Below are 115,343 nucleotides of genomic sequence, written 5' to 3' on the forward strand. Positions count from 1 at the left end.
AATACTGAAAACTAAAAAAGGTGGCAATGGTTTGGCGGGGGAGGAGGCCTCCTCCCCCGCCAAACCAACTCACTAATCCATCTCAGATGGATATTCTACGGGCTTACACAAACTTCTTGACGCTACCAATGAGGAGCTTCAATTCTCATAAAAATCCTGCAGATTTGCATTAATTTCAAATGAGGAGCTTCAATTCTCATAAAAATCCTGCAGATTTGCATTAATTTCAAATGAGGAGCTTCAATTCTTATAAAAATCCTGCAGATTTGCATTAATTTCAAATGAGAAGCTTCAACCCTCATAAAAATCCTGCAGATTTGCATTAATTTCAAATGAGGAGCTTCAATTCTCATAAAAATCCTGCAGATTTGCAACATCTTGCTGACGAACGGAAAGCGGCTCAAAAAATATTCACTTTTTCGGCGACGGAAGTGCTATCCAGATTTTTCTTTACAACGTTCCCGGTCATCTGCTATTGTAATGCAAACGCGACGACGAGAAGAGTAGACGGAATACGGTCTTTCGCAGAGAGCTCCGGCAGCTGAAAAGGAGCAAAGAACGTCCCGTCGAACCAAGGCTCTGAGCATCGCATCGGAACCGGCGCCTAAGCCGGGGATGGTGCGACGGGTGCTCCCGTTACCGGGCTAGGGTATAAGCATTCGCATGGCGTGCCGTACCTGAAGAGGCTGACGCGGCGACGCGTTTAGCGAATAGGGATGGCACCGCGATGATTAATCTCGCTCCCAGGACCACAGGGTCTTGAGGGCGAGATTTTTTTGCGTTTATGCAGAGATGATAGGGGAGGGAACGGAGATGACGGAAACATGGAAATGGAAATATCCCGCTTTGTTATTGTTCGGCGTCGGCGTCTCGAACATCGGCGGGTGGATTTATTTTATCGCGCTTAATTTGATCGTGCTGGATATGACGCAATCCGCTCTTGCGGTATCCCTGCTTTATCTGATCAGACCGCTGGCCGGGATCGCCGCGAACAGCTGGTCGGGTTCTTTCGTTGACCGGATCGATAAACGGAACTTGATGACGGCGCTGGACTTCTTAAGGGCGGGGTTAATCGTGCTGCTACCGCTGTATGCATCCGTCTGGTACATGTATGCGCTTGTCTTTTTGATTCATATGGCGGGAGCTGTTTTCGGGCCGGCATCCATGGCTTACACGACGATGCTGATTCCGGAGGAGCACAGGCCGCGGTTCCAGTCTATGAACGCGTTGATAGGTTCAGGCGCTTTCCTGATCGGCCCCGCCGCCGCCGGACTTCTCTTTCTGCTCGGCACGCCGGTGTTCGCTATCTATATTAATGCGGCCGCCATGGCTGTGTCGGGACTGGTAACCCTCTTATTGCCGGGCTTAGAGGACGTTTCAAATAAGAATGCTGAAAATGACGGGGAAAGAGGAGTCTCGTGGGCGGTCATAAAGCGGGATTGGGCTGAGGTGCTGCGGTTCTATCGGGGAAATGCGTCTATTTTTGTCATCTGCTTTCTGTTCAGCGGGGTCATGATGGTCATGGCTTCCGCCGTTGATTCGCTTGAGGCGGCGTTTGCCCGGACGGTGCTCGGACTATCCGAAGCCGAATACGGCGTACTGGTCAGCCTATCCGGCGCGGGCATTATGGCGGGAGCGGGCTTAAACGCTTTGATGGCCAAAAGATCCTCCGTTCCATGGCTGATAGGCGGCGGCGTTCTTGGCGTGTGCGGGGGCTATTTGGTTTATGCCTGCTCGGCGGCTTTTTTGCCCGCTGCCTGCGGTTTTTTTGTCCTCGCTTTTTTTATGGCGTTTGCCAAGACGGGCTTTGCGGTGTTTTACCAAAAGCATGTGCCGGTTGAGCTTATGGGGAGAGTCGGCAGCGTCAATGGCATGATCGAGAGCGCGCTCATTATGATCATGACCATCGCTTTCGGATTGGCGGCCCACCTGATCGCGATACAGACGGCGGTCATCGTCGGCGTTATGATCATGCTCGCGCTCGGGCTTGCTCTCAGCGTGTGCGTCTGGAAAGCATCGAAGAGAAGCTTCAGCCAATCGCGACCCGAAGCGCTTCAAAGATAGGCAGCAAGTTTTACGGGAATACTAGACGGAAAAGAATGCAGGCGGCAGGAGCATTGACGGAGCATCATAATATCGATATACTTAGTTACAAATAGTAAGTAACAATTAAAATTGAAGAGGTGTTCGCGAGGGTGACTACACATACATTGCATCCGTCAACCAGGCTTGGCGAGGTGAAGCTTAAGGTCAGCAGCCTTGAAAGATCGCTGGCGTTTTATCAATCGGTCATCGGCTTTCAGGTGCTGCGCCAGGAAGGCCGTACAGCCGAGCTTACGGCGGACGGCACGAACGTCCTGGTTGTGCTGGAAGAAGTGCCGAATGCGGTTATCGTGCCGGAACGCTCCTCGAGCGGCTTGTATCATTACGCGATCTTGCTTCCTACAAGGAAGGCGCTGGGCGTCGCGCTTCGGCGTCTGTTGGAGCACGGCATCAATGTTGGGCAGGCGGACCATTTTGTCAGCGAGGCTTTATATATTTCAGATCCCGATCTGAACGGCATTGAAATTTACCGCGACCGTCCGAGAGACGAATGGGAATACGATGCGCAGGGCATGGTGAAAATGGGGACGGAGCCGATCGATTGGAACGGACTTTTGGCGGAAGCCGAAGGCAGCGAGTGGCAAGGACTGCCGGCAGGGACGGTCATCGGCCATGTGCATTTTCATGTTCGTGACTTGGCGGAGTCGAAGCAGTTCTACTGCGATGCTTTAGGATTTGAAATCGAAGTCGATATGATGCGATTCATGCGCGCGTTATTTATTAGTGCGGGACGTTATCATCACCATATCGGCTTAAATCTTTGGGCAGGCGCAGGAGCGCCCCGCGTCCCGGCGAATGGAACGGGAATCGTTTATTTCACGGTGGTGCTGCCGAATGCTGCGGAGCTGGAGAAAACAGCGTTAAATATGAAGCAATCCGGCTATACGGTAGAACGCGATGGGGATATATGGTGGACGGAGGATCCAAACGGCATAAAAGTAAAACTTGTTGCCGCTTAACGCTAAGCATCCGAATAGGGAACTATCGGACGACGAATAATAAATTTCGGGTTTTTATGACATCAATCCTATAACCGAGTGGAGGAAAACGGAATGAACAGCAGCAACGTAGCGACAAGAGACTTTTACACTGCATTGAAAGAAAGACGTTCGATTTACGCCATCAGCAATGAGCAGGTCGCATCGGACGAACGGATAAAAGAAATTATCCATCATGCCGTCAAATATACGCCGTCTTCCTTTAATTCGCAGAGCGCTCGCGTAGTTGTGCTGCTTGGAGACAAACATAAGAAGCTTTGGGATATTACGACCGACACGCTGAAAGCTGTCGTTCCCGCGGATAAATTCGCGCCGACGCAAGAGAAGATGGACGCGTTCAGCGCAGGCTACGGCACCGTTCTCTTCTTCGAGGACGATGAGGTTGTAAAAGGGCTGCAGGAGCAGTTCGCGCTTTATGCGGACAACTTCCCGGTCTGGTCGAATCAATCGAACGGGATGCTGCAGCTCGTCGTTTGGATTGCGCTCGAGCAAGAAGGTTATGGCGCTTCCCTCCAGCATTATAATCCGCTCATCGATGATAAGGTAAAAGCGGAGTGGAACATTCCTGCAAGCTGGAAGCTGATCGCGCAAATGCCGTTCGGCAAGCCGGTCGCTCCCGCAGGCGACAAGGACTTTCAGCCGCTTGAGGAGCGCGTGAAAATTTTTAAATAAGAAATTAGGAAAGGTCCTCCCCAGGCCGTTGAAATACGGCGGTTGGAGAGGACTTTTTTATGCACTCTCTTTCAAAGGGATGTCAATCTTCAATACGGAGCCATAGCGATTGTCCAGTGAAGTCAGCTCAATGGAGCCTCCCAGATGTTTAATCCTCTCTTTCATTGCGGACAGACCAAACCCGTAAGGTACAGCTGTATAAGGGGCGCCGTCATTGCAAAGGACGAAATGAAGCATGTCACCCTCCACGCGCAGAGTGAAGAAGAAGAGACTGCTGCCGCCGTGCTTGATCCCGTTGGTCAGCCCTTCCTGAAGGGCGTGGTAGACGGTTTTTTTGACGAACGCATCGAGGACGGGGAGGGGGTGGATGTAGCGTTCGATTATAACGCCCGCCATTTGCTCGGTTTCATTGATAAGCTCATTAAGCAAAATAACCAGATCGTCCTTAGACGGCCGTTCCTTCATCATGCGCACGGCCGCCCGCACGTCCTCCAGCCCTTTGCGGACGGATTCGAGCGCCGCTTCCAGCTTGCTTTGGGCAGTATCGGGATCAATGCGCAGCAGCCTTTTGGCTGCCTCGAGCTGCATCGCCGCCCCGGTCAGCTTATGGCCGAGAATATCATGGATTTCGTGGGCGATTCGATTGCGTTCCTCCCAGATGGCCACTTCGCCAAGCGCCTCGTAGGTTTCCATCATAGAAGCCTGCAGCTGACGGTATGTTTCCTTATCCTTCAATTCGTCGAGCTCCTGTAATTTCCTGTTCTGCTCCTTTAACTGACGGGCATAGTGGTGCACCTGATCCTGCATGTCTCTTAAGTAACCAAACAAGGCTAGACCGGAGCAAAGAACAAATATAAAGCCAGCGACATACATCATTTCCGGCTGCCAGTAAATGGCGTAGAGCGGAAGCTTGGCCAACATCCACTTTTCGATGGAGGGAAAGAGGCGAAGCAGCCAGAACTGCACCCATAGCAAAATCATGATGCCGTTCCCAAGCATAACCCACTCCGTCTTCCCGTCAACCTGAAAGCGGTGAACGCGGACGATCGAAAGTGAAGCTGCTATCAGCACGGCAATCAGCAGCCCTTGAAAAAGCTCTCCTGTCATCCATGCGTAAACATCCTGATTCATCCAAGCCAATACGGCGCAGCAAGGCAGACAGACGGTTGTTAGGCGCCGAAGCCATGTCGTCAGGGACCGGAAGCCTGGGCCGTATATTTGCTCAAGGAACGCCAGATAAGCGACCATCGCAAACGGCAGGAGAAGCGGAGAATAGTAAGCGAGTGCTGAGGTATCCGCATAGTAGTTTAAAAACTCGGCGTTAATCACGCAGCCAAAACCGTTACTGATATTGATCAGAGCAAAATACAAATAAACGAGCTGCTTACGGTTTGCCGCGAACACTAATAGCGAAACAGCACCGAGGAACAGGAACAGAACGCCGAGCAGCGCTCTGACGGCGTTTTGCCGAAAAATATGACTAAAAACCTCTTCGGCAGGGAGCGCGACAACAGAGGACTCAAGCAAGTCCAAGCCGGGACTCGATTGCTTGATACGGATCAAAACATCGCTTCCTCTGAAATCGTGAAGCGGCAATAGGCGAAGCTGATTTTGCGTGCTCAGCCGGGGATTATAAGAATCGATGTTGAACCGGAAAGCAGACGTCCCGTTAAGAAATACTTCATACCTGTCGACGCCTCTAATCCATAATTGGGGATCCCGAGAAGGGAGCTCGGATGAAGGCAATCGGATCCAATACTCGCCTTCGAAAGCGCGAGTTCTGGCGAGCTGCGCCGCCTCGTAAGGTTGGAGCCACGACGCATCTTCCGTGCGAACGATGCCGGCTTCGACCGGCAGAGCGCCTACATGGATTTCAACGCCGGGCATTTCGCTTGCAACGCCCTGCCCAATCGGAAGGTTTGCTTTCTCCAGTCCACCATTGATCAGGCTGGTAAGCATGACGCATGCAGCAACCCCTATCGTCACAAAAAGCGCATATTTGAAAATGAGCGTGATTCCACGTTTTTTACGTTCCATCACAAGTTGTTTCCTCCCGCCGACAGCCGCGCTCTTATGTCATCATAAGCCCCTTCAAGTGCAGAATCGCTTTCGTTCGTTCGTTTACGCCAATTTTATGATAAATAATGCTGACATAGTTTTTGACGGTTCCCTCGCTCATAAATAAGTTTTGCGCAATTTCCTTATTGGTGCTGCCCTCAACCAGCAGGTGAATAATTTCCTTCTCACGGTCGGTAAACGAATGCCCCTGTTTGAAGCGAGCCGCAGCGGCCGGTTTTGCCGGAGCCGCCGAAAGAGCGGAGATACGGGCGGCAAGCTTGCCAGCGATAACGCTTGGCATCATCAGCTGCCCCTTGGCCGCCTCGCGGACTGATTGCACGATTCGATCCGCCGGCATGTCTTTCAGCAGAAACCCGGCTGCGCCGCTAACGAGGCTGTCCACGATATATTCATCCTCCGCGAAGGTTGTCAGCACGACTATTCGAATATCGGGGTTCTTCGCTAGAATAAGCCGAGTCGCTTCGATTCCGTCCAGCAGAGGCATACGAACGTCCATTAAGATGAGATCGGGCCGGCAATCGAGCGCAAGCCTCACGGCCTCCTCGCCGTTATCGGCAAGTCCTACGACTTCCATATCGCTCTCCAGATTAAAGATCGTCTGAAGGCCGTCCCGGAGCAGTGTTTGATCATCGGCGATGACAAGTCGTATTTTGTTCAATATAAACCCTCTTTCTGTTAGAAATGGGATTCCGTCTAAATAAATCTATTATAAACCAAGGTTGATTTGATGAAAGATGCAAGATCGCATTTGTGACGGAGAACATGACTGTGGTCATAGAGGTATTCATGACGCCGGTGACTATCGTAAGAAAATGGGCTGATGTAGGATGTGGTTTAGATTATCGTTCGTTATTAAGAATGATAAACCAATCTATTTCTAAGAAGGTCAGGGTGATTACAATTATGTACGCAAGTATCAAGAGGCAGCGACGAAAGCTCGGCAAGCGGCTTATCGCCATAACGCTTGCGGCGACTATGCTGATCGCTGCGCCGCTGCAAGCGGCAGCGCAATCGGAAGGCGCGAAGCAGCTGAGCCTGATTGAGGAAGCGTTCCAGCCGCTGCTCGAGGATTTGGAGTTCGAAGCTGAGGCTCCGGTTGCAGAGGAAGGGGAAGAGCCGCCGGCCAATGAAGGGGTTGAGGAGCCGGCAGCGGACGGCAAGTCTCTGGAAATCCCGGTCCTCAACCCGCTGAAGCCGTATACGAACAGCAAGTCGCTGGTTATCGAGGGGACCTCCATCCAAGGTGCGAGGGTTACGGTTTGGGTTAGAAAGTATTCCGATTCCTATAGAGGCGGAACGGCCACGGCCGACGAGAACGGATATTTCCAAGTTCCGATTACCGTATCCTCGGAAGGTCCGTATTCGTTTTATGCCCTCGCTCAATATAGTGACGGGAGTGTAAGCCCCGCGTCACTGCCGGTTCATACGGAAATCGATATTTCGGCCCCGGAGGACCCGATGGAAGGCAAATGGATTTCGCCAAATGCCTCCCAGATCGAGGTTAGCTGGAAAGCGCCGTACAAGCCGGAATATCCCGTCCTCTATCACATTCACCGGAATGGCGTCAAGGTGGGGGAAACGTCGCTGCTCTATTTCCTAGACGAAGGTCTGAGTGAAGGGACGATATACGAGTACGAGGTATATGGCGTCGATGCCGCAGGCAATCTTTCCGATGCCCTCGAAATTACGGCGACAACGACCAGAAGCGATATTCAACGGGTAAGCTCGCCCGAGGCAGGTGTAATCCGCGGGACGGCGATCAGTCCGGACGGAAAGACGGTAGCTTTCGTAGAGGAAAAAGATTCGAAGTACGTACTTCATGTCAAGTACGCCGATGAGCAGGAGGAGCATCTAGTTGAGACGGAAGTTGGAGGACCGTTCTACGATATTCAATTTAGTGAAGATGGCCGCTACACATTATTCAGTGCGCAGACGGAAGGGTACGACCATTACACGGAGCATGTTTTCAGTTATGACCGGTCGACGAGACTGCTTAGCCAGATAACAGAAGGTCCGGAGAGCACCTATATGTTTCAGGCGAGGGAGGACGGCCGGTATATCGTATATTTACAAGACAGTGAAAATTACGGAGATCCCGACATCCTGATGAGCTATGATCTGAACAGTAATTCCCGCACGCAGTTACCGCTGCCGGAACCATGGGGTGATAGGGCGGTAGTTAAAGGAGTATCCGCAGATGCACGGTATATGCTGTATGCATTGCCTCTGCCGGAAACCGGTGAAGGCGGCGATACCGAATTATATCGTCATTCGTTTGATACCGGCGAAACAATTCTCCTATCGGAGGCCTTTCCCGATACGGAAATCAGTTTGTCCGCCGATGGGAAGACGGCTGTTTATGAGGATAACGGCATTATTTATTTTTATGCCTTAGAGACAAACGAGCATACGGAACTCATTCGAAATGACAGCAAGTTCAAATATAGGATGCCGGTCATCAGCGCAGACGGCAGCACCGCCGTTTTCCGCTTCGAAGACCTAACGCCAACGAAGGACACAAGCGTCAGCAACGACGGCTTGAGATGGTTGAATTTGACGACAGGAGAATTAGGGGAAAGCTTCATTCACCCTGGATATGAAATCGAGGATTACAGCTGGCATATCGATGCCAAGGGGGCAAAGCTGATCTATGATGCGGAGGATGTAACGCGCCGAAATGAATACGGCTGGTTTCCATCCGCGGCCTATGTCTACTGCATGGGCGGCGTCTGTTCGGACGTTCCTCCCGATGAGGGAGCGGCTATCGATTCCTTTACTTGGAAGGCGGCGGTAACGGGAAGCGAGGCGGAGCTTGGCAGCGAAATTACGTTCCTTATGGAGGGAGCGGCAGGCATGCAGTCGCATGCGGTCGTTTCATACAAAGCATGGATGCCGGATTATACGGGGACGGAGGAGCGAACGTCAACGGTAGCGCTTGCCGAAGCATCGGAAGGTGTGTACCAAGGCGTCTTCAAGCTTGAAGAAGGCATTCAAGAGCTGACGGCGATTAAGGCAATAGCGGAGAAGGACGGGAAACAGGCGGAGGAGCAAGCCTCCAGGCTTCCGATTAAAGTGAGCGGACGACTGGACATTACGCTTACGGCGAGCGACCCGGCGGACTTGGAAGGCGCCATGCTGGTCGGATGGAGCGAAGCGAAACAATCGGGCAACCGGTCGACCGCTATTGATGGAACGAGCCTGCAGCTGCCGCTTCAAGCAAGCGACGATTACCAACTGCGGCTTCTTGACGCTCAGGGCGGCAAGCTTGCGCAAAGCGGATTGGAACCGATCGTCATCCGAAACGGGGTTGCCGATACTTATTCCATGAGCGTGCAAATACCGGCAGCCATGGAAGTGCTGGTGACGAACGCCGATGGCGATAGGATGCCGAATATTCCGTTAGTTTTGAGCGATCCCGTGACAAAAAAGACGCTTTCCGCCGCCGCAACGGACTCCGAGGGGCGCGCCGCATTCGCTTATGGTTACGTTGGAGAGGATGTTTCCATTACAGCGGAGGTTTGGCGTCCGTATATAACTCCCGATGTTCAAACCGTTACGCTGGGAAAAAACACGAAGGTGCAGATTGTCGTTCAAAATTTGAACGGCACGGTGAGCGGCACAGTCCGGGACGAAAGCGGTAAACCCGTTGCGGGCGCAACCGTTATGGTTACACAGCCGGGATTCACCAAGACGGCCGTGACCGATTCGCTCGGAACATACAAAATGATTGCTCCGCGCGGCACGTCAACGATTGAAGCCTATCAGACCGAAACGCCGTTTCTTAGAAGCAGGGGCTATGAACAGATTTCTGTTAGCGAACGAGTGACCAAAGACATGACGTTGTTCAGCAACTCGAATGGCCATGTCGACATCAAGCTGTACAGTAAGCTGATCGATACCGATTGGGAGCAAATCGAGCTGAATCGTAGCGCTCTGCAAAGCTACCGGCTGCAGGTTACCGGTGAGAAAAATCGTCCCGTCTCTTATAAAGTTACAACTAACCGGATATTATTCGTAGCAGATCCAGGAGAGACGCTTAACTTGTGCATTTCGAAACTTGCCGGAAACGAGCAGCAAGGCGATTGCGAATCCGTTCGGCTGGACGACCAACGGAAAGGAGCTGTTGAGCTCCGGTTAATGGAGTCGTCTGCGATAACGGGAAAGGTTGTCTTTGATCCGAAGCGGTTCTATTCCGTTTCCGTATTGGTGCAGCCGATCGACGATTCCGGCAAACGGATCGGCGGCAGCGCGTACCAAGTAACTGAGGATTTCAAGCTGTCTGTCCCGAAGGCCGGCCGTTACGCGGTTGAGTTTACCGGCAGACCGAGATCGAGTGATATAAAGTCGGTTAAGGTATATAAAGAAGTTGAGGTAGGCGAAGAACAATTCATCGAGCTGGGTGAAGTCGAGATTAAGGAGGGCGGCCTGTTTGTCGGCCGGGCGAACTTTCTGACCTCATCGCTAGCGGAGGTGCTGGCCGGAGGAACGTTCACGCTGAGAGGCAGTTACAAAAACGAGACCGGAAGAGGGCTAGCCGATTCGGAGATTATCCTAGTCATTCCTTCAGGGACGTCCCTTATTGACGACAGCGTGATTCATAATGGTATAGCGGTTACGCCCGAGAAACGCAGCGACGCTGAATACGCCATACATGTGGGCAATATGGCAAACGGACAGATCGGTGCCTTCAGCTATAAGCTGCGCGTCGATTCGGACGCTGCGGAGCATGTTAGAGCCGAAGCGCGAATTGCATTTACATTCGGTGAAGATGGCGCTCGGATGGAGGAAACGATCGGCACGACGCTGCTGAGAGTGACTAAAGTTACGATCAGCGCGCCGGATCGAATCTCCCGATTGACGTTCGAGGTAAGCGGCCGCGCTCCTGCAGGCAGTAAAGTTCTGATCTACGACCAGGGGCATTTGCTTGGGGAAGCTGAGGCATCTACCGGAGGATACTATGCAAGGAATGTTACAATCGAGGATATTCCGCTGAATCCGTATCACGCGCTAAAAGCGATAGCGGTTCATAACGGCGCGGAAATGCATTCCGAGGAGCTTATTGTTCAACACGATCCCGCGCATCCGCAGCCGGTTGAGCTGACCGTCTTTCAAGGAGAGACCAAGAGGACAGTTGATATTACGAAAGGAAAGCTTCGTTTGAGCATGCAGTTGGACGATAGAGATCCGCTCATGTTCGCGCTCAAATTCAATGAGCCGGATAAAGTCGAAAATGTCGTCATTTATTCGGGCAAACACGGATTTCCCGCAACTTACGACGCTAAGAAAAAACTATTTTACGCGGCGCAGCCGCCTCCAATCCAGGTGATTGCCGAACCGATTTCGGTCACATACGACCTCAAACCGGATCCGTTCCGGCCGTCGGATATGACAAATGATGAAATAGCGGAGGCGCTGTACGAGGCGCTGCCGAGGCCGATGCAGGAATGGAAGACTGAGGTCGTTCCGCCAGACGGCTCGGCAGCATCAATAACGAGCTCCCGGATATCCGGCCCGACCGTTCTTATCGGTTCCAGCTCGAATTCGGCTGCCAAAGGCAAAGTCAGTGTCGGGGCCGAGGATGTTCCGAACTTTGTGCCGGATCCGCTTAAGCCGGGACAGCCGCCTGTCTATAATTTAAGCTACAGTATCAAAAATAGGGGCGACGGCGGGATGACCGTTCATTTGGAGTTTATCGTGCCGAACGACCAAGCCGCAGCGATGGGTTATGCCAGCCTGATCAACAAAAGCGGCAAGTTTACAAAAATTGATATGTCGCTTGAAGCTAATTTGGAGGGCGTCTCGGATCTATACGATGTGATTGAGTCCGCGCTGGAATACCAGGATACCTATGATGAGATTAGCGACTTGCTTCATAAAGTGGAGACGGCGGACTGCATGCCCATGGACAGAATCAAGTATCATGCGCGGGAAGCCGAGGAGCTGATCGATCATTTGTCCACGGATCTGGTTTTGGTCTACACGCTTCAAATCGTTGGAATCGCAACAGCCGCGAGCGGCGTGGGCGTCCTTGCGGGACTTGGAATCGCCGCACTCAGCATGGTATTGGAAGAAGCGCTTGAGCAGCAATGGGAAGAAGTCTATGACAAATTCAAAAACAATTTAGAAGCGGATATTAAAGCGGCGCTGGAATCGCCGGAATGCAAAACGGACGATGATCCGACGGACCCGCCGACGAAGCCGGAGCCGCCGACTAACGCTCCGGTGCCCGGAGATTTAATCGGGTTGCCGACTTGGATTTTCGACCCGAGCGGTTATGTGTTCGAAGCCGTTCCTTCGAATCGGCTGGAGGGCGTAACGGCAACGGTTATGGAAAAGGACCCGTCTACGGGGGAATATCATTATTGGAATGCGGAGTGGTTTGACCAGCAAAATCCGCAGATTACGGGTTCGAACGGACGCTATGGCTGGGACGTTCCGGTCGGAACATGGCAGGTTGAATACCGGAAGGAAGGCTACGAGCCGGCGCAGAGCGCGGAGCTTGTGGTACTGCCGCCGCATTTCGACGTCAATATTCCGATGGTATCGTTGGCGCCTCCGACAGTGGAAAGCATCTATTCGCAGGATCAAGATTTCTTGATCGAATTCAGCAAGTACATGGTGCCCGCAACGGTTACGGCGGATAAGCTGAAGCTTATGCGAGGGGGCGAACAGCTGCCGTTCACGATCGAGCCTGCCAACGCCGAGGCGGATCTGGAGGGACGCACGTTCGCGAGCGCGTACCGCATCAAAGTGACGTCGCCGCTTTCAGAAGGCGATATCGTTACGGTTACTGTAGATCCGGCCGTGTTCAGCTACGCACAGGTGCCGATGCTGCAGCCGTACACCGCCGACGTAACCGTGACTATAGGGACTTCTGTTCCGGAGGACGTCGTCCGTGATATTCAACTGATCAGCGGGACGGATGGTGTCGGATTGATTTGGTCCGAAGAAGAGCGGGATTTGGTCCGGCATCTGAAAGCATACTGGAAGTCAGACGCTTCCGATCTATGGCTCGAGCTGGAAATTCCGACAGGCGTCGGCACGTATTGGTTCGGTGGGTTGAATGCCGGGGAGTCTTACACATTCCGTCTAGTTACCGTCGATTTGAACGGAAATGAATCCGAGGGGGTTACAATTTACGGCAAGCCGATTGGAGACGAGACGCCGGAAGACCGTACGCCTCCGGGAGATGTATCGGAGTTCGCCGCAGCGGCTGACAACAGCGGGTTAAAGCTGACGTGGAAAGACCCGTCCGATGATGATTTTTACCGCGTTCTGCTGCAACTGCGGAGGGTCGGCGATGATCAAGGAAAGACGATTTATGTCGAGAAGGGCGCTCAAACCTATACATTCACGGAGCTAGATGCCGGAACATACGAGGTGAGGGCTGCCGCAGAAGATTTGAACGGCAATGCATCAGCCGGTGTTGAGAAAGTAATCGATGTGCCAGCCTCTACGCCGGTTTCCGAAAGCCCTCATCCCGCGAATATTTCAATCGCGAACAACTTGTCCGGAAGGCTCGATACGATTACGGTTACAGGATTGAAGGCAGGAGACCTCATATCGGTATACCGTACGGCAGACGACGCCGACAAGCTGGGCGAGGCGACGGTTGCGGAAGGCCAGACGTCGGCGATTGTCAAAGTGCTGCAATTAGGAGCCGAGTCGGGACAGGTATACGTTTCTGTCACCAGCCTCGGGAAACTGGAGAGCGCCCGCGTGGTCAAAGCGTACAGCGCGGAACCTGGGTTGTCGGACGGCGTTGCGCCCGTGACCAAATTCAGACTTATCCCGGTCTATGCGATGACCAACACCGGCAGACCGTACATTAAAGGCTTCACGGTATCATTGCTGGCGCTCGACAATGAGGAGGGCAGCGGCGTGAGTACAACGCAATACCGAATTAACGGAGGTGGCTGGATGGTTTATACCGCGCCGTTCGAAATTACGGCCGGTATTGCAAAAACCGTCGAATATTTCAGTACGGATCATGCCGGCAACTCGGAGATGCCTATCAATACAATGGATTTTGTAAAAGGGACCTTTGAGGGAGCTGGCAGCTACTAAGCCTTCATGGTTTGTCGACAGCTTTAGGCAGGAAATCGCGGGAAGAGGGGGAGAGAGAATGGAAGAGCTCTGCAATGGTCACGAGGCCTCTGCCAAAAAAACGTGGTCAAAACCGGTTCTGGAAGTATTGTCCGTAAGGGATACGGCATTTTGCGAATATGTGTTCAATCCGGATACAGGGTTTTATCAGGAAGTGTGCTGGCCTTCGTAAAGTTGACGGAAAGTATTGTACAGTAACAGAGAATTGAAAGTCTAGATGGATTTTTTAATGCAGGACGAAGCGGCGATAGGCCGGCTTCGTCCTTTTTCGTACGAGCAAGCCGGCCATGTTCCCGGTACCAAGCAGAGTTGGTACTATTCGCTCCCATGGTTCGTTGATATAGTGAGAGCAAGCTAAGTCTTACTATGAACGAAGAGGTGTGGAGCATGCCAACGATGAACGACATGACAAGCTCGCAAAGCCCAACTTATATTTATATTTTGCTCACGAATACAGGCACGGTATTTACTCGATTGATCAAATGCTTTACCGGCGCTCCATACAACCATGCGTCCATTTCGTTGGATCCGCAGCTGGCGGAGCTGTACAGCTTTGGCCGGAAGGAGGCGCGCAATCCGCTGAATGCCGGCTTCGTTCGGGAGGATGTTTATTACGGCACCTACCGTTACTTTCCGAACACCACCTGCGAACTGTTGCGGTTGGAAGTGACGGCTCGTCAGAAGGAAGCGGTAAAGGCGGTTATCGATTATTTTAACCGCAATAAGGAGCGTTACTCCTATAATTTGCTCGGTCTGCTCGGCGTGCTGTTGAAACGCGACCTGCAAATCGAAAACGCGTGCTTCTGCTCGCAGTTCGTGGCCGAGGTGCTGTCCAAAGGCGGAGCCGGATTATGGAACGACCGTCCGTCCGCCTTGGTTACGCCGCAGGATTTCCGCCAGCACGGCCGTCTGGAGACGGTATACGAGGGGCGTCTTCACGACTATCCGGAGCTTGACAAGCATAAGCTTTATCTTGCTCAAGCGAACAGGTACCATGCCCGCACCGCCGCCTTAAAGGTCAACTGACCGGGCGCGATCGGAGTCGTCGCCGACATAGCCGCTGCTTTAAAAAGAATCGGCCCGTTATCCGGCGAAATTTCCTCTACTTTGCAAGGCACAGCCGAAAGGGATACGCCAAGCGCGGCGGCGATGCCGGCAGCTTTCGTTTGAGCGCTGCGAACGGCGGCCTGCAGCGCCTGCGCCGCGAACGCTGCCGCCTCGGAGGAAAGAAACGTGATGTCTGTGACGGTGTTCGCGCCATGAGCCGTTGCTGTATCGATTACGGTTCCGGCGCCATCGACGCCGCTTAACGCGACTTCCAGCAGATGCGTGACTTTATAGCCGCGAAATACCTGCCTGCCGTCGACATAATCGTATTGCGGTTCAATGCTGAACGATTCGGTCCTGATGTTCTCGCGCGGAATGCCGAGTCCGACTAGAGCGTCAATGACCGCGTTCATTTTTTCCGCGTTTTCGTTTTGCGCGGGCAGCACCTCCTTGCCCTCCGTTACGGCTCCCAGCGTAATCAGCGTCCGGTTCGGCGCCGCCGTCACTTCGCCAGTACCCGTCACCTCAATCGTAAAATCACATGTGCCGCCGCTCTTTCCGTTTAACTCCGGTATCATCCCGATCATCCTCTCATCGCTTCTATCGACCAAATAATCGCTGCGTATGATTTACATTATGGCCGATGAATGGCCCTCATTCAATGAAAGTGCGCCGGTCATGCAGCTCCTCGACTAAAGTCCAGCGCTGCGGGGTCCGGAGCAGGAGGACTACCGCATGAACCGGCCATCCTCCCTGCGCCTGTCACGGAGGCCCCTATTCTCTTGTAGAGTTAAAGCTACAAATCTACAAAGAACAAGGTGATCGCGTGAACAAAACGTTATGGTTCAAAGAAGAAAAGCTGCTTGCATGGACGGGAGTTTTGGGCGTTGTTATGGCGCTGCTCTGCGGCATTGGGGCGTTGTTGTACGGGGTAGAGGACACGCCGGGGAAAGGGCTTGCCAAAGCTTTTTCCTTTAACGCGGCACTAGGCGTATTTCTCCTGTCGACAGCCGCGATCAGTCCATTATCCGGCATGAAACCAAAGGGAAAAGCCGTGTTTCGATGGACGTATTTTACGCTGGCGCTGTACTCGTACTTTGCGGAAACGGTTCAGCACGCCCGAGGGGTTAATCCCCGGTTTGTGGAGGATGGGAGCGCGTTCGACAGCTTGGTTGCGAACGGCTTTGCATTCGTTGCGCTGCTTCTTGTCGTGTTTTATTTGTTTTTCGCAGCGCAGTTTTTCCGTAAGCGCTCCTATGCGCTTCAGCCGGAAATCGTCATGAGCATCCGATACGCCATGGTTGCGGTGCTGCTCTCCTTCGCGGGCGGTATATGGATTTCAGTAAACGGCGGACGGGATTTCGGGGCGGACGGCAATTTGATTTGGTTTCATGGACTAGGCTTCCATGCCATACAGGCCCTTCCTATTGTCGGTTGGCTGACGATGCGGGCAACGATGCCGGCAATGGCAAAGCGGATGATTATCCACGTATCCGGAATCGCCTTCCTTGGCGGTCTTCTCGCCATCGGCTGGCAGACGGCGCTGGAACGTACGCTTGCGGAATGGACGCTGCTGCCGCTTGCCGCGCTGGCTTTCTTCCTGGTTGTTACGGCGGCCGGCGCGCGGGCGCTGCTGGAGGCTGTTCGAAGTACTCGCGCCGCGTCTGCTGCATCGAAATGAACGATCGGGTAAGGATGTTTTAATCGGAATAAGCTTACTTGCCATCGTTTGCTTCACCATACCTTTACTTTTCTTGAATGGACATTTCTTATACAATAGCTCTAACTTTAAGAATGGATATGGAGCTATTGGAGGTTGCGCGGCATTGAGGAGCAAAGCGGCAATTTGGTTTGAAATATGGTGGGTCGCAACGAAGCTGGGGCTCACCTCCTTCGGGGGACCGACGGCGCATCTCGCTTATTTCCACGAGGACTATGTGAAACGGCGGAAATGGCTGGACGAACGCCGTTATGCGGATTTGATGGCGTTATGTCAGTTTTTGCCCGGTCCCGCGAGCAGCCAGACCGGTATTGGGATCGGCCTGATGCGTGGAGGGTTGCTTGGCGGAATGCTGGCATTCCTTGGATTTACGTGGCCGTCGGCGGTCGCTTTAGGCGTGTTTGCCTGGCTGATGGAAGGGATTGACGTCTCTCAGGCAGGCTGGCTGCACGGCCTTAAGCTGGTAGCCGTCGCGATCGTTGCGCACGCCATATGGGGGATGGGGCAGAAGCTGACGCCAGACCGCGGTCGAATGTCCATAGCGATTGCCGCGGCAGCCATTTCCTTGCTGTGGGAGTCTGTCTATTCCCAAATCGTCGTAATCGTGGCAGCCGGTCTGCTCGGACTGTGGATTTATCGGAAGCATGAAAAAACAACCGATCCTGCATTACTTCAGAGCGGGGAAGCCGACGGCACTATTAGCCGCAAGACGGGAATCGCCTGTCTCGCTATATTCGCGGCGCTGCTTATTCTGCTGCCTCTTCTTCGCGAATCACACGCCTTGCTTGCGATGGCGGACAGCTTTTACCGGACCGGCTCGCTTGTATTCGGCGGCGGCCATGTCGTGCTGCCGCTTCTCGAGCAAGAGGTTGTTGGGGCGGGCTGGGTAAGCGAGGAGCAGTTCCTGGCGGGGTACGGCGCGGCGCAGGCTGTGCCCGGACCGCTCTTTACGTTCGCATCCTTTCTCGGCGCGGCCGCTTATGGCCCGCTTGGGTTCTTCATCGCGACGGCGGCGATCTTCCTGCCGGCCTATCTGTTAGTTGCCGGCGCGCTCCCGTTCTGGCATCGCTTAAGAAACGTTCCGCGCATGCAAAATGCGCTTGCGGCGATAAATGCTGCCGTAGTCGGCATTTTGCTTGCGGCGTTTTATGACCCCATCTGGACAAGCGCAGTCGCGGCGCCGCTCGATTTCTCGATAGCGCTCTTTCTATTCGTCTTGCTCGCTTTCTGGAAGCTTCCTCCCTGGATCATTGTGCTGATCGGCGCAGCTGCCGGGACGATCGCGGGTCTTTGACACTTTTTCGCGTTAGTAGGTATACATACCAGATAGATAGAAACACTGAGTAGTGGGGAGCACCTTTATAGGAAAGGAGCGAGGCCGATGGATACTACTCTTGGCGCGGACGAGGTCGTCCGCCGGATCAAGCAGCTGCAATCCGGCGGTGGATCCGTAAGCAAGAAGCAGGTGAAGCAAAGCGATCCCGAGCTGATGCGGAATGCGCTGTTCTATTTTCCTAGCTGGGAGCATGCGCTCAAAAACGCTGAACAATTGTAATCGACGTCTATACATAGAAGTGTAAAGCAACGAACTGCAAGCCATGCCGGCGGAGCCATCCGCTCGCATGGCTTCTTGTTGTTTCGCAAGGCGGCCCGCGCGCCAAGAGAGCGACTTTTGCGGCTTACAGCTCCGCCCAACCATTCCTTTAAACCGTCCTCTCCCTGTTCCGTCCGCCGCAAAGCTGATAAAGTAGACTTGATAAGTGACGAAAGAAAGCAGCTAGAGAGGATGGGTAAGGAAATGAAGGTTAATACTTCGGCGCTGCCGATGACCGTAAACACCTTGAAACAAGGCTTCGTTCAAGCGGGGGTTAAGCCCGGTATGACGATGCTGGTGCATACCTCCTTAAAGGCGATGAACCGGTGGATCGCGGGCGGACCGCCGGCAGTCGTCATGGCGCTGGAGGAAGCGCTTGGCGAAGAGGGGACGCTGGTCATGCCGACGCATACCAACGACTTGTCCGAGCCTTCGTACTGGAGCAGGCCGCCGGTACCGGAGGAGTGGTGGCCGATTATCCGGGAGGAGATGGCTCCGTTTCAAGAGGATTTGACGCCGGCCGAAAGGATGGGCGCTACGGCGGAGTGCTTCCGCAAGCAGAACGGCGTTCTGCGCAGCTCGCATCCGCAACTGTCTTTCGCCGCTAGAGGCAAGAACGCTGCTTTTATAACGGAGCATCATGCCCTGCATCATAGTTTGGGAGAACAGTCGCCACTTGCCCGTCTATATGATGCAGACGGATGGGTCATGCTCCTCGGCGTAGGGTTTGAAAACTGCACAGCTTTGCATCTATCGGAGCTCCGGGCAGCGTATGCCTCCAAGGCTTACGTCAAGCAAGGCGCGCCTTGCCTTGTCGATGGTATGCGGCAATGGGTCCGGTTCGACGATTTGGATTATAACAGCGACGATTTCGAGGCGATCGGCGAAGCTTTTGAACGGGAGATGGACTTGGTGAGGTTCTGTTTGATCGGAGACGCAAAAGTCCGGCTCATGCCGGTTCGTCCGCTAGTGGATTTTGGCGTTCGGTGGATGGAACGGAATCGGTAGCTTGCAGCGATGGATCGAGAGGCACGATATAAGCCTCCGGCGGCGGAGGAGGATTCGTTAGAGCGCCATATAAAGTAACGGCGGCAAGAAGCACAAGAACGGAGTTTCTCAGCTTGGTCAGCAAGGCAGACACTCTCCTATCCGATTAAGGTTCGTCAATAGGCTTAGTATAGCCAGCGATTGTGAAGAGAGTGTCAGCCGGATATAAAGGTTTAATGAAGAAGGCTTGAAGCTAGCTTTTAGAGGGTTAAATATAAGTTTTCCTATGGTTTTCCACCTATAATCAGGTATGCTATAATACTGTAAGCGCCTTCAATGTACGCGCGGTCATCCAAAACCGAGGAGGCCTGGTTCGATATGAAATTGAATTGGTATTATCGAACGCTGCTGTCCTACACCCCTATTTTTTTCATCATTATTTCTTCGCTTATTTTTGTCATCTTCGCGACCTTGAGCAGCTCTTCCCGGAATGAATACAGGGAGACGAACAAAGCTATTCTTCAGCAAGTCGTTCAAATTACGGATGCCAATCTGCAGTTAATCGAGCGCAACCTATCGAAAAAAATGTTCACAGGCGGGCTGTTTCAGTCGTTTTTCACGGACACCCCGAAAAACGTTTACGAGTACTACTTGATTCAAAAGGATCTGATGGAGCTCTCCTCGACCTTCCCGTTCAGCAATTCCATCTATTTGTACAATGCCAAAACAGGCGAATTCCTGACCACCTCCGGCAAATATAACGAGCGCACATTCGGTGACAGCGCCTTTTTCGACATCGCGTACCAAGAACCGGGGCTGCAAGGATGGACGAATCCTCGCGAGTTCACCGAGTCGGACCAGCATCATTCGGAACAGGTAGTCTCCATCTTCAAATATTTCCCGTATCCTTCGGATAAACAAGGGGCTGTCGTGCTTAACGTATCCGTCAAATCGATTCTGGATGAGCTAGGCCGGCTCAATCCTCAGAACGGTCCGATCGTTTTGCTGGATCCCAGCAATCAGCCGTTTGAGAGCGACAGTTCATCCAAGGGGAAATCGATATTCGTCCAATCGGATTACACCGGCTGGCAATATTATTCGGGGAGCGTGCATGAGGGCAAATTCACGCTGCTGTCCTTATTCTCGAATATATGGACGATCTTCGGCCTCGCCGTTATCGTTCTGGCGATCGTATGGTTTACCGTCGTGACGCATTCCAATTATAAACCGATTCAGACGATCGCCGGCAAAATCAATCCGTATATCGCCCGCCGCAGCGAAGGGCTGGGGATCAAGGCGTCAGGCAACGAGCTGCATTTCATTGAAGGCGCTATCGATCACCTGCTGGAGAAGACCGTTGACTACGATCATCTGCACAGCGAGCGTCAGCATCAGAGACTGCGGAGCTTTTATTACGATGTCCTTACCGGCAGCCGGACGGTGAACGATGAGGAGTGGGCCAGACAGCTGGACGGCTTTGGGCTGCCATACGCGTATGACCGGTTAGGCGTCATTGTATTCGAAATTGACCACTATGCCCGGTTCAAGGAGCAATACAGCTCTAGCGACCAATATTTGTTGAAATATATTGTAGAGAACGCCTTCCGGGAGCTTGTGGAGCAAAGGAAGCTGTGCATTTGGCAGGTGTGGGTTCAGCCGCATCAGCTCGCCGCAGTCGTTCATTGCGCGGCCGGTGTCGGCCAAGAGCAGCTGCGGCTCATTTGCGAGGAATACCGGGATTGGATTACGACACATTTGGAGCTTACCCTGTCTTCGGGCATCGGCGAGCTGGCCGAATCGATCAGCCGTATTGAAAAATCGTACCGGAGCGCGAGGCTGCACGTCTCGCATAAAGCGGCGTTCGGCACGAATGCGATTATTTGTCCCGTTATGGTCAAGAAGCCGGAGGGGATGAAACGGTTCAATTGGTACCAGGCGATGCAGGAAACTCTACATTTCTTCAAATTAAACGATTCGCAATGGACGGCCGGTCTAGACGGGATGCTTGAAGGCATGCGTCATTCGCTTCTGACCGGGACGGATCTCTCCGACTTCTTCCATCAGCTGGCGCATCTGCTGGATCGGGACATGAGCGAGCAATCGGCGGAGCTGCACCAGAGATGGCGCGAGCTTTACCGGGAAGAGCTTCTCCAGCTGGCCCTAACGATTGAAACGGTTGGCGAGCTCGAGCAGCAGCTTCCTCCCATCCTGACCCGTCTATATGAAGAGCTGGCGCAAGACCGCTCCAGCCGTTCCAATCACAGCTTGGCGATGCAAATGAAAGCCTACATTGATCAGCATTACGACGATCCGAATCTGAGCTTGAATCAAGTGAGCGATCTATTCGGCGTCAGTCCCAAGAACGTCAGCAGCATTTTTAAGGAAGAGCTGGATATAAAATTTATCGATTATTTGCTTAAAGTCCGGTTCGACCATGCGAAGCGTCTGCTTCTCGAGACGGAGGAGCCGATTCAGCACATCGCCGAAAGCGTCGGATACGTGCATGTCATTTCGTTTCACCGCGCCTTCAAGAAGCTGTTCGATCTTCCGCCGGGCGAGTACCGGAATGTGTACCGATCATCGTAACCAAAAGCATAAAAGCGCGAGACTGCTGCTAAATGCGGCAGTTTTTTGTTGCCCGCAGGAAGAAAGGTTAAGCGGGGGAAAGATGTTAAGTCCTTGAAACACATGAAAAATCGAGGCTGTTAAGCGGCGGATTAATGATAATTTCCAGAGGATGGATGGGGGTGATACAGTAAGGGGGATCCAAGCAACCGACAAACCAGGGATGGGAGGGAACTTATATTGCAGCCATTAAGCCATGCGGATCGGAGTAATAAGCAAAAACTGCTTGGCCATGCAAGAGGGATATTGGGCGACTGGCAATTGTATTTTTTACTGGCGCTGCCGCTTTCGTATTTCATTATTTTTAAGTACGTGCCGATGCTCGGGGTAGCCGTAGCCTTTAAAGACTATAACGTCTTTCGGGGAATATGGGAGAGCGAGTGGATCGGGCTTGAGGCGTTCCGGGAAATCTTCCAAATGGATGCGTTCCTGTACGCGCTTCGAAATACGTTCCTGCTTAACCTGCTGGATCTTGTAATCGGCTTCCCGATTCCGATTATATTGGCTCTGCTGCTGAACGAGCTGCGGGTGAAATGGTTCAAGCGGAGCGCGCAGACGCTGCTTTATTTGCCTCATTTTATTTCGTGGGTCGTCATCGGCGGCATGGCCGTTCAGCTGTTCGCGACGAATTCGGGAAGCGTGAACGTGTTCCTTAATTCCATCGGCATCGAGTCGATCCCGTTTCTGAGCGAAAAGACACACTGGGTGCTCACTTATGTCGGGACGGGGATTTGGCGTGATGCGGGCTGGGGCACGATTCTGTATTTGGCCGCTTTAACGGGCATTAACAAGGAGCTGTACGAGGCCGCCGAGGTCGACGGAGCGACGAGGCTGCGCAAAATGTGGCATATTACCCTGCCCGGCATTAAGCCTACGATTGTTATTTTGCTTATCATTAATGTCGGCCATATGGCTTCGATCGGCTTCGAACGCCCGTTCCTGATGGGCAACCCGGGAGTAAGCGACGTCGCCGAAGTGATCAGCACCTATGTCTATACGGTCGGCATCCAATCCGCAAGGTACACCGTCGCAACGGCTATCGGTTTGTTCCAAGCGGTCATCGGCCTGATTTTCCTGCTGACGGCTGATTTCATCTCCAGAAAAGTGAATGACCAAGGGATTTGGTAAGGAGGGCTTAAATGAGTCACGCTGCGAATTCGAAATGGGTGGACGCCTGCATCATTGCCTTCATCAGCGTCATCTGCTTATTGTGCTTATTGCCGATGATCCATTTGTTAGCGCTTTCCTTCAGCTCGAACGGCGCGATTATGGCGGGCAAGGTCAGTCTGTACCCGATCGGGTTTAATCTGACGGCTTACAAATCGGTGTTTGCCCATGCCGCGATGGTAAGGTCGTTGTTTTTCTCCATTTTTTTAGTATGCCTGTTCACGGCGGTCGCGATGTTTATGACGATCATTGCCGCTTACCCGCTGACGAAGTCCAAGCTTCGGGGACGAAATTTCTTTCTGTTCCTCATCGTGTTAACGATGTTTTTCAGCGGCGGCATCATCCCCGATTATTTGTTAATGAGGGAGCTTCACCTGCTCGATAAAATTTGGGTGCTCGTGCTGCCGGGGGCCATCAGCGCGTTTTATTTGCTCATCCTGAAGACGTTTTTCTCTTCGATTCCGGTCGAGCTTGAGGAGTCGGCCCGAATGGACGGCGCCAGCTATTTCCGTATTTTGTGGAGCATCATGCTGCCGTTATCTTTGCCTTCGCTCGCGACGTTGAGTCTGTTCTACGCGGTAGGCCGATGGAACGGATTCCAGGACGCGCTGATTTATATTACAAGCCAGGAGCTGTATCCGATTCAATTGAAGCTTTATGCGCTCGTCATCAGCGGACAAGCGAACGACTTATCGATTATGGAAGCGCAGAACGCCGGAGCGCCCGTTCCGCAAAGCTTGAAGGCGGCCTCCATCATGTTCGGCACCGTGCCGATCCTGCTCGTCTATCCGTTCATCCAGCGCTACTTCATTTCCGGAGCAATGATCGGAGCGGTTAAAGGCTGATAGCCATCCCTTCTGCCGGGATGCGTAATCCGTATGAACGGCTGGCTAGGGTGCTATATAAAAATTGAGATTAAAGGGAGTTGACCAAGGTGACGAATAAGCCGAAAAAATGGTTTATGTTAACCATCGCGGTTCTGCTGGTCGCATCCGTCCTGACGGCCTGCAGCGGAAATGCTAACAACAACCCTGACAACGCATCAACGACAGATAAACCGGATAATACCGCAGCTACGGAAGAACCGAAGAAGGATCCGGTCACGCTGAAAATCGAGCTGTTCGACCGAAACAATACGCCGGCAGGCGCCGACCCGATTACCGACAATTTCTTCACGAAGTATATTCAGGAGAACTTTGGCGATCCGAACAACATTAAGATTGAATGGGTGACGGTGCCGCGTTCCGAGGAAGTCGACAAGCTGAACGTGTTAATGGCGGCCAATCAGGCGCCGGATTTGGTCTTTACGTACGATACGGCCACTGTGGAACGCTACGTGAAGGATGGCGGCATCACCGATCTCGGTCCGTTTATCGAGGAGCATGGCCAAAATTTGAAAAAGCTGCTTGGCGATGAAGTGCTAAGCTACGGCGTATTCCAAGACAAACAGTACGCGATTGTCGCGAAGCGGGTCATCGAGGCGCAAATCTCCACCTTTATCCGCCAAGATTGGCTTGACGAGTTAGGCATGCCCGTTCCGAAAACAACGGAGGAATTTTACAATACGCTGGTTGCGTTCAAAAAAGCGAAGCCGGACGCGTTCCCGTACGGCGGCCAAACCGACTATTTCCATATGAGCCCGCTCCGCTACTCGTTCTGGGAGTGGGATAAGATTACCGAAGAGGATCTGTATGCGAATCCGGATTGGATCATGCCGGGCAATAAGGAAGGCTTCCGCTTCTTGAATAAATTGTATAACGAAGGGCTGATCGATAAAGACTTCCCGCTCGGCATCGGCAAAGATACGAACCAGTTCCAGAAAAACATGGTGAACGGCTTAGTCGGCGCAGGCTCGACGAATACGAACGAGCCGGTCTATATGGGCTATCTCGCCGAGATGACGGCAGCCCATCCGAACGCGAAGCTGACGGTCATCGATCCGTTCACCGATTCGAGAGGCAAGACGCCGAAGCCGGTCTATACGCCTAACGGCATTTATATTATCGTGCCGAAGACCAGCGAACGTGCGGCCGAGGTTGTCAAATATTTGGACTGGATGTCCCAGCCGGAAAACATTATTCGCCTGCAGAACGGGACGGAAGGCGAGACCTTCGAGATGGTGGACGGCGTGCCGCAGACGCTGAATAACGAAACAGCTCAAAACCTGCTGTACAACTACTTCGACTACTGCATTATCTTGAACGGCAAATACGTCAGCAACGACGATAATATGCTGAATATCGCGGCAAACGCCTCCGACCCGCTTCACAAGGACTTTACGGTCGCGAGCATCGATTCGGGAACGAAGGACGGCGTCACGAAAGCCCGCGTCCTTAAGCCGATCGAGTCGGAGATTAAGCTCGGAACACAGCTCAGGAAGAAAGCCGAGGAGGATATGTTCGTTAAAATTATTACGGCAAGTCCAGAAAATTTCGACGCGGTCTATGATGCGGAGGTCGAAGATTATATGAAAACCGGCGGCACGGAAGTGATGGAAGAAAAACGGGCCGCTTATGAGGAGCAGTACAAATAAGGAAGCGAATATGTTTGCGGCGCGCACTGCGCCCCCGACCAAACACAACCCTCTGACCGACTCGGCAGAGGGTTGTGCTTTATTGTTATGCCGGTTAAGACGATGCTTTGAGCTCCTTCTGACTCAGCGCAGCGGCGGCAGCCGGCTTGTTAACCGTCATTTTGCTGGTGCCGTTAAAGAGACCGCCTGGCTCGATAATGAACGACTGCGCGGTAATATTGCCGTTCAGCACGCCTGTCGTGCAAATGGTCAGCTTGCCTTTCACTTCGACATTGCCGTTCAGCTGTCCGGCAAGGACGAGGTCGCGGGCTGTAATGTTGGAATTGGCGCAGCCGCTCTCTCCGATGGTCACATCGCCGCTCGACTCGATGTCGCCGATGATGCTGCCTTCGATACGAATGCTGGCCTCGGATTTAATTTTTCCTTCAAAAGTAGAGCCTTCGCCGATCAGTGTGTCCGTCTGATCAGGATTGATCTTGCTGCTAGCCGTTTTGGTTTTAAACATGCGCCATCACTGATCCTCTCTGTCTTCTTTTATATAAGGCATGGGGTCGACATTCTCGCCGTTTACGATCACTTCGTAATGGAGATGCGGCCCTGTGCTTCTTCCTGTATTGCCCAGCTCGCCGATGAGCTGGCCTTTCTTCACGGAGTCCCCTACTTCAACCAAACGTTCATTCAGATGAAGATAACGAGTTTTAACTCCTCTGCCGTGATCAATAATAATGTTGTTGCCATGCGGATAACCCCGCTCCGACAACGTGACGACGCCGTCTGCGGCCGCGTAGATAGGATCGCCGCGGTCTCCGCCAAAATCTACGCCGGAGTGCAAAGCCGCTCTGCCGGTGAACGGATCGCTTCGCACGCCGAAGGTTGACGTTATTTTTTTCGATTCGGTGGGCCAGATGCTTGGCGTAATATCCAGGATGTGCTGGTAGTTAAGAAACGCTTCTTTGGTCGATTCCAGGCTAGGCAGCATCGCGTCGATCTGCAGGGTCATGTCGGAGAAGCTCTTCATCGTCTTGTCTGCGAGTGTGGCACCGGAAGAAAAATCGGCCTCAAGCTCGATTTCTTCGCCGCCTTGTCCGCCTTCTGCCTCCGCGGAGCCGGAGGAAATACGAACGGTGGCGTCCTCGATGCCGGCGATTGCTTTCAGCTCGTTCTCCAGCTTTGTTACTGCGGATATTTTATCCTCGAATTGCTCCGCTTGCGCCGACAGCGCCAGCAGATCCTCCTCAAGCGCCGATATCTCTTTGTTTTTTGACTGCAATTGCTCCTCGAAGCCCGCCTGCGAGGAGGTGAGCTGATTTTTAAGATGATGGACTTTATTTGCATTGCCGGCATTTAAAGAAATAAAGAGCGCGGCACAGAACGCCAGCAGGACCGCCAAAGCGGGGACGAGTATGAAGACGAGCGCAGGCACGCTGTAGCGTTTAACCGACTGGTTCGCATCCGGAATGATAACGAACGTGAACCGTTTGGACATCCACTTCATGTGTCTCCTCCTAAATTTACCATTATGTTCGACCCTATTCATTCGACACGATCCTCCAAAAATCCTTTATTTGCAAATAAATAATCGGAACTCTTTCAAATTTTTAAATATTTTTGTCTAATTTTCTCTTGCGTATAAAAATCCTTTACAATAGAGCGAATAGAGGAAGCAGCGGCATCGCCCATTTTTGTAAAGTTAGTTCACATTGATTGAGGGATCAGCTTGAGCCTGGAAAGGGAATTCATTAATATCCTTCCTTTATCAACCCGGTGGAATATGATAAAAAGAATGATATAGGAAATAAAAAACGATGGATTCGCATCTTATTCCGGAGCCGGTTAAGTCAAGCGGCAAATTATAAATTTCCTCCTTTTTATCATTTTCTACACGCGAAAAACCCGTATTTACAGCGCATCCCAATGTGTGAAGCGCTTTCAAAGCGATTCTATAAGGCCGGGTGATTTTCCTAAATTTACTTCCGTAAAAACGGTTCTTAAACTTATATTCGAGCAGGTCGAAAGCCTGATGCAACGAATATTAGGGGAGGTAATTTTCATGTCAAAGAAGTTGACAAAGAGATGGGCGAGTTTACTGCTTGTGTGCACGATGGTTTTAACGTTGTTGGCAGCATGCTCCGGCAGCAACGGCAACAACGGAAATACTCCCGCTTCCAATGACACGGGCAGCACAAGCGCGCCTGTGGAACCGGCTGCGGATTACGGCGACACGGGCGGCTTAACGCTGCCGATTGTGAACGAGCCTACCGAAATTACTTGGATGCTCGTAGGCGAGCATAACGTGAACGATTTGCTGGTCGCGAAAGAGCTTCAGAAGCGTACAGGCATCAAGGTTAATTTCCAGACCGTGTCCAGCTCCCAATATCAAGACAAGCTCAGCGTTACGCTTGCGTCCGGCGAGCTTCCGGATATCGTCCATGGCGTGCCGGTGAATGAATTGAAGGAACTGGGCCAGGAAGGCGCGGTTGTCGCTCTCAATGACTACGCGGATATCCTCCCTAATTTTAAAAAGCTGTATATCGACGAAAATCCTTGGGTGACGACTTCCTATGGCGACGAGAACGGGAAGCTTTACTCTTGGCCGATTTACGAGATGAATCGGGACGTAAACCATGGATTTATGTACCGTAAAGATATTTTGGACGCGAACGGCATCGAGCCTTGGACGGATACGGAAAGCTTCTATCAGGTATTGAAGAAGCTGAAAGAGATTTACCCGGATTCTTATCCGTACGCTTCGAAGACGGGCGCCATTATTTTCAGAGACTGGGCATACGGATGGGGAATCGGATCGGCTGAATATCCGCTGTTCTTTGATGAGAGCGATAACCAGTGGAAGCTTGCCTCCCATACGCAAGCTCACCGGGAACAGCTTGATTTCATGAAGAGGCTCTACAACGAAGGTCTGATGGATCCGGAATTTATTACGGATACGTCGGATTCGTGGACGTCGAAAATGACGACCGACAGAGCTTTCGTGACGTGGGATTGGATCGGACGTCTGGATTTATTTTATAACCAAGTGAAGGATGCGAACCCGAATTATAACCTTCGTTACGGCTTGCCGGTCGGACCGACAGGCAACGTCCGCACCCTTCCGAAGATCGATGGCACTTGGGGCATTGCTGTAGCCAATAACAAAAAAACGGAAATTTCGCTTAAACTGCTCGACTACTTGACAAGCCCGTCCGGCTCGGAGCTGATGACGATCGGCGTCGAAGGCGTTAACTTTGAATGGGATGCGAACGGCAAGCCGGTATATCCTGAGCTGTCTAATTTAGATCTTGTCGACATTACCGTTCTATCCGAGAAGTACGGCATGTGGCTAGAAGGCGCTTACCTGCGTCCCGACCATCGCAGCGTTTACTACAACTACACGGAGAAAGAGCAAGAGGCGCAGGATCTCATTAACGCAGAAGAGCGGTATGAGAAGCTGGATCCCGTATTGAATTTCACAGTCGATGAGGTGGACCGCCTTGCGGATCTGAAATCTTCCATCCAAACGGCAGCGGAGGAGTTCAATACGAAATACGTGCTGGATCCTGCTTATGGGGACACGCAATGGAATGAATGGGTAGATCGCGCCGATTCCTTAGGCGTTACGGAATTGCTGGAGATTTATAATGCGGCGCAAGCCCGTTATGACGCGGCTCAGTAATAACGGACATCATTGCACGGTGGCACTAGAAGCTCTAGTGCCGCCGTCTTTAACGGGGGAGGCTTCTGCTTATGCTGGCCAAATTAGGCAAACGAATCGTAAGAGACCGTCAGCTGCTCATTATTTTTATTCCATGCCTAGTCTTCTATATCGTGTTCCGATACGGACCTTTATACGGACTTATTATCGCGTTTAAGGACTACAGCGTGTTCAGAGGCATTATGGATAGCCCGTGGGTAGGCTTCGAATATTTTGAAAAGTTTTTCAATGCGCCGGAGTTTTGGCAATTATTCCGAAACACCTTCCTGCTCGGCTTCTTAACGCTGGTGTTTTCGTTCCCGTTCCCGATCCTTTTAGCGGTGCTGCTGAACGAAGTGCGCGTCGCCTGGTTCAAAAAAGGCGTGCAGACGGCTAGCTACCTGCCGACGTTTCTGTCCGTTGTCATCATATCCAGTATGATTATCGACTTTCTGTCTCCTACGAACGGGGTCGTCAATAAAGTGCTGAACATGTTCGGGGTGGAAAGCAAATATTTCTTGATTGACGCCGACTGGTTCCGTCCGATCTACATCCTCTCCGAAATTTGGACGAATTCGGGCTACGAATCGATCGTTTATCTTGCGGCGATCGCCGGTATAAGCCCAACGCTCTATGAAGCGGCGAAAGTAGACGGGGCTAGCCGTTTTCGGATGATGTTCAACGTTACTTTGCCGAGCATAATGCCGACGATTCTCATCATGTTAATTCTTAAAACCGGGCAAATGATTACGATCGGCTACGAGAAAGTGCTGCTTCTGTACAATACGATGACTTATGAGGTGGCGGATGTGTTCTCTACCTTCGTATACCGCAAAGGCCTTCTGGCGAACGATTACAGCTATGGCGCCGCCGTCGGGTTGTTCGAGGCTTTCGTCGCCATGGCGCTGCTGCTCATTTCGAACTATGTAAGCAAGCGGTTGGGAGGGAACGGGCTATGGTAGGACAACGGCGATTCGGCCTATTTGACATTCTGAATGCGGTAATTCTCTTTGCCGTAGCATGCTCGACGATTTTGCCGCTCGTTTATATTACGGCGGTTTCCTTAAGCGATACGGCAAGCGTCACGCAGGGGAAGGTGTTCCTGTTCCCGAAAGGCTTGAATTGGGACGCGTACAAGCAAGTGCTGACGGATGTGAAAATTCCGAGAGCCTATTTGAACACGGTGATGTATACGGCGCTTGGCACGTTTATTAACGTGCTCATGACCTGTCTGGCGGCATACCCGCTCGCGCAGCGCGGATTTATCGGACGCAAGTACTGGATGTTTTTAATCGTCCTGACGATGTTTTTGAACCCGGGCATCATTCCCAACTACTTGATCGTGAAGGACTTGGGCATGCTCGATTCCGTCTGGGCGCTTGTCATTCCGAATGCCATTTGGACCTTCCAGCTGATTATTCTGAAAAGCTTCTTCGAGGGCACCTCGTCTTCCATTCGCGAAGCGGCCAAAGTCGACGGGGCGTCCGAATACCGGATTTTATTCAGTCTTATGATACCGCTGTCCAAGCCTGCGCTCGCTTCCATCGCGTTGTTCTACTTTATCGGCCATTGGAACAGCTATTTCATTCCAATGATATACTTGAATACAGATTCGCTTTATCCGCTGCAGGTCGTATTGCGCGAAATGCTGGTATTCAGCGAAGATACGGGCTCCAGGCTGGTGGAAGCAGCCGCGCTTGCGCCGCAGGCGAAAAAGAACGCAACGATCGTGCTGGCGATGATTCCGGTATTGATGATTTACCCGTTTGCGCAAAAATATTTTGCGAAAGGTGTTATGCTAGGTTCGGAGAAAGGATAGTACAATCGAAAGAAGCTTAGTCCTTACGGCGTGTGCATGCGATCAGCAGGAGAAAGAGGATGATGAAGATGAGACGTTTTGTTACGAGCCTTGGAATCTCACAAATCTTTTTATCGTTGCTGTTAGTGATTCTCATTATGGCATTCTCTACCTACTCGATCTATCGCGCCTCGATTTCTAGTATTTATGAAAATATTAAGGAAAATAACAAAACGGCTACGCGGTCGGCGATGCTGTTCATCGATAATACCTTCCAAAACATCAGCCATTTGATTCGTTCCCTGGAGCAAATGCCGCCGTACGAGTATCCCGTCATGAGCAACGGTAACCTGGACTCCGTGCAAGCGAGCCGGTTCATAAGCAATATGTCCGCTTTGATGATGTCGGCGGACTATATTGAAGAGGTGATCGTGCTGTTCGAGGAGCAGGAGCTCGCGATCACGTCGAAGGGAACGATCGATTTCGATCTGCTGTTCAATAATAAGTACGTTCATCCGACGTATACCGCGAGTTACTGGAAGCAGTTTTTGAACACGGAGCATTCGTTCAAAGTGTTTCCGAGCATCGAATATGACGTGCGTTATTCGGACAATCAGTCCCATTACAAGGAAGAGCTCATGTTCATTGTGAGCGACAACAATTATGTAAAAAGCAAAAAAAATATTATCGTCATTGTGGATACGAGCCGGCTGATGGCGCATTTCGGGCAAACGACGCTGATTCCGGGCTCTTCGCTCAAAATTTTGGACCAGAACCAAAATACGATTTTCAGCACGGACCGCAATCTGGAGCTCGTCGAAGTTATTAACGATTTGGTCAAAGCCGATCAGCCTCGGAAAAATCAAGAAATTTCATTGAAGGCTGAAAATTTCGAGTACACGATGTATACCTCGGAGTATAACAATTTCGTTTATATCAGCAAGGTTCCGTATGAGTTTAAAAATTTGAACTCCGTTGCCGTCGGCAACCGGACCATCATTTTTATCAGTATCGCGGGCGCCGTGCTGCTGTCGCTTTTTTTAAGCGTTTATTTGTATCGTCCGGTACGGAAAATCATGAAAATGCTTGGCGGAGAAAACAGCAAAGGCGACGATTTCAGTAAAATTCAGAGCGGAATAACGAAGCTGCAGCAGGAAAACAAACAATACGCCAATCAGCTTGTCTATGCGGATGCCGAATTGAAGCGGACGACGTTCCTGCAAGTGATCGACGATTACACGCACAGCGACGAGCATGACCTGCAGCTGCAAAAATATTACCCGAACTTTTTTAACGCGAGCTATTTCATGCTCGCTTTGGTGCAGGTTCGCGAAAAATCGGTGCTGAAGGGCTACTCGCTGCCCGTCGAGACGATTGCCGATCATATCCAGAATCAATTGGCGAAGGAAGAGATCGAGGCGCAGGCGTTCCATTATCTTCACGATCAATTTTTTGTGCTGGTTTCGCTCCGGCAAACGGCTGCCCGGGACTCGGCTATGCGCGGCATCGGCCGGGCTTTGACTCGTCTCGAGAAGGAAAATTTGGTCGGCTTTCAGCTGTGGGCGTGCGCGAGCAAGGCCTACCGCATGACGATAGAAAACTGTAGAAATGCCTATAAAGATGTAGAAAATGCTTATAAATACCGGAATGTAAATGAACATGTGAAGGTGATGGACGCCGAGAAGATCCGCTTTGTCTGGAATGTCTATTTTCCGTATGAGGATATGGAGAAAATGACGAACTTTATGATGAGCGGGAAGGTCGAGGACAGCGTCGCTCTCATCAAAGAAACGCTGAAGGAAAATATCGAACGCAATGTGCACGACCATCAATTCAAGTTCGTCGCGAAGTCGATATTCTTTTACTTGTTCCGCAATGTCGGCGGCATGACGCAGTCCATCCATGAGCTGTACCGGATTGAGAATGAGTTTGTTCTGAAGCTGGAATACGCCGATCGTTACGAGGAAATTGAAACGGCCCTTATCGAGGCGGTCGAGCAGCTGGCGAAGTACGGCGGCAGAACGGTGGAGGTGAAGCTGAATCCGGCGTTTATCGCGCAGTATATCGAGCTTCACTATATGGAGAATTTGTATTTGGATCATATCGCGAAAGTGATGGACACGACGCCGAAATATTTTTCGAACTATTTCAAAAAAACGTTCGACATTAACTATATCGAATATCTCAATAAGGTTCGTCTCTCTCACGCCAGAACGATGCTGAAGGAAACAAGCCTGTCCATCGGCGAAATCGGCGAAAAGACAGGCTATTTGAACTCATCGACCTTTACAACAACGTTCAAGAAATATTACGGCATATCGCCGAGCGAGTACAGGAGGCAAGCGGCCGCCAAAAACGATGACAAGTGAGCCGGCTAAAATTTATCCGTCAGGTAGAAGACCGCCTGCTGCTTAGGGAACAGGACTTGCAGAAGCTTCGAGGCGGCTTCGTCAGCCTCATCCTCTTCAGCCGGTTGATAGCCGAAGATGACGGATGAGATAAGGCGGTATGGATCAAGACGAAGCGTTACGTATGCGGCGCCGGGATCGGGCTGCCCCGAGATGCTCAGCCGCTGATTGCGGTAATGCAGCCATAGCCGGTTCACGCCGATATGCAGCTCGAGATGGAGCGGCAGGTGCGCGAATTCGCTGTGATGGATGCGCTGCTCGAGCTCCGGCTGAAGCTTCCGGAACATGGAGCGGCAGTCGATCATTTTCCACATCGAGACGTTGAGCTCGAATTGCTCCGCATGATGTTGCTTGTAGTAGTCGGCTAGCTTATGGTCGTCAGGCCATTTCGCAAGCACATGCGTCGCATTCGGCGGAAGCTGGCAAAGCGCCGTAAATAACGCGGCAGCCTCGTCCGCGGCTTCGGGCAAATAGGCCAGCTCCTGAATAAACGGCTTTTCGCCTTCTGTTTTCTCAATTAAGCCGTAGGCGACGATGCGGCCGTTATGACGCAATAAGCGGCAGTCGGCTTGGTACCAGGCCGGCCAGCTGAGCAGATCGTCCCAGTACGCTTTATCGCGGATGAGGGTGTACGTCCGCTTGTCGTTGAATTGCTCGTAGATAGAGCGCAGCTTTTGAAGATGCTGCGGTTCGAACGGGATAATGTCAAAGCCTTCCGAAGGCTCGATAAGAGCGGGCTTAGCAATCGAGTAGGCTTTTTCGGGAATGAGCTTCCAGCCGGCCTTTTCGTAGAACGCGTGAATCACGGCAAGAAGCAGGGTGGCGTCATAATCGTTCCGCTTCATCCACTCGCACTGCGCATGCAGGATGCGGTGAGCGAGACCCATCCCGCGGTAATTCGGATCGGTGCCGACGCTGCCGATGCCGCCGATCTTGAGCTCGGCCTGCCCGACGCGGATGCGAAGCGGGAAGATTTGGACCGTGGAGGCGATTTGGCCGTCGACGGACGCATACCAGGTTGTCTGCGGGTCGTAGGAGGAGTCTTTCAACAGGCGGTCTTGGAAAAAGGCTTTCCCGACGGAAAACACCTCGTCCAAAATAGTAAAAATGCTTTCAAGCTGCTGCTCGTCAGGGGCATTGGCAACGGCGATCGACGGGCTGTTCGTCGTCATGAGGCAACCTCCGGTTCGTCGCTCTTGGATGGAGCGGATTTTTTTGTCATCATACAGGATTTAGGATAGCGGCTCAATAGATTTCCGATTTAAAGAAACTTTTGTATCCTACCCATAAAGGAGCGGGCATCATGGTTCAGCATAACCACAGGGAAAGCTACGATGTCGTCGTATTGGGCGGAGGCCCGGCGGGGATTACCGCGGCGGTCAGCGCGGCCCGGAACGGCGCGAGCACGCTGCTCGTCGAGCGGTACGGCTTCCTAGGCGGCATGTCCACCGCGGCTTTGGTTTATCCGTGGATGACGTTTCATTCCGCCACCGGAGAGCAGGTCATTAAAGGCGCCGCCCAGGAAATCGTCGACCGGCTGCAGGAACGGGGCGGCTCGCCGGGACATTTGCGGGACACGATCGGGTTTACGTATTCGCTTACGCCCTACCATCCCGAGATGTATAAGGTTGTCGCCTTCGAAATGCTGCAGGAGAGCGGCGCGGACGTCCTTCTGCACACCTCGGCCATTGATGTGACGGCGGAGGACGAGCGCATACAAAGCGTGACTCTCTATAACAAAAGCGGGATTCAGACGGTGCAAGGGAAGTTCTATATCGACGCCACGGGCGACGCGGATATCGCCAGCCGGGCGGGCGCGCCTTGGGAACAGGGCAACGCGCAGCGGAAAGTGCAGCCGATGACGATGAAGTTTCGCATGAAAGGCGTCCGGCTCGACAGCGTGAAGCAGTATATCCTGGAGCATCGCGATCAGTTTTACGAGAAGACGTTATTCGATCGGCTGGATGAACTGCCGCTCACTTCCGTTTCCGGTTTTTTCGAGCTGTGGGAAAGGGCGAACCTTTCCATTCCGCGTGAAGGCGTTTTGTTTTTTACGGGGCCCGGCGCGGATGAGGTGCTGGTCAATGTGTCGCGCGTGACCGGCCTTGATCCGACGAATGCGGCGGACTTGACAAAAGCAGAGCTGGAAGGAAGAAAGCAGGTGCTGGAGCTGGAGCAATTTTTCCGAGACTACATTCCCGGCTTCGAGCAGGCGTCGATCTCCGAGGTCGGCTCGCAGATCGGCGTTCGCGAAACAAGGCGCGTCATCGGCCATTATGTGCTGAACGGATACGATGTGCTGGATGGGCGCCGCTTCCCCGATGTGATTGCGCGAAGCGGCTATCCGATCGACATTCATAATCCGGAAGGGAAAGGGATCACCGCCAATTTCATTCGCGAAGGCGGCGCTTACGATATTCCGTACCGCAGCATCGTCCCGCAAAAGGTGACGAATCTGCTGCTGGCCGGCCGCTGCATCTCCACCACGCATGAAGCGCAGGCGACGACCCGGCTGACGCCGAGCTGCATGGCGATCGGGCAGGCTGCGGGTACGGCGGCCGCGCTCGCGGTCAGCCTGAACTGCGGAAATATCGATGTCCCGATCCGCACGCTGCAGCAGCGGTTAATCGGGCAGGGTGCGGAACTCGGATTGGCGAAGGAGAGTGCCGAGTGATGGGCGCCGATATCCGCGTGGAGCTGCTTGGCCAGGGCCGGGTGCTGCGGTTTGCGAGGGACGAATGGACGCGCCTGTATGAGAGGGCGGGAGAACCGCTGTCCGTTCAAAGAGTCGTGCTTGGCACGCGGGAGCAGCTTCGGCAGGCGGAGCCCGGGCAGTCTGCCGCCATTGCGGGGCCGCTGGAGACGGCTCGCTTTACGGACGAATTTGTTATCTCGCAGCAGGGACACAGCGTCTATCTGATCGGCGGGTGCGAGCGTGCGGCGCTGTATGCGGTGTACCGCTATGCGGAGCTTGCGCTGGGTCTGCGCTGGATCTTCCCGGGCGAGCAGCCGGCGCGGCTGGAGCCGGCCGCCGGGTTCGACTCTCCGCTGCATGAGGCGCCGCGTTTGGAGCGCAGAGGGTTTGTGTTCGAGACGATCGACGATGTGCCGTTTATGCAGGGGATGGTCGATTGGCTGGCCAAAAATAAAATCAACGAGCTGTTCTTCACCTTCACGCTGTGGGATAAAATCGGTTCCGCGCTGCGGGAGCTGATTGCCGACCGCGGGCTGGACGTTACGCTGGGCGGCCACAGCGCCTCCTTTTTCCTGGACCGGCAGCAGAAGGAGAAGGCGGCGCAGGCTGCCGATCATCCGTATACGGCGAAGAGGCAGCTTGACTATACGGATGTAAGCTGGCAGCACGGCCTTATTCGGCAAGCGGCGGATTTTTGCCGCGACGTGACGAATTTGAAACGGATCTCGTTATGGCCGGAGGATATTCAGCATCAGCAGGCGGATTCGTTCCTGACGCATTATACCGCCTTCACCGAACGTTTGGATGAAGGGCTGAGGCGAGCCGGGCTTCGGCTTGAAGTTGAGCATATCGCCTACAACGCGGGCCTCGCTTGGGATATGCTGGAGCTTGGCGGACAGAAGCCCTCTGAACGGGTGGAGACGCTTTATGCCTATTGGGGCAGAGACTATCGATTTGGCCCCGATAAGAGCGAAAGCGTCAGCGACCAAAGAGCTTATTCCGCATTGAGTGACTGGCTAAACCGGCTTCGGCCTGTGGGGCGGAAGCTGACGGTATTCGAATATTACAGCGATCACTTTATGTTGAGCCCGTTGTTCCCGATGCTCGGAGGGCGAATTGCGGAAGACGTGAACCGCTATGCGGAGCTGGGCGTCTACGGCATGACCAATCTGGTCGTGCCCTGCCGGGTCGACGGGTACGGCTACCAATGGAACCAAGTGTTTAACAGCTACGCATTCGCGCGGGCGCTCTGGAAGGAACCGGCCGATGAGATTATGCGGCAGTTTGCCGCCTTCTTTGCTGCGGAGCTCCGGCCGCTTATCGGGAGCCTCTACGAGCAGCTGGAGAAAGAAGTAACGGTCTTAACGAGCTGGAATGTGCCGCTTTTTCCCGCGCGCGCGGTTGACCCTCTGAAAGTAGCGTCGTATGCTGAAGAGGACAAAAAGCAGGTGATCGGGCAGCTGGACCGTATCATGGAGCTGGCGGAACGGTACTTGGCGATGGAGGAGATGAACGCTTCGCCGCAGCTGAAGCAGACGCTCGTTCATTATGCTTCCTACGCTCGGCTAATGAAAGAGCAGTGGGGGAGTCTACCTCATTAAACGAAGGATTGTGGTGAAATTGGTCATTCGCATCGGCATCATCGGGACAAAGGAAGTTGTGGAGCAGATCGGTCAAGTGATCAAAACCTTTCCGACCTTTACGCCGCAATTTTGCATCGTGGAGAATGAGACGGACATTCCGGGCTATGCGGAGAGGCTAAGCGATTCCGTGGAGGTCATTCTCATCTACGGGCCGCTCGCCGGCCGGAGGCTGAAAGCGCAGCCGAAGCTGTCGATCCCCGTCCATTACGTCCCGCTTACGGAGGCGGGCTTGTACAAGGCGCTTCTCCGGGCGGTGAAGGACGCTAAGCTGACCCAAGGCATATCGGTCGATACGTTAACGAAGGTGCTTGTGACGCGTGCGGTCAAGGAGCTGGATTTGCGGCAGCTGCCTTATGTGGTGTACAACGGGCCGCCCTATGCCTCCGCCGAAAAGCTCGTTGCCTTTCATCAAGAGCAATATGAAGCGGGGCGCTGCTCCATCGTCCTTACCGGGGTTCAAGCGGTCGCGCAGCAGCTGAGCGGACTGGGCATTCCGAATTTGTGGATGGGGCCGTCGGATCAGGATATTATCGTATCGCTCGAGCGCGCCCTGCTGTCCACCGAATCGCGGAGGAACAAGGAGTCGCAAATCGTCGTCGGCATCATTAATGTCGACGATTTCGGGAAGCTCGTCATGCAGCGGATGAACGAGCACGAGGTGCAGCTGCTGAAGCTGGATATTCAGCGGATGGTGCTAAGCTATGTGGAGTCGCTTGACGGCTATATGTCTTATCTTGGCGGCGACGAATATTTGTTTTTTACGACGCGGGGCATATTCGAACGGGAAACGGGCGGCTACAAATCGATTCCGCTGGCGAAGGACGCGAAGCAGAGCTACAGCTTAAGCCTGAGCCTGGGCATCGGCTTCGGGATGACGGCCAACGAGGCGGGGACGAACGCGCGCGAGGCGCTTCGCAAGGCGAAGGAAGCCGGCGGCAACAGCTGCTTTATCGTGCGCGAGGATAAAAGCATCATCGGCCCGCTTGAAATGTCGGAGCCGGTGAGAGCGACGTTTGCGCCGCTCGATGTCGCGCTTGTGAAGAAGGCGGAGGCCGCGGGGATGACCAGCAGCTATTTAAGCAAGCTGGTCGCCTATATGTCGAAGCACGAAAAGTATGAGTACCACGTGCATGAAGTGGCCGCGATGCTGCATATTACGGTGCGCAGCGCGCATCGGTTATTGCTGATGTGGCTGGATAACGGCTTGATCGAGCTCTCCCGGGAGGAGAAGCTGCCGAAGGGGCGTCCCCGGCAAATGTACCGGTTTTCATTCATCGAACAGAAATCGTATTAAAAGGCTGGAAGAAGACAGGCAATGGCCTGCGTTCTTTCGGCCTTTTTGCGCGAATTAAAGACAATTAGTCGTCCTGTCTTTAAATGCGGCGGCTCAGTAGAATGAAGGTAATTCTACAATGGAGAGGTGCATGGTTCATGAACACAATGGAGCAGCTGCTCGCTCAGCTGACAACACCGACGGAGGCGCTGGTGCAGGATCTGGCCAAGGTCGACGGAGATATTGTATTGCTCGGCGTAGGCGGCAAGATGGGCCCAACGCTTGCCGCTCTCGCCGTTAACGCGATCCGCGAAGGCGGGTTAAATAAAAACGTCATCGGCATTTCCAGATTTTCGAATCCGGAAGCGAGAGATGAGCTGGAACAGGTCGGCGTCAAGACGATACCATGCGACCTGCTGGACGATGCCGCCCTGCAGGCTTTGCCTCACAGCGACAACGTCATTTATATGGCGGGGAACAAGTTCGGCACGACGGGGCGCGAGCATTTCACATGGGCGATGAACGCTTATTTGCCGGGCCGGGTAGCCGAGAAATATAAGGATTCCCGCATCGTCGTTTTCTCCTCCGGCAATATTTATCCGTTCATGCCTGTCAGCAGCGGCGGCGCGGATGAATCCGTCGAGCCGCAGCCGGTCGGCGAATACGCGCAATCGACGCTCGGCCGCGAGCGCATTTTCGAATACCATTCCCATAAAAACGGCACGCCGATGACGATGTATCGGTTGAATTACGCGATCGATATGCGGTATGGCGTTCTGCTGGAAATTGCCAAAGCGGTCAACGAAGGCAGAGCGATCGACCTGACCACCGGCTTTGCGAACGTAATCTGGCAGGGCGACGCGAACGCGATGGCGCTCCGCTGTCTTAACCATTGCAGCTCGCCGCCGGCGGTCATCAATATTACAGGCCCCGAAACGCTGTCGATCCGCTGGGCGGCGGAGCAATTCGCGGCGCGTCTCGGCAAGCCGGCGCTGTTCGCCAATGAAGAGGCGAATGTGGCTCTATTGAATAACGCGTCCAAGTCGCATCAATTATTCGGGTACCCGCGCGTCAGCCTGCTGCAAATGATCGATTGGACGGCGGAATGGCTGCAAAGCGGCGGGGCTACATGGAACAAGCCGACGCATTTCCAGGAACGGGGAGGTAAATTTTAATGAAACTTTCGGACTCGTTGCTGGCGGCGCTGCATGACGGGGTTGTCATTCCCGCTCACCCGCTGGCCTTGAATGAGAATCGCACGTTAGATGAGCGTCATCAACGCGCGCTGACGCGTTATTATATCGCTTCAGGCGCAGGCGGCATTGCGGTCGGCGTCCATTCCACGCAATTCGAAATCCGGGATCCGGAGCATAACTTGTTCGAGCCGGTGCTGAGAATGGCGGCGGAGGAAGTGGAGAAGGTGCATATCGGCCGGCCCTTTATGAAGGTTGCCGGCGTCTGCGGACCGCTTGAGCAGGCGCTCGCCGAGGCCGATATCGCTTTGAAGCTCGGCTATGACGCCGCGCTGCTGAGCATGGGCGGACTGCAGTCGCTTACCGAGGAAGAGCAGCTGGAGCGCGCGCGGGCGGTCGCCGCGAAAATGCCGGTGATCGGCTTCTACTTGCAGCCTTCCGTTGGCGGACGCATTTTCAGCTATGACTTCTGGAGGAGGTTCGCCGAGATCGACAATATCGTCGCGATCAAGATGGCGCCGTTCAACCGTTATCAAAGCCTGGATGTCGCCCGCGCGGTATGTTATTCGAGCCGCAGGGAGGAGATCGCGCTTTATACGGGCAACGACGACAATATCGTCAACGATCTGTTCACCACGTACCGATTCGAAATAGAGGGCCAATTGGTGGAGAAGCAGGTTGTAGGCGGCCTGCTCGGCCACTGGGCGGTATGGACGAAAAAAGCGGTGGAGCTTCTGGAGGAAATCAAGGCGGCCCGCCGCGCGGAACAAATCGATAAGGAATGGCTGACTCGCAATATTCAGGTGACAGACTGCAACGCCGCTTTTTTTGATCCGGCTCACCAGTTCGCCGGCTGTATTCCGGGCATTCACGAGGTGCTTCGCCGCCAAGGACTGCTGAAAGGGACATGGTGCCTGAATCCGCATGAGGTTTTATCGGAAGGCCAGGCGGAAGAAATCGACCGCGTCTATGCGCAATATCCTCATCTTCATGATGACGAGTTCGTGAAGACGCATTTAAGCGACTGGTTGAAATGAGATTTAAGGACGTGTTCTCCATTATCGGTCCATCGATGATCGGTCCGTCGAGCTCTCATACGGCGGGCGCCGTGCGTATCGGCAGAGTCGCTCGGCATTTGGCGGGCGGCTTGCCCGAGAAGGCGGACATTTATTTGTACGGCTCGTTCGCGGAAACCTACCGCGGGCACGGGACGGATCTGGCTTTGGCAGGAGGCTTGATGGACTTCCATACCGATGACGCGCGCATTAAAGATTCGCTGGAGCTTGCGGAGCAGGCGGGAATGGAGGTCGTCTTTCATCCCATGACGCAGCCGCTGCCGCATTTGCATCCGAATACGGCGAGGCTCGTCATTCAGCGGAAGGGTAACACCTTTGAAATCGCGGGCTGCTCCATCGGCGGCGGGAATATTGAGATCGTCCAAATCAATGGGTACGCTATTTCTTTCACGGCGAATTATCCGACGCTGCTCATCTTTCATGAGGACCGCAAAGGAATGATCGCGCTGATGACGCATATTTTGCAGCAATACGACGCGAATATCGGTTTTATGAAGGTGGAACGAAAGTCGAGAAGCGGGGACGTGCTTACGGTTATTGAACTGGATGATGCGAAGGATCGCGAGATTGTCAAGCAACTACGCATGCTGCCTCATGTCCGCGCGGTGCATTTCATTCATCTAGGAGAAGGTGAGCGCGAATGAGATTTCAGTCGTTACAGCAATTGAAGGAGCTCTGCGAGTCCGAGCGGGTGACGATGGCGGAGCTGATGATCACCGAGCAGATGCATGAATCGGCACAGCCCCGGGCGGCTATCGTGAAGCAAATGTCGGATTATTATCAGGTCATGAAGGAAGCGGTTCATAAAGGCATCCACGAGCCGGTTAAGTCGCGCAGCGGCTTGACCGGGGGAGATGCGAAGCGCGTCCACGACTACATGAGCGGCGGCGCGTCATCGCTCGACGAAGCGGCTTGCCGCGCGCTTGCCTACGCCTTGTCCGTATCCGAGGTGAACGCGTCGATGGGGCGTATAATTGCAACGCCGACGGCCGGTTCCTGCGGCATCATTCCGGGCGTGTTCGTCAGCTCGCAGCAGCGCTTCGGCTGGAGCGACGAGCATATGGTGAACGGGCTGTTCACCGCTGGAGCAATCGGTTACGTCATTGCCAACTCCTCCTTCGTATCGGGAGCGGAAGGCGGCTGTCAGGCCGAGGTCGGTTCGGCGATCGGCATGGCGGCGGGGGCGCTGACGGAGCTGCGGGGCGGAAGCCCGGAGCAAGCGCTGCATGCGGTGGGGCTTGCTTTGAAAAATTGCTTGGGCCTCATCTGCGATCCGGTCGCCGGTCTCGTTGAAATTCCGTGCATTGTCCGCAACGGCTTTGGAGCGGTGACGGCTCTGGCGGCTGCGGATATGGCGCTTGCCGGCGTCCGCAGCGTCATACCGTCGGATGAAGTAATCGGCGTTATGCTTCAGGTGGGGCGCGCGATGCCTTCGCAATACAGGGAGACCGCGCAAGGCGGTCTGGCGCAGACGCCGACGGGGCAGAAGCTTGCGAAGCAGTGGAGCTCGCCGGAAGGAGAACAGGAAGGATGAAATTGTTAGTCGAAGAGAAACTGGCCGAGGAGCTTACCGCCTTCCGGCGCGAGCTGCATGCTCATCCGGAGCTAAGCCTGGAGGAGAAGGAAACGGCGGGACGCGTAGCCGAACGGATTGAACGGATGGGCATCCCGTATACGAGGAATGTCGGCGGACACGGCATTGTCGCGGAGCTGCGGTCCGAGCAGGACGGCCCGACAATCGCTTTGCGCGCGGATATGGACGCTTTGCCGATTGAAGAGGAAACCGGACTGCCGTTTGCGTCCAAGCGTAAGGGCGTTATGCATGCCTGCGGCCACGACGCACATACGGCAATGCTGCTCGGAGCAATGGAGCTGCTTCGCCGCGAAAAGCTGGCGGGCCATGTCCGTTTTATTTTTCAGGCGGCGGAGGAGGTGAATGCCGGCGCAAGGGCGATGATCGAGGACGGGGCGCTGAACGGGGTATCGGAAATATACGGCCTGCATAATTTGCCGACGCTTTCCGCAGGCAAGCTGGCGACCTGCAGCGGACCGATGATGGGATCGGTCGACCGCATCGATATTCAAATTGAAGGGAAAGGCGCGCACGGCGCGATTCCGAATGAGGGGCATGACCCGATCGTGTGCGCATCGGCTATCGTCATGGCGCTGCAAAGCATCGTCAGCCGGGAGCTGAGCCCGTTCGAGCCGGCGGTCGTCACGATCGGCAGCATCAAAGCGGGGGAGGCGAACAACGTCATCCCGCATTATGCGGTGATGAGCGGAACGGTGCGGACGTTCCATCCGTCCGTGCAGGCCGGGATGAAAGAGCGGATCGAGCGCATCGTCCGCACCGTGGCCGACAGCTATCGCTGCAAGGCAGCGCTGCAATATACCATGCAGGTCCCCGTGCTGGTCAACCATGAGGAGCAGACGAATGTCGTCGACGAAGCCGTTGATGAACAGCTCGGAGCGGACAGCCGCGTTCATGCGGCGCCGACGCTGGCCGGAGAGGACTTCTCCTTGTATCTGGAGCGGGTGCCGGGATGCTTCTTCTGGCTGGGCTCGGGACCGGAGCATGACGCAGGCCAAGCGTACGGCTTGCATCATCCGAAATTTACATTAAACGAGGCGTGTTTGCCGGTTGGAGCCGCAGTCTTGGCCGCAATCGTCAAACGAAGATTGGGGCGCCACGGCAAAGGTTGAATCGCCATCGGTCAGGAGATGATCCTCATATGGGGCTTAAAATAGGATTAATCGGTACGGATACTTCCCATACCGTCGCATTCGCCCGGATTTTGAACGATAAGGGGCATCCTTTCCATGTGGAGGGGGGCTCCATCACGCAGGCTGTACGTTTTTGTTCGCCGGATTTTGAGCTGAGCTATTCGAGAGAAGAGGGCTTCAGCCGGGAGCTGGCGGAAGCGTTTCATATTCCGTTCACGTCTCTGGAGGAAATCGGCGGGAAGTGCGACGCGTTTTTAATTGAAGCGGCGGACGGGCGCAAGCATTTGGAGCTGTTCAGCAGCATCGTAGCATGGGGAAAGCCGGTCTATATCGATAAGCCGTTCGCCGTAAGCTATGACGATGCCGCCCACATGATGCGGCTTGCCAAGCAGCACGGCACGCCGCTTATGAGCAGCTCCGCCTTGCGTTTTGCGGCGGCGCTTCGGCAGGGCCTGACGGGCGTGGAACGAAGCGGCATAAGGAAAGCGACGGTCAGCTGCCCGTTTGTTGTCGAGCCGACGCAGTCCCGTTATTTCTGGTATGGCATTCACGGCATCGAAACGCTGTTTGCCATTATGGGTATGGGCTGCAATCGTATCGATCTTGAAATCGATGAGGAAGCGGAGCGGATCATCGGCGTATGGGGCGACGGAGCGGTCGGAGAGGTCAGGTGCTGCTTCAGCAAGGACCAGCCGTACGAGGCCGTTATTGAAACGGCGGAGGATACGATTGCGATTCGCATCGATAATCGGATTCCGTATTACGCGAGCTTGCTGGAGAATGTGGTGTCCTTTTTCCGGACGGGTGTTTCTCCCGTGGCGAGCGAAGAGACGCTGGAGATCATCGCATTTATAGAGGCGGCCGAGAAGAGATATAAGGAGCTTCAGCGCTAGAGTCTTTTGCAGGCGGAAACACCTTCAACCCCTTATCATTATCGCCGATGGGGGGTTGAAGGTGTTTTATTCTGGTTTGGAACTAGCGCCAGGCAAAGGGGGACGTGTGTGCAAATGTTGCAAAAGTGCATTAGCCAAGGGGGACGTGTGTGCAAATGTTGCAAAAGTGCATTATTTTTTGTCGCGTAAGCCGCCATTTTTGAAAAATGATGCAAACATACATCAATTTCGGGAGAAAGACTCATTTGGCAGCATGCAGGCTCTAAAATCCTGCACATTCGCAGCAATTTCAAATTTCGGGGGATAAACCGTTATAAATTGATGCAGATTTGCAGCATTACCGGCAGGGAGAGGAGGGGAGCACAGTCAGTCAGTTAGTCAGTCAGTCAGTCAGGTAGGCAGTCAGGCAGCCAGCCAGCCAGCCAGTCAGTTAGTCAGTCAGTCAGGCAGTCAGGCAGTCAGTCAGTCAGGCAGGCAGGCAGGCAGGCAGGCAGGCAGTCAGCCAGGCAGTGAGGCAGTCAGTCAGACAGTCAGACAGTCAGTCAGGCAGCCAGCCAGTCAGTCAGTCAGCAGAAAGCAGTAAGCCAGCCAATCAATCAATCAATCAATCAATCAATCAATTCCGCTTCTCTACCGGTTGTCCAATCTCGGCGAGCCGCAATCGCGTCTCCTCTTTGCTATGTATGCCCGACCAATACAGATTCATCGCGCCGATAAGCTTTTCCAATTCCTTCTCGGACAGCCGGAGATCCGACAACAGGCTGAACTGATCGCTGATCTCCTTATACAGATGAAAGTTAGCCGGCCGGTACAAGGGTTCGGGGCCGTTCCACTCCGCAGCCTGCTTCATGGCCGGAATCGTGTACGTGCTTTGGCGGATATGCAGCTGCGTGTCGTATGAAGCCATAAAATCGATAAAAGCCCGGGCGGCTGCTTTCTTCCGCGAATACCGGTTCACCGCAAAGCCGAGCGGCAGCAGCAGCGTCTTCGGCTCATGAACATAAGGGAGCGGCGCGACATCGAACACAAAGGGCGCTTCCTTCAGCTGGTTCAATCTGAAATAGGTTGTCATCATGACCGGCACATGCTGCTGCAAGAACAGCTCCTCTACGCTTGTCTCATTCGAGGATAGCAGCAAGGAGAACGTATTTTGGCGGTGAATCAGGCGGTAGCAAGCTTCAATGCCGTCCATAATGGCCGGCGCGCCCCAATTAACAGGTGCATTCCGGAAATCGACGCCGCTTTGCAGGATGAAGACCGGCCACCGATTCCATGTGCTTGGGTAGAAATAAAAGCCAAGCTTGGCTTCCGTTTCGCTCTCCAGCCGGTCCAGCAGCTTCATAAAGCCGCTCCACCGCCAGCTCATCGGGGGCTCGGGCATTTCATGCTTCATGAAATAACTTTTGTTATAGCACAGCACGACCGGTGAAAAGATAACCGGCTGCACAAACAATTGCCCGTTCACGGAAAAAGCTTCTGCCAAATAAGGGTACACATCGCCGGTTGGATCGAGCGGCTCGAATAATTCCGCAATGCCGCCGTGCTGATGGGCAAAATGCGAGTAATTAATATGGTTGATCGCCACCGCATCTACCATTTCGTTTTTTAGATAGTTCTCCGTCACTTCCACATAGTCCCCAAAATGCAGAGGTATGAGATTGACCTTGATAGAGGAATGGGCGTTTTCAAATTTTTGAACCAGCGCGCCCAAATCCATTTCGTCGATCAGCGTCGTGTAGTACCCAATGGACAAGGTAACGGCGCGGTCTGCCCCGGTTTCCTTCACGCGAACGCCGACCCTTGGAATCCGCTCGACAAGCGATTCCTCCACCAGAAGATCGAGACCCTTTTGGACGGAGTTGATGCTTAGCTTAAAGTCCTCGCTTAGTTGAAGGATAGAAGGAATATAAGAATCCGGAGGATATTGGCCGGATCGAATTTGGCTGCGCAGCGTGTCCACCATGTGATTTAACCGTTCCTGGAAGGTTATTCTGCTGGGCTTTTTCAACTGTCACGGGCCTCCCTGCCTTGAACATGAATGACGTCAATTAATTCGGATCATACGGATGCGGTACTGCACGTAAAACCCACAACGATTGTTACATAGCGGCTCCTGCCATTGCAAGGGTTATTCCCTTCTGCTGGATGCCGGACAAGGTATTTAAAGTAACATTAACGACGCTGCAGTCAATTGACAGCGAAATGGCCGTAAAGCACAATATATGATATAGATATGATACAGATTTGAAGGGAGGGTTTCAATAGGTTCGGCTCATTCATGACGGCGATTGAAGAGGCAATGCGGGCAGTTGACGAAAAAATAAGGAGTGACAGCATTGAAACGAAAAACAATCGGTATCGTTGCAAGTATCGGTCTATTCCTTCATTTATCTTCGCAAGCGTTAGTAACACCGGTCGTTTCGGCGGATGGAGGCTCGGCGGGCAATGCCCATTTGCTGAACCCCGGCTTTGAAAGTCCGGCAGCAGAGGGCGTCATCTCCGGCTGGAGCGTTCAGCCCGGAATGTCGGAGCACGGATCTATTGGGATCAGCACCGAATATGCCAAATCCGGCGCGCAAAGCCTGCTGTTTCAGGACACGAGCAGCAGCGCTTCGCCTAACGGCAGATTCGGCGTATTGAGCCATGACATCCCGGTAACGGGCAACGAGACGGTCACGTACAGCGTCTATGTCTATAAAGCCGCCGCAGGCGATCAATCCCATGGCATTCAGCCGGTCATTCATTATTTGGATGCGGAGGGCAAGCCGACTAAGGCGAATGATTTCGTGCAATACGGAGCGGCTGCGGTACCGGCAGGCGAGTGGTTTAAGCTAACGGTGAGCGGTGTCGTGCCGGCAGGTACGGCATCCATTAAAGTCGGCCTCTATTCGGGAGACCCCAGCTTAACGAAAGTGTACATGGACGATGCGGAGGTTACGATCACGCCGGCGGTACTTGAAACGCCGTTAAATGAAGAGCTGGCGAACCCCGGCTTTGAAGAGGCCCTCCGAGGAGGGGCGATTCCCGGCTGGAGCCTTGCCGACGGGACGGAAGGCATGGTCGTGCTAAACTCTGACATAAAGCTATCCGGGCTGAACAGCTTGCATTTCAAAGATAGTAACAACGCCAAGAATACGCGCGTGCTAAGCGATCCGTTCGCCATTGTTGGCGGCTCGACAATCGTGACGGAAGCGAATGTATACGTCATCAGTCAAACCCATAACATCGTGATCGAGTTTTACTATTACGACGAAACGGGCAAGCCGATCGGATCGAACCAATCGTTGTTCTCAAGCAACACGTTAGGCTCCAACAAATGGTCGGTGATGAAGCTGCAGACCGAAGTGCCGGAGCATGCCGTCTCGGCGCGCGTTGCGCTGAACTCCGGGGACATCAGCTTGACGGAAGCATACTTCGACGACATCTCCAACAGAGTGCTGGAGGAAGAGACGCCTCTCGACCACAATTATGAAGCGCCTGTCGATCTTGGCGATATGGTGAGCGTCAACCTGGGCCAAGCGGCCGCCATCCAAACGAACGCGGACGGCGACAATGAAGCGTACTTCATTACGAACGGCGATCCCGGCACTTTTTTTGCCGTGAACCTTGAGACGGGCGAGCAGATCTTCTCCGAGGTGATTCCGCATACGGAAGCGACTTGGGCGATCACGATCGGCGAAGATAAGAACGTGTACTTTGCAGGCACGGGCGACGGCGTGCTGTACCGCTATATCCCGACCGGCAAAAGAGTAGAGGCGCTGGGCTACAACACGGCGGATAACTGGGTGTGGGATCTCGAGACAATCGGCGATAAAGTGTACGGCGGCACGTACAACCCGTCCACCGACGGGAAGGTGTTTGAGTACGACATCGCAACGGGCGAATTCCGCAGCTACGGCACAGTTGAAGCGGGACAGAACTATGTGCGGGGCATCGCGGTTGACGAGAATTTCATCTACGCCGCCATGGGGACAACCGTTGCGCTTCACCGAATCGACCGCGTGACCGGCGAGATATCCGAGATTGAAGTCGAAGGGTATTCCGGCAATACCGGCACGGCCGGCGATGTGTATATTATCGGGGATAAGATCTTCTTCTCGGCTAGCACGCAGCAGATGGTCGTGCTCGATAAAGAAACGCTGGAAATCGACGCAACATTCAATCAGCTGGCGATGATTTCGGAGCCGGATCCGGCAAATCCGAACATCATTTACTACGTTTACGCCAAAACGCTATACCAATACAACATGGAAACAAAGCAATCGTCTGCGGTTGAGCTGCCTTATGCCATGCCGGACACGCCGCGCTACAAGGACTTTGCATGGGTCACGCTGAACGGCGGCGAAAAAGCAGGCGAGACGGTGCTGGCTGCCATTACGCAGTACGGGGAAACGATGCTGATCGATCCGCGCGGCGGGTGGGTGAAATTTATCGAGCTTGAAATCGCGGCGAACAGCGTAAGCATTCAATCGCTCGAAAGCGGGCCGGACGGCCGCTTATATATGGGCGGTTACCAGCGCGGCATGAGCATTTATAATCCGTTTACGGGCGCAATCGAAGAAAATATCGCAAACTTCGCTCAGCCGGAAGGCATCGGGTTTATGAACGGCCGCGTCTATTACGGCACCTATGTCGGAGCGGTGATGTATCAGTATGATCCGGCGCAGGAAACCGAGCTTCACGTAAATCCAAAGCCGGTATTCGATATCGAGCATCAGGACCGTCCATTCGCCATTGAGGCGGGGGAGAACAAGCTGTTTGTCGGCACGGTTCCCGACTACGGCTATCTCGGCGGAGCGCTTGCCATTTATGATGAAGCGGCAGGTCGATGGCAGCAATTCAACGATGACGCTTTTGCTCCTAATCAAAGCGTGATGAGCTTAGCTTACCGTGACGGCCTGCTGTTCGGCGGCACGACCGTCTGGGGCGGACTTGGCATTGATCCGACGGAGGAAGAAGCGGTCATTTTTGTTTGGGATACGGATAAAAATGAAGCGTTAAAAACGATCAAATTAAGCGAGCTAGGTTTGGACATCGACGAGACGCCCCGGATGATCGGACAATTGAAATTCGGACCGGACGGCTTGTTATGGGGAGCGGTCGACGGCACGATATTCGCCTTGAATGTTGACGACTATCAAAATCCGGTTATCGTGAAAAGCAAGATGCTGTTCCCAAGCTTGTACAACACCAGCAAATGGCTGAATTACGAAATCGAGTGGGCGCCGGACGGCATGATGTATACGACGCTTTCCCGCAAGCTCATTGCGCTGGATCCGGAAACGCTCAAGTTCAAAGTGATAGACGATAGATTCACGAATGAAATGACGCTCGGCATTGACGGCAGCATCTATTATGCGCCGGAGGCAAAAACGTATCTATACCGTATCGCTGTTCCCGAGACGGACGCGACGCTTGCGGCTTTAACGGTGGACGGACGGGAGGTGGCAGGCTTCTCGCCGGGCATTCTGAACTATGAAGCGGCGCTTACAAGCGGCTCGGCCGTAACGGCGACTGCCGCCCAGGATGGAACGACTGTTGACGTGACGCGGGCTCAAGACGGACGCGTACTCGTTAACGTAACCGCTGCAGACGGCAAATCGAAGCTTGTCTACACGATTTCTCCTAAGAAGGATGAGCCGGGTCAGGGACCTGGCTACGGATCCCCGTCCCCAGGAACGAATAACAACACAGCGACGCAAATCGTGACCGGCTCAGAATTGGCTGCCGGAGCCGACGGCACCATTACGATTGCGCTGCAGGCAGGCAAAACGGAAATTGTATTGCCGCAAGACGTATCGAAGCTGATTGCGGACCGCGACATTGTGATCAAGGGAGATAATGTGGCCGTTCGTCTTTCCCCGCAGGCCATCGCCGCCTTTGAATCGCAGACGCAGGGGCAGGTTCATATCGTGCTGAAGCCCCAGCCGATCGATGCGGAAGCGTTGGGTGCGGCTTATACTGCGGATGTAAAAGCGGCGTCGGACGGCTATCAGCTCGAGTTTGCGATAAAGCAGGCAGACGGCACGAAAGTGAACGCGGAGCGGGTACAAGGCGTAACGGTAAGCTTCGCGCTTGCTGAAGGGATGGACGCGAAGCGAATGGCCATCTATGAGGTGCATGCGGACGGCACGTTGTCTTACGTCGGCGGAATGGCCGAAGACGGCCGAATGGATGCCGACATCGGGAATGCCGGAGCTTACGTCGCGCTGCAATTCAACAAAACCTATGCGGACGTGCCGGAAGGGCACTGGGCTGAAGAGGCGATCCGCGGGCTGTCCATGAGGCTTGTCGCGGAGGGGATTAACGATTCGGAATTCGCCCCGGATCAAGACATTTCGCGCTCGGAATTTATCGCCCTTATCGTACGCGCGCTTGGCATCTCCGGCAGCGGAGAGCCGATGCCATTCGGCGATGTTGATGCGGCGAGCTGGTATGCGCAGGAGGTGGCCGCAGCATTCGAGGCCGGACTTGTGAGCGGCAAGAGCGAGACGCGATTCGCTCCCGAAAGCGCGGTCACTCGCGAAGAAATGGCCGTTATCCTCCTTAGGGCTTACGAGTATTTGACGGGCCAAGAGGCGAACGGCTCGAAGAGCGGCTTTGCCGATGGGGACTCGATTAGCGGCTGGGCTCGCGAGGCGATCGCCGCCGCATATGAGCTTGGCCTGGTTAACGGCAAAGGAAACCATCAATTTGATCCGCAAGGACAATTAACACGCGCACAGGCTGCGCAAGCGATTATCAATCTTTTAAAATAAACGTAACGCGCCGGAACCTTCGATCTGACGTCAGGTCGAAGGGGCCATGCTGCGAACTACACCCGAGGGGTACTGACTATGCCGAACCTGAAAGTTTTAGTGACGATGCCTAAGGGGGCCGTCTTTCATACGTTTTTTAACGAGGAGACCGTGCGGGAGCTGGAGCAATTCGCGGATGTCACCTGGAACGAAAGCTTGACGGAGCAACTGACGAAAGAAGAGCTGTGCGCCAAAATTAGAGATGTCGATTTTGTTATAACCGGCTGGGGAACCAGGCCGCTCGACGAGGAAGTGCTGCGGCATGCGGGCAAGCTGCGGATGGTCGCCCACACAGGCGGTTCGGTAAATCCTTATGTGACGGATGCCGTCTATGAACGGGGAATCCGCGTGGTCAGCGGAAATAATGTGTTTGCGGAGTCGGTGGCGGAAAGCGTCATCGCCTACGCGCTCGCGTCGCTGCGCGATATTCCGAAGTTTTCCCATGATTTGAAGCAGGGCATTTGGCCAAGAGGCTATTCCAACAAAGGGCTTCTCGATAAAAAAATCGGGATCATCGGCTTTGGCATGATTGCCAGGTACACCGTGGATATGCTGAAGCCTTTCCGCCCGGAGATTAAGGTTTATTCGAAGCAGCTTGCGCGCGAGGAATTGGAGCGTTACCGAATGGAGGAAGCGAGCTTGGAGGAGATCTTTTCGATATGCGATATCGTCTCCATTCATGCCGCAAGCACGCCGGAGACGTATCATATGATTACGGAAGAACTGCTGAATCGGATGCCGGACGGATCGCTGCTTATTAACACGGCGCGCGGCGCTATCATTGATGAGCAGGCGTTGTGCCGGGTGCTCGCCAATCGGAATATCCGTGCGGTGCTGGACGTTTACGAGGTCGAGCCTCTTCCGCAGGATTCACCTCTGATGGAGCGGGATAACGCGATCCTGATGCCGCATATGGGGGGCCCGACCGTTGACCGCCGCCTTATCGTAACGAAGCAGTTGATCGGCGAGATGAAGCGTTTCTTGAAAGGGGAGCCGCTAATTTGCGAGATCAGCCAAGAATACGCTTGTAAAATGACGCGTTAGTTTTTATATGCAGCAGAATCATGCACGGCCGAACCCCCGCCCTCTTAAGGCGGGGGTTTTTGTTTTGGATTGGAATGAATGAAGCCTAGCAATTTACCTGCAGCCGCGCAAATGATACTCTAGATAAAAGACAGAGAATGAACCGCAGGTTGGATGCGAATTGGGATGGGAGAGGATATGGATGTTGAAATGGGACGGGCATACGCATACGCGGTTTTGTTATCACGGAAGCGACGCCGAGCAGTCTTTGTACCTTGACCGGGCGATTCAGCTTGGATTCGAGCGTTATACGATCAGCGAGCACCCGCCGCTTCCCGCGGGATTAGTCCCGGACGAGAAGCTGTTCGCCGAGCTGGCGATGCCGATGGAAGAGCTTCCGGCTTACATGGCGTACGCGAAGGATATGAAACAGCGCTACGAAGGCAAGCTCGAGGTAACGGTCGGGCTTGAGCTCGATTATTTGCCGGGACAGCTGGATTTCACGGGACGGATTGTGGATCGGTGGCAGCAGGATTTGGAGGATGTCGTCTATTCGGTGCATTATTTGCCGGGTGTCGGCGGCACGCGCTGCATTGATTACACCGCAGACGATTTCCGGCGGAATTTGCTCGCGCATTACGGCACGATGGACGCCGTCGTGAACGAATATTACGACCATGTCGAGGAGGCGATTCGGTGGGCTGCGAAGCTCCCGATGCGCAAACGGCTTGGACATATTAATCTAATCGAGAAGTTCCGTCAAGAATTGCCGGAGATCGACGAAGCGTTGGTTCGCCGGAGATTGGAAGGCATTCTGCCTCTCTTGGCTGAGTCGTCCGTAGGCATTGACGTCAACACGGCGGGGCTTCGCGTCACGACCTGCGGCAAGCCTTATGTGCCGGAATGGTTTTTGGCGGAATGCCGAAAGCAAGGCATCCCGTGCGTTTACGGGTCGGATTCTCACAAGCCGGAGCATGTCGGGTTTGGCTGGGAATGGTACGAGCGGCAAATGAGCGTTAAGCTGGGCTAGGAGGAAAAAGAAAATGAGCCAACTAACCATCCAGGCGGTAAAGCCGGGGCATAAGGATTTGATTGGACTGATCGCGAAGCTCGACAGCTATTTGCATGAGCTGTATCCGCCGGATGAAATATTCGGCGTCGACTTTGAAGACCCGAAGACGGAGGACATGCTGTTCGCCGTTGCGTACTGGGAGGGCGCGCCCGTCGGCTGCGGCGGCATCCGGCGTCTGGACGCGGACACGGTCGAGCTGAAGCGGTTCTTTGTCGAGCCGAATATGAGAAGGAAGGGCATTGCCCTGCAGGTGTTCCGGTTTTTAGAGAAACAAGCCTTGGCGCTCGGCTGCTCCGTCATGCGGCTGGAGACGGGAGCGCCGCAGATCGAATCGGTCTCTTTCTATAAAAAGCAAGGCTTCTACGAAATTGATCGGTTCGGCGAATATGTGGATTGCGAATCGAGCCTATGCATGGAGAAGGTCATAAAAGAAGGGCTAGCTTCCTAAGCTAGCCCGCATTCCGTTCGAAAGCGACGATCCAGTCGCCCTTCGTCGCCGCGTAGCCGGTATCGCCTTCCACGACAAGTCCAAACAAGTTTTTGACGTCGAGAAACTCCTTGCGCGTGCCGTTGTCGAACTCCAGCGTAATATAGTAATACGTGCGGGAGGACGTGCTGGCGTGACTAAGCGAATTGTCCCCGTGATGGTGATGATTCGTCGAGTGCCTCACATCCATTCTTTTGGCGACGACGCGCGCATAGGCGCTTTCCTGCGGCGCTCTCGCGTTTCGCGCATACTTGACGATACTGAATATGATTCCGCCGATTATAATCGCAAACACGAGGAAAAACAGAAAAGGAAAAACCGAAAACATAAAGTCAAACCCCATATTTCCGAACCCCGGATCTTGACCTAGACTCATAGCGTAACCTCCTGTAGCAGATGTATAGGAAACGGATGGTGAGCTCTTTCTAAATACGCTAGTATCGAGTAAAGTGTTGCAGTTTATCTGAACCATAAATCCCGGAACCGCACCCAGCCGAGCGACTCCAGTGAAATACCCTGCACGGAAGGATGAAAAGCCGTCTTCAAATGCTTGCGGTACAAGAATAAGAGGGAATGGCGTCCGGCAAGAATGCCTTCGATCTGAATAAATAATTTAATCCGCTCCGCGCTGTCCTGCTCAGCCAGTATTCGCCGCAGCGTATCCTCAACTTTAACGCTTGTTTGCCTGTCCATATGCTGCATCATGCTTTTGTACAAGTCGATCAGCCGCAGCTCCCGGTGCTCGTCCAGCATAACGGCGAACAGCAGCAGGTCGGCCGACATACGTTCCGCTCCCTTGAATTGCTCGGCAGCCAGAAGCTGGACCTCCAGCGTAATGCCGGACAAATCAAGCAGGCCTCTGATAATCGCGGCATCGTTTTCGTATTGGGGAATCGTAATCAGCTTAAGCGGCTCGCCTTGGTAACCCGCCTCGGCAAGCTCCTTCCGCAGCTTCCCCGCGTTGTCATGCTCCCATCCCGCGTTATTGATTTTGCCAGATTTATCCGGAAGCCAAAAGCTCGCCGCCGGTTCAATGACATCGCCAGACAGCAGTCTCAGCAGCTCGCCGCGATGAATGGCCCGGTTCAAAACCGAGCGGATCGCCGGATTGGCCAGCGGACCGTCCTTCAGCTCGTTCACCGTCATAAATTTGCAGGTTGTGCCCGACTGCCGCACCTGCTGCCACTGCCCGCCGGTCATCCCTTCGATCCGAACGTTATGCATGACCTGGAATTGCCGCAGCTCTTCCAAATCCTCTTCTTTGCCCGCGTCGCTGCTGTGAGGCATGGTCCATACCTCGACGCGGTCGAGAAACGCGCGTTCCCGAAAATAGGCGGGAAAAACCTCCAATATCCATATGCCATGCCCTCTGCTCGCGAGACGGTAGGGCCCGGTGCCGATCACGGTGCCTTGCTCCTGTCCGAACGCTTCTCCTTCCGCCTCGCAAATATCCTCCGGCACGATAGAAGCTCTGTTCGTGGATAAGAAGGAAAGAAACACTTCATTGCGCTGCTGCAATCGGATACGGATGGTCGTGTCGTCCGGCGTATCCATCTCTTCAATTCCGTTATAAACCCAGTTGTACAGCCCGTTCGGAGCAAGCCGCCGCAGCCGGGTAAGCGTGTACCTGACATCGGTGGAGGTCATCTCGCGGCCATGGTGGAACAGGACGCCTTTCCGAAGGTAGAAGGTCCATTCCGTCCGTTCCTCATTCGTCTCCCAAGCATGAGCCAGATGCGGAAGGATGCTGCCGCCCTTCGGATCGATGCGCACCAGTCCGTCGAACAGCTGGTTCACGAGATGCGATTCGCCGCTGTAATGAATGCGGGCGGGGTCCAGGCTGTCGATGGATCCGGGCAGCGGAAACCTCAGCGTATCCGTTCTCCGCTGTCCTTCAACGGTGCTTCGAAAGCCGAATTGTCCCGTCAGCCACTGCTGGAACCGTGTCAGCGAGGCGCCTCCCAGCCCTTTCCGCTGCAGCAGCTCGAACGCGGATTGGAGGTCGCCCCGAAGCGCAAGCTCCTCAGCCTCCTCCAGCAGCAGCTTCTCCGCAGGCTGCTCGAATGCAAGCAGCGAGCGGTTCCCGCGTCCGCGCCTGGCCGACCAGCTAATCCAGCCCTCCGCCGCCATTCGCTTCAGCAGCAGCACCATATTGCGATGCGTGCAATCCAGCTTCTCCGCCAGCTCAGCGGTCGTCACCTCGAAGGGGACGCCGTCTTCCGCGTGCGGATAAGCCTCTCTCAGCATAAAAAAATGTCTGCGTATTTTCATACTCGACCTCCAGCGCCGTACCTCACATAAAATATGAAATTATGAGGATTAAAGTTGCACTTTTTGTTCTTATTTTCTAGGTTACAATATAAGGGAGATTTGTGCAAAGGAGACATGTGTGATGAGAGATCCCGCACCATGGCAGAAGAGATACGATATGATGTGGCTGATGGCGATCCTGCTGGGCGTCATCGGGCAATATTTATTTGTCGGCAGAGCGCTTGGCGTGTCCGTGCTGCTGTTCACCGTCTTATTCTACGGCTACTTCTTCTATGCCGCGAGAGGCAGAATGGGGGGCTTCGATCGTTGGCGGGGACAGTCGAAGACAGGACGTCTCTTGTTCGTGCCGATTGCCATGCTTGCGCTCGCATACGCCTTGTTCGCCAATGAATTGTTCCGGTTTTTAAATAGCATCGCGCTTATCCTTCTCATCGTCGGTCAGACGATGCTGCTGACGCGGGGAGGCTCTGAGCCTTGGTACCGGCCGAAGTTTCTGGCGGAGCTGCTGCAGCAATGGTTCGTGGCGCCTTTTGCTCACTTAAGCGTCCCGTTTAGCATGACGGCAGGCTGGCTGAAATTCAGGGAAGACAATAGCAAAACAAAGTCCGATCTTCGGAAAATTATGCTCGGCTTGCTGCTCGCGGCGCCTTTGCTGCTCGTTGTTGTCATCCTTCTGGCCTCGGCGGACGGCATTTTCGAATTCTGGCTGAATAAAATTCCCTCGCTGCTCGACGGCGGTTCGGCGGGAGAAGGCTTCCTCCGGTTTTTCGCCGCGGCGGGGCTCGCATTGTATCTATTCTGTTATGTATGGGGGCTGCTGTTCAAACGGGAATCCCGGTCCGCTGCCGCTCAACCGTCAGTGGCAGGTAGTCAGGTATGGCCTGCTGCCGAGAGGCAGCCTGATCAAGACCGGACAACATTTGATCCTTTGGTCGCCGCTACGGTTCTTATCTGCGTCAATGCCGTCTATGTCCTGTTCGCCGCCATTCAATTTACGTACTTGTTCGGCGCTGCCGACGGCCTTCTGCCCGATGGGACGGCTTACGCGGAATATGCGCGCAGAGGCTTTGCGGAGCTGGTTGCCGTGGCGCTTCTCAACATCGGCATTTTGCTGATCGGCCTTCATTTTATCGAGAAGGGCAGCAGCTTGATGGAACGTCTGCGCCAGGCGTTGCTCACCGTTCTGATGGGGTGTACGCTGGTGATGCTGATCTCGGCTTACAGCCGATTGTCCTTATACGAGGAGGCTTACGGTTATACGCAGCTCAGGCTGCTGGTGCACGGATTTATGGTGTTCCTCGGCGTATTAATGCTTGTGGCCGTCGTCCGCATTTGGTACCGCTGGTTCTCGCTCGCCAAAGTCTATATTGCGATTGGCGTAGCGGCGTACGTCATCATGAATTATATCAATTTGGATGCGCGTATAGCGGAAGGCAATATCGCTCGTTACGAGGCAACCGGGAAAATCGATATCGGTTATCTCGGCACGTTATCCGCCGATGCGGGTCCCGCGCTGGAAAGGCTTTTACGGGAGCATCCCGAGCTGGACGGGGTGGACAGCATTTTAGCTCAAATGAAAGGGCAAGCGAAAGAACGGAGCCACTGGCAGTCCTGGAACCTTGCGATTGAGCGCATGAAAAACAGATAAAGATGCACGGCTTGGAGGGAGACTGATGAGCAAAACGAAGAGGTGGTTTATGATCTACATTCCTGCTGCGATATTGCTTCTTATTCTGTTTTTGTATGCAGAGAACAACTGGATTGGGATTACTGCACATAAGGTGAGCTCGGAGAAGCTCCCGGCAGGCTTCGGAACGTACCGAATCGTTCAGCTGTCCGACCTGCAGAGCAAGGAGTTCGGCCGGGACCAGAAGCCTTTGCTCCGCAAGGTGCAGAAGCTGAAGCCGGACCTCATCGTCGTGACGGGGGATTTGGTGGACAGCAGCCATTACGACGAGAAAGCCAGCTTAACGATGATGCAGGGAGCATTGAAGATTGCCCCGGTTTATTTCATCAGAGGCAATCACGAATACGCCGCGAGCCGTTATCCGTCCCTGGAGCAAAAGCTGATTGAAGCGGGTGTTCACGTTCTGCGGAACGAGCATACGTCGATTGAATTGGGGGACGGTTTCATTCAGCTCGTTGGGGTGGACGATCCGCTCTATAACCGGAAGAGGGATGGAGATGCCGCTAAAATCGAAGCCCATCTTGGCGTTGCGCTCGAAGGCATCGAGCACCCGGGGGCTTACACGATTTTGCTGTCTCACCGGCCGGAGCTGTTCCAGGTTTACGCCGACTACGGGATGGACCTCAGCTTGTCCGGCCATGCCCACGGCGGACAATTCCGAATCCCGTTCGTAGGCGGGGTATTCGCTCCGGAGCAAGGCTTTTGGCCGAAGTATTCGGAGGGCCGGCATCAGCTCGGCGGCTCCGAGATGATCATTAGCCGGGGACTTGGCAACAGCACGTTCCCTCAGCGGCTGTTCAACCGTCCGGAGATAATATTGATCGAGCTGACGGAGACGGCCGGTTAATGATGCCTTCAGGAAAAAGGCGGCTGTACCTATTGGAAACGCCAATTCGTCCGACTTTCCAGCGGCATAGGATATCGTAGGATTGTTTTGCGAGAACGATGACAAAGAAAGCGGATGATGACATGCCTTGCTGTCTGGGACAAGTTAAAATTATTCGGAACGAGGGCACGATCATATTCGGAAATATTAAGCAATACGCGCCGATTTCGAACGAGAAGTCGACGAGCGGCAGCGGCAGCGAGCAAACCGATGCGGAAGGCGAAGCGGGGAACCCCGATGCGGGCGTAAGCAGCCGCGGCAAGAAGCGGCGGGCAAGCAGGCGGGGGCGCCTCGGATCGACGACATGCTCCAGATCGAGGGGCCGCGCGTGGAAAGCAAAAAAAGGACCCGCTGCAACGGGCAGCGGGCCAAAGGTTTTATATTATAAAAAAGGGGGTCGACTTTCATTATATGCCCCTTTCATTAAAGCGCGATGAATGAAATATTTCATTTTCATTACAATTAATTGGGCGGGACTTCCATGTCGGGGAAACGTTATTTCATTCTTTTTGAAATGGGATGGTCTCGTTTTAGCTCCAAGAGGTCCCATAAGTTTCCATATAAGTCCTTAAAAACAGCCACAGTCCCATATTCTTGTTCCTTTGGTTCTCTAACGAACTCGATTCCCTTACTTAACATTTCATTGTAGTCTCTCCAAAAATCATCCGTATTTAAGAAGAGAAAAACTCTGCCCCCGGACTGATTCCCGATAAATTCTTCCTGCTCTGGTTTTGAAGCCTTTGCAAGTAACAATGTAGTGCCTACAGACCCGGGTGGAGATACAACGACCCATCGTTTATCCTGATCCGGTTGATACGTATCCTCGACTAATGTGAAGTTTAACTTCTTTGTATAAAAATCTAAAGCTTCGTCATAGTCCCTAACAACAAGAGCTATATGGACAATTGATTGTATCATTTGGGTTTCCCTCCTAATTGTATAAAGGCAGTTTCAGTTCTTTGAAACTTCATGTTTTTGGATTGATATATAATGCTCCCCCACTTTTATCATTTGCTCTAGAATGGGTTCCAGACTTTTCCCGAAATCGGTTAAACTATATTCAACCTTCGGAGGGATGGTCAAAAAAGCGGTGCGTTTAACGATATTGCATTCCTCCAGTTCCCGCAGCTGTGTAGTCAGAACATGCCTGGATATGCCAGATATTAACCGTTGAAGCTCACCAAAACGTCTGGTTTGCCGAAGCAGTTCAAATATTATTCTAGGCTTCCACTTCCCGCTAATCATTTGTAGACCCACTTCTACGGGGCAACCAAAGGTCCCATCCAGATACGGCATCTTTACCTCCACATTGGTTAGTTTTTTATGACTTCGTCATCTTATTCTGCGTACTTACTCTATTGATGGAATTCAGATAATCTAACATACATAACCATCATATAGAAAGAGGCGATACTATGAAATCCCCCATTCGTAATAAAGCGGTCATGAATCCGGAAAAAATGAATGCTGCGTTTGCAGAAGCATATAACTCGGGCGATATTGGTAAACTTCTTGCTTTGTACGAACCGGACGGTATTCTGGTTAATCCGAACGGAGGCCATGATAATGGAATCGTACAAATTCGCAAAACTCTAGAGGACCTATTACAGCTACAAGGCAGCATGATATCTAAGAATATATATTATATCCCTTTTGAAAATATCGCTTTGCTACGCGCACATTATGTACTTCACACAGTAGGAACCGATGGAAATCCTATGCAAATCCAAGGCCACACTACAGAAATTGTTAGAAAACAGCAGGACGGCAGTTGGCTCTACATCATAGATCATCCGTACGGGGCAGAGCTATTAAGAGAAGTAGATTCGGCGAGGATAAATGATAATGGAGGAAAAAATGAATAGGCTCATCTTGAAGCTTGAAGGTTTACTTGTGCTGCTAGCCTGTATCTATGCATTTATGGAGTACGATTTTAAGTGGATTTGGTTCATCGTGCTTCTGTTCGCTCCAGACATCTCGATGGTTGGTTATCTAAAGGGGGTTCGTGTCGGGGCGGTCGCTTACAATCTATTTCATACTTATCTTTTGAGCGGCATCATGCTCGTCATAGGGGTTGTCACAAAAATGGATGTTTTTTTGATGATCGGCATCATTTGGACCGCTCACATCGGCCTGGATCGATTGTTAGGTTATGGATTGAAATACAAAACGGAGTTCAAAGATACACATCTGAATAGACTTTAATGAATGGATCAGCATCACGGATCATGGGTTGGTAAAGTTCCTGTTACTTCCCTTACTCAAAACAATATCATCCCTGAGAGTTAACCATTACCAACTGACTTTTCCAGTGGCATGTTTATGAAAAGGAGACTCTTCGTTCTCACAAAATAAGCTATTCGATTGCCGCTTGGATCCTTTATAAATAGCTCATTCCTTACACCATGATCATGTGATTGGATAAACGAAGAATTCATTTAGAAAGTAAAGGGATAGAGATTACCATCAATCCTGTCTATCGGACTACGCTTATTCCTTGACGATACATCAGCAGGGGGAATAGTTCAGAAGTTATTACCGGAAGGTCATGTTAAATACACTCGATGCAATCAGCGGCAGAGCAGCACCTATCAGACGAGCCGACAGGTGCTTTCAGAACGTCATCTATTCCGGATGCAAGCCTTATTTTACCTGCAAAAATTCGAGTACGGCACTCAGGAACTCAGCTTGATACTCCACATTGGACAGGTGAACTGCGGGCAATATCAGTTGTTTTGCGTTAGGCACCGTCTTGGCAATCAATTCACCGTGTTCGGGAAGCGTAACCGTATCATACTGGCCTGAAATTACTAAGGTCGGGCTGCTGATCAGCGCGGCAGTCCGGCGCATATCCATGTCGCGAATAGCAGCCCAGCTTCCTGCAATTCCTTGCGGACGAGTAGCCAGCACCATTTCGCGAAACGAGGCGACGTGCGGGTTATCAGATTCCAACATATGCGAAGGGAACCAGTTCTTAATGAACATATCTGCGAATTCGGGTAGTTTCCCCTGTTCCAGCACTGAGGCAATCAAGCCCTGCCATTGCTCGGCAGGCCCCAGGTAAGAGGAGGTATTGCTCAGTATGAGCCGGTCGACCCGCACCGGAGCGTATATTCCTAGCCATTGCGCAATGACGCCGCCGAGCGACAGCCCGAGGAAATGGACACGGTCGATTTGAAGCGCGTCGAGGAGCTCGATGACATCCCGTCCCAATCTGTCGAACGAATACGGACCGTCCGGCGTATCCGATTCGCCATGCCCCCGATAGTCGTAGCGAAGAACGCGGAAATGCTTTGAAAGCTCGGGAATTTGCCCATCCCACATGTTCATCGAGGTCGCGATGGAGTTCGCAAGCACAAGTACCGGTTTGTCGGCCAACCCATCGATTCGATAAGCAAGCCGAACTCCATCTCCAGTCGTAAAGTAGTTTAGCCCCTCAGTCCTTCTCGTTTCGGTTATCGTCATGGTTCTCCGTCTCCTTTTTTCGTTTATAGTGACATTTTATGAAATCCGTTCTAGAATTCACATATGAAGATTACGGAGTTTGGGGTTTAAAAACTTATTTCTATCGTTGTTTTTCATTCAAACTTTATAAAAATGAGGTGATCTGATCATGGACAACATCGATTTAAAGATAATGTCCATTCTTCACGATAATGCCAGAATTACGGTTTCTGAGATGAGTCGAATGGTTTCGATGTCGCAGCCGGCTGTAACCGAACGTCTTCGGAAATTGGAAGAACGGGAGGTCATAACCGGTTATCGTGCAAAGATCTCCCCTGCCAAGCTGGGCAAATATACAACAGCGTTTGTACTGTTCAAATCGAACAACTGCAAGGAATTCGAAACATTCTGCGAAGCGGCCCCTGAAATTATCGATTTCTATAGAACAAGTGGCGAGTATAATTATTTGTTGAAGGTTGTAACGGAAACAAGTGAATCGTTGGAAACCTTCCTTGAGGCTTGCAACGCATTTGGATTTTCAACGACCCTAGTCGTTCTTTCCACTCGATTCGAGGATAAAAGTCTTGTGGCAAGCCGTGAAGATATAAACGTCATTTCATTGGTTCGGCCAGGAGAAAAAGAAAGCACTCGATGATTAGCGGAAATGTCAAACTGCGTCTTTCTCATCGCGCTATTACATATGAGGACTGCTTGTAAAGAGAGCAAACCGTCATGCCTATATAGCATGACGGTATGAACGGGGCGGGAAGGGTGCCATAATGTAAGGACGACTAACTCAAATAACGATTTCGGATGACCTCCATGTGGTGAAGCTCGTGTCCTGCGATGCCGTAAGCAAGGGAGCGCACCGTAATGCTTGTGTTGTTGGCTGTACCCTTGCGGGACCACGCCTCCGTCGGCAACCCGCGCAGCAGTGTGATCGTCGATTGCCGTACGGCCCGGTAGTCTTCGGCCAATTGCGCGGTTGTCCAGCCTCCGAAAGGAGGAATGAACAATTCCTGATCGAAACTGGACAGAGGCGTCTGATCCCCTCTTGCAAATCGGAGCAGGCGGTAGGTCATGACGCGTTCACTGTCTGCGATGTGGCCCACGACTTCCTTCAGCATCCATTTTCCTTCCGCATACCGATAGGCGCTCTGGCTTTCGGTCAACGATGCCAGCAGCTCGGTCATCTGCTTTTCCTGGGCGAGCAGAATGTCGATGATGTTGCCTTCCGGCACCAACCGGATATAGTCGCCGGCGTCCCCGGCGTATTCTTCTTCTGACGGTCTTTGGTTCATGCGTAATCACCTTTCTATGAAGATGTAGAAAACTAAAATGCTCTTTCCAGTGCTCTACCGCGATTTTTTTGCGAAATTCGCAACTTCGGCATGTCTAATGAATTCGCGAAAGAATAGAACTTTCCTTCCAGCAATTGTGAGCAAGCAACCACTTAGTTGGTTGGCCCGCGCTAAACTGCCAATTAGCTTAATGGGGTGCTGCCGGTCGGGGCTGACCCCCCGCTATTTATCGCGAAAGAATGCTGTCATAGGCAGCTTAGTAACGGGAGTTCTGTATGAGGGTGTTTTCAGACTGCACTTTTTTTGACAACTCCAATACTGCAATGGAACGGAAGACACGCACTATGCCAATCTTCGCAGAAGCCATGGTTTCGAGGAACCGCATAACGTGAAGTACTGGGGTCTTGGCAACGAAGAAAAAGAGGTGCCCGATATCGGCTATCTGACCGGATGGAGTCGTTGATCGTCGAGGCCAAGAAGCTCCTCGATCCTTATCCTGCTAAGGTGGAGGGATTCGATCGCTGGTATCGATTCCAGCCGAGGCGAAGTCTATCGATTAGTCCAGAGCCCATTTAAAGGCCCTGATCACTAACCGCGGAATAAATACCAACAGTTCCAAAAACACTTCAAAAAAGAAAGAAGTAACGTCCGCTTTATCGCGTGGTTTACGTTTCAATTTAAGCACCGTCCTTTACGCGTAAGTACGCCAGGAAGAAGATTAAAGTTTCAACAAGGATACCGAAGCTTTACGTAATAATGTTCTTAAATGGGAATGGAAAAATAAAGTTCTTAAACATGTGGGGCCAAGGCATTGAAGATAATTGGCAGGTTAGTTCAAAGGAGGTATGGGGGAATCGCATAAATTTAGATAAAATGGAATTGGATATGTCTTACAAAAAGGAGTGAACTACGTGGGATGGATTTTGCTAATATTGGTTGCTTATACTCCAATAATCTACAGAATACATAAACGTCTCAACTATCTTGAGAAAGAAGTGAATAGATTAAAGAGTGAAGAGGATATTGATTAACTGTATTGAAACGACTGCTCTGCAGTCGTTTATTGTTATACGCAGCTGGCCATATGTCTGTTGAAGTAACGGGCAGAATAGTTCCAATATATGGTATTATTTAGATAGTTGAAATCAGTAAGCAAGGTTGTGGGGATTACATCGTTTTACTACGTTTAGCGGAAGAGGACAAATAGATGTTAAAAGCGAATAACATTCAGTTAGGAAGTTAGAAGGTAGGTGCTAAGTTTGGGGTGGGACATATACTTTATACCAATTATATTATTGTTGGTGATCATAGTGTTTGTGTTATTAAGCATTCAGTCGAGTCAACGAAAGCATAACAAAGACCTTGAGGACGCTATATATAGATTAATTGAAATTACTAAAAAGAATCAAAACAACTAATCTTGGCCTTGAAGTAACGGAGACGTTAGCTCAAATACTACCTATAGGAGAATGGCATGAACTTTTCGAAGCGTTATGTATGGATAGAAGCCGAAATATGGCCCGAAGGCTCATGGGATTGTAAAGATGATAATACCGATGTTATTGTTGTCTTTCCGGATCGCTCCAAATGGATTGCCAGCTTCTTCACTTACCGAAATATCGAGACATTAAGACAAAAGAATATACAAACTGGTGAATGCATGAATGGTGCATATTTTTGGTCCAGCGACATGGTATTGATTGATATTATTAGCAGGGAAAGAATTGAAAAATTAATCGACCATTTGATTAATCTCGATAATTTCCAGACTGTCTTTAATCGATACCCTGATGTCGATGCAGAAGATGACGAGAACTACCCTGTTGGATTTTTTGCAACCGAAGATTCGTTGAGCTAACGGAGAACGATAGCTTAATAGTCGTTCAGGAAGTAGCTGCTGGCACGATCGGCAGCTTCTTTATGTTAAAGGGCAAGTTTCTAGCGCAACGTTGATCTAATCGCGGCCACACTGAAACATACCCCCGATGAATCTGAAGAAACGTCTTTACGATGCCCGACGGACGCTGAGGACGTCGCTCCTTGTGTCCGACGTCGCGACGGTATTCCACGATTTATATGAAGGAGGAGTGAAATTGCTGCATATTGTGAACGGAGATCATGTCGGAGAAACCTTGAAGCGGGCTGCCATCCCGGGAGACGTGCTGGTTTGGAGGGAGGTGTACCCCGCAGGGCCGGCGTTTCTCGATATGGAAGACCGTGCATGTAGAAAGCTGCGGACGGCCTATTTGGAGCGGGCGCTGGGCATTCCGCCGGACGATTACGTCCGGGGCTGCGAGATGCAGGAACGGGAGCTGCGGCGATTCGGCGCGTACGACGAGGTTGTGTTGTGGTTTGAGCACGACTTGTTCGACCAGACGATGTTATGGTATTTGCTTCGTTGGTTTGCCGGACAGACGCTCGGGCGTACGAAGCTCAGTTTGCTCTGCATCGGGGAATTCCCGGGTATCGATCGGTTTCGGGGATTGGGCCAACTGACCGTTGAACAGTTGGAAACACTGTCGGGCAAGTGGCGCCCGGTCGGACGTAAGGAGCTCGAGACGGGCGCGAAGCTGTGGGAGGCTTATGCGTCGCCAAGCTTGGAAACGCATGCGGCTGCGCTTGCATGGGACACGTCGGCGCTCCCTTTTGCCCGTTCATCGTTCCGTTGGCATTTGTCCCGACTGCCTTCGGTACTGAACGGGCTGGGCGTCGTCGAGCAGACGACGTTGGCAGCCTTGCGGGACGGCGCGCGCGCGGCGACCGACTTGTTCCGGGACGTAGGGAATCGCATCGGCGATCTTGGCATGGGCGATATCGAATATTGGCATCGGCTGCGAAGCATGGCTGAACGGCCGAAGGCGTTGATCCGGTTCATTGATGAAGCCGAGCGGCCATCTGTCGGCTCCGCACCCGGTACGCTTCCCGTTTCGGCGCGCCGGGTCGAGCTGACCGATTTCGGACGGGCGGCGGAGGCAGGAGAGACGGATGGGATTCGCGATATAGAGATTGACGAATGGTACGGAGGCTTGCGTCTGCAGGGACGGATCGATTGGCGGTGGGACGCGAAGACGGAGCGGGCGGTTTTCGAATTATGAAGGACTAGACGGGCGATGCGAGATGCAATATGTCTGCGATGGCGGGTACCGGCTCGTTTTCCTCAAGATGCAGTACAATTTGGCGTAGGAATGGTAGGCCTGACACCAAAGTTTATAATGTAAATTGAGCGCCAGTTCCATATGTTTGTAAATATACTATAAAAGGAAGTGTCATCTTTATGGATGCTAATCATGGGACCTGTGTTCCAAATGGAGTGAATCAGAAAGAAACCGGGTTCGGTTATACGCTGTCCGTTATTGGCGGCAAGTATAAAATGTCCATTCTATATTGTCTGGCCGAACACAAGGTTCTGCGTCCTAATGAAATGATGCGAAGAATTAACGGCATTCCTTTCAAGACGTTGAGCATCATGTTAAAAGAACTGGAAGCTGACGGCCTGCTCCTACGCAAGGATTATACCCAAATCCCTCCGAAGGTTGAATATTCCTTAACGGAACTCGGGCAATCGGTCATTCCAATTTTGCATATGATGTGTGAGTGGGGGGAGAAAAACAGGAGGCTTGAATAAGCCTCCTGAAGGTTTACATCGAGTCTATAAAGCGAAGATATTCATGTGCTCTCTCTTCTAATGCGCCGGTCGTCGGTCTATTGTCTTCGACAGAGGACGCTTCGTCGCCCTCCTTACCATAAACAGCAAAGAACGAGCGGTAGTCTGCATTGCAATAGAGGAACGTTGTTTCAAACGGTGTCAGCAGTTGCTTTAACGCATACCTGTATTTTCCGTCAGAACTATATTCCTTTCGCCTTATCCCGGTTGACACGGCTAGAGCGACTTTTCGATTTCTCATTTGGTTACCATTGCTCGAACCATAGCCCCAGCCGTAAGTTAATACATCATCAAGCCATTTTTTCAACAACGGCGGGCAATTGAACCAGAAGATCGGGAACTGCAAAACTAGCTTGCTATGCGACTCCACCAGTCTCTGTTCGCTTTCTATATCAATGTTTCCGTCGGGGTACGCCTTGTACAAATCATGGACGGTATACTTTTCCGGAAACTTTTTTAATTCTTCTACCAGCCGTTTATTGATCGTTGACGTTTCAATGCTTGGGTGTGTTACAATCACCAGGGTTTTCATGTGATCCCTCCTTTATTCACGAGTATAATGGAACTGATCTGGAGTTTGAAGTATGTACATTTTTTTCATATAGTTACCAAAAGGTGAGCGACTGCTTTAAAATAGTTCAGCTTTGAGAGAGAGTTATCATGGTTCAGGAATCATTCAAGAGCAGTCTGCCTCCTCACCAGAACAGTGTGTGGATAAGGCCGACCACGGGGTAGCGTAACAACGGAAAAAGCCACAATTTTAAAAATTAGTTATTGACCAATCAATAACACAATGCTATATTGTCATTAACAGTAATTGATTGATCAATCACAAAGCAATACGAAAACGGGGAGCTGGAGAATGATGAAAAAAGCGATTGTTATTGGGGCTACTGGTGGCACAGGCGCGGTTATTGTATCTGAACTTGTAAAACGGGGAGTGCCGACGGTTGCCTTCGGGCGGTCTCGCCAAAAGCTAGAGGAGCTTGCCAGCCAATTAGGCAACCCTGCTCACCTGTCGTTTGCAATCGGGGATGCATTCCGGACGGATGATATTGCGGCCGCGGCAAAAGATGCGGATGTACTATTCCATTGCGCGAACGTCCCTTACAACGAGATGGCGAGCAAGCTGATTCCTCTCGGTGAATCTATAATGGAAGCGGCCGACCGACTGAGTTTGAAGGTAGTCGTCATTGACGGAATTTATCCCTATGGACGAAGACAAATGGAACGCGTGACTGAGGATCATCCTAGGCAGCCTCATACGAAGAAGGGAAAAGTGCGGCTTGCCTTTGAGCAGATGATCTTTAGCAGCAGATGGAGTAAGGCTCGCCCTATGATTGTACGCCTTCCGGATTATTATGGACCAACCGCCAATCAAGCTTCCTATTTAGGCGGAACGCTCGAAGCAATTGCAGCTGGGAAAATGGCCTTTTTCATAGGGAATATGAAAACGCCGCGTGAATATGTGTATCTGCCTGACGCGGCAATGATGATTGTGGAGCTTGCGGGGCGCGAGCAGGCTTATGGGCAAAACTGGAATATTCCTGGTTCGGACATTATTTCAGGCCGTGAGATTGTCCGTATTGCTCAACAGGCAAGCGGCACTAATAAGCCTGTTATTGCCCTTGGGAAGGTTGGATTATCACTGCTTGGAATATTTGTTCCCGTCATGAAAGAAGTTGTGGAAATGCTGTACTTAACGGAAGAGCCGCTGCGCCTAAGCGGGGAGAAGTATCGGCGCCATATCGGGGCTATTCCAGCAACCAAACCTGAGGTCGGGATTGCGGCGACTATTCGAGATTTGCAAAAAATGAAGTGATAGTTTTCTCTAGAGTGATTGATCAATCACTCACCTTAAAAGGCTGCACGTCAGGCAACCTCGTAGTTGACCAGGAGATCACGAGTGCATAACATTGCGTATCAATGTTATGCACTTTTTATTAGATCAGATCCGCGCCATTATCGTTTTCCGTATAGATCGAAATGAGCACGATTGCCGTGTCGTCCCCGATATTTCGGACTAAATGGGGTGTACAAGCATTCCAGCTAAAGGAATCGCCTTCTCCGAATTCCGCTCCATCCTCGCCTTGCTCCGCGTATATTCTCCCTTTCATGACCAAATGGACCTCCTCGCCTTCATGTGCGTGAGGCGCATCGCCGGTAGTAGCGCCAGGAGGAAATTCTACGATCCTCATACGCACGTTTTTTGTGGAGCTCAAGTGTTCCACTTTGAGGTTATCGGAACCGCTTGTTGTGAGTGTCCGCTCGTCTTTCCGGACAATCCGCATCCGCTCTTCTTTCTTTAAGAGCAAATAAGCTAGCGGCACGTTCAGCGCCTCGGCTATATTTTCCAGCGTTGAGATAGACGGCGAAGTTTTATTGGTTTCAACCTGACTCATAAAGCCCTGGGAGAGGCCGGTTGCTTCGCAAATTTGAGCGATGGTAATATTTTTCCGCTTTCTGATCGCTCGTATCGTAGAGCCAATATCCATTGGATCACACCTTTAAAATATTTGTAATACAAAACTTGTTTTAATATTATCAATATTTCTGTTGACAAGTCAATTCGACTTGCGATAAATTACTCATGTAGAAAATATATTTCTATTACTAATATTGTGAGGAGAGAAGTTCATGAATAGAACAGCTGTCGTTTCGATTATTATGCGAGTCGTGCTGGGCATTATATTTGTATTTCACGGCGCAGATAAGCTTCAAATGGGACTTAGCAATGTAGAAGCGTGGTTTAGCTCGATAGGTATTCCGGGGTTTCTAGCTTACGTCGTAACGGTGCTTGAGCTTGTCGGCGGCATTTTGCTGATCTTGGGCCTGTTCACTCGTTATGTATCCGGACTGTTTGTTATGATGCTCATCGGCGCGATCGTGACGGCGAAGCTGCCGGCAGGTCTTCTTGGGAACGGTCAATCGGCTGGCTATGAGTTAGATCTTGCTTTCATTCTGGTCTCGTTATATTTGGCAGTTGCCGACCAATCGCCTTTGTCCGTCGACCGTTTCATGACGAGCAAGCGCAGTAAATAACTTTTGACAGGGAGGACAGCAGGATGAATCCAATTTATGAATATGACATACACATGCCGGGCGATGTTGAGCCTGGCCGAAGCTATCCGGTTATTTTCACTTTGCACGGCAAAGGTTCAAATGAAGGAAATATGTTCGGCCTCGTATCTTCGATGGCAAACGATTTTATTATTATAGGCATTCGCGGCAATCTGCCGCTTGGCGCCGGTTACCAGTATTATGATTTGAAGAGTTTAGGAAACCCGATTCGCGAAATGTTTGATGAAGCGGTTCAAAACCTGGAAGCGTTCATTCGTTACGCGACTGCCAAGTACCCGATCGATCCCGGCAAACGTTATTTGCTGGGCTTCAGCCAAGGCGCCATTTTGACTATGACGCTAGCGCTTGTAATGGGGGAGCAGCTGAAGGGGATCGTCGCTTTGAACGGATATATTCCTGACTTTGTGAAAACCGAGTATCCGATTCGAAGCATAAAAGACGTTTCGGTATTTGTGTCGCATGGCGAATTTGACTCGGTGTTCCCGGTTCGCATTGGTCATGAGACGGCCGCGTATTTGCGGGAACGAACGGACCGCTTAACCTTTAAGCTCTATTCGGCCGACCACGGCGTAACGGTAGAGAATCAGCGCGATTTTGCAAATTGGCTTGTGCAGGATGCCGGTTTGACTACAATAGAGGAGTGAGAGAACGATGATGCCATCGTATTTTTTTGCGCACGGCGCCCCGTCGATTGTGCTCGAGGATAATGAATATACACAGCTGCTTAAGAAGTTTAAAGAAAATACGCCAAAACCGAAAGCGATCGTGTTATTTTCCGCTCATTGGGAAGAGGCGGCGCAAACGATCGGTGCCGCTGAAACCTTCGAAACGATTTATGATTTCGGAGGGTTTCAAGAGGAGCTGTACCGGATGACTTATCCGGCACAAACCGACCGCTCCCTGGCCGGTCAGATCCAATCCTTGTTCGCCAAACAGGGCATTCAAAGCGTTATCGACGAAAAAAGAGGCTTGGACCATGGGGCTTGGGCGGTGCTTAAGCTGTTATATCCGGAGGCGGACATTCCGGTCGTTGCCCTTTCCGTCAACCGTTATTTGACCAATGAGCAGCAGTACCAGATCGGCAAGACGCTTACGGAGCTTCGCGAGCAGGATGTTCTCATTATCGGAAGCGGGGGAACCGTTCATAATTTAAGGAGATTGAATTGGCGTTCTGAAGGCATAGATCCATGGGCGGAGCAATTCGACAGCTGGCTTCAAAGCAAGCTTGAGGCGTGGGATACGGAGGCGCTGTTCAACTATCGCGAGCTGGCTCCTTATGCCGAGGAAGCCGTTCCAACGAACGAGCACTTTATTCCGCTTCTGCTGGCCATGGGAACGGGTGACGCCAACCGTCAGGCGAAGCTGCTGCACCGCAGCTACCAATACGGCAATTTAAGCTTGAGCTGCTGGCAATTTCATTAACGAATTGAAAGAGGGCGGGTCGGATGACATCCGCAGCTAGAGCGGCAGTGGAGAGGACGCTTCTTTTCTCCATTGCCGCGGTTTATTTGGCATTTCAACTGACTCAGCTCGAGATGCTTATTTTTTTGCAGGGAGGCTTGGTGCTTCTCGCGATCGCCATGCTGCTGCCTAAGCTGAAAGGGACGACGTTCTGGCTGACCCTCAGCTTTATGGCGATCGGTGTTGTCCTATTAAGCGTTCAGAAAGCGGCGCCTCGGGTATGGTTCGAGTCGGCCGGCATAAACGTCACGATCGTCACGTTGTTCCTTTTTGCCCCGTTGTTCGGTATTCCCGTACGGATTCCGGCATACGTCGAAGCGTTAAAACGTTTTTTTGAACAACGGCTCCGCAGCAAAACGGCTTTATTCGCGGGAACGCAGCTGCTTACGCAGGTGATGGGAGTATTTATTAATGTCGGCTCCATCTCCGTCGTCTATCACATGGTGTTCGTAAAGCCGCAGCATGGGATGACCCGGCTGCTGGCGAATGCGATGAACCGCGGCTTTGCGGGGGCTATTCTTTGGTCGCCGTATTTCGCCGCGATGACGCTCGTTACTACGTCTCTCGGGCTGTCCTGGTCATCGGTTTTGTTTTATATGGCAGGGCTGGCTGTTCTAAGCATCGCCGTAAGCTGGACCGTTGATCTAAGGGAGCTTAACCGCGCTGAAATGGAGAAGCAGCCGGAGACGGTTAAGATGGAGGAACACCGCGCGTCACTGCCGATGGGACTGGGACTTTATCTCGTCGCGGCCATTGCCGTCATTATATCGATGGAACAGGTTATTCCTCTGCCCATGGTCATCTTAATTTGCATCGCGGCGGTTTTATTTCCGCTGATCTGGTGTTTGGCTAAGGGAGAGACGGCTGTGTACAGGAGCGGGATTAAAAATCATGTAACCGTTACATTGCCTGCTTTACAGAAGGAAATGACGCTGTTTATGGCCGCCGGCTTCTTCAGCGGTTCGATCGGCGTCACGAATCTTGGATCATACGTCCCGTCACTGCTGGGCGATATTCCGCTGCCGATATCCGTTACGTTTACGGTATTGACGATCCTTCTGATTGCGGGAACCTCTTTGATCGGCCTTCATCCTATTGTGCCTGTCACGCTGCTTGCCGGCGGCATTGACCCGCTCTCCGTTCAAATTACTCCGGTTTACTTCGCGGTGCTGCTGCTGGGCAGCTGGGCCTTATCCAATCCGATATCGCCTGCCTCCGCTGTAAACAATTTGCTTGCGGGCTTATTGAAAAAGCCAGTGTTTGAGATGGCCTCGCCGAATTACAAGTTTGCAGGGTGTATGGCCGTTGCGCTGTTCATATATTTGATGACGATAGTTGGAAAATGAAGAGAGGCTGTTCCCATGCACGCTTGCAAGGGAACAGCCTCTTGTTATGGTCTCAACCTTCTCCACTCGGCCAGCTGCTGCTCCAGCTTCGCGATCACCTCATCGATTTCATGCGGGAATAATGTATACTCCCCGTCATGAGACGAAGCGGATAGCTGCATAATCGTTTGCGTCATCTCCGCTTGGCGGGCGAGCTGGGCATGCAGCTGCTTCAACAGATCGGACACGTTGCCTTTTGGAGCTGGCGCGGCGGTTGCCGAAGCAGCTGCAACGGCAGGCGCGGCCTCGGACGTCGCAGCAGCGGCGCCAGCTGCAGAGCTTGGCTGCGCTGCAGGCTCAGCAGCGGCTGCGGCGCTTTGCGGAACGGCGTTCCCGGTGCTTGCCGCCGTGTGTGAAGCGGCAGCGGCAGGCTTCGAGGCAGTCGGCGCATCCTCCTGCTCCGCCTGTTTCTTCGCCCGCTCCTTGCGGTTCTGCTCGTAGACGGACCACGTTTCAATTAACCCGGGGCCGTTCTTCAGCAGCAGCTTCTCCTTCGTGCTGTCCGAGATTGTTTTGTCCTTGAACAGCTTGGCGATTTTTTTGACGTCGCTGACGGGCAGCTCGTCCCTGGCCGCGATCAGCGCGAGCGGATCGCGATGCTCCATCGGCAGATCCTTCAGCGGCATCAGCTGATCCTCCGTCAGCTTGTCCTTGCGGATTTCGATCCCGCTGACGATGAGCCTCTTCACGGCGGGACTGAATTTCAGCAGCTCCATTTTATTTTTGATATAGCTCTCCGGTTTACCCAGCTTGGCGGAAAGAAATTTGAGCGAGCTGCGGAAGCGGGAATCGTTCATCAGCTTGTCGAATGCTTCCGCTTCTTCGATCGGGGAGAAGCCTTCGCGCGTCAAATTTTCCGCAATCTGCTCCAAATAAATTTCCATCTCGTCCGTGGCGGTCGAGACGATGCAAGGGATCGTGGTTCGGCCTAACCGCTCGGAAGCTTTGTAACGGCGGTTGCCGTAAATAATTTTGTAGCGTCCGTCTCCCGTTGTTCTAACTTTAATGGGGGAGAGCAGCCCCAGCTCCTCAATGCTTCGCATCAGCTCCTGAAGCGCTTCTTCGTCGAACTGGTATCTCGGCTGGTCTTTGTCTTCGTCGATCAAGGCCATAGGAAGTTCAATAATATCCATGTTGATTCTCCTATTCTTACTGTCATTAACGCAACATTCGTTCGTATGGGATGCATCTATTATATACCAGCTTGATCCCTCTTGGTGAAAATTTTGGTTGGGCGGGAAAGATAATTGTAAAATTGTGTAACTAAATCCGTTTCTTTTCGTCTATTAGGCTGAAATCATCTTCTTGCGACAGGAGCGTATGCATGAATAAACATATGACCATTACGATTGCGGTATCTCTAGTCATGATCTTCCTGCTGATTATGCCTGCGTTCGACAACGAGAGGACAATGAACGCGGCTATTTCGGAAGAAACCGTTGAAGTGCGGGAGAGAGCGGGAGTGCTGGACGAAGCCCCAACCGACAAGGTTAACGGATTGAATGCGGACCATACAGCAGGCGATATTCCAACTTCCGAACAAAAGGTAATAGCGAAAGCAGAGCCGGCCGAACACGGATTCCGGCTTTCGTTCGAAGACGGCGGGGAGGGCTATGTGCAAACCGCAGCAATAGATGCGTATGGGGATGTTGCCGTCCATCTGACCGAACGGGAAGCCGCCGGAAAGAACTACTACGAGATGATCGTCGTTCGGCCGGACCGGATGGAGGCTCAAGCATACCCGCTTTACTCGGCAGACGCGGTAGAACAGCCCTTTTATCAAAAAGTGAAAATCATCAATGAAAAAAAAGCCTTGTTCTTGAAGCGCACCGTCCATGAAGGCATGATCAACTATGAGCTGGCCCTTTTTTACCTCGAAACGGGCGGACACGGAACGCTGCCTGCTTTCTGGAGCGTCCCGGTCGGCAGCGAGGAAGCCGGCGAGGATTTCTTGGCAAGCGCTCATTACGCGCAGGACGATGACGGCAGAACGACAAAAGTATTGCTGACCAGCTTCCTAGGCAAGATGTGGCTGGCTGATTTGGATAAGGGCAGCATTTACGGTCATGGCGGGCAAACGTTTCCGGCCTTCGGCGATCTCGGCAGCAAGCCCATAAGAGAGTTGATCTATCCAACTCCCCAATTAGACCGGTTTATCTATAACTTTACCGAAAAGGACCAGATTCACGTAAGCAATCACTTTATGCTTGCGGATACATTAAGCGGAAAAGTGCTGAAGCTGTTCAGCGTGGATGACGGCATGGCGCTGTCCGATCCGGGCCCTGTTTGGAACCGCGAAGGTACGGCGTTTTTCCTGGAATACGCTTCGAAGGGCAACGAGATGGGCGAGTATTACGATAACAGCAATGCCGTCGCCGCGGAAGAAATTGCATTCTTCGACCGTGACGGTAAGCGGGTCGGGATGCTTAAAGCCGAATCAGGCGAGCGGATAAACGTGTATGAATGGCTGGATGAGCAGCGCCTTTTAATAGAAGCGTATAAGCCGAAGCCAGTATCGGATACCGTCTGGAGTAAAGACGAAATTCGATACAAAGAATATGATCTTCGTACGGGCAAGCTGACGTCATACGGTTCCGTGAAAGAAGCAAACGCGCTCAAGGAGCTTGTCCTCCTTCCGCTGCGGCGGGAAGGTACGACGTTTGATTCGAAAGCTTTTGTCGCCCTGGATCGTCAAAATCGTCAAATATGGGAGCCGAACCTTGATGGAAGGGCGTCCCTGTCAACGGATGGAAGCTTGTATATCCAGACTTGGAACGGGGATAGCAGTGTCATTTACAAGTGGGATACGGCAATGAAAGAGCTTGTTGAAGCGGCTAACGATAGCGATATTCGTCTAGCTGTCGGCACATGGCTTGCGGCCGCCGAACGGGAAGGAAGCGGTTTTATTTACCGCAATACGGAGGAATAGCTGAATATTTTTCTGTTTTTTCCAGTGGAAAAAGAAGATAATTTTGGCTGAAAATCCGAATACTAAAGCGCATGGACACGGGGAGGTGAACTGCCTGTTACAGCGCAAATCGAAAGCAGCGATAACTTGGTTAACGGCGGCGGTCATCTTGCTTATTCTGGCAGGCGCCGGCCTTTGGGCTTGGCGGGGCGGAGCATGGCGCTTCGCGCAAAGCGGCCAGGTTCCGCTTCCTAAGCTTGAACAAGAGGCTCGATATAGCGAGAGATACGACGTTATTGTAGCCGGAACGGATCCCGAGGGCGTAGCGGCCGCGTTATCCGCTGCGCGGCATGGGCTTGACGTGCTGCTTGTTGACGGCAAAGGAAGAGATCGGCTGGGCGGGCTTATTACGCTGGGATGGCTGAATTCCTTGGACTTAAATTTTGCGCCGGCGTCTGCCCGGCCTTCAGGAGAACGCGAATTTTTGAATAAAGGCATCTTTCAGGAATGGTACGATCAATTAGGCGGCACCTCAATCGATGTCGTGGAAGCGGCGGCGGCTTTGCACAGGATGGTAGCGGATGAGCCTCGGATACATGTGCACATGGGTGTTCAGTCGATGAAACCGATGATGAACGGCCGTGATGTCGTCGGCATGATCATCGTCGATGAAGAGAGCGTTGAACGGTCAATCGGGGCAAGCGCCGTCATCGACGCTACGCAGGATGGCGATATCGCAGCGTTAGCTGGGGTTCCCTATACGGTAGGACGAGAGGATCTCGGCAACCCCGAAGCGCGCATGGCGGTGACGCTGGTATTTAAAATGAGCGGTGTGACCGATACGATTTGGAAGTCTTTCGGCGAACGCGAAGATACCGGCATCGATAAAAAAAGCGCATGGGGATTTCTTGACGCCAGACTTTACGAATCGACCGACCCGGACCGGGTAGCCCTGCGGGGGCTGAATATCGGCCGGCAGAACGACGACAGTATTCTCATTAACGCGATGCATCTGTTCGGGATCGACCCGCTGGATCCGAAGTCGGTGGAAGAAGGAATGAAGCTGGGCAAAGAGGAAGCGCCGAGAATCGCCGCATATTTGAAGAAGCAGTTCAAGGAGATGGAGAAGCTCGAATACGCCGGCACGGCTCCGGAGCTGTATATCCGGGAGTCTCGGCATATTAGAGGCGAATATCGGCTTACGATGGCCGATGTGATGGAGAACCGCGACTTCTGGGATGCGATTGCTTACGGCTCTTACGATGTCGATATTCAGCGGCTAAGCCGCGAGGATACCGGAGCGATAATGATGTCGCCGCTTCAATACGGCGTACCGTTTCGCTCGCTGGTACCCCTTGACGTGAACAGGCTTCTCGTTGTCGGGCGGGCGGCCAGCTTCGACTCTTTGCCCCATGGAAGCGCGCGGGTTGTGCCGCTCGGCATGGCGACGGGGGAAGCGGCGGGCGCCGCGGCTAAGCTCGCGATATCGAACGGAATGAGCTTCCGGGAGCTGTCGCGCTCCAAAGAGGCGATCGAAGAGCTGCGCGCGATGCTGACCAAAGCCGGCATGGATCTGACCTACTATGCAACGGAGAAGCCGGAATATAGGAAGCATCCGGCATACAAAGCGCTGCTTGCCGCCGTTAGCATGAATATGACGATCGGCGGCTACGACAACAACCGATGGGATTTGGACGGGCCGGTATCGCCGAAGAGCTTCCGCAATATGATGAAGCGGCTGAAGACGATGCATCCCGCGTATTTTAAAGGGAGCTACATAAACGCCGCTCCGATAATAGAAGATAAGGATACGCTCTCGCTGGATGAAGCAGCGCACGGCTTATGCTTGATGGCGGGGGTCGAGACGGCACCCCGGAAAGCGGTAAGCTTGCTTTTAAAACGGGGCTGGGTATCGAGTCCGGTGGTACAAAGCATGAAAAATAAACAGAAGATGACAAATGGAGATACCTTTATGCTGATCCGCGATATGATGGAATTTTACGCGGGAACGGTGTACGAATGACAATAGCGGGACAATCAATCCGTGGAGGGTTGATTGTCCTTTTTTTTTGGCTATGCGGTTTGTGAAGTTTCATCCGATTTTGTTGTTTACATACATACAGAATGTATGTTAAATTGTTGGTAGAAAACGATAAAGGAGAATGATTGATGAAAACGTCTAGCTTTTATCCGGTTATTTTAACAGAGCAGGTTGGAGCCAGCGCCGAGTTTTATCGGCAATATTTTGGATTTGAGACCGTATTCGAAGCCGATTGGTACGTAAGTCTTCGCCTGCCAAAGGACGCGGAATCGGCATTCGAGCTGGCTATTTTGGAAGCCGGGCATTCGACTGTGCCGTCAGTCTACCGGCATTCGGTGAACGGACTTATCCTCAATTTTGAAGTGGAGGATGTGGACGCGGAGTACGAGAGATTGATCACGCAGCACAAGCTCCCGCTGCAGCTTGATATCCGGGACGAAGAGTTCGGGCAGCGCCACTTCATAACAAGCGATCCTAATGGCGTATTGATCGACGTGATCAAAATCATTCCCCCTTCCGACGCGTACAGCGAAAATTACAACGAGAACTTGTGGCAAGCCGAACAGAAAGGATGATAAGATGAGGTAACGACGCGTAACGGGAGAATGGGAACGGCATGAAAAGAAGGAAAGAAGAGGCGAACGAAACGATCGCGAAGCTTGTTGAAGTCGCAAGGAAGCATTTTACGGAGCGCGGCTACGCGGAATCGTCGATGGAGGAGATCGTGGCGGAGGCGAATTTGACGCGAGGAGCGCTTTACCATCATTTCGGCAGCAAAAAGGGGCTGTTTCAGGCCGTGCTGGAGTCCGTTCAGAAGGAGATGGGAGAGCGGGTGGAAGCCGGAGCCGCTCGAAGCGGCGATGCGTGGGAGCAGCTGATTTTAGGCTGCCGCGCTTTTGTGGCCGCTGCCGTTGAGCCTCACATCAAAAGAATTTTGCTTATTGACGGTCCGGCTGTGCTGGGTTGGGAGGCGTGGCGCAGGATGGATGAGGAAAACTCGATGCGGCATTTGCGGGAGCAGCTGCAGCTGATGCAGCAGCAGGGTTACCTTAAGCCGGTTCCGATTGACGCGATGACGCATTTTCTCTCCGGGGCTCTGAATGAATCGGCGTTATGGATCGCGCAAAGCTCCGATGACAATCAATCGTTAGAGGATACGATGATCGTCATTTCTCAGTTTTTGAAAGGCTTCAACAACGGCTAGCCGATATGGGCGGCGAGAATAGAAACGATAGAGCAGGCGCGTCTTGCTTTATCGTTTTTTTTATGTGGAGGAAGACTCAGAGGTTTATAAAAATGTTCTTTATAAAGAACAATCATCGTGATATAGTAGTGTGGAAGTGCGATAAGACGAACAGTCTCGGAGGTCTGCGTCATGGAATGGTTGAACGGTTTACATGTGGATTCGGTCCCTTATTTGCTCCAGGAGCGGGCAAGGCGCTTTCCAAGCTCGATAGCTTACATTTTTCCGGAGCGGGATCAGCGCTATACATGGGCTGAGATTTGGCGGGAGGTGCTGCCGCTTGCACGCGGTATGCATAGGAACGGCGTACGCAAGGGCGACAGAGTGGCCTTTTTGATGACGGGCCGCATGGAACTGATTCTATCCATGTATGCGGCTGCCTGCCTTGGAGCGGTGCTTGTCCCGATCAACGCCTATTCGAAAAAAGAGGAGCTGGCCGGGTATTTGAACGAATCGAGACCGGCTCTGATGATTATCGGCGCTCATGGGCACCAGCAGCACTATCCGTCCATGCTGCGCCAATTGGCAGAAGCTCGCGACGGGCGTTCGGAAGGCGGCTTTATCCCTTCCTCCGTGTATGTTGTAGCCGATTCGGATGAGCGACTCCAGGGGTTCCGCCCCTATTCCGAGCTGGCGGCCGCGGGCAACCTCGCTGGATCCGATGAATGGAAGGAGGCAATCCGGCATGTTGCTTCCCGTGACCCGCTTATTTTGCTTTTTACATCCGGAACGTTGGGGGTTCCCAAAGGCGTGCTTCGCACGACCGCATCCTTTTTGATCGCAAGCGCCGGTAAAGGGGAGTCGTCCAGTCCGCTTCGAAAGCTGATGCTGGGGCTGAATACCCGGATTATGCAGGCCTTCAAGCTTCTCAATCTGCTGCCGCTATACCATATGGGCGGCTTCGCCACGATTTTGACCAATTTGAAATCCACGAATGTCCCAACGGTGATGCTCAGCCGATTTCATCCGATAGAGGCGTTGTCCGCCATTGAAAAGGAGCGCTGCAAAGTGCTGGTGGGAACGCCGTACATGCTGCAAAGAATGGTGGCGGCGCCGGAGCGCGCGGCATTCAACCTGTCCTCGCTGCTTGGCGCGGCTTTTACTTCAGCGGCGGTAACCCCGTCCATTTTGCAAAAGGTAACGAGCGAGCTGCGGCTGCAGTTTTTTTTGGTGAGCTATGGCTCTTCGGAGGCCGGTTCGGTGGCAAGCGGAACTTGTATCCGGAAGGAGCATTTGCGCGGATTCCTTATTCCGCTTCTATTCCGCATTGTCAAGCATACGAACCTCCTTGGAGGGCTGATTCCATATGAGGCGTTCATGAAAGAAAGCGCCAGCCTCGCCGGAAAGGTAGATCCGCATGTCGAGATTCGAATCGTCGACCCCGCAACAGGCGAAGAGCTGCCGGCAGGGGAGCAAGGGGAGGTATGGATTCGCAGTCATCGGGTCATGCGATATGCGAATGACCGCACCGAAAGGCCCGCCTTTACGGAGGATGGCTGGTATCGCTCGGGAGATCTGGGCTGGCTGAACGAGCGGAAGCATTTGGCGATTGCGGGGCGGATCCACCGCATCATCTCCCGCGGAGGCGAAAAAATATCGCCCATCGAGATTGAGAACATCATTATGGAACATGAAGAGGTAGAGGATGCTCTTGTCATCGGCGTGCCGGATTCGTTATACGGGGAGGAAGTCTGCGCATGCATCGTGCCGAAGAGCGGCAGCTTCCTAACGTCTGACCGTCTGAAGCAGGAGCTGGCGCCCAGGCTGTCCGCCTTCAAGCTGCCGAGGACCTTTATCTTCCTTTCCCAGCTTCCTTTATCGCCCACCGGCAAAATATCCATAGCCGAAATGAAACAGCTGGCCGAGCAGGAAATCCACGTTGCAAGGAGACATGCGTGATGCGCAAGTTTTATCCGGGGATAACGATATTTAAGTTCGCGGGGGCGATTATGGTTTTGCTGGGTCATGCGCTGCTTATCTCCTTATTAGAGGAGACGGGCAGCGAAACGATGTCCTTCGTGGCGCTGCTGACGAGGGTCATTGTGCCTTGCTTCTATGTGATCGCCGGTTTTCTTGCGTATAAAGGCTGGTCGCATGCCGCTCGTTCCGAGACTTATTTGAAAAGATATTTGATCCGAATCGCGGTTATGTACAGCTTCTTCTGCTTGTTATTCACCTTGCAGCATAATGTTTCTGCGCTGCTGCGTGACGGGTTTCATGCCGGCAATTTATGGTTGCAGGCCAAAATATGGTTTATGGCCGTTTTTGTGAACGGTCCTTATTATCATCTGTGGTTTATTCCGCCCCTTCTGTTCGGGGTGGCGGCTTCTTATTGGCTGATAAAAAACTTGCCCGCCCGATCGATTGTTTGGATATGTCTTGCGGGATTCGTGCTGTGCCAGTTTACTTCGGGCAGTCTTCGTTTTCTGTTCGGGGGAATGATGGACGGTTTTTTAGGCATCAGTCTGGAACAGTGGAATTATCTCGACCTGGTCTTGACGCAATATATCGGGTTCGGATTAACGTTTGTCGCTGCGGGAGCCGTCATCGCCAAATACGAGGAACGCTTTCTCAGGCTGCGCGCGCGCCGGGCCGTCATGCCGCTTTGCGTCTTGATTGTTATAGAGCTGGCCATGCTGCTGACGACCTCGGATTGGACGAACGAATATAAGCTGGCGTTCACGCTGCTCCCGCTGACCATTCTTCTGTTCTACGGCGTACTCCGCATGCGAAGCCGGTTCGCGACGGTCTATCACCGGCAGCTCAGCTTATTCAGCATCGTGACGTATTTGAGCCATGCTTTGTTTATGCAGGCGAACGATTGGGTCTTTGGCTGGAAGACCGGCGATATGCTGGTTTCTGAATATGTGGCGCGGGGAGTGCTGACGATCGCTGAGTGCATCCTGCTGACCTATGTCATTTACCGGGGCATCCGGCGGAGACAGGTGCAGGAGCCTGCAAAAGGAGCGCGGCTCGAAGTGATCAGGTAAGCGAGCGCGCTTCAAGGAGGTTCCGGACAGGGCCAACAAGCCCACTGCATAAGCCCGGAAGGACCGACAAGCCACATGGCTTTGCAGGCAGAAGGTCGCAAGTCTCAATGCTTAGACAAGTCAAGGTGCTTAGAAGACAGAAGGACATCGAAACTATGAGCAGCTCTAGAAGAACCGACCAACTCACGGTCAGGCGCTAACGAAGCCCTTCAACTTCACGCCTAGTACCAGGACGCCGAACAAACAATCTGGAGAAGGGCCGCCTACACTTTGCCCGGTGCTAGAAGAACCGACGAACTCACGGTCAGGCGTCAAATAGACCGTCAAACTCACTGCTTTAACGGGCAGGGAGGATGACGGTCCTTTTTTTGTGAGGTTGCGAGCGGATTATTGTTTTGTCGTGCTGCGGTAGGCAAAATGATTGGTCGGCCCTTGCCCCGCGCCGATGCCCAGGGAATGCGCGATGGCGGCGTGGATGAAGGCTTCGGCGAGGTCAACCGCATCCGGAAGCTCGAGTCCTCGGGCGAGCCCGGCCGTAATTGCTGCCGATAAGGTGCAGCCAGTTCCATGCGTGTGCCGGGTATCGAGCCGTTTATTCTCCCAGAAGCGGAAGCTGCGGCCGTCATAAAGCATGTCGATGACAAGGTCCTGCGTCGAAGGATCGTGACCGCCTTTCAGCAGCACGCCTCTAGCGCCCATTTGGCAGAGCCGGCGGGCCGCTTCTTCTCTGTCGCTTAACGTGACGATGCTCATTCCTGTCAGCTCCTCGGCTTCGGGAATGTTCGGCGTGACGAGGGCTGATAGCGGGAGAAGCTTATTCGTAAGCGTGCTTACGGCTTCTTGCCGGAGCAGAGCCGAGCCGCCTTTGGCGATCATGACGGGATCGATGACGAGGTTGCGCCAGCCGTATCGGACAACACACTCCGCTGCCGCTTCAATAATGGAGGCGTCGACGAGCATGCCCGTCTTAACCGCGTCGGGCGGCAGGTCGTCGCCGATTGCCTGCAGCTGAGCTTGAACGGCTTGTTCGTTCATTGGGTAGACGGCATGTACGCCCAGCGTGTTCTGGGCTGTCACTGCGGTGACCACGGACATGCCATAGACGCCGAGCTCCTGAAAGGTTTTCAGATCGGCTTGGATGCCCGCGCCGCCGCCGCTGTCTGAGCCCGCTATCGTTAACGCTTTTCGTATGGTTGGTGCTGGTGCTGGTGTCATGCTTTTTGTCCGCTCCTATTATTTTATTGGATCGAAAGTAACTGTTGCTCCTATTGTAGCAGGACGGTCCCTTATGCGGCATCGTTTTTTAAAGCAACAAGTTGAATCCTCACGCCTAATTTGGTAGGTTGAAAACATAAAAGATGCAGAAGGGCAGTGAGTGGACATGGGGATGGAGATTGAACGGAAGTTTTTATTGGCGGAGGACCCTCAGGCGTTAATTGACGCGGAAGAGCTGACAGTGCAATCGGAGCAGCGTATTGAGCAGACCTATCTCGCCATGGACGACAACGAAGAATTGCGGGTCCGCAGGATCGCCGACCTGGCGACCGGGGAAATCAGCTACACGCATACTTTCAAGCGGGGGAACGGCCTGGTGCGCGAAGAGGTGGAGCATGCGATATCGGAGAGCATCTACCAGCAGATCATGGCCGCATTCGGCTTTACGCCGCTAACGAAAAACCGGATTACGGCCGACTGGAACGGCCGCATCGTCGAGATCGACATCTACGACCAGATTAAGCTGTCTGTGCTCGAGGTGGAGTTCGCGTCTATTGAAGAGGCGAATTCGTTCCAAGCGCCGGACTGGTTCGGTGAAGATATCAGCTCCCAGAAGCAGTACAGCAACAAAACCGTCTGGAAGCAGCTGCAAGGCGAGAAATGGCAGCAAAAACAGGACGCCATCAACGGCCCAGACAAGTCTGCGGCGAAGGTTTAATGAGTCGCGGCAGCCGCGCGCGGGGCTTAGCCCGCTGCAATGGCCCAAAACGCCATTGCAGGCCCGCTTGCCGCGGCTTAGCCCGCTGCAATGGCCCAAAACGCCATTGCAAGCCCCGCGCGCCGCGGCTTAGCCCGCTGCAATGGCCGAAAACGCCATTGCAAGCCCCACGCGCCGCGGCTTAGCCCGCAGCAATGGCCAAAAACGCCATTGCAGCCCCGCGTGCCGCGGCTTAGCCCGCAGCAATGGCCAAAAACGCCATTGCAGCCCCGCGCGCCGCGGCTTAGCCCGCAGCAATGGCCAAAAACGCCATTGCAGCCCCGCGCGCCGCGGCTTAACCCGCAGCAATGGCCCAAAACGCCATTGCAAGCCCGCGCGCCGCGGCTTAGCCTGCTGCAATGGCCAAAAATGCCATTGCAAGCCCCGCGCGCCGCGGCTTAGCCCGCAGCAATGGCCCAAAACGCCATTGCAGCCCCGCGCGCCGCGGCTTAGCCCGCAGCAATGGCCCAAAACGCCATTGCAAGCCCGCGCGCCGCGGCTTAGCCCGCTGCAATGGCCCAAAACGCCATTGCAAGCCCGCGCGCCGCGGCTTAGCCCGCTGCAATGGCCCAAAACGCCATTGCAAGCCCGCGCGCCGCGGCTTAGCCCGCAGCAATGGCCCAAAACGCCATTGCAGGCCCGCTTGCCGCGGCTTAGCCCGCTGCAATGGCCCAAAACGCCATTGCAGCTCCGCTTGCCGCGGCTTAGCCAGCAGCAATGGCCCAAAACGCCATTGCAGCCCCGCTCGCCGCGGCTTAGCCCGCAGCAATGGCCCAAAACGCCATTGCAGCCCCGCACGCCGCGGCCAAACCCGTTGCATTGGCCCAAAACGCCATTGCAGGCCCATCTTAAGGAGTGATGACGCATGTCGATCCATGAACCTAGCGGATATTTAAGAAAAATCGCGCTGCTCCGGGACAGCGTGCCGTCCTTCCGGCAATATCCGTTTAACCTAAAGGCGGTGAGAGAGCTCGACGAGCTCGGGTTCCATCCGAAGGTCACGTATCTCATCGGCGAGAACGGGAGCGGCAAGTCGACGCTGATGGAGGCGATTGCGGTAGCCCTTGGCTTCAACCCGGAAGGCGGAACGATCAACTTCGCCTTCCAGACGGCGGAGACCCATTCGGATTTGCACCGCTACTTGAAGCCGGTACGCGGAGCGAGGCGGCCGAGGGACGGCTTCTTTTTCCGGGCGGAGAGCTACTATAATCTCGCCACTTATATTGATGAGCTGGACCAAGAGCCTTCCCCCTCGCCGCGGCTTATCGACTCCTACGGCAGCAAATCGCTTCATCAGCAGTCGCACGGCGAATCCTTTTTCGCAACCTTTCTTCACCGGTTCAGCGGCAACGGCCTCTATATTTTGGACGAGCCCGAGGCGGCGCTATCGCCGGCGAGGCAGCTGTCGCTCCTTGCGCGCATGCATGATCTCATTCAGGATCATTCCCAATTTATAATCGCCACCCATTCGCCGATTTTGATGGCGTACCCGGATTCCGTCATTTATGAGCTTACGGAGGATGGCATCCGAACGACGACTTGGGAGGAGACGGAGCATTATGTCATAACGAAGCAATTCCTCAATAACCGCGACCGCATGCTCCGCGATCTGCTGGTGGACGAGGATGAGGACTAAAAAAAGCAGCGGATAGCAGCGCCGTCGAAGCGCCGAGACATCCGCTGCCTGTATGAGGGTTCTCCGCTTTTTTAGCGCCGAGACATCCGCTGCCTGTATGAAGGCTTTCCGCTTTTTTATAACCGTTACATGCGCGTCACTGCCGCCGGGGAGTCGATAAATTGCACCGGCAAGTCAGGAAACGCTGCGCGCAGGACTTCCATGACGGTCGTCATGCCGGCTTCCTCGCTCTTCTGATGGCCGGTTAGGATAAGCGCTTTTGCCATCCCCATATCGATTGCGTCCCGCACATATTCGTTCGTTTCCCATTCGCTGGTTTCGCCCGCGATCAGCAGGTCAACGCCGTTCCTGCCAATCGCCTGCATTTGCGCGCGGCCTCCCGGCGCTCCCGGCAGTAGCGCGAGCCGTTTTACCGGCATTTCGGGATTGCCGGCCACCTGAACGCTGTCGAGCTGCAGCTTGCTTTTCAAATGCTGGACAACGGTGCCCACCGTATGACTCTCCTCATCCGGCAGCGAAAGAAGCTTTGGATTGTCGGCGTCCGCAAAGGACTCCCATTCCAGCTTTCGCAGCATCCCTATCAAAATGCCGTCCGGCCGATACCGGTGAATATAGTCATGCAGACGAAAAATCGCGATGCCCGATTCCTCGATAAGCTTGCGCTTCTTCGCATAGACCGGATCTTCGGAAAACCAGCTGCTGTCGTCCAAATGGTTAAAATAGGTCGGTTCATGCGTAACGAGCAGATCGGCTCCGGCTTCAACCGCTTGTCGAATAACGGTGTAAGTCGCCGTAAACGCGACGGCCGCCTTGCCTACTTGAGCATCGAGCCGTCCGCTCTTTAATGTGTCGACCGTAGATTCCAGACGCAGCCCTGCAGGTTCGATCAGCTTTTCGATAACCTCTTGCACCGTTCGTGACATGTCACAAAGCCTCCCTGACTAAAATGACTAGCTTATTCGGTCGCGTTCTCGCCCGATATTCCGGTCTTCTCTGCTAGCTCCTCATACAGCTCCCGAGTGCGGGCGGGATCTTCTTCGTTGTATACGACATACAGCTCATCGAGCTTGATGATGATGAACGGCGGCGCTTGCTTGAACACATACAGCTTGGCCTTGCCCAGATCCGTCAGAGAGAAATTGCCCCGCGCGTAGGTGGACGTCGCCATGCCGTTCGTCCGGAAGCCGGTCGGCAAAGCATCCTCAAGCGTAAGCTCCTCAACGTCCGACAGCTCGAAGCTGTACGGATATTCGCTGCTCTCGATTTTTACGGTGCCCGCGTCATCGATTAATAGCTTCGGAGGGTGGGCATCCGCACGAACGATGTTCACCATGAGAGGGATGAGGGTGGCCGCAATAATGACAAACAGGCCATAATGCAATCTTCTCCCCGTTTTGGTCGCGAGATTAAACGTCATGCCGCCGCCGATCCGTTTCTGCACCCAAACCGACGAATCGTCCGGATTATAATAAGCGAGGCCATGCCGCCAATGCATATCGTTGTCCGCCTCAAAGCTGACGCCGTCTGTGCTGCCGTAGCGGTACTCCAAATCTTTTATTACGTTATGGACATAAAAGACGCCGAACAGCGGCGCAAGCGAAACCATGGCGATGCCGCCGAGCCACATGCCAAGGCCGATCATCGTACCTTCGGACAGCACGTTATAGGCGATCGTCGCGTTCATCACCTCGAATATGGCAAGCGTCAGCCAGAACATCGACCAGTATCGCCTGGCGGCTTGCTGAATAGCCGCATTCGGCACGGGGTTCCGGCTGTAAGCGCGCGGCTTGCCGTGGGTAAAGGTAATCGAAATCAGCAGCGTTACGCCGGTCATAAGCAGGGCGGCAGCGCCGGTCAGCCGCAGCAGAGGATCGCCATTTTGCAGCGAGATGATGATGAGCGGCACGCATATTAACGCGGGTACGATAAACCAGTAGGGCGACCAAGGCTTCAGTCCGGTCATATGCTCGATTTCTTTTTTAATCGAAACCTGTCGGGTCTCGCCGGTAAACCAGCCGTTCTCCCGTTTCAGGACAGTTGCCTTGTGATGGAATTGTTTAAATGGTACTGTGGAAGAAGCGAGCACCGCGCCAAGCCATATAAAAAAATAGATAAAAGCAAGAGAGAAATAGTCGCTTAATGCCAGAAGCGGCACCAGCGCGGCGCATGCGGCGAAGGCGAATCTGACGTAGGCTTTGCGGTACTCTTTCTTCAGCGCTGTGAGCCGGGGGTCGTCCAATGCAGCTTCCGGCAGCGTCACGCCGAATAGAAGCCCTTTTTTCGGTTTGGATTGCGTCCAGAAAAGAGCCAGTACCGCCGCGCAAACGATAATTGCGGGTATGAGCAAAATGAGCGTGTCCAATGTTTAACCTCCCCAAATCTATCGTCAGCCATTTTCGCCCAATATAATATAGAAGAATTGCTTTTGTCAAAGAGAGAAGGAGAGGATCAACATGACAACCACGACAAAAATCAGATTTGGCCTTATCGGCACGAACTGGATTACAGAGAGATTCCTAGCGGGAGCCCGGCTGCACGAGCAGTTTGAGCTGGCGGCGGTCTATTCCCGTACCGAAGAGAAGGCGCGGGAGTTCGCGGACAAACACGGCATTCCGCATCGGTACACGGATTTAGAAGCGATGTTCGGCAGCGGCGTAATCGACGCGGTCTATATCGCCAGCCCGAACAGCCTCCACGCTCCGCATGCGATTGCGGCGATGAATCGCGGCATACATGTGCTGTGCGAGAAGCCGGCGGCTTCCAATGCCAGAGAGATGAGAGAGATGATAGAGACGGCAAAACGCACGGATACGCTGCTTATGCAGGCGGTGAAGTCGACGCTGATGCCGGGCTTTAAAGCGATTCAGGACAATCTGGAGAAAGCAGGGACGGTGCGGCGGTATTTTGCGAGCTTCTGCCAATACTCCTCCCGTTACGACGCGTACAAGGCCGGCCAAGTGCTGAACGCGTTCAAGCCCGAGCTGTCGAACGGCTCGCTCATGGATATCGGAATCTATTGCATCTACCCGGCGGTCGCGCTGTTTGGCAAGCCGAATTCGGTGAAGGCGCAAGGCTACATGCTGGAGTCCGGCGTAGACGGAGAGGGAAGCCTTATTCTTGGTTACGACACAATGGATGCGGTGCTGATGCATTCGAAAATCACGCATTCCTTCCTGCCGAACGAAATTCAAGGCGAGCTCGGCAGCTTGTATATCGACAAGATCAGCGAGCCGACGAGCATTACGTTCCAAACGCGCGACGGCAAGGTCGAAGATCTGTCCCGGCCGACGATTGAGGAAACGATGTATTACGAGCTGGATGAGTTTATTCAGCTGCTGAACCGGGGTCTTCGCGAATCCAGCATCAATTCACATGAGACATCTCTTATCACGATGGAAATTATGGACGAGGCCCGCAGACAGATGGGACTCCGGTTTCCTGCAGACGAATAACGCCTCAAAAGGGAGGACGGACCATGATCATGCGGTACTTTACATGGGAACGTTACGAAAAAATGCAGGTGCGGGGCTGCCTTACTTTTCACGAGACCGAAGAGGACCTGCTGGCGGATAAGCAGTGGTATGCGAAGGAAGGGCTCAACTTCGAGGAAAGACAGCTGGAAAGCTACAAGTGGATGGAGCCGCTCATTGAGCGGTTTATCCCCGAAGAGCTGAAGGCGGCGATCGCGCGCGGAGAAGGCGATTTGTTAGGGATTCATATGCCTGCTCCAGCGTTCCGGGCGAAGGTAGAGGCTTGGCGAAGCGAGCTTGAACGCGATTGGGAGAATGCCCGCAACAGCTATTGGGAGCGGTACAAGGCGATTGAAAGCAGGCTGCCGGATTGCCGCGACAAGCTTCATATGCTGCACGACTCGATTGTGCTGGACGTTAAGGCGGATGAAACGGCAAAAAGCATCGAGCTTCGGCTGAATGCCAGCGGCTCGATGCTAGTCCATAAACGGATCTTACTGCGGTTTCGCGATGTCTCCGGGCATCATCTGACGCAGGTGGAAGCCGGCGACTGGTGGCTATACGAAGAGCTTGATGCGGGCGAGGACGGCAGCTTCGAGCTGCGCGCGCTTCTGGATACGCAGAAGCCTGGCCGCGCTTTTAGCGAGCTGTCCATTACGGCAAGAAGCGTAGACTATATCATCGAAGAAGCCGCACCTAGCCTCTAGGACAGCCGGTACAGCGCGAACGGTTCGCCCTGCTTGAACGGCAGGCTGATCTCATCGAGCCGCTGCAAAGCTGCCGCATCCAGTTTCAGCTCCACGCTGGTTAGATTGCTCTGGATTTGCTCCGGCCGCGTAGCGCCGACGATGACGGTCGATACGGCCGGCTGCGCCATCAGCCAGGCGAGCGACAGCGCGCTTGGCGTGCAGTCAAGCTCCGCCGCGAGCCCGCTTACCTGGCGCGACAGCTCGATCGTCCGTTCGCCGAGGAATCGCCGGAAGCCGGGATCGGTGTCCGCTCTCGAGCCCTCCGGCGCGTCCTCGGCGGAAGCGTATTTGCCCGTCAGAATGCCGCCGGCCAGCGGGAAATACGGAATAATACCGAGCCCTTGGTCTAAACACATCGGGATCAGCTCCCGCTCCGGCGTCCGGTCCGCCAACGAGTAGCTGGTCTGCATGGACGCGTAACGGTTAAGTCCTAGTCGGTCGCTGATGCCTACAGCCTTCATCAGCTCCCAAGCGTAGTAGTTGGATGCGCCAATATAGCGGACTTTGCCGGAGCGCACCATGTCGTCGAGCGTGCGAAGCGTTTCTTCAAGCGGCGTTTCAGGATCGAACGTATGAATTTGATAAAGATCGACATAGTCGGTATTTAACCGTTTTAAGCTGCCTTCAAGCTCGGCCATCAGATGGCGGCGCGACGACCCGCGATCATAGGGACCGGCTCCGCGGGGCAAGCCTGCCTTGGTGGTGAGGACAGCCTCATGTCTTCGTCCCTTCAGCGCCTCTCCGATAATCCGCTCCGATTCCGTGCCCGCGTAGATGTTAGCCGTATCAATGAACGTCACGCCGGCATCTAATGCGCTATGTATGACAGCTGTAGACGTCGCGGCATCCGCGCGCTTGCCGAACGCGTTCGTTCCGAGGCCAAGCGCGGACACTTGAAGTCCGCTGCTTCCCAGACGGCGGTATTCCATGGGTGCCAACTCCTTTTCGCTTTTTACGATCATTTTACTCCTCTTGCCAGACAGATGCCAGACAGTTGAATATGCCCGAATCGGAAGAGTATAATCACCCTAACAGACACAGGAGCTTGAGGAGGAATACGCATGCGTTTTGTCAGCAATAACGGCAATACGGACCCTACGCTTAATTTGGCGCTCGAGGAATATATTCTTCGGTCGCTTCCGGATGACGATTACTTGCTCTTTTATATCAATGAACCATCCATCATTATCGGCAAAAACCAAAACACCGCTGAAGAAATCAACGCGGAGTACGTGGAGGCGAATAAGCTTCACGTCGTGCGCAGGCTGTCAGGCGGCGGCGCCGTGTACCACGATCTCGGCAATTTGAATTTCAGTTTTATTATGAAGGATGACGGCAGCTCGTTCCATAATTTCAGAAAGTTTACGGAGCCTGTTGTGAAGGCGCTTCGCAAGCTTGGGGTGGAAGCGGAGCTGTCCGGACGCAACGATCTTCAAGTCGGCGAACGCAAAATATCCGGCAACGCGCAGTTCCACACGAAAGGCAAAATGTTCAGCCACGGCACGCTGCTGTTCGATTCGGAGATCGAAAACGTGGTCTCCGCGCTGAAGGTGAACGCCGAGAAATACGTCTCCAAATCAACGAAATCGATTCGCAGCCGCGTCGCGAACATCTCGGAGTTTTTGCCGGAGCCGATGACGATTGAGCAGTTCCGGCAGACACTGCTGCAGTCGCTATTCGAAGGCGAGGACGAGATTCCCTATTACGAGCTCACGGAGCAAGACTGGGAGCATGTGCGCAAGCTTGCCGATGAACGCTACCGCAGCTGGGAATGGAATTATGGCCGTTCCCCTGCTTTCAACGTGCAGCACCGGTCGCGGATTGAAGGAGCCGGCACGTTCGACGTCAGGCTTCAAGTGGAAGAGGGAGTGATTACCGAAGCTGCGATTTTCGGCGATTATTTCGGAAGAGGCGACAGCAGCGAGGTTGCGGCTAAGCTTGTCGGCACGCGCTATGACGCGCCTTCGCTTCGCGAGCTGACGGAAACGATCGATCTTCCGTATTACTTCGGTCCTGTAACGAAGGAGCAATGGCTGGAGCTGCTGCTGTAAAGAGTTGTTGTGACTGCCTATTAGTGAGATGAGAGGAGAAGCCGACATGCTGATTCCTAGACCGCCTTGTTAATTCTGAGCCGACTTACCCCGGGCCCAGTCTCGTGCCCCGCCTTATCACTCGATTGAATCGGAACCACTAGCCATCAATCGAGAGGGGCATGAACGTGCAAAATATTTGGAAGCTTTACGTGATCCGCTTTTTTTACCATCTGATCCCGGCCTATGTGATCGAAAGGCTGTATTGGGAAGAAAGAGGCATGACCGTTCCGATGGTCGTTGCGACGGAGATTCTGTATGCCGTCACCATCGTGCTGCTGGAGGTCCCTTCCGGCATTATGGCCGACAAATGGGGAAGGAAACGGTTGATTGTCCTATCCGCGTTTCTCGGCTGTCTGGAATTTCTGATTCTCGTGTTCGCGTCGCAGTTCTGGCATTTTGCGCTGGTTGTCTTTTTGGCGGCAATCGGCAGCTCGGCGGCCAGCGGAGCGGAGAATGCGCTCTTGTACGACTCGCTTCGAAGCGAAGGGAAGGAGGCTGCATTCGAAAAAATCGTCGGACGCCTGAACGCCGTGGACGTCGTCTCCATTATGCTCGCCGCTCTCAGCGGAAGTCTGCTTGCGGGGAAATTCGGGTTCACCTTCAATTATTGGCTGTCCTTGGGGAGCATGATCATTGCAACCGCCGTCACGTTGCTGCTCAAGGAACCGGAGCGCGGGAATATCGGAGAGGACCAAGGGTCGATCCCTTTCAAAACCTACATCACGGAGGCGATACGCTTTTTCCGGAATCACCCGGGCGTCTATGCCGTTATTTTGACGGGAATGGCGATCGGCGCCGCCATTACGTATGTGGATGAGTTCTGGCAGCTGTATCTCGCTCTTCTCGGCATCCCGACAGCGGCCTTCGGCATCTTTTCCGCGGGATTGTTTGTGACGAGGCTTCCGGGAAGCTTGCTGGCCTATAAACTAAAGGGTGTCATGAGCATGCGCGCCATCCTATTGACCGTTATGACAGTGACGGCGATTGGTTACGTCTATATCGCATCGGTAGACAATTGGACCGGGCTGATTGCCTTGTTCCTCATCTGCATGGCAGCGGGAGTCGTGGAGCCGCTGGCTTCCGGCTACCTGCATCATCGGATCGATTCCTCCATGCGGGCTACGATCGACTCGTTTCAATCGCTGGGCTTAAACGCCGCCCTTATCATGGTTGGGGCAGGCTTCGGCTATTTCGCCGCCCGTCTCGGACTGCTCGGGGGCTTCGGCTTTCTCGCAGCGTTTGTGATCGTGTTTTTAGGTTTTTTCGCGGCGAGATCGAGAGCTGTTTAGCTGCCGGCGACCGCAAGCATTGCCCGTCACGTCTCTGACGCCAGAGGCGTGACGGGCTTTTTGATTTTTGTGAATGAAGGGAATTATTGGTATACATTTTCGGATACGTACAAGATTTCAGCTCCGGGAAACGATGTTTTCGCCGGGGTTTTTCTTATTTTAGCAGTCATAGTCGTCAAACAAATTCTTCCTTGCCTATGAAACGAATGTAACAGTCGGGCCGTAATACGTTATAATCTGATTTGGATAGAAAGAAAGGATGATAAGCATGGAGCAGGGGATGACCGTTGTTTTGCTGGAAAAAACCGCGAGCGGAGCGCTGCAGCAGATTGAGGAAAGAACGTGGTCGAGGACGATGATTACAGCGCTTGAGCATGTGAACTATATCGTGGTTGGGGATCGGGAATACGAGACGGTTGAAGGCCGTTTAAACGTGGATTTAGGCCGGCTCGAGCTGCTGCTTGTCCCTATACATTCTTAAATGACGGATGGAAAGGTGGAATGCATCTTGACTCATGAGGACAAAAAACAGCCGTCGTCGCCTAAGCTGTTTACTTCGGACGGGAAGCCGCTCCGCGTGTTATCCACGTCACTAGGCGTAGCGCTGCTCGCCAATGCCGTGCTCAGCACCGGCGTCTCCGCAACGAGCGGGGGGACGGCCGGCAGCGAGGAGCCGAAGCTGGTATCGTGGTCGACGGAGGAAGTAAAGGCTTATTTTGATAAAAATGTGGATTGGAGTCTGCCGCTTGAAATCGCGCCGGAACCGACCGAGGAACCGGACAATAGCGGCTCGGCCGGAACAGGCGGCGGCACAACCGTCGTCCACCATTACGGCGGATTCGGATGGGATGACCTGCTGCTTTATCATCTATTGTTCAACTCAGGCTCCAGCTATTCGTCTTCCAGCTATTATAAGAGCCGCCCGGCTTATTACACGAAAACCAAAAGCACGTATTCGCCGGTGACGTATTCGAGCAGCACGTTCCAGAATAAGCAGGTTGCGGGCTCGACCGTGCGTCCCAAAACCTCCTCTTCCACAGGCTCGGTTACAAGACGGTCGACTTCCTCCAGTCCGGGAAGCATCGGCGGCAAATCGAGCAGCATGAGCTCCTCCAGCAGCAGCAGCTCTAGCAGCAAAAGCAGCGGTTTCGGCGGATGAGCGGCGTATTCGAGGTTATAGCCGCTCCACACCCCGACCGTGACAGCCGGGTTAAGACGCTGGCGGAGCTCGGCTTCACATGGGCCAATATTGGAGAGGAACGGTACTGGATCGATCAAGTGATCGGGATGAACAAAGAGACGTATGACGAGCTGGAGCAAGCTTCAACGGCTTTATGGCAGGTGCTGGACCGGACGGTTCGGTATATTCATGGCAATCATGGACTTTATCATTTAATTGGAATTCCGGAAGTTTTATGGGAAATGCTTGACACGCTGCCGCTTCCTGAAGCGGGACGAATCAGCCGGTACGCGCGGTTTGATTTTGCGATTGATCAGAACGGCACGATAAAGCTGCTGGAGCTCAACGCCGATACGCCGACAGGCTATGTGGAGTCCTCGATCGTTACGCCGTGGATGTGCGAGCAGTACGGCCTTGCTTCGCCCAACCGGGCGATGAAGGAGCTCGTAGCCGAAGCGTGGGCTGTCGAGCGGCCGGATACGGCGGCATGCGTCGCGTACGGAGAGCATTTGGAGGATTCGGGCACCATCGAGGCGCTCGTTAAGCACAGCGGTCTGGATGTGAAATGCTGCGACTGTCTGGAGCTGTATGTCGATGAAGGCGTTCTGAAGGATAGTGAAGGGCGAAGCATACGGAGCCTGTTCGCGTTGTACCCGAAGGAATGGATGGCTGTCGACGATGGCGGCGACGCGCTGGCGTATGCGATCGAGACGGGCGAGCTGACGATATGGAACGGCCCGCACAGCATATTGCTGCAGTCTAAGGGGCTTATGGCTGTTGTGTGGGGCTTATACGAGCTGGGGCAGCTCTATAGCGATTCCGAAAGGGAAATGATCGCGAAGTATATGCTGCCTACTTACAACAAAGCGGTTTTTGAAGGAAGCTTCGTGTCGAAGTCGATGTTCGGGCGCGAGGGCGGTTCGGTGCGCCTGTTCGACGCATCCGGCAGCCTGGAGCTGGAGGATCAGCAAGGGTTCGACACAAGCACACTGTTTCCTACCGTATATCAGAAAAGGGCGGAGCTTGCCCGCATCGACACTTCCGAAGGGGAGCTGCATCTGCTGACCGGGATGTTCGTTATTAACGGGAAGCCGTGCGGGATGCTCGGCAGAGGGGGCGGTCCCATTACGGGGAACGCCAGCCATTTTATCGCGATTGGAGTGAAATAGATGCATAAGAAATTAAAGCGTACGGCTGTCATGGCGGCTTTGGCATTGTCGCTGGCCGCTGGTCTTGTGGGCTGCAGCAGCAATACGCAGTCCGTGTTTCACACCTCCAGTGTTGAGGCGGATACCGGCGCTGTAACCGTGCCATGGGATTACCGCATCGTGGAGTCCGAGGTTGGCGATATCATCGGGAGCGATATGACGCTGCTGCCCGACAACACGCTGCTTCCAAACGATAACAACTATGCGACGGGAGACAAGGTCTGGGTGCTGCAATTTATGGATGCCGAGATGGTGACGGACGCTCAGCAGCGCAATGAAATACGTCTCTCGGCATGGCGCGCGCTCAAGACGTATAAGACGGAGGCCGCCGCTCAAGAGGACATCCAGAAGCTTAAGCTGGAGCTGACGACAGAGCTGGATTTGATCGGTGTTTACAAGACGGAATTTAAAGGCGAGACGCGTAATTTCGCGGTCGTGGAGCTTCCTTCGGGCAACCGGATCAAGCAGCCGATCGACGATGCCAAATATGATGAGCTGTCGAAGGTCAAGACGGTTGACGTGCAGCTGGAAGAGATTCATGATTTTGCGGATTATGACTTAGCGTATGCGAAATTTCGGGGGTGGGCGAATTGACGGTCGTCATTAATGTTGTCGTTAGCGTCATTGTCATTATTGTTCTTCAGTATATTGGAATGCTGATCTTTGCTTTGATGACGCCTTATAAGGATATGGAAGAGCTGAAGAAAGGCAATGTCGCCGTCGGCCTGGCGCTCGGCGGCAAGTTCATTTCGACGGCGCTTATCCTGGGCGTCGCGGCTTATACGAACTCATCCATTTGGTTCATGATGCTGTGGTTCGCGATCGGGTACGTATGTCTGATCGCCGCTTATTGGATTTTTGAGCTGCTCACGCCAAGCTTCAAAATATCGGAGCAGCTTGTCCAAGGCAACGTCGCAGTCGGCATCATGCTGTTCGCGGTATATCTCGGCTTCTCCTTTGCGATCAGCAGCCTGATTATTTAGTAGCGAACGGGCGGGCCCCAATTGGCTGGTTTGTGCCGTGCATGCTGGTTGGGGCTGAGAGGCGGATCGGCGTGGATCGAGCGCTGGCACGCCTGTAATGGTGTTTTACACCGTTGGAGGGCGTGGATTGTGCGGTGGCGCGCCTGCAATGGTGTTTTGCGCCGTTGGAGGGCGTGGATTGTGCGGTGGCGCGCCTGCAATGGTGTTTTGCGCCATTGGAGTATGCGGGACGAGCTGAGGAGCGTCTGCAATGGTGTTTTGCACCATTAGAGGGCGTGGATCGAGCGTTGGCGCGCCTGCAATGGTGTTTTACACCATTGGAGGGCGTGGATTGTGCGGTGGCGCGCCTGTAATGGTGTTTTACGCCATTGGAGGGCGTGGACCGAGCGGTGGCGCGCCTGCAATGGTGTTTTGCACCGTTGGAGGGCGTGGATTGTGCGGTGGCGCGCCTGCAATGGTGTTTTGCACCGTTGGAGGGCGTGGATTGAGCGGCAGCCCGCGTGTAATGGTGTTTTACATCATTGGAGCATGCGGAGTGGGCGGGCAGGGCTGTTAGTCAGCCGCAGCCCGAGCGTGATGCCCCTCACCGCGCCCAGCCCCCTCTAGCGCAAAAAGGACTGTCTCAACAAGAGACAGTCCTTTGATTTATTGCTGCGAGCCGGTGTTGCCCCACAGCACTTCGACGTCGGCGGCGATGATGTCTTCGCCTTCGTAAAGCATGAATCGGCCGTCCAGCCACTCGATGCGAAGCAGCTTGCGGTCGTCCGACTGGAATTGCCAGACCGACTGCTCGCCGCCCCGAGGGAACGGCGTTTTGCCGACGGTGGCGATCCAATCGACGTATTGCTCTTCGAGATGGTAGACTCGCCCGTCGAGCTCCAAGGTCATCGGGACTTCATAGAAGGAGTCCAGCCGGCCGTCGATGGCGGTATATAGCGTATATGCGATGGCTTCGCGGTCTTCGATAAGCAAGTAGCGGATATCCGAGCCGTCCTGCAGCGTGACGAGAGCCGACCTTCTGCGCTGGTTCGAGGTGCGCCCGATGACCTGATAGGTCACCATGGACACCTCGCACACATCGCCGGGGCTTAGCTCGAAGACGCTGCGCTCCGCAATCGGAGGCTCAGGCCGCTTCACGATGCCGCGGACGCGGCTCCAAAGTCCCATGGGCTCCGCCTACTTCTGCTCGTACTGCTTGAGCAGAGCCGCGAGTTCGTCTTCTACGGCTTTGTTTTTGCCCATATTCGCGAACTCCTCATCGATCGATTTGCCTTTTGATGCGGCCAGATCGTTGCTTGCTTCCGCCATCGCCTCGGCTTGCAGCATCTTCTCTTCCATCCGCTTCATGCCCGCAGCCGCGGAGCTGGAGTTAAAGCCGGACATCGCTTTGTTGATTTCCGTTTGCGTCTTGGCAGCCTGGTAACGGGCAACAAGCGTATCGCGCTTGTTTTTCATATCGTTAAGCTGCTTCCTCATCTCATCCAGCTTAGCGCGCAGGTTGTTCGCGAGAAGCTGGTTCTCGGCGTAAGCCTCTTTGTATTCGATCATCTTGCTCTCGACGGCCTGCTTATCTTCGATGACGCGGCGAGCCAAGTCCAGATTGCCTTCCTGCACGGCGACATGCGACTGCTCGATTCGTTTCTGCAGAAGGGCTTCCTGCTCTTCGTACAGTTTCTTAAACTTCTTCTCCAGGGCAATTTGAGAAGCGACAGCTTTCTCCGCGTCCTGCAGGTCCTCCGTCATATCGCGGATATACTGATCGGTCAGCTTGATAGGGTCCTCTGCTTTTTCGATTAGAGCGTACACATTGGATAAGGTTAAATCGCGTAATCTTTTAAACAAAGACATGGATTGACCTCCTAAAATCGGAAATTAAAAACTTATAGATTTCAATACGGCCAGACTCCCGTTTGGTTTCACATTCGAAGGGGAAAGGAGCGAGCTTATGCATTTTCTTAGACTATTGTCCCTAAAGCTAATGCAGCTGAATAAAAAAGCGGCCGCTGTCAGCATTGTCAGTTTTGTCGTGCTGAGCACAACCGTTGCCTTCCTGCTTGAGCCGGATACGTTCGGCAATTGGTTTAACGCCTTATACTGGGTGCTTACGACGATGGCGACCGTCGGCTATGGCGATTATTTCGCGGTGACAATAGCCGGCAAAGTGTTCACGATTTTTCTCTATCTATTCGGTATCGGCATACTCAGCCTTGTGATCGGGAAGGTGATCGAGGCTTTCGCAACGATTCAGCGCATGAGAGGAGAGGGCATGTTGAGCTACAAGGGCGAGGATCATATCATCATTATAAATTGGAGCAAAAAAGCGCAAACGGCTGTTGAGGAAATATTATCGCATCGCCCGGAAATCGGGATCGTCATTGTCGACGAATCGAACCGTCATCCATTGGAGAGCATGCAGCAGGTTCACTTTATAAGCGGCGATCCTGCGGAGGATGAAACATTGGCGAAGGCCGGGATTCAAAAAGCGAAATCCGCCATTATTTTCGCGGACGCCCGAATTGACGAAGCTTCGCTTATTGACGGCAAATCGCTGCTTATTGCTTCAAGCATCGAGCGTCTGGCGCCGCAGGTCCATACGACGGTAGAAATCGTGCAGGAGAAGCATATCCGGAATTTCAGGCATGTACAAGTGAACGAATTTGTGTTGTCCCATGACGCGATTTCCCGATTGGCCGTTCGATCCGCCTTGCAAGAGGGCAATTCGGACGTATTCCGGCAGCTGCTCAGCAGACAATATGGCGACGATATTTATGAAATTCCGGTTAACCGCGCTTGGCGGACATACGGCGACGCCTTCCGGGGGCTGCTGGAGATCGGCGCGACATTGCTCGCAGACCGGAACGATCTTAGCATAAACCGAAAGCTGGATATGGCGATTCCGCCGGACGCGAGGCTATATGCGGTCTGCGACGAGGCGACGTTCAAGCGGATTGACGGTCACTAAGGCCGCCCAATAAAAGAAACCTTTCCTTCAGCGTATGGCGGGATTGCCGACCACGCATTAGGAAAGGTTTCTTTTTCGTTTACCAATTCGAACGCGGCTTTTGAATGGCGTCCGTTTCTTTGTCGATATCGGTCATCATGTCTTTGATGCGTTCCAATGCTTGCTGGAGCTGCTTCTGATGAGCGTCCAGGCGATGCGCGATGGATCGGATCTGCGCTTGAGTCGGGGGCTCGGGAGCGCTTGCAATTTCGATCAGCTCTTTCTCGAGAGCGTCGACGCCGACTAATCCCGTGCTCAGCATCTCGATCCCGAACTTCGCCTTGTTCGCGATGTGATCGATTTTAAGCGCTGTTTCTTTCGCTTGATGGCTGTTCCCCCAGCCGGACATATAATTGGAGCCGACAGGCGGCGTGTAATCACTCATCAGCAGGAGCCTCCTTACTTCTGATATTTATCGGTGATCTCGTCGATCTTGTTCGTCAGCTTGTCGATTTCGTCCGTCAACGTATCGATTTCGTTCGTCAGTTTATCGACGTCTTTAATATTGCGCTGCACTTCATCGATATTTCCTGTAGCCGAAGTCACTTTCGACAACACCTCTTGAGCGATCGAAGTAACCAGAACTTGAACATGGTCCGGAGCGTTTTGACCGATTTGCGCTACCAGTCTATCAAGCAGAGGCTTAATTTGGGACAGCGAGTTTGCTGCGTTTGTCAGCTCGCGGCCGCAAGAATTCAGCTCGGAGTCAATTTTGTCGGAAACGCGGTCGATTTTGGATTGCGTAAGTTGGTCGATTTCCCGAACAACTTTATCGATTTCGTTTGCCATATCGCGTACTGCGCCTTTGCCTACCAGCATTTGCTTCTCCTCCAATAATTATGAAATTATTAATGCTTACCTGATTATAAATCGATATGCCTGTTTTCATCAATCCCGAAAAAGATCTCAGGATCGCTGCTGCCGTGTGCAGCTTTCATGTTGAATACGCAAAATCGGAGGAAAAAGTTGCAATAATCGACAACCATTTAGGGGCCTATGCAATTGACGGGCCGATCTCTTTTGTTGCTTTTTACGGAATTATAGCGGCCGAATTTGGAAATAGTAGGTACGAAAAGCGAGGTGACACCATTGAAGCTAACACCGGAGCAGCGCATCCAGCTGCATGGGTTCAACAATCTGACGAAATCGCTCAGCTTCAATATGTATGACATTTGCTATACGAGGACGAAGGAGGAGAGGGAGGCTTATATTGCGTATATTGACGAGCAATATAACTCCGACCGTTTAACCTCGATCCTGAACCACGTTGCGGAAATTATCGGCGCTCATGTGCTGAATATCGCCAAGCAGGATTATGTGCCGCAAGGCGCAAGCGTCACGATACTAGTATCCGAGGGTCCCGTCATCGAGGTGCCGATGGAATCGTTCGAAGAATCGCCGGGCCCGCTGCCAACGGCTGTAACGATGTCGCTGGACAAAAGCCACATTACGGTGCATACCTATCCGGAATATCATCCCGACGAAGGGATAAGCACGTTCCGCGCGGATATCGACGTGTCCACTTGCGGCGAGATTTCGCCCCTGAAGGCGCTTCGCTATCTGATTCACTCCTTTGATACGGATATTATGATGATCGATTACAAGGTACGGGGTTTTACGCGCGACATTTACGGAAATAAACTGTTTATCGATCATGAGATCAATTCCATTCAGAATTACATTCCGGAAGAGCAGGCTAAGCTGTATGACATGATCGACGTCAATATTTATCAGGAAAATTTGTTTCACACCAAATGCCGTCTAAAAGCATTCGATCTGAACAATTATCTGTTCGGCTATACGAAGGACGCGTTGTCGATCGAGGAGCAGAAGCAGATCACGGATCATTTGAAGCGGGAGATGGACGAAATTTTTTATCACATTACGTAAGGAGGCAGGAAGAGATGTCCTCATCCTCTCAGAAAAAGCAAGTGTTCCCGCCGCAAAACCAGCAGCGGCAGCCTGGGTTCGAGTCGGAGATGACGCCGCCGCCCGTCTTCGAGACGGAGCAGTATAAAGCCGCGGGCAAGCTCGCGGGCAAAATTGCCATTATTACTGGCGGAGACAGCGGCATCGGCCGGGCGGTGGCGGTCGCTTTCGCGAAGGAGGGCGCATCGCTGGTCATCGCTTATAAAGATGAACATGATGACGCGCAGAAGACACGCGGCATTGTCGAAAAGCTGGGCGTCCGATGCCGTCTAATTTCCGGCGATATCGGCTCGCCGACTTTTGCCCAAGCAGTAGTCGAAGCGTGTCTCGAGGAGTACGGGAAGCTCGATATTGTGGTCAATAACGCGGCGGAGCAGCATGTCCGCCAGAAGCTGGAGGATATTACGCCGCAGCAGCTGGAGCAGACGTTCCGGACGAACGTGTTCGGCATGTTTTATTTGACGAGCGCCGCGATGCCGCATTTGAAGCAGGGCAGCGCCATTATCAACACCGCTTCCATAACAGCCTACAAAGGCAACCCGACGCTGATCGATTATTCGTCGACCAAAGGCGCGATCGTGTCGTTCACGCGATCGCTCGCGGCGAATCTCGCCGGCCAAGGCATCCGCGTGAACGGCGTGGCGCCGGGGCCGATCTGGACGCCGCTTATTCCGGCGTCGTTCGATCCCCAGGCGGTATCCACGTTCGGCTCGGATACGCCGATGGGCAGGGCGGGGCAGCCGCATGAGCTGGCGGCCGCCTATGTGTATCTGGCCTGCGACGATTCCAGCTATATGACGGGGCAGATGCTTCATATTAACGGCGGCGAAATCGTAAACGGCTGATTCGGCCGCCAGCGCGCATAAGGGCGTTCCTGCACGAATGGAACGCCCTTTTCGCGCAGCTTGCGGCAACGGCTCCTTCCTTATAGGAAGCCGTGCTCTTTGGCGTAACGTCCCCAATGCGGACGGCGGCCGTCAATATCTTCGAAGCCGTATTCATCCGACAGCTCCCAGCTTGGATAGACCTTGCCGCTTTTTTCGGCGACTGCCGGATCGCCTGCAAGCGCGGCGATGCCCCGGCCGACGAACCGCGGCGTCTCGGATTGCCCGAAATGCTCGGCCTGCGGCTTGCCGCTGTGCACGGCGTCGCGCCAGTTGCTCTCCGTTACGCCGAAATGCTCGAGCATCTCCTCGGAGCGGAGAAAGCCCGGCGTTACCGCTACCGCCGATACGCCGTGCGGACGGAGCTCGGCGGCCATCGCTTCGGCGAGATGGATCGGCGATATTTTGGCAAGGCTGTAGAATAGGTTGCCGCGATAGCGGTAGTCGATGCCGTCCGTCACTTCAATGATCAGCCCGGACTTGCGGGCCAGCATAAGAGGAGCGCCGTAATAGCTGGTAATGAGATGCGCTTTAACGGCTCTTTCCTGCACGAGCAGGCCGTTCTCGAGCGAGTGCTCCCAGAACGGGGCTTCCCACTCGATCAGCTTCTCTCCGCCCCATATATTGTTGACGAGTATGTCCAATTGTCCATCCTGCTCGGACTTGATCCGCTCGAAGAGAGCGGCAACCTGCGCCGGCACCGTATGATCCACCTTAACGGGAATGCCGATGCCCCCGGCAGCCGTCACGAGCGCAGCCGTTTCGTCGATCGTCTCCGTCCGGTTCAGATCCGACGGGGAACCGCTGACGCTTCTGCCCGTGCAGTAGACGGTGGCGCCCGCTTCTCCGAGACTAACCGCGATGCCTCGCCCCGCTCCTCTAGTCGCTCCGGCGACGACGGCTATTTTTCCTTGCAATGGCTTCTTGTTCATCATAGTCATTTTCAGATGCACTCCTTTTTCCATTTTTAGTTCATACCCATCGTAGCGCAGCATATACGACAACCTTTGTCATATATAAATGCTATAATGAGAAAAATCGAAATCAATGGAAAGGGTGGCGGAATGAGAGGGGGAAGACTCGTTTCAATCGTGCTGCTTCTGCAAAGCGAAGGGAAGATGACCTCAAAGCAGCTGGCGGAGCGGCTGGAGGTAACGGAGCGGACCATTCTTCGCGATATGGAGGAGCTAAGCGCGGCGGGAGTGCCGGTGTACGCCGAGCGGGGACCGCAAGGCGGATGGAGGCTGACGGAGGGATACCGCGCAAGCTTGACCGGGCTGCATGCGGATGAACTAGCCGCTCTGCTCTTATCCAGTCAAGGCGATACGCTGAGCGAGCTCGGCCAGCAGGGCGCGCTGGAAGCCGCGCTCCGCAAGCTGATGGCGGGTACGACGGAGGCGGCGCGGGAGAGCGCCAAGGCGGCGAGAAGCAAGCTCCACATCGACGGAGCGGGCTGGCATGCGCATGCCGGCAGGGGCGGGCTGGAGCGGCATCCGCTTCTGCCGGTTGTCCAGGAGGCTGTCTGGGAGGAACGAGCGCTGCGCATCGCATATGAGCGTGACGGAGAGCGGAAGGAGCGGATCATCGAGCCGCTGGGGCTGGTCGTGAAGCGCAACGTGTGGTACGTCGTGGCGATGACGGAGGAGCAAGAGCTGCGCACCTTCCGGATTTCGCGGCTTTCAAGCGCCGAGTCGCTGCCAAGGCGGTTCTCGCCGCCGGCAGACTTTGAGCTTGCGGCTTACTGGGAGCGTTCGCTGGCGGATTTCAAGGAGAGGCTGCCCCGCTACCCGGCGAAGCTGCGGATCAAAAGCGCGGTGCTCCAGCGTCTGAACGCGGAAAGATTTGTGTCTGCGGTGGAGACCGTTCGCGAAGAGGGCGAATGGGCCGAGGTGAACGCGATGTTCGAAACGCTGGAGTCCGCGTGCGAAATCATTCTAAGCTATGGCGCGGGAATAGAAGCGCTTGAGCCAAGAGAGCTCCGGCGGATGGTTATAGATGAAATAGAAGCTGCGCGAATGGTATACTTATAAGGTGTGGAAGAGGCAGGTATACATAACGCTTGACGAAAACAAAACCTAAGGAGATGTCCATAATGAGTCAAAACATGGAGCAGTATTTCGCCAAATACGCCGAGCTGATCGTTCGTACCGGCGTCAATATTCAGCCGGGTCAACCGGTGTTCGTGAACGGAGCGTCGATCGAAATCGCGCCGCTTGTCCGTCTTATCGCCGAGAAGGCTTATGAAGCGGGCGCATCTAACGTGTACGTCGATTGGACGGACGATAAGCTGTCCCGCTTGAAGTACGAGAAAGCCTCCGACGAAGCGTTCAGCCAGTTCCCGGCATGGGAAACATTAAAGCGCAATTCGTTCGTGGAGAAAGGAGCGGCGTTTATCTCGATTACGGCATCCAGCCCGGATCTCTTGAAGGGGATTCCATCCGAAAGAATCTCGGCTTTCCAGAAAGCGGCAGGCGAAGGGCTCAAAGAGTTCCGCAGAGCGATCCAAGCCGATAAGGTCAGCTGGACGGTTGTTGCGGCGGCCGGCGCGGAATGGGCGAAAAAGGTGTTCCCCGGCGTCTCGGAGTCCGAGGCGGTGGATAAACTGTGGGCCGCGATTTTTGACGCCGTCCGCCTCCATAACGACAATCCGGTGGAAGCATGGGTGAAGCACAACGATACGCTTCATGAGAAAGCGGAAATTTTGAACAGCCATCACTTCCGCAAGCTGCATTATACGGCGCCGGGCACAGATCTGACGGTTGAGCTCGCGGATAAGCATATTTGGGTCGCGGCGGGCAGCGTGAACGAGAAAGGCTTCTCCTTCATGGCGAACATGCCGACGGAGGAAGTGTTCACCGTGCCGAACAAAACGGGCGTGAACGGTTATGTGTCGAGCACGAAGCCGCTCAGCTACGGCGGCAACATCATTGACCGCTTCAAGCTGACGTTCGAGAACGGCCGCATCGTCAAAGCCGAAGCGGAAGAGGGCGAAGAAATTTTGAATAAGCTTATCGAGGTGGACGAAGGCGCGCATTACTTGGGAGAAGTGGCGCTTGTGCCTCATTATTCGCCGATCTCCGAGTCCGGCATCCTGTTCTACAACACGCTGTTCGACGAGAACGCGTCTAACCATCTGGCAATCGGCAGCGGGTACGCGTTTAACGTCGAAGGCGGCAAGACGATGACGCCGGAGCAGCTGGAAGCGGCCGGGGTGAACGCCAGCATTACGCATAACGACTTCATGATCGGTTCCGCGGAGATGGACATCGACGGGATCAAGGACGACGGTACCGTCATTCCGGTATTCCGCAAAGGCAACTGGGCGATCTAATTCAGCATGGGCCTGTTATCCGATAGGATGGCAGGCCCGATCTGCAAGGAGGGGAATCTATGCCGGATTGGTCCTATAAGACGCTGTTCCGGCCGGTGCTGTTCCGCCTGCCTTCGCGCGTGAGCCGCTCTTTCACGCTGGGGGCGATGGGCGCCATTAGCCGGATTCCCGGCGGCTCGTTCATCATCCGAACGCTGGGCCATATGGAGTTGTCGCCGCTGCTCGAGCGGGAGCTTGGAGAGAGGCCGCTCATCTCTCCGATCGGTTTGTCCGGAAGGGTCGATCCGAACGGCGCCGCTCAGAAGGCGCTGGCCCAGTTCGGCTTCGGCTTTACGGAGATTGGGCCGGTTACAGTCCGGCCGGTCATCAGCAGCGAGCCGATTCGAGTCGACGGCAGAGAGGAAACCCTTCATTACCCGAACCGTTTCGAAAATGAGGGGCTGGCTGCGGCAGCCGAGCGGGTCAAACGCAAGGAGCATAAGCTGCCGCAATACGCTCGCTTGGCGCCAATGCCCGGCTCCTCGCCGGAAGCCGCAATAGGCGAGCTGGGGGAGATGATGGAGGCATTCGGCGATGCGGGAGCAGCCGGCTTCTGCCTCGATTTTGCATCGGGAGGCCTCGCATGGGACGAGGTGTTAGCGGTGTGCGGGCAAATACCGAGGCTAGCGGAGAAGACGGCTCTTCCGCTGCTTCTTTATGTGCCGCTTACGTTGCCGGAGGAGCGGCTCCGCCAGCTGCTCGACATGCCGGAGGCCTCAATCTGGAAGGGCGCCGTCATCGGCGACGACTTGCCTGCCGCTGCGCGCAGCGGAGCCGCAGAAGAGAGCGATTCATTCGCTGCGGAGACTGGTCGGCTGGCGCTTGCGGAGTCCATCCGCAAGGCATCCTTCCTTCGCAAGCGGATGGGGGACCGGTTCGTCCTTATCGCGGGCGGCGGCTTGCATGAGCCTTATCAAGCGCTGCAGCTGCTGGAAGCGGGAGCCGATTTCCTTATGCTGCACAGCGGCCTCATATTTTCCGGACCCGGGCTCCCGAAACGGATTAACGAGGCGATCATCTACGAGACGGTCCGCCGCGAGCCTCCGCCCCCGGCTATTCCGTTCTGGCGGAACTGGGGCTGGATGTGCCTGCTCGGCATCGGCATGATCGTCGGGGGACTGCTGGCTTGGTGGATCGGCGAGACCCAAGTCCTCCTGTCGTACGACTTGCAATTTCTAGGCATGACCATCCCGGACATTCATCATGTAAACCATCATCTGCTGCACTTTATGTCGCATGACCGGATTACGCTGGCGGGGACGATGATCTCGATCGGCATCCTGTATTATCAGTTAGCGCGGTATGGACAGCGATACGGCGAGCATTGGGCGAAAACGGCGCTTACGTCCTCTTGCGTCGTCGGCTTCTCCAGCTTTTTTCTATACCTCGGTTACGGTTATTTCGATCCGCTGCATGCGCTCGCGGCTGCGGTGCTGCTGCCGATGTTTATCCTATCGATGAGGAGGAATGCCGACAGACCCAGCCGTGAGCCGGTCAATCTTCGCAATGACAAAGCATGGCGGCTCGCCATGTGGGGGCAGCTTTGTTTTGTAGCGTTAGGCATCGCGCTTGCCGCCGGAGGACTTGCGATTGCCGGCGTCGGAATAACGAATGTGTTCGTGAAGGCCGATCTCGCCTTTCTCGGCACGACGCCGGAAGCGCTGGATCAAGCGAACCCGAGGCTGATCGCTTTGATCGCGCATGACCGGGCGGGGTTCGGCGGCGCGTTATTATGCGATGCGATTGCTATCCTTATCATCGCCTTGTGGGGAATCGGAGAAGGAAAGCGCTGGCTGTGGTGGACGCTGCTGATCGGCGGGGCGCCGGGCTTTTACGGAGGGCTGTCCGTCCATTACCATATCGGGTATATCGATTTCATGCATTTGCTCCCCGCATTTGTTGCGGTGTTCCTTTATTTGGCCGGACTGATTCTGCTTTATCCTTATATGATGAAAAGAAAGTCGGCTATATGACATTTGTCATATAGCCGACTTGACGTTTATGACTGGGAGCATCGGCGGCAATTTCCTACAATGGATACAAGAGCCGGAGAACGGAGTATCTCGTTTTCCAGCAAAGCTCTCACGTTTCTTCCAAGGAGGAAGTTTCTATGACCGATCCAAAGCAGGTTCACTTAAAAAAAAGCGTAAGTCCCTACGAGCATTCTCAGTTAAAAGTTAGCATCGGCCAAATGATCAATACGTTATTGCCGCTTGTGGCGCTATGGTACGCGGCATATTGGAGTTTATCGGTTTCTTATTGGCTCACGCTTGCGTTTAGCGTCGGCGCGTCCTTTTTTGTCATTCGAACCTTTATCATCTTCCATGACTGCTGCCACGGCTCGTTCTTTAAGAGTAAGCGAGCGAATGACATCATCGGCATCCTAACCGGCGTTTTGACGCTGGTGCCCTATCAGCAGTGGAAAAACTCGCATGCGATCCACCATGCGACGAGCAGCAATCTCGACAAGCGCGGCGTCGGCGACCTTTGGATTATGACGGTCGAAGAGTACGCATCGGCAAGCACATGGACGAAGCTGGCCTATCGCGCTTACCGGAATCCGCTCATCATGTTCGGGCTTGGTCCGATTTATGTCTTTTTGCTGCAGTACCGGTTCAACCGGAAAGGAGCCCGCCGCAAGGAGCGCTTGAACACGTACCTGATGAACGCGCTGATTGTCGGTTTCTACGCCTTGATGATCTGGGCGGTCGGATGGCAATCGTTCCTGCTGGTGCAAGGTCCAGTCTTTTACTTGTCCGGCGTTTTGGGCGTCTGGCTGTTCTATGTGCAGCATCAATTCGAGGATTCTTACTTCGAGCACGAGGAAGAATGGAGCTATGTAAAAGCGGCCGTAGACGGCAGCTCCTTCTATAAATTGCCGAAGGCTCTGCAATGGCTGACGGGCAATATCGGCTACCATCATGTGCATCATTTAAGCCCTAAGGTGCCTAACTATTATTTGGAGACGGCGCATGACGCCGTGCCGCCCCTGCATAAAGCGACAACGATCACCATCCTGCAAAGCCTGGAATCGCTCAAATTCCGGTTATGGGATGAGGAAGGCAAACGTTTCGTCAGCTTTAGAGCGGTTAAGGACCGTATTCGCAAGCCGTCGCGCGTTGCAATCGGTTCCGCGGCAGGCGGACCAAGGAAGGCAAGCTAAAGCGGACTGTGCTACAATGGTCGCATGAAGTGAGATCGCGGCTGTCGTTAAGGAAGGGGTCCGTCATGAACAAATGGTATAATATCTTTCACCGCAATACGGGACTCAGCCCATATGTGTGGCTCGTTTTCTGTATCTTGCCCTTCTACTTTATTTTTCGTTCTTCCTCGACGCCGGAGATTATCTCTGGCGTTTTCATGATCATTTTGTTTTTTGTTTGCTACCGGCTGTCGTTTGTGTCCAAAGGGTGGCTTGTATATTTTTGGACCAGCGTGCAAATCCTGATTTCGATTGCGATGACTTTGCTGTTCAGCTACGTTTATTTCTCGATCTTTTTAGCCTTTTTTATCGGGAACGTCAAGAACAGGGCGGGATTTTTCACGTTATACGCGGTTCATCTGGCGAGCACGTTCATTACGGTCAATTATGGCTTTGCGACGCAAAATCAGCTGTTTTTTACGCAGTTTCCGTTTATTCTCATTAGTTTGATCGTTGTTATTCTGCTTCCTTTCAATACGTACAACCAGATGAAGCAAGGCCAACTGGAAGGACAGCTTGAGGATGCCAACAAGCGAATCGCCGAGCTGGTGAAGCAGGAGGAGCGGCAGCGGATTGCGCGCGATCTGCATGATACGTTAGGGCAGAAGCTGTCCTTAATCGGGCTGAAAAGCGATTTGGCGGGCAAGCTGGTCTTCCAAAACCCTGCCAAAGCGCAGGCGGAAATTCGCGACGTTCAGCAGACGGCGCGAACGGCGCTGAAGGAAGTGCGGGAGATGGTTACGCAAATGAGAGGCGCGCGGCTGGATGAGGAAATGCACCGTGTAGCCCAGATTCTTGGCGCGGCGGACATTGAGCTGCAGGTCGAAGGGGATTACCGGCTGACGGATACGAATCTGCTCACGGAGAATGTGCTGAGCATGTGCCTCAAGGAAGCGGTCACGAACGTGGTGAAGCATAGCAAAGCCAGCCGCTGCCTCATTGCGTTCTCTTCAACAGCGAACGAGTTTCAGGTAACGATCAGCGATGATGGAATAGGGCTGGCAGCCAGGCCGGACGGCTATCGAGGCAACGGGCTTCGAGGCATGAAGGAGCGGCTGGAATTCGTGAACGGCACGTTGGAAATCCGGTCAGACCGTGGGACGGAGCTGTTCATTACGGTGCCTCATGTGGTGAAAAAGCCGGTAAAGGAGGAGCGAAGCGAATGATTACGATCGTAATAGCGGAGGACCAGCGCATGCTGCTGGGCGCTCTGGCGTCGCTGCTGGATTTGGAAGACGATATGAAGGTTGTGGGCAGGGCCGCGAACGGGGAGGAAGCGATTGCGCTGGTCGAGAAGCATCAGCCTGACGTCTGCATCATGGATATCGAAATGCCGGCGAAGAGCGGGCTTGAAGCGGCGGAAGAGCTGAAAGGCAAGTGCAAGGTGATCATTCTGACGACGTTCGCGCGCGCAGGCTATTTCGAGAGGGCGATAAAGGCCGGGGTCAGCGGCTACCTCTTGAAGGACAGCCCGAGCGAGGAACTGGCAAGCTCCATTCGCAGCATTATGTCCGGCCGTAAAATTTATGCGTCGGAGCTGATGGACGAAGCGTACGGCGGCGGCGACAATCCGCTTACGGAACGGGAGAAGGAAGTGCTCGAGCTTGTCGCGGACGGCAAAAACACGAAGGAAATCGCAAACGAGCTGTTCCTTACTACGGGCACGGTGCGCAATTATATTTCGGTCATCTTGGATAAGCTGGGCGTCAGCAACCGGATCGAAGCGATCACGAGATTCAAAGAGAAGGGCTGGTTCAAATGAACCGGCTCTCTTTTTTTGGTTAAACTTAACCGGAAATTTAGGAAGATTTAAGAAATAATTTAGACCTTACTGTGGATTTGGCATTATAGTGGGAGGAGGCTGACACGCGCATAGGCAGAAAATAATTTGCGTCTTGTTGCAACTATCACGGGACAAAAAACGTATAGTAGATGGTACATATTGGATGAAGTGGGAGTCTACTAAGTTAAGGAGAGTTGGGAAATGAGAAATTGGTTGAAAGCAGCGGCTGCCGCCACACTGGCCGCGACGATGCTGACGGGCTGCAGCTTCGGGGGGAACGATGGACAAGGGGAAAAGACGCCGACATCGTTAAAGGTGATGTATTACGATGAGAGCAGCTTCTATCAAGAATATGGCATGCTGTTCAGCGCGCTGTATCCGGAGATCGAGCTCCAAGTCGTCTCTACGCAAAGCATTTACCAATCGTCCGGTGACGGCGAAGAGGTCGATATCGAAAAGCGGAAGCAAGAGTTTCTGGAAAAAGAGAAGCCGGACATCTTGATGCTGGAAATGAATGAATACGAGAAAATGGCGCAGGATGGCAAGCTGATCGATTTGAACTCGTACATTACAAAAGATAAATTCGACGTCGAAGGCCTCGTGCCGGGTATGGTCGATTACATGAAGGAGCTAGGCGGAGGACAGCTGTACGGTCTGCCGTCGGGCTTCAGCAGCCAAGTGCTTTTCTATAACAAAGATCTGTTCGACAAGTACAATATCGCTTATCCAACGGATCAGATGAGCTGGAACGACGTCATTCAGCTTGCAAGACAGTTCCCTGTCGAGGGATCGAAGGAAGAGCGCGTGTATGGCCTCAGGGTCGGGTACAGCGGCGATTTGAACCAAATGAGCACGATGATCGCGAATGCGGAAGGCTTGAATTACGTCAATCCTACAACTAAAGAAATGACGATCAATACGGCGGGCTGGAAAAACGCGGTGCAAACGGCTTACGACGCGTTGAAATCCGACGCGCTCTACTCCGAGGATCCGAACAACGGCATGATGGGCGGCACGTCTTATGAAGATTATTTGCTTCGTAATCCGTTTATCAGCAACCGTCTTGCGATGACGATCGATGGAAGCTGGTTCATCCGCGAGCTGGAGGAAGCGAAAAACAACGTGAAGGATCCGTCGAAGCTCGTTCAGAACTGGGACATCGTAACGATGCCGGTCAGCGCGCAAATGCCGGATACCAGCTCCAGCACGTACTATAACAATATTTTCTCGATTGCTAAGGATTCAACGAATGCGGACGCGGCATGGAAGTTCATTTCGTATATTTCCGGCGAAGATTTCGCGCGCGTAAAATCCAAAGTCGCGTATAATAACGGCTTCTCCATTCATACGAAATATATTAAAGACGAAGAGGGCCGCAACTTCGCTGCGTTCTATAAGCTGAAGCCGGCGAAGCAGCTCTATGACTATACCGATTTCGATAAGCTTCCGACGCAGTTCAGCATGATGTTCTACAACTATATGAACGAAGAATTTATGGCGATTCAGAACGACGAGAAAACGATCGATGAAGCGCTGGAAACGCTGCAAGTGAAGGGCGAGGAGCTTCTGGCTCAGGAATCGATGACCCAAGAGGAAATCGATGAAATGTGGCAGAAGCAGATGGAAGAAGAGCAGGCCAAGATGCAAGAAGCGGCAGGCGAAGCGGCGGCTGAATAGAAGACTGCGGCCGCGGAATCTACTAGCGTTATGACTTAAGATAGGCGTACCTATCGATGCGGGATGCGAAAGCATGGGCAGCGATAGGTGCGCTTTTTTGTAAAAGATATTAGGCGCGGAACGTTTTGCCCAGTTCTTTTCCTAGGCCGAAATAATGCCTGAAGTTATAAATGAGGGGGCTCCATGCTTCCGGGTTTATGCGGTCCTCGTCCAGAATAATGCCAGGATGCGCATGCACCTTTAACGCTTCCGCTTCTACGATCGCAAAGTGCGGATCGTGTTCGGGGATACGGATATTTCTCACCGCGCATTCGATTTGAAGCGGACATTCCAGAATGCGGTCGGGCTTCACTTGAACGGATGCTTGGGCGGTCAAATCCGCCGCGGCGAATTTATCCTTTTCATAACGGAAAGAATTTTGCAATTTATTATCGGGAACCGGATTTTTCCCTGTCAGCGGCGCCAATTTCTCGACATGCGTCCAAAGCTCGGGAGTTGGAACATTTACGACGCACTCAGGATGGCTTTTCAGATTTTCGATGGCTTTGCCGCCTATTCCGAGCCCTAGCACGATACAGCTCCCGAGCGCCCACGATGAAGATAATGGGCTGATGTTGGTTGAGCCGTCTTCATTTCTCGTAGATAATAGGATGACGGGTGTCCCGTAGTATAAAATTTTTGGCTTAATCTCTTGATGCGTGATTTCCGGCATACGACTCCATACCTCCAAAATAAAAACATATGTTCCTATACTATCATAAGTTAAAATTGATTTCATTAACCTATTTATAGAGAGGAAGGAAGCAGCATGGGAAAAACGCGATTCATAAGACCGAACGCAGCGTACCGGGAAGCTTATATGGCTTTTTATCAGGATTGGAAAGCGAGCGGGGAGGACATCGTTCCATGGGTCGTCGAGCGCGATCCAACCGATTTTGATTCATATGTAAATTTTTTGTATGCGGAGGATCGTGAAGAGAAGCTGACGGGGAATAGCTTCGTTCCGCACTCCACGTATTGGCTTGTCAATGATGAAGAACAAATTGTCGGAGCGGTTAATATCCGCCACCGGCTGAATCAAAAGCTGCTTGAGCAAGGCGGACATATCGGCTATGGGATTGCGCCTTCTCATCGGGGGAAAGGCTACGCAAAGACTCAGCTGGCGGAAGCCTTGAAGGTTATCCGAGCCTTGGGGGTTGAGCGGGTCCTTCTCGTGTGCGACGAGGATAACATCGCGTCGGAACGGACGATTCTCGGAGCTGGCGGCAAATTTGAATCCTACTTTACGACGGAGGAAGGCGAAGTGCTGAAGCGATTTTGGATCGAGCCGGGAGGGAACGGGTTATGAGGCTAGAAACGGAGCGCTTGGTTCTGAGAGAATTTACGAGGGAGGATATGGAGGCTGTTCACCGTTACGCTTCCGATCCCGTCGTTACGGCTCATATGATTTGGGGACCGAATACAGAGGCGGAGACGCAAGCTTTTATCGAGATGGTATTAGACATGCAGAACCAAGCGCCCCGGACTGGCTTTGAGATGGCCGTAGAATTGAAAGCAAGCGGTGAGCTGATCTGAGGCTGCGGGCTTCATGCAATGGAACCGAAGCAAGGCGAAATCGGCTACTGCTTTGCGAAGGAGCATTGGGGGAACGGATACGCTTCGGAAGCTGCATCCGCCTTGCTCCGTTTCGGTTTTCGCGGGCTGGGGCTTCATCGCATTTACGCCACGTGCAGACCGGCCAATACCGGCTCCGCCGCCGTTATGCGCAAAATCGGAATGACCTGCGAAGGCCATCTCCGCGGATATGTACCATAAAGGCGGTTGGCACGACTCGTACCAATACTCCATCTTGGAGCATGAATACGAAGCGTCAAAAACGGAGGGGCTTTCGGAATAGGGAGCAGCCCTTTGCAAAGAAAGGACCATTCGGAATGGCGAATGGTCCTTTCTTTGTTAGCCTGTCTCGATGCGGAAAGAAACGGTCCGTATCGCCTATCCCTGCAAATGGTCCATGAACAGCTTCAGCTTCGTCGGAATGCTGCCCGGCACTTGCTCATGGCCGAAGTAGCGGTACACCGCGATATCCTTTTCGCATGACAGATGGTTATAAACGGCGAACACGGTAGAAGGAGGGGTTATATCATCGATAAGTCC

The 115,343-nt window shown here is 53.3% G+C and carries 100 protein-coding genes and 2 pseudogenes (1 of these 102 running past the window's edge); 74 read left to right on the forward strand and 28 right to left on the reverse strand.

Features of this window, described 5'->3' with window-relative positions:
* Window positions 1–813 precede the first annotated feature (813 nt).
* From D3P08_RS22415 to D3P08_RS22425, 3 genes are all read left to right on the forward strand, one after another.
* Window positions 814–2,064, forward strand: coding sequence for an MFS transporter (locus D3P08_RS22415; protein WP_119602362.1), 1,251 nt, complete (start codon window positions 814–816; stop codon window positions 2,062–2,064).
* A 131-nt stretch (window positions 2,065–2,195) separates the two neighbouring features.
* Window positions 2,196–3,062 carry a VOC family protein gene (locus D3P08_RS22420; RefSeq protein WP_119602363.1) on the forward strand — a complete coding sequence of 289 codons (867 nt, stop codon included), beginning with the start codon at window positions 2,196–2,198 and terminating at the stop codon, window positions 3,060–3,062.
* A gap of 93 nt (window positions 3,063–3,155) precedes the next feature.
* A complete protein-coding gene (locus D3P08_RS22425; protein ID WP_119602364.1) occupies window positions 3,156–3,773 on the forward strand; it encodes a nitroreductase family protein in 618 nt (205 codons plus the stop codon).
* Window positions 3,774–3,830: 57 nt separating this feature from the next.
* Here the strand turns inward: D3P08_RS22425 and D3P08_RS22430 are convergent, their stop codons facing one another.
* Both D3P08_RS22430 and D3P08_RS22435 read right to left on the reverse strand, forming a co-directional pair.
* Window positions 3,831–5,810, reverse strand: a complete 1,980-nt coding sequence (locus D3P08_RS22430; protein WP_119602365.1) for a sensor histidine kinase — start codon at window positions 5,808–5,810, stop codon at window positions 3,831–3,833.
* A 34-nt stretch (window positions 5,811–5,844) separates the two neighbouring features.
* A complete protein-coding gene (locus D3P08_RS22435; RefSeq protein WP_119602366.1) occupies window positions 5,845–6,510 on the reverse strand; it encodes a response regulator transcription factor in 666 nt (221 codons plus the stop codon).
* A gap of 245 nt (window positions 6,511–6,755) precedes the next feature.
* Here D3P08_RS22435 and D3P08_RS22440 point away from each other — a divergent pair, with 245 nt between their 5' ends.
* Together D3P08_RS22440 and D3P08_RS22445 are read left to right on the forward strand one after the other, a co-directional pair.
* On the forward strand, window positions 6,756–13,919 hold the full coding sequence (locus D3P08_RS22440) for a carboxypeptidase regulatory-like domain-containing protein (RefSeq protein WP_162848572.1): 7,164 nt from the start codon (window positions 6,756–6,758) through the stop codon (window positions 13,917–13,919).
* A gap of 426 nt (window positions 13,920–14,345) precedes the next feature.
* The gene (locus D3P08_RS22445) at window positions 14,346–14,984 is read left to right on the forward strand and encodes a hypothetical protein (protein ID WP_420819054.1); all 639 of its coding nucleotides are present in this window, start codon (window positions 14,346–14,348) and stop codon (window positions 14,982–14,984) included.
* Here the strand turns inward: D3P08_RS22445 and D3P08_RS22450 are convergent.
* Window positions 14,936–15,583 carry an SIMPL domain-containing protein gene (locus D3P08_RS22450; RefSeq protein ID WP_162848573.1) on the reverse strand — a complete coding sequence of 216 codons (648 nt, stop codon included), beginning with the start codon at window positions 15,581–15,583 and terminating at the stop codon, window positions 14,936–14,938. The two genes, D3P08_RS22445 and D3P08_RS22450, sit on opposite strands and share 49 nt — an antisense overlap.
* Window positions 15,584–15,831: 248 nt before the next feature.
* Between D3P08_RS22450 and D3P08_RS22455 the strand changes: the two genes are divergently transcribed.
* The 8 genes from D3P08_RS22455 (at window position 15,832) to D3P08_RS22485 (ending at window position 25,631) form a co-directional block, all read left to right on the forward strand.
* The gene (locus D3P08_RS22455; RefSeq protein ID WP_240647711.1) at window positions 15,832–16,686 is read left to right on the forward strand and encodes a hypothetical protein; all 855 of its coding nucleotides are present in this window, start codon (window positions 15,832–15,834) and stop codon (window positions 16,684–16,686) included.
* A 145-nt stretch (window positions 16,687–16,831) separates the two neighbouring features.
* Window positions 16,832–18,019 (forward strand): chromate efflux transporter, encoded by a 1,188-nt coding sequence (chrA, locus tag D3P08_RS22460; protein WP_240647712.1) that lies wholly within the window; start codon window positions 16,832–16,834, stop codon window positions 18,017–18,019.
* 87 nt (window positions 18,020–18,106) lie between these two features.
* A complete protein-coding gene (locus tag D3P08_RS27430; protein ID WP_162848574.1) occupies window positions 18,107–18,280 on the forward strand; it encodes a hypothetical protein in 174 nt (57 codons plus the stop codon).
* A 243-nt stretch (window positions 18,281–18,523) separates the two neighbouring features.
* Window positions 18,524–19,327 (forward strand): AAC(3) family N-acetyltransferase, encoded by an 804-nt coding sequence (locus D3P08_RS22465; RefSeq protein ID WP_119602370.1) that lies wholly within the window; start codon window positions 18,524–18,526, stop codon window positions 19,325–19,327.
* Window positions 19,328–19,684: 357 nt separating this feature from the next.
* The gene (locus tag D3P08_RS22470) at window positions 19,685–21,892 is read left to right on the forward strand and encodes a helix-turn-helix domain-containing protein (protein ID WP_162848575.1); all 2,208 of its coding nucleotides are present in this window, start codon (window positions 19,685–19,687) and stop codon (window positions 21,890–21,892) included.
* 261 nt (window positions 21,893–22,153) lie between these two features.
* Window positions 22,154–23,059, forward strand: a complete 906-nt coding sequence (locus tag D3P08_RS22475) for an ABC transporter permease (RefSeq protein ID WP_240647715.1) — start codon at window positions 22,154–22,156, stop codon at window positions 23,057–23,059.
* Between the two features lie 11 nt (window positions 23,060–23,070).
* Window positions 23,071–23,943, forward strand: coding sequence for a carbohydrate ABC transporter permease (locus D3P08_RS22480; RefSeq protein ID WP_119602372.1), 873 nt, complete (start codon window positions 23,071–23,073; stop codon window positions 23,941–23,943).
* 89 nt (window positions 23,944–24,032) lie between these two features.
* A complete protein-coding gene (locus tag D3P08_RS22485) occupies window positions 24,033–25,631 on the forward strand; it encodes an extracellular solute-binding protein (RefSeq protein WP_338068738.1) in 1,599 nt (532 codons plus the stop codon).
* Window positions 25,632–25,725: 94 nt separating this feature from the next.
* On the opposite strand, the gene D3P08_RS22490 is transcribed toward D3P08_RS22485, so the two are convergent.
* Both D3P08_RS22490 and D3P08_RS22495 read right to left on the reverse strand, forming a co-directional pair.
* Window positions 25,726–26,136 (reverse strand): bactofilin family protein, encoded by a 411-nt coding sequence (locus D3P08_RS22490; protein ID WP_119602373.1) that lies wholly within the window; start codon window positions 26,134–26,136, stop codon window positions 25,726–25,728.
* A gap of 6 nt (window positions 26,137–26,142) precedes the next feature.
* Window positions 26,143–27,126 carry a peptidoglycan DD-metalloendopeptidase family protein gene (locus D3P08_RS22495; RefSeq protein ID WP_162848576.1) on the reverse strand — a complete coding sequence of 328 codons (984 nt, stop codon included), beginning with the start codon at window positions 27,124–27,126 and terminating at the stop codon, window positions 26,143–26,145.
* 555 nt (window positions 27,127–27,681) lie between these two features.
* Between D3P08_RS22495 and D3P08_RS22500 the strand changes: the two genes are divergently transcribed.
* From D3P08_RS22500 to D3P08_RS22515, 4 genes are all read left to right on the forward strand, one after another.
* Entirely contained in the window at window positions 27,682–29,301 is a 1,620-nt protein-coding gene (locus D3P08_RS22500; RefSeq protein WP_240647713.1) for an extracellular solute-binding protein, read from the forward strand.
* Window positions 29,302–29,372: 71 nt separating this feature from the next.
* Window positions 29,373–30,281, forward strand: coding sequence for an ABC transporter permease (locus D3P08_RS22505; protein ID WP_119602375.1), 909 nt, complete (start codon window positions 29,373–29,375; stop codon window positions 30,279–30,281).
* On the forward strand, window positions 30,275–31,138 hold the full coding sequence (locus D3P08_RS22510) for a carbohydrate ABC transporter permease (RefSeq protein WP_119602376.1): 864 nt from the start codon (window positions 30,275–30,277) through the stop codon (window positions 31,136–31,138). The genes D3P08_RS22505 and D3P08_RS22510 overlap by 7 nt, the downstream gene beginning before the upstream one ends.
* Before the next feature lie 59 nt (window positions 31,139–31,197).
* Window positions 31,198–33,486, forward strand: a complete 2,289-nt coding sequence (locus D3P08_RS22515) for a helix-turn-helix domain-containing protein (protein WP_119602377.1) — start codon at window positions 31,198–31,200, stop codon at window positions 33,484–33,486.
* 5 nt (window positions 33,487–33,491) lie between these two features.
* On the opposite strand, the gene D3P08_RS22520 is transcribed toward D3P08_RS22515, so the two are convergent.
* Window positions 33,492–34,697, reverse strand: a complete 1,206-nt coding sequence (locus tag D3P08_RS22520) for a GNAT family N-acetyltransferase (protein ID WP_119602378.1) — start codon at window positions 34,695–34,697, stop codon at window positions 33,492–33,494.
* Between the two features lie 131 nt (window positions 34,698–34,828).
* Between D3P08_RS22520 and D3P08_RS22525 the strand changes: the two genes are divergently transcribed.
* The 9 genes from D3P08_RS22525 to D3P08_RS22565 all read left to right on the forward strand — a co-directional run bounded on the left by D3P08_RS22525 (window position 34,829) and on the right by D3P08_RS22565 (window position 45,022).
* The gene (locus tag D3P08_RS22525) at window positions 34,829–36,199 is read left to right on the forward strand and encodes an FAD-dependent oxidoreductase (RefSeq protein WP_119602379.1); all 1,371 of its coding nucleotides are present in this window, start codon (window positions 34,829–34,831) and stop codon (window positions 36,197–36,199) included.
* Window positions 36,196–37,821, forward strand: coding sequence for a hypothetical protein (locus D3P08_RS22530; protein ID WP_147381840.1), 1,626 nt, complete (start codon window positions 36,196–36,198; stop codon window positions 37,819–37,821). The genes D3P08_RS22525 and D3P08_RS22530 overlap by 4 nt, the downstream gene beginning before the upstream one ends.
* 13 nt (window positions 37,822–37,834) lie before the next feature.
* Window positions 37,835–39,157: a GGDEF domain-containing protein gene (locus tag D3P08_RS22535; protein ID WP_338068739.1), complete on the forward strand. Its 1,323-nt coding sequence runs from the start codon at window positions 37,835–37,837 to the stop codon at window positions 39,155–39,157.
* 137 nt (window positions 39,158–39,294) lie between these two features.
* A complete protein-coding gene (locus D3P08_RS22540; RefSeq protein ID WP_119602381.1) occupies window positions 39,295–40,311 on the forward strand; it encodes an NAD-dependent epimerase/dehydratase family protein in 1,017 nt (338 codons plus the stop codon).
* Entirely contained in the window at window positions 40,311–41,366 is a 1,056-nt protein-coding gene (locus D3P08_RS22545; protein ID WP_119602382.1) for a dihydrodipicolinate synthase family protein, read from the forward strand. Before D3P08_RS22540 ends, D3P08_RS22545 begins: the two co-directional genes overlap by 1 nt.
* Entirely contained in the window at window positions 41,363–42,049 is a 687-nt protein-coding gene (sdaAB, locus tag D3P08_RS22550; protein WP_119602383.1) for an L-serine ammonia-lyase, iron-sulfur-dependent subunit beta, read from the forward strand. Before D3P08_RS22545 ends, sdaAB begins: the two co-directional genes overlap by 4 nt.
* Window positions 42,046–42,939, forward strand: a complete 894-nt coding sequence (gene sdaAA / locus D3P08_RS22555; RefSeq protein WP_119602384.1) for an L-serine ammonia-lyase, iron-sulfur-dependent, subunit alpha — start codon at window positions 42,046–42,048, stop codon at window positions 42,937–42,939. The genes sdaAB and sdaAA overlap by 4 nt, the downstream gene beginning before the upstream one ends.
* Window positions 42,936–44,108: a M20 metallopeptidase family protein gene (locus D3P08_RS22560; RefSeq protein ID WP_119602385.1), complete on the forward strand. Its 1,173-nt coding sequence runs from the start codon at window positions 42,936–42,938 to the stop codon at window positions 44,106–44,108. The genes sdaAA and D3P08_RS22560 overlap by 4 nt, the downstream gene beginning before the upstream one ends.
* A 29-nt stretch (window positions 44,109–44,137) precedes the next feature.
* Window positions 44,138–45,022 carry a Gfo/Idh/MocA family oxidoreductase gene (locus tag D3P08_RS22565; RefSeq protein ID WP_119602386.1) on the forward strand — a complete coding sequence of 295 codons (885 nt, stop codon included), beginning with the start codon at window positions 44,138–44,140 and terminating at the stop codon, window positions 45,020–45,022.
* Window positions 45,023–45,638: 616 nt separating this feature from the next.
* Here the strand turns inward: D3P08_RS22565 and D3P08_RS22570 are convergent.
* On the reverse strand, window positions 45,639–47,030 hold the full coding sequence (locus D3P08_RS22570) for an extracellular solute-binding protein (protein WP_119602387.1): 1,392 nt from the start codon (window positions 47,028–47,030) through the stop codon (window positions 45,639–45,641).
* A gap of 328 nt (window positions 47,031–47,358) precedes the next feature.
* Between D3P08_RS22570 and D3P08_RS22575 the strand changes: the two genes are divergently transcribed.
* The 4 genes from D3P08_RS22575 (at window position 47,359) to D3P08_RS22590 (ending at window position 54,362) form a co-directional block, all read left to right on the forward strand.
* Window positions 47,359–51,780 carry an S-layer homology domain-containing protein gene (locus D3P08_RS22575; protein ID WP_119602388.1) on the forward strand — a complete coding sequence of 1,474 codons (4,422 nt, stop codon included), beginning with the start codon at window positions 47,359–47,361 and terminating at the stop codon, window positions 51,778–51,780.
* Between the two features lie 78 nt (window positions 51,781–51,858).
* On the forward strand, window positions 51,859–52,863 hold the full coding sequence (locus D3P08_RS22580; RefSeq protein ID WP_119602389.1) for a hydroxyacid dehydrogenase: 1,005 nt from the start codon (window positions 51,859–51,861) through the stop codon (window positions 52,861–52,863).
* Window positions 52,864–53,044: 181 nt separating this feature from the next.
* Window positions 53,045–53,872 carry a histidinol-phosphatase HisJ gene (gene hisJ / locus D3P08_RS22585; protein ID WP_119602390.1) on the forward strand — a complete coding sequence of 276 codons (828 nt, stop codon included), beginning with the start codon at window positions 53,045–53,047 and terminating at the stop codon, window positions 53,870–53,872.
* A 13-nt stretch (window positions 53,873–53,885) separates the two neighbouring features.
* On the forward strand, window positions 53,886–54,362 hold the full coding sequence (locus tag D3P08_RS22590; protein ID WP_119602391.1) for a GNAT family N-acetyltransferase: 477 nt from the start codon (window positions 53,886–53,888) through the stop codon (window positions 54,360–54,362).
* Window position 54,363: 1 nt separating this feature from the next.
* Here D3P08_RS22590 and D3P08_RS22595 read toward each other — a convergent pair whose 3' ends face one another.
* Both D3P08_RS22595 and D3P08_RS22600 read right to left on the reverse strand, forming a co-directional pair.
* Window positions 54,364–54,777, reverse strand: a complete 414-nt coding sequence (locus tag D3P08_RS22595; RefSeq protein ID WP_119602392.1) for a DUF2500 domain-containing protein — start codon at window positions 54,775–54,777, stop codon at window positions 54,364–54,366.
* A gap of 83 nt (window positions 54,778–54,860) precedes the next feature.
* Complete coding sequence (locus D3P08_RS22600; protein WP_119602393.1) at window positions 54,861–56,672, reverse strand: ABC transporter substrate-binding protein; 1,812 nt, start codon at window positions 56,670–56,672, stop codon at window positions 54,861–54,863.
* A 121-nt stretch (window positions 56,673–56,793) separates the two neighbouring features.
* Here D3P08_RS22600 and D3P08_RS22605 point away from each other — a divergent pair, with 121 nt between their 5' ends.
* From D3P08_RS22605 to D3P08_RS22615, 3 genes are all read left to right on the forward strand, one after another.
* Complete coding sequence (locus D3P08_RS22605; protein ID WP_119602394.1) at window positions 56,794–58,320, forward strand: DUF4153 domain-containing protein; 1,527 nt, start codon at window positions 56,794–56,796, stop codon at window positions 58,318–58,320.
* A gap of 25 nt (window positions 58,321–58,345) precedes the next feature.
* Entirely contained in the window at window positions 58,346–59,206 is an 861-nt protein-coding gene (locus D3P08_RS22610) for a metallophosphoesterase (protein ID WP_119602395.1), read from the forward strand.
* 98 nt (window positions 59,207–59,304) lie between these two features.
* Window positions 59,305–59,682, forward strand: coding sequence for a hypothetical protein (locus D3P08_RS22615; protein WP_119602396.1), 378 nt, complete (start codon window positions 59,305–59,307; stop codon window positions 59,680–59,682).
* Between the two features lie 58 nt (window positions 59,683–59,740).
* On the opposite strand, the gene D3P08_RS22620 is transcribed toward D3P08_RS22615, so the two are convergent.
* Window positions 59,741–60,163, reverse strand: coding sequence for a VOC family protein (locus D3P08_RS22620; protein ID WP_119602397.1), 423 nt, complete (start codon window positions 60,161–60,163; stop codon window positions 59,741–59,743).
* A 33-nt stretch (window positions 60,164–60,196) separates the two neighbouring features.
* The gene (locus D3P08_RS22625; RefSeq protein ID WP_119602398.1) at window positions 60,197–60,541 is read right to left on the reverse strand and encodes a winged helix-turn-helix transcriptional regulator; all 345 of its coding nucleotides are present in this window, start codon (window positions 60,539–60,541) and stop codon (window positions 60,197–60,199) included.
* Window positions 60,542–60,660: 119 nt separating this feature from the next.
* Here D3P08_RS22625 and D3P08_RS22630 point away from each other — a divergent pair, with 119 nt between their 5' ends.
* Both D3P08_RS22630 and D3P08_RS22635 read left to right on the forward strand, forming a co-directional pair.
* A complete protein-coding gene (locus D3P08_RS22630; RefSeq protein WP_119602399.1) occupies window positions 60,661–61,110 on the forward strand; it encodes a YybH family protein in 450 nt (149 codons plus the stop codon).
* The gene (locus tag D3P08_RS22635) at window positions 61,103–61,450 is read left to right on the forward strand and encodes a DUF4260 domain-containing protein (protein ID WP_119602400.1); all 348 of its coding nucleotides are present in this window, start codon (window positions 61,103–61,105) and stop codon (window positions 61,448–61,450) included. The genes D3P08_RS22630 and D3P08_RS22635 overlap by 8 nt, the downstream gene beginning before the upstream one ends.
* Before the next feature lie 438 nt (window positions 61,451–61,888).
* Here D3P08_RS22635 and D3P08_RS22640 read toward each other — a convergent pair whose 3' ends face one another.
* A complete protein-coding gene (locus D3P08_RS22640) occupies window positions 61,889–62,710 on the reverse strand; it encodes an alpha/beta fold hydrolase (RefSeq protein WP_119602401.1) in 822 nt (273 codons plus the stop codon).
* Between the two features lie 148 nt (window positions 62,711–62,858).
* Here D3P08_RS22640 and D3P08_RS22645 point away from each other — a divergent pair, with 148 nt between their 5' ends.
* The gene (locus D3P08_RS22645; RefSeq protein ID WP_119602402.1) at window positions 62,859–63,344 is read left to right on the forward strand and encodes an Lrp/AsnC family transcriptional regulator; all 486 of its coding nucleotides are present in this window, start codon (window positions 62,859–62,861) and stop codon (window positions 63,342–63,344) included.
* Window positions 63,345–63,480: 136 nt separating this feature from the next.
* Here the strand turns inward: D3P08_RS22645 and D3P08_RS22650 are convergent, their stop codons facing one another.
* Window positions 63,481–63,990 (reverse strand): DinB family protein, encoded by a 510-nt coding sequence (locus D3P08_RS22650; RefSeq protein WP_119602403.1) that lies wholly within the window; start codon window positions 63,988–63,990, stop codon window positions 63,481–63,483.
* Between the two features lie 319 nt (window positions 63,991–64,309).
* On the opposite strand from D3P08_RS22650, the pseudogene D3P08_RS28135 reads away from it, so the two are divergent.
* From D3P08_RS28135 to D3P08_RS22670, 4 genes and pseudogenes are all read left to right on the forward strand, one after another.
* Window positions 64,310–64,453 (forward strand): annotated as a pseudogene (locus D3P08_RS28135) (hypothetical protein); the annotation flags it as partial.
* Between the two features lie 1,011 nt (window positions 64,454–65,464).
* Window positions 65,465–65,848: a hypothetical protein gene (locus D3P08_RS22660; RefSeq protein WP_119602404.1), complete on the forward strand. Its 384-nt coding sequence runs from the start codon at window positions 65,465–65,467 to the stop codon at window positions 65,846–65,848.
* Between the two features lie 235 nt (window positions 65,849–66,083).
* Window positions 66,084–67,085, forward strand: coding sequence for a DUF1835 domain-containing protein (locus tag D3P08_RS22665; protein ID WP_119602469.1), 1,002 nt, complete (start codon window positions 66,084–66,086; stop codon window positions 67,083–67,085).
* Between the two features lie 179 nt (window positions 67,086–67,264).
* The gene (locus D3P08_RS22670; RefSeq protein WP_119602405.1) at window positions 67,265–67,615 is read left to right on the forward strand and encodes a winged helix-turn-helix transcriptional regulator; all 351 of its coding nucleotides are present in this window, start codon (window positions 67,265–67,267) and stop codon (window positions 67,613–67,615) included.
* Window positions 67,616–67,628: 13 nt separating this feature from the next.
* Here D3P08_RS22670 and D3P08_RS22675 read toward each other — a convergent pair whose 3' ends face one another.
* Window positions 67,629–68,186, reverse strand: a complete 558-nt coding sequence (locus tag D3P08_RS22675) for an NAD(P)H-dependent oxidoreductase (protein ID WP_119602406.1) — start codon at window positions 68,184–68,186, stop codon at window positions 67,629–67,631.
* A 333-nt stretch (window positions 68,187–68,519) separates the two neighbouring features.
* Between D3P08_RS22675 and D3P08_RS22680 the strand changes: the two genes are divergently transcribed.
* Entirely contained in the window at window positions 68,520–69,476 is a 957-nt protein-coding gene (locus D3P08_RS22680) for an SDR family NAD(P)-dependent oxidoreductase (RefSeq protein WP_119602470.1), read from the forward strand.
* A gap of 121 nt (window positions 69,477–69,597) precedes the next feature.
* On the opposite strand, the gene D3P08_RS22685 is transcribed toward D3P08_RS22680, so the two are convergent.
* The gene (locus D3P08_RS22685) at window positions 69,598–70,149 is read right to left on the reverse strand and encodes a helix-turn-helix domain-containing protein (protein ID WP_119602407.1); all 552 of its coding nucleotides are present in this window, start codon (window positions 70,147–70,149) and stop codon (window positions 69,598–69,600) included.
* A gap of 142 nt (window positions 70,150–70,291) precedes the next feature.
* Here D3P08_RS22685 and D3P08_RS22690 point away from each other — a divergent pair, with 142 nt between their 5' ends.
* Genes D3P08_RS22690 through D3P08_RS22705 form a run of 4 tightly spaced genes read left to right on the forward strand, consistent with a single transcriptional unit; the run spans window position 70,292 to window position 73,542 of the window.
* Complete coding sequence (locus D3P08_RS22690) at window positions 70,292–70,696, forward strand: DoxX family protein (protein ID WP_119602408.1); 405 nt, start codon at window positions 70,292–70,294, stop codon at window positions 70,694–70,696.
* Window positions 70,697–70,719: 23 nt separating this feature from the next.
* Entirely contained in the window at window positions 70,720–71,379 is a 660-nt protein-coding gene (locus D3P08_RS22695) for an alpha/beta hydrolase (protein WP_119602409.1), read from the forward strand.
* Between the two features lie 7 nt (window positions 71,380–71,386).
* A complete protein-coding gene (locus D3P08_RS22700) occupies window positions 71,387–72,157 on the forward strand; it encodes a DODA-type extradiol aromatic ring-opening family dioxygenase (protein WP_119602410.1) in 771 nt (256 codons plus the stop codon).
* Window positions 72,158–72,180: 23 nt separating this feature from the next.
* A complete protein-coding gene (locus D3P08_RS22705; protein ID WP_119602411.1) occupies window positions 72,181–73,542 on the forward strand; it encodes a hypothetical protein in 1,362 nt (453 codons plus the stop codon).
* 44 nt (window positions 73,543–73,586) lie between these two features.
* On the opposite strand, the gene D3P08_RS22710 is transcribed toward D3P08_RS22705, so the two are convergent.
* Entirely contained in the window at window positions 73,587–74,714 is a 1,128-nt protein-coding gene (locus D3P08_RS22710) for a ParB/RepB/Spo0J family partition protein (RefSeq protein WP_119602412.1), read from the reverse strand.
* 191 nt (window positions 74,715–74,905) lie between these two features.
* Here D3P08_RS22710 and D3P08_RS22715 point away from each other — a divergent pair, with 191 nt between their 5' ends.
* The 6 genes from D3P08_RS22715 (at window position 74,906) to D3P08_RS22740 (ending at window position 82,763) form a co-directional block, all read left to right on the forward strand.
* A complete protein-coding gene (locus tag D3P08_RS22715; RefSeq protein ID WP_119602413.1) occupies window positions 74,906–76,510 on the forward strand; it encodes a hypothetical protein in 1,605 nt (534 codons plus the stop codon).
* Window positions 76,511–76,595: 85 nt separating this feature from the next.
* Window positions 76,596–78,512: an FAD-dependent oxidoreductase gene (locus D3P08_RS22720; protein ID WP_119602471.1), complete on the forward strand. Its 1,917-nt coding sequence runs from the start codon at window positions 76,596–76,598 to the stop codon at window positions 78,510–78,512.
* A 146-nt stretch (window positions 78,513–78,658) separates the two neighbouring features.
* Window positions 78,659–79,105 (forward strand): VOC family protein, encoded by a 447-nt coding sequence (locus D3P08_RS22725; RefSeq protein ID WP_119602414.1) that lies wholly within the window; start codon window positions 78,659–78,661, stop codon window positions 79,103–79,105.
* A 41-nt stretch (window positions 79,106–79,146) separates the two neighbouring features.
* The gene (locus D3P08_RS22730) at window positions 79,147–79,734 is read left to right on the forward strand and encodes a TetR/AcrR family transcriptional regulator (RefSeq protein WP_119602415.1); all 588 of its coding nucleotides are present in this window, start codon (window positions 79,147–79,149) and stop codon (window positions 79,732–79,734) included.
* A gap of 171 nt (window positions 79,735–79,905) precedes the next feature.
* Window positions 79,906–81,672, forward strand: coding sequence for a class I adenylate-forming enzyme family protein (locus D3P08_RS22735; protein WP_119602416.1), 1,767 nt, complete (start codon window positions 79,906–79,908; stop codon window positions 81,670–81,672).
* Window positions 81,672–82,763 (forward strand): acyltransferase family protein, encoded by a 1,092-nt coding sequence (locus D3P08_RS22740; RefSeq protein ID WP_119602417.1) that lies wholly within the window; start codon window positions 81,672–81,674, stop codon window positions 82,761–82,763. The genes D3P08_RS22735 and D3P08_RS22740 overlap by 1 nt, the downstream gene beginning before the upstream one ends.
* 387 nt (window positions 82,764–83,150) lie before the next feature.
* Here D3P08_RS22740 and thiD read toward each other — a convergent pair whose 3' ends face one another.
* Window positions 83,151–83,978, reverse strand: a complete 828-nt coding sequence (thiD, locus tag D3P08_RS22745; protein ID WP_119602418.1) for a bifunctional hydroxymethylpyrimidine kinase/phosphomethylpyrimidine kinase — start codon at window positions 83,976–83,978, stop codon at window positions 83,151–83,153.
* Between the two features lie 166 nt (window positions 83,979–84,144).
* On the opposite strand from thiD, the gene D3P08_RS22750 reads away from it, so the two are divergent.
* On the forward strand, window positions 84,145–84,696 hold the full coding sequence (locus tag D3P08_RS22750) for a CYTH domain-containing protein (RefSeq protein WP_119602419.1): 552 nt from the start codon (window positions 84,145–84,147) through the stop codon (window positions 84,694–84,696).
* Between the two features lie 129 nt (window positions 84,697–84,825).
* On the opposite strand, the gene D3P08_RS22755 is transcribed toward D3P08_RS22750, so the two are convergent.
* A complete protein-coding gene (locus D3P08_RS22755; protein WP_147381841.1) occupies window positions 84,826–85,602 on the reverse strand; it encodes a hypothetical protein in 777 nt (258 codons plus the stop codon).
* On the opposite strand from D3P08_RS22755, the gene D3P08_RS22760 reads away from it, so the two are divergent.
* Window positions 85,601–86,371 (forward strand): AAA family ATPase, encoded by a 771-nt coding sequence (locus D3P08_RS22760; RefSeq protein ID WP_119602421.1) that lies wholly within the window; start codon window positions 85,601–85,603, stop codon window positions 86,369–86,371. The genes D3P08_RS22755 and D3P08_RS22760 overlap by 2 nt on opposite strands.
* 125 nt (window positions 86,372–86,496) lie before the next feature.
* On the opposite strand, the gene D3P08_RS22765 is transcribed toward D3P08_RS22760, so the two are convergent.
* On the reverse strand, window positions 86,497–87,294 hold the full coding sequence (locus tag D3P08_RS22765) for a Nif3-like dinuclear metal center hexameric protein (protein ID WP_119602422.1): 798 nt from the start codon (window positions 87,292–87,294) through the stop codon (window positions 86,497–86,499).
* Window positions 87,295–87,326: 32 nt separating this feature from the next.
* Window positions 87,327–88,733 carry a DUF5808 domain-containing protein gene (locus D3P08_RS22770; protein WP_119602423.1) on the reverse strand — a complete coding sequence of 469 codons (1,407 nt, stop codon included), beginning with the start codon at window positions 88,731–88,733 and terminating at the stop codon, window positions 87,327–87,329.
* Window positions 88,734–88,824: 91 nt separating this feature from the next.
* Here D3P08_RS22770 and D3P08_RS22775 point away from each other — a divergent pair, with 91 nt between their 5' ends.
* Window positions 88,825–89,823 carry a Gfo/Idh/MocA family protein gene (locus tag D3P08_RS22775; RefSeq protein WP_119602424.1) on the forward strand — a complete coding sequence of 333 codons (999 nt, stop codon included), beginning with the start codon at window positions 88,825–88,827 and terminating at the stop codon, window positions 89,821–89,823.
* 23 nt (window positions 89,824–89,846) lie between these two features.
* Window positions 89,847–90,548 carry a DUF4085 family protein gene (locus D3P08_RS22780; protein WP_119602425.1) on the forward strand — a complete coding sequence of 234 codons (702 nt, stop codon included), beginning with the start codon at window positions 89,847–89,849 and terminating at the stop codon, window positions 90,546–90,548.
* On the opposite strand, the gene D3P08_RS22785 is transcribed toward D3P08_RS22780, so the two are convergent.
* The gene (locus D3P08_RS22785) at window positions 90,545–91,519 is read right to left on the reverse strand and encodes an aldo/keto reductase (protein WP_119602472.1); all 975 of its coding nucleotides are present in this window, start codon (window positions 91,517–91,519) and stop codon (window positions 90,545–90,547) included. The genes D3P08_RS22780 and D3P08_RS22785 overlap by 4 nt on opposite strands.
* A gap of 132 nt (window positions 91,520–91,651) precedes the next feature.
* Between D3P08_RS22785 and D3P08_RS22790 the strand changes: the two genes are divergently transcribed.
* The 7 genes from D3P08_RS22790 to D3P08_RS22820 all read left to right on the forward strand — a co-directional run bounded on the left by D3P08_RS22790 (window position 91,652) and on the right by D3P08_RS22820 (window position 97,343).
* Entirely contained in the window at window positions 91,652–92,641 is a 990-nt protein-coding gene (locus D3P08_RS22790) for a lipoate--protein ligase (protein ID WP_119602426.1), read from the forward strand.
* 167 nt (window positions 92,642–92,808) lie between these two features.
* Entirely contained in the window at window positions 92,809–93,972 is a 1,164-nt protein-coding gene (locus D3P08_RS22795) for an MFS transporter (protein WP_420819055.1), read from the forward strand.
* A 268-nt stretch (window positions 93,973–94,240) separates the two neighbouring features.
* The gene (locus D3P08_RS22800; protein ID WP_119602428.1) at window positions 94,241–94,453 is read left to right on the forward strand and encodes a hypothetical protein; all 213 of its coding nucleotides are present in this window, start codon (window positions 94,241–94,243) and stop codon (window positions 94,451–94,453) included.
* Window positions 94,454–94,480: 27 nt separating this feature from the next.
* Window positions 94,481–95,131 (forward strand): hypothetical protein, encoded by a 651-nt coding sequence (locus D3P08_RS22805; RefSeq protein WP_338068740.1) that lies wholly within the window; start codon window positions 94,481–94,483, stop codon window positions 95,129–95,131.
* Entirely contained in the window at window positions 95,128–96,321 is a 1,194-nt protein-coding gene (locus D3P08_RS22810) for a glutathionylspermidine synthase family protein (RefSeq protein ID WP_119602429.1), read from the forward strand. The genes D3P08_RS22805 and D3P08_RS22810 overlap by 4 nt, the downstream gene beginning before the upstream one ends.
* Window positions 96,322–96,954, forward strand: a complete 633-nt coding sequence (locus D3P08_RS22815) for a hypothetical protein (protein WP_119602430.1) — start codon at window positions 96,322–96,324, stop codon at window positions 96,952–96,954.
* Window positions 96,951–97,343, forward strand: a complete 393-nt coding sequence (locus D3P08_RS22820) for a DUF350 domain-containing protein (protein ID WP_119602431.1) — start codon at window positions 96,951–96,953, stop codon at window positions 97,341–97,343. Before D3P08_RS22815 ends, D3P08_RS22820 begins: the two co-directional genes overlap by 4 nt.
* A gap of 645 nt (window positions 97,344–97,988) precedes the next feature.
* On the opposite strand, the gene D3P08_RS22825 is transcribed toward D3P08_RS22820, so the two are convergent.
* Both D3P08_RS22825 and D3P08_RS22830 read right to left on the reverse strand, forming a co-directional pair.
* The gene (locus D3P08_RS22825) at window positions 97,989–98,510 is read right to left on the reverse strand and encodes a DUF4178 domain-containing protein (protein ID WP_119602432.1); all 522 of its coding nucleotides are present in this window, start codon (window positions 98,508–98,510) and stop codon (window positions 97,989–97,991) included.
* A 9-nt stretch (window positions 98,511–98,519) separates the two neighbouring features.
* Entirely contained in the window at window positions 98,520–99,191 is a 672-nt protein-coding gene (locus tag D3P08_RS22830) for a PspA/IM30 family protein (RefSeq protein ID WP_119602433.1), read from the reverse strand.
* A gap of 97 nt (window positions 99,192–99,288) precedes the next feature.
* Here D3P08_RS22830 and D3P08_RS22835 point away from each other — a divergent pair, with 97 nt between their 5' ends.
* On the forward strand, window positions 99,289–100,305 hold the full coding sequence (locus D3P08_RS22835; protein WP_119602434.1) for a potassium channel family protein: 1,017 nt from the start codon (window positions 99,289–99,291) through the stop codon (window positions 100,303–100,305).
* 79 nt (window positions 100,306–100,384) lie between these two features.
* Here the strand turns inward: D3P08_RS22835 and D3P08_RS22840 are convergent, their stop codons facing one another.
* Entirely contained in the window at window positions 100,385–100,729 is a 345-nt protein-coding gene (locus D3P08_RS22840; RefSeq protein WP_119602435.1) for a hypothetical protein, read from the reverse strand.
* Window positions 100,730–100,743: 14 nt separating this feature from the next.
* On the reverse strand, window positions 100,744–101,163 hold the full coding sequence (locus tag D3P08_RS22845) for a hypothetical protein (RefSeq protein WP_119602436.1): 420 nt from the start codon (window positions 101,161–101,163) through the stop codon (window positions 100,744–100,746).
* A 270-nt stretch (window positions 101,164–101,433) separates the two neighbouring features.
* Here D3P08_RS22845 and speD point away from each other — a divergent pair, with 270 nt between their 5' ends.
* Both speD and D3P08_RS22855 read left to right on the forward strand, forming a co-directional pair.
* Entirely contained in the window at window positions 101,434–102,234 is an 801-nt protein-coding gene (gene speD / locus D3P08_RS22850) for an adenosylmethionine decarboxylase (RefSeq protein WP_119602437.1), read from the forward strand.
* Between the two features lie 14 nt (window positions 102,235–102,248).
* Window positions 102,249–103,118 carry an SDR family oxidoreductase gene (locus D3P08_RS22855; RefSeq protein ID WP_119602438.1) on the forward strand — a complete coding sequence of 290 codons (870 nt, stop codon included), beginning with the start codon at window positions 102,249–102,251 and terminating at the stop codon, window positions 103,116–103,118.
* An 80-nt stretch (window positions 103,119–103,198) separates the two neighbouring features.
* Here D3P08_RS22855 and D3P08_RS22860 read toward each other — a convergent pair whose 3' ends face one another.
* Entirely contained in the window at window positions 103,199–104,089 is an 891-nt protein-coding gene (locus tag D3P08_RS22860; RefSeq protein ID WP_119602474.1) for an SDR family oxidoreductase, read from the reverse strand.
* 132 nt (window positions 104,090–104,221) lie between these two features.
* Between D3P08_RS22860 and D3P08_RS22865 the strand changes: the two genes are divergently transcribed.
* From D3P08_RS22865 to D3P08_RS22895, 7 genes are all read left to right on the forward strand, one after another.
* On the forward strand, window positions 104,222–105,187 hold the full coding sequence (locus tag D3P08_RS22865; RefSeq protein ID WP_119602439.1) for a helix-turn-helix transcriptional regulator: 966 nt from the start codon (window positions 104,222–104,224) through the stop codon (window positions 105,185–105,187).
* Window positions 105,188–105,240: 53 nt separating this feature from the next.
* Complete coding sequence (locus tag D3P08_RS22870; RefSeq protein WP_119602475.1) at window positions 105,241–106,488, forward strand: aminopeptidase; 1,248 nt, start codon at window positions 105,241–105,243, stop codon at window positions 106,486–106,488.
* A gap of 59 nt (window positions 106,489–106,547) precedes the next feature.
* Window positions 106,548–108,500: a dihydroorotate dehydrogenase gene (locus D3P08_RS22875; RefSeq protein ID WP_119602440.1), complete on the forward strand. Its 1,953-nt coding sequence runs from the start codon at window positions 106,548–106,550 to the stop codon at window positions 108,498–108,500.
* 137 nt (window positions 108,501–108,637) lie between these two features.
* Window positions 108,638–109,690: a Delta(5) desaturase DesA gene (gene desA / locus D3P08_RS22880; protein WP_119602441.1), complete on the forward strand. Its 1,053-nt coding sequence runs from the start codon at window positions 108,638–108,640 to the stop codon at window positions 109,688–109,690.
* Window positions 109,691–109,755: 65 nt separating this feature from the next.
* Entirely contained in the window at window positions 109,756–110,895 is a 1,140-nt protein-coding gene (locus D3P08_RS22885) for a sensor histidine kinase (protein ID WP_119602442.1), read from the forward strand.
* The gene (locus tag D3P08_RS22890) at window positions 110,892–111,491 is read left to right on the forward strand and encodes a response regulator transcription factor (RefSeq protein ID WP_119602443.1); all 600 of its coding nucleotides are present in this window, start codon (window positions 110,892–110,894) and stop codon (window positions 111,489–111,491) included. Before D3P08_RS22885 ends, D3P08_RS22890 begins: the two co-directional genes overlap by 4 nt.
* A gap of 222 nt (window positions 111,492–111,713) precedes the next feature.
* The gene (locus tag D3P08_RS22895) at window positions 111,714–113,189 is read left to right on the forward strand and encodes an extracellular solute-binding protein (protein ID WP_119602444.1); all 1,476 of its coding nucleotides are present in this window, start codon (window positions 111,714–111,716) and stop codon (window positions 113,187–113,189) included.
* Between the two features lie 109 nt (window positions 113,190–113,298).
* On the opposite strand, the gene D3P08_RS22900 is transcribed toward D3P08_RS22895, so the two are convergent.
* Window positions 113,299–113,901 (reverse strand): flavin reductase family protein, encoded by a 603-nt coding sequence (locus tag D3P08_RS22900; RefSeq protein WP_119602445.1) that lies wholly within the window; start codon window positions 113,899–113,901, stop codon window positions 113,299–113,301.
* Window positions 113,902–113,997: 96 nt separating this feature from the next.
* Here D3P08_RS22900 and D3P08_RS22905 point away from each other — a divergent pair, with 96 nt between their 5' ends.
* Complete coding sequence (locus D3P08_RS22905; protein ID WP_119602446.1) at window positions 113,998–114,537, forward strand: GNAT family N-acetyltransferase; 540 nt, start codon at window positions 113,998–114,000, stop codon at window positions 114,535–114,537.
* 47 nt (window positions 114,538–114,584) lie between these two features.
* Window positions 114,585–115,004, forward strand: a pseudogene (locus D3P08_RS22910) (GNAT family N-acetyltransferase).
* A 177-nt stretch (window positions 115,005–115,181) separates the two neighbouring features.
* Here the strand turns inward: D3P08_RS22910 and D3P08_RS22915 are convergent.
* Window positions 115,182–115,343 carry the 3' portion of an acetylxylan esterase gene (locus D3P08_RS22915; protein WP_119602447.1) on the reverse strand. Its footprint extends 804 nt past the window's final position, so the window shows 162 of its 966 coding nt (coding positions 805–966); its start codon lies off the right edge, out of view; it ends in the stop codon at window positions 115,182–115,184.

Origin of the sequence: Paenibacillus nanensis (assembly GCF_003583765.1) — a bacterium.
Lineage (GTDB): Bacteria > Bacillota > Bacilli > Paenibacillales > Paenibacillaceae > Pristimantibacillus > Pristimantibacillus nanensis.

Bases quoted from the DNA above. Each gene is read 5' to 3' on its own strand.
- D3P08_RS22415 (WP_119602362.1), top strand. From the start codon at position 814: ATGACGGAAACATGGAAATGGAAATATCCCGCTTTGTTATTGTTCGGC.
- D3P08_RS22425 (WP_119602364.1), top strand. From the start codon at position 3,156: ATGAACAGCAGCAACGTAGCGACAAGAGACTTTTACACTGCATTGAAA.
- D3P08_RS22430 (WP_119602365.1), bottom strand. From the start codon at position 5,810: ATGGAACGTAAAAAACGTGGAATCACGCTCATTTTCAAATATGCGCTT.
- D3P08_RS22440 (WP_162848572.1), top strand. From the start codon at position 6,756: ATGTACGCAAGTATCAAGAGGCAGCGACGAAAGCTCGGCAAGCGGCTT.
- D3P08_RS22445 (WP_420819054.1), top strand. From the start codon at position 14,346: ATGCCAACGATGAACGACATGACAAGCTCGCAAAGCCCAACTTATATT.
- D3P08_RS22450 (WP_162848573.1), bottom strand. From the start codon at position 15,583: ATGATACCGGAGTTAAACGGAAAGAGCGGCGGCACATGTGATTTTACG.
- D3P08_RS27430 (WP_162848574.1), top strand. From the start codon at position 18,107: ATGGATACTACTCTTGGCGCGGACGAGGTCGTCCGCCGGATCAAGCAG.
- D3P08_RS22465 (WP_119602370.1), top strand. From the start codon at position 18,524: ATGAAGGTTAATACTTCGGCGCTGCCGATGACCGTAAACACCTTGAAA.
- D3P08_RS22470 (WP_162848575.1), top strand. From the start codon at position 19,685: ATGAAATTGAATTGGTATTATCGAACGCTGCTGTCCTACACCCCTATT.
- D3P08_RS22480 (WP_119602372.1), top strand. From the start codon at position 23,071: ATGAGTCACGCTGCGAATTCGAAATGGGTGGACGCCTGCATCATTGCC.
- D3P08_RS22490 (WP_119602373.1), bottom strand. From the start codon at position 26,136: ATGTTTAAAACCAAAACGGCTAGCAGCAAGATCAATCCTGATCAGACG.
- D3P08_RS22495 (WP_162848576.1), bottom strand. From the start codon at position 27,126: ATGAAGTGGATGTCCAAACGGTTCACGTTCGTTATCATTCCGGATGCG.
- D3P08_RS22500 (WP_240647713.1), top strand. From the start codon at position 27,682: ATGTCAAAGAAGTTGACAAAGAGATGGGCGAGTTTACTGCTTGTGTGC.
- D3P08_RS22505 (WP_119602375.1), top strand. From the start codon at position 29,373: ATGCTGGCCAAATTAGGCAAACGAATCGTAAGAGACCGTCAGCTGCTC.
- D3P08_RS22510 (WP_119602376.1), top strand. From the start codon at position 30,275: ATGGTAGGACAACGGCGATTCGGCCTATTTGACATTCTGAATGCGGTA.
- D3P08_RS22515 (WP_119602377.1), top strand. From the start codon at position 31,198: ATGATGAAGATGAGACGTTTTGTTACGAGCCTTGGAATCTCACAAATC.
- D3P08_RS22520 (WP_119602378.1), bottom strand. From the start codon at position 34,697: ATGACGACGAACAGCCCGTCGATCGCCGTTGCCAATGCCCCTGACGAG.
- D3P08_RS22525 (WP_119602379.1), top strand. From the start codon at position 34,829: ATGGTTCAGCATAACCACAGGGAAAGCTACGATGTCGTCGTATTGGGC.
- D3P08_RS22540 (WP_119602381.1), top strand. From the start codon at position 39,295: ATGAACACAATGGAGCAGCTGCTCGCTCAGCTGACAACACCGACGGAG.
- D3P08_RS22545 (WP_119602382.1), top strand. From the start codon at position 40,311: ATGAAACTTTCGGACTCGTTGCTGGCGGCGCTGCATGACGGGGTTGTC.
- sdaAB (WP_119602383.1), top strand. From the start codon at position 41,363: ATGAGATTTAAGGACGTGTTCTCCATTATCGGTCCATCGATGATCGGT.
- sdaAA (WP_119602384.1), top strand. From the start codon at position 42,046: ATGAGATTTCAGTCGTTACAGCAATTGAAGGAGCTCTGCGAGTCCGAG.
- D3P08_RS22560 (WP_119602385.1), top strand. From the start codon at position 42,936: ATGAAATTGTTAGTCGAAGAGAAACTGGCCGAGGAGCTTACCGCCTTC.
- D3P08_RS22565 (WP_119602386.1), top strand. From the start codon at position 44,138: ATGGGGCTTAAAATAGGATTAATCGGTACGGATACTTCCCATACCGTC.
- D3P08_RS22580 (WP_119602389.1), top strand. From the start codon at position 51,859: ATGCCGAACCTGAAAGTTTTAGTGACGATGCCTAAGGGGGCCGTCTTT.
- hisJ (WP_119602390.1), top strand. From the start codon at position 53,045: ATGTTGAAATGGGACGGGCATACGCATACGCGGTTTTGTTATCACGGA.
- D3P08_RS22590 (WP_119602391.1), top strand. From the start codon at position 53,886: ATGAGCCAACTAACCATCCAGGCGGTAAAGCCGGGGCATAAGGATTTG.
- D3P08_RS22595 (WP_119602392.1), bottom strand. From the start codon at position 54,777: ATGAGTCTAGGTCAAGATCCGGGGTTCGGAAATATGGGGTTTGACTTT.
- D3P08_RS22600 (WP_119602393.1), bottom strand. From the start codon at position 56,672: ATGAAAATACGCAGACATTTTTTTATGCTGAGAGAGGCTTATCCGCAC.
- D3P08_RS22605 (WP_119602394.1), top strand. From the start codon at position 56,794: ATGAGAGATCCCGCACCATGGCAGAAGAGATACGATATGATGTGGCTG.
- D3P08_RS22610 (WP_119602395.1), top strand. From the start codon at position 58,346: ATGAGCAAAACGAAGAGGTGGTTTATGATCTACATTCCTGCTGCGATA.
- D3P08_RS22615 (WP_119602396.1), top strand. From the start codon at position 59,305: ATGACAAAGAAAGCGGATGATGACATGCCTTGCTGTCTGGGACAAGTT.
- D3P08_RS22620 (WP_119602397.1), bottom strand. From the start codon at position 60,163: ATGATACAATCAATTGTCCATATAGCTCTTGTTGTTAGGGACTATGAC.
- D3P08_RS22625 (WP_119602398.1), bottom strand. From the start codon at position 60,541: ATGCCGTATCTGGATGGGACCTTTGGTTGCCCCGTAGAAGTGGGTCTA.
- D3P08_RS22630 (WP_119602399.1), top strand. From the start codon at position 60,661: ATGAAATCCCCCATTCGTAATAAAGCGGTCATGAATCCGGAAAAAATG.
- D3P08_RS22635 (WP_119602400.1), top strand. From the start codon at position 61,103: ATGAATAGGCTCATCTTGAAGCTTGAAGGTTTACTTGTGCTGCTAGCC.
- D3P08_RS22640 (WP_119602401.1), bottom strand. From the start codon at position 62,710: ATGACGATAACCGAAACGAGAAGGACTGAGGGGCTAAACTACTTTACG.
- D3P08_RS22645 (WP_119602402.1), top strand. From the start codon at position 62,859: ATGGACAACATCGATTTAAAGATAATGTCCATTCTTCACGATAATGCC.
- D3P08_RS22650 (WP_119602403.1), bottom strand. From the start codon at position 63,990: ATGAACCAAAGACCGTCAGAAGAAGAATACGCCGGGGACGCCGGCGAC.
- D3P08_RS22660 (WP_119602404.1), top strand. From the start codon at position 65,465: ATGAACTTTTCGAAGCGTTATGTATGGATAGAAGCCGAAATATGGCCC.
- D3P08_RS22670 (WP_119602405.1), top strand. From the start codon at position 67,265: ATGGATGCTAATCATGGGACCTGTGTTCCAAATGGAGTGAATCAGAAA.
- D3P08_RS22675 (WP_119602406.1), bottom strand. From the start codon at position 68,186: ATGAAAACCCTGGTGATTGTAACACACCCAAGCATTGAAACGTCAACG.
- D3P08_RS22680 (WP_119602470.1), top strand. From the start codon at position 68,520: ATGAAAAAAGCGATTGTTATTGGGGCTACTGGTGGCACAGGCGCGGTT.
- D3P08_RS22685 (WP_119602407.1), bottom strand. From the start codon at position 70,149: ATGGATATTGGCTCTACGATACGAGCGATCAGAAAGCGGAAAAATATT.
- D3P08_RS22690 (WP_119602408.1), top strand. From the start codon at position 70,292: ATGAATAGAACAGCTGTCGTTTCGATTATTATGCGAGTCGTGCTGGGC.
- D3P08_RS22695 (WP_119602409.1), top strand. From the start codon at position 70,720: ATGAATCCAATTTATGAATATGACATACACATGCCGGGCGATGTTGAG.
- D3P08_RS22700 (WP_119602410.1), top strand. From the start codon at position 71,387: ATGATGCCATCGTATTTTTTTGCGCACGGCGCCCCGTCGATTGTGCTC.
- D3P08_RS22705 (WP_119602411.1), top strand. From the start codon at position 72,181: ATGACATCCGCAGCTAGAGCGGCAGTGGAGAGGACGCTTCTTTTCTCC.
- D3P08_RS22710 (WP_119602412.1), bottom strand. From the start codon at position 74,714: ATGGATATTATTGAACTTCCTATGGCCTTGATCGACGAAGACAAAGAC.
- D3P08_RS22715 (WP_119602413.1), top strand. From the start codon at position 74,906: ATGAATAAACATATGACCATTACGATTGCGGTATCTCTAGTCATGATC.
- D3P08_RS22725 (WP_119602414.1), top strand. From the start codon at position 78,659: ATGAAAACGTCTAGCTTTTATCCGGTTATTTTAACAGAGCAGGTTGGA.
- D3P08_RS22730 (WP_119602415.1), top strand. From the start codon at position 79,147: ATGAAAAGAAGGAAAGAAGAGGCGAACGAAACGATCGCGAAGCTTGTT.
- D3P08_RS22735 (WP_119602416.1), top strand. From the start codon at position 79,906: ATGGAATGGTTGAACGGTTTACATGTGGATTCGGTCCCTTATTTGCTC.
- D3P08_RS22740 (WP_119602417.1), top strand. From the start codon at position 81,672: ATGCGCAAGTTTTATCCGGGGATAACGATATTTAAGTTCGCGGGGGCG.
- thiD (WP_119602418.1), bottom strand. From the start codon at position 83,978: ATGACACCAGCACCAGCACCAACCATACGAAAAGCGTTAACGATAGCG.
- D3P08_RS22750 (WP_119602419.1), top strand. From the start codon at position 84,145: ATGGGGATGGAGATTGAACGGAAGTTTTTATTGGCGGAGGACCCTCAG.
- D3P08_RS22760 (WP_119602421.1), top strand. From the start codon at position 85,601: ATGTCGATCCATGAACCTAGCGGATATTTAAGAAAAATCGCGCTGCTC.
- D3P08_RS22755 (WP_147381841.1), bottom strand. From the start codon at position 85,602: ATGCGTCATCACTCCTTAAGATGGGCCTGCAATGGCGTTTTGGGCCAA.
- D3P08_RS22765 (WP_119602422.1), bottom strand. From the start codon at position 87,294: ATGTCACGAACGGTGCAAGAGGTTATCGAAAAGCTGATCGAACCTGCA.
- D3P08_RS22775 (WP_119602424.1), top strand. From the start codon at position 88,825: ATGACAACCACGACAAAAATCAGATTTGGCCTTATCGGCACGAACTGG.
- D3P08_RS22780 (WP_119602425.1), top strand. From the start codon at position 89,847: ATGATCATGCGGTACTTTACATGGGAACGTTACGAAAAAATGCAGGTG.
- D3P08_RS22785 (WP_119602472.1), bottom strand. From the start codon at position 91,519: ATGGAATACCGCCGTCTGGGAAGCAGCGGACTTCAAGTGTCCGCGCTT.
- D3P08_RS22790 (WP_119602426.1), top strand. From the start codon at position 91,652: ATGCGTTTTGTCAGCAATAACGGCAATACGGACCCTACGCTTAATTTG.
- D3P08_RS22800 (WP_119602428.1), top strand. From the start codon at position 94,241: ATGGAGCAGGGGATGACCGTTGTTTTGCTGGAAAAAACCGCGAGCGGA.
- D3P08_RS22810 (WP_119602429.1), top strand. From the start codon at position 95,128: ATGAGCGGCGTATTCGAGGTTATAGCCGCTCCACACCCCGACCGTGAC.
- D3P08_RS22815 (WP_119602430.1), top strand. From the start codon at position 96,322: ATGCATAAGAAATTAAAGCGTACGGCTGTCATGGCGGCTTTGGCATTG.
- D3P08_RS22825 (WP_119602432.1), bottom strand. From the start codon at position 98,510: ATGGGACTTTGGAGCCGCGTCCGCGGCATCGTGAAGCGGCCTGAGCCT.
- D3P08_RS22830 (WP_119602433.1), bottom strand. From the start codon at position 99,191: ATGTCTTTGTTTAAAAGATTACGCGATTTAACCTTATCCAATGTGTAC.
- D3P08_RS22835 (WP_119602434.1), top strand. From the start codon at position 99,289: ATGCATTTTCTTAGACTATTGTCCCTAAAGCTAATGCAGCTGAATAAA.
- D3P08_RS22840 (WP_119602435.1), bottom strand. From the start codon at position 100,729: ATGAGTGATTACACGCCGCCTGTCGGCTCCAATTATATGTCCGGCTGG.
- D3P08_RS22845 (WP_119602436.1), bottom strand. From the start codon at position 101,163: ATGCTGGTAGGCAAAGGCGCAGTACGCGATATGGCAAACGAAATCGAT.
- D3P08_RS22855 (WP_119602438.1), top strand. From the start codon at position 102,249: ATGTCCTCATCCTCTCAGAAAAAGCAAGTGTTCCCGCCGCAAAACCAG.
- D3P08_RS22860 (WP_119602474.1), bottom strand. From the start codon at position 104,089: ATGAACAAGAAGCCATTGCAAGGAAAAATAGCCGTCGTCGCCGGAGCG.
- D3P08_RS22865 (WP_119602439.1), top strand. From the start codon at position 104,222: ATGAGAGGGGGAAGACTCGTTTCAATCGTGCTGCTTCTGCAAAGCGAA.
- D3P08_RS22870 (WP_119602475.1), top strand. From the start codon at position 105,241: ATGTCCATAATGAGTCAAAACATGGAGCAGTATTTCGCCAAATACGCC.
- D3P08_RS22875 (WP_119602440.1), top strand. From the start codon at position 106,548: ATGCCGGATTGGTCCTATAAGACGCTGTTCCGGCCGGTGCTGTTCCGC.
- desA (WP_119602441.1), top strand. From the start codon at position 108,638: ATGACCGATCCAAAGCAGGTTCACTTAAAAAAAAGCGTAAGTCCCTAC.
- D3P08_RS22885 (WP_119602442.1), top strand. From the start codon at position 109,756: ATGAACAAATGGTATAATATCTTTCACCGCAATACGGGACTCAGCCCA.
- D3P08_RS22890 (WP_119602443.1), top strand. From the start codon at position 110,892: ATGATTACGATCGTAATAGCGGAGGACCAGCGCATGCTGCTGGGCGCT.
- D3P08_RS22895 (WP_119602444.1), top strand. From the start codon at position 111,714: ATGAGAAATTGGTTGAAAGCAGCGGCTGCCGCCACACTGGCCGCGACG.
- D3P08_RS22900 (WP_119602445.1), bottom strand. From the start codon at position 113,901: ATGCCGGAAATCACGCATCAAGAGATTAAGCCAAAAATTTTATACTAC.
- D3P08_RS22905 (WP_119602446.1), top strand. From the start codon at position 113,998: ATGGGAAAAACGCGATTCATAAGACCGAACGCAGCGTACCGGGAAGCT.